Raw genomic sequence first — 109,658 nt, 5'->3', positions numbered from 1 at the left:
GTGTCATTCCAAAATTCGCATAGTTATGACAGATATTCAAGGGCGCTAACTTACGTAAGGTATGGAACGCAACTTGAAATCTACGAACACTGTACGCAAGCGATACCAAAGGTCGTTCCGCCAAAAGCTGACAATCGATAAACTAAATTCTGGCGATGTATAGACGGAAACTCGAAGTCAATCCGATGGCGTCTAAAAAATCCAATAGTCTTCAGATAATTCTGCCGATTCTCCAGAATTCCAGAAGCAGTAACGCCCCAGGCCCGACCCCGAACACTGAGGCGAAAAACAACAAGAATAAGAATGGTGAGGCGTGAGTGACTTGAACATTCCACCAAAGGATTGTGAGTCCGGCGACCTTGGCCTCAGGAACATCAGAAGGGGGCTAGCTTTTACAGCTTCTTTAACGCTGCAAGTACGCCTTGCGGTCGCTCACATTCACGCGAAGACTAAGCCCGCTTCTTAAACATTCCAGAAGCCCCACTAGCCGCCCGAATCTCCTCAGCCGTCGCCTTCAAGGCTTCAGCCAGCTCCATACGCGCCTCGGTCAGCCGCACCAGCGCCCCCGCGGTCGTGACCACGCCTATCGCGCCAGTGGGCGAGCGCACGGGCGCGACCATGGCCGTCATGGGGGCGAAGACTTCGTTGATGGGGAAGCTGCCTCCCCTCAAACCACAGCCGGCAACCGATCCAACAACTTATCCAGCGTAACCGGATAATCCCTCACCCTCACCCCGGTGGCGTTATAGACCGCATTCGCAACAGCCGCAGCAATCCCACAAATCCCAAGCTCCCCCACCCCCTTCGCCTTCATGGGCGAAGACATAGGATCAGTCTCATCCAGAAAGACCACCTCCTGATGCGGAATGTCGGCATGCACCGGCACCTCGTAACCCGCGAGGTCGTGGTTCACAAAAAAGCCGTGGCGCTTGTCGACCACGAGTTCTTCCATCAGCGCGGCGCCCACGCCCCATGGTCATCGCGCCTATGACCTGGCTGCGCGCGGCCTTGGGGTTGAGGATGCGGCCGGCCGTGCAGACGGCGAGCATGCGCCGCACGCGGATCTCGCCGGTGGCGGCGTCCACAGCCACTTCCACAAAATGTGGCGCCGAAGGTCGACTGCTGGTATTTTTTGTCGAGGTCGCCGTATTCCATGAAGTCTTCGGCGACCAGGCCCTTGTCGCCGGCAATCTGTGCGAGCGGGACCGAGCGGCCGCCGGCATGCAGCATGCCGTCGGAAAACACCGCGTCGGGCGCGGTGATGCCGGCGCTTTGCGCGACGGTTTCGCGCAGCTTCATGCAGGCGGCGTACACGCCTGAGGTGGAACTGTTGGCGCCCCACTGGCCGCCGGAGCCGCAGGAGACGGGGAAAGCCGAATCGCCCAGGCGCACCAGCACTTTTTCTAAGGGCACGCCCATGATTTCGGCGGCGGTCTGCGCGATGACGGTGTAGCTGCCGGTGCCTATGTCGGTCATGTCGGTTTCGACGGTGACGATGCCGTTTTTGTCGAGCCGCACGCGCGCGGCCGACGGCATGAGCAGGTTGTTGCGGAAGGCAGCGGCAACGCCCATGCCGACCAGCCAGCGGCCCAGCGATCGCGGCCACGCCTATTTGCCCAATATGGGTGGACAACTCCCTTCAATGGACAATCAAAAGCGGCGCCGGCCAAGCCTGTAGCCCGCGCCCTGTAGTCCCCGGGGAACAAAGCCACCAGGTCCCTGCGCATCCGGTGCACAATCAGTGCGGCGCCGCGGGTCGCACCACAAACACCCAATAAGCACCCATATTTGTATTATTAAGTACTTCAATAATCCATATCTGGCTATTACCGAGAAATTGGTTGATACGTTTTGACTAAAAACCGATAATCATCCTTATTTGGTGCTTTAAGTATTTTAAGTAGTCATATTTAGATAGTTATTTCTCATGACACCAACCCCTCTACCTGTTGACCGGACCCTTCAGCGCCTTGGCCAGAACATCGCGTTGGCGCGGCTGCGCCGCAACCTCTCCCAGGCGGCATTGGCCGAGCGCATAGGCGCGTCGGTGAACACCGTGCGGCGCATGGAGGCGGGCCACCCCGGTACCGCGCTGCAACACCTGGCGCGAACCCTTCAGGTGCTGGGCGGGCTGGGGGCGCTGGATCAATTGCTGGACACACAGCAAGACGCCATTGGCCTGGCGCTGATGGATGAGAAGCTGCCGCGCCGCGCGCGCCTGCCCAAGGCCAGGGCCGATAGCGGCGCTTTCTGATCTACCCCCAAGGAATCGCCCATGGCCACCCTCAAACAATCCAGGACAGCCGAGCCGGGCGGCAAGGCGGAGCTGGACGTGTTGATCGGGCGTGACGAGCTGCCGGTGGGCAAGCTGGTTTATGTGAAGTCCGGCCAGCGGGAGTTCTCGCAGTTCGCGTATGCGCCGGCATGGCTCACGCAAGCGCGTGCGTTTGACCTCTCTCCAGACCTGCAACGGGTGCAGGGCTTCCAGGCCCGAAAAGCGCCCACCAAGGATGACTCCTGTTTCTTCCTGGCCCTGGCCGACACCGAGCCCGACGCATGGGGCCGCCGGGTGATCGCGCGGGCGCATGCGAAAGAGCGCAAGGACAACCCCGCGTTGGGTGCCTTGACGGAGCTGGACTATTTATGCGCGGTGGACGACTTCAGCCGTATCGGCGCGCTGCGTTTGCACGATGCGAAGCGAGGCTACCTGCGCGTCACCGAAGAAGGACAGCGCGCCACCCCACCCCTGCTGGAGCTTGAAAAAATACTGAGCGCTTCGCGCGCGGTGGAGCTCAACAAGGAATCGGCCGCCGACCTGAAGTACCTGCAGGGCAAGGGCACCTCCCTGGGCGGCATGCGCCCGAAGTGCACGGTGGTGGACAGCGACGGCTGGCTGGCCATGGGGAAGTTTCCGAGTGTCCAGGACGAGCGCAGCGTGACACGCGGGGAGGTGTTGGCCTTGCGCCTGGCGGAAAAGGCCGGCATAAACACCGCCAGCGCACGCGTGGTGATGGTGCAAGGCGAACCGGTAGCGCTGATCCGGCGCTTTGACCGCACCGCGGACAATGGGCGGATTCCTTATATGTCGGGCGCAACCTTGCTGCAGGCCAGCCGCAATGACGAGCGCGCCTATGCGGAAGTGGTGGACGCGATGCGCTCCAAGGTCGTTGAATTCACCAACGACACACGGCAACTCTGGCGCCGGCTGGTGTTCAACCTGTTGATCACCAACGTCGACGACCACCTGCAGAACATCGGCTTCCTGTATGTGGACAAAAACCTGTGGCGCCTGGCGCCGGCGTTTGACCTGAACCCCTTCCCGGACAAAGAGCGTGAGTCCAAAACCTGGTTGACCGAGGACACGGGGGCCATCACCTCGGTGGGCCAGTTGCTGGCGCAAGCCGCGCGCTTTGAACTGGCGCCCCCGGACGCCCTGCGCATCCTGGCTGAAGTGGTGGCGGCTGTCGTGCAGTGGCGGACTGTCGCCGTTTCAAGCGAGGTGGGCTTGTTGCCCAGGGAGCTTGAGGATTTTGCGCCTGCGTTCGAGCATGCGGAGCTCGAAGAAGCGAAGGGCTTGCTGGCTTCCGCGGGGCCTATGCCCGCGGCATGACGGAGCTTCTGCGCTCCGGCCCTCAAGCCACCGCAGGCAAGCGCTCCAGCAGCTTGTCGAGCGTAATCGGATAATCCCGAACCCGCGCGCCAGTCGCGTTGTACACCGCATTGGCAACTGCGGCGGCAATACCGCAGATGCCAAGCTCCCCAACGCCTTTCGCCTTCATAGGCGAAGACATAGGATCAGTCTCATCCAGGAAGACCACCTCCTGATGCGGAATGTCGGCATGCACCGGCACCTCATACGCGGCGAGGTCGTGGTTCACGAAGAAGCCGTGGCGCTTGTCGACGGCCAGGTCTTCCATCAGCGCGGCGCCCACGCCCATGGTCATGGCGCCTATGACCTGGCTGCGGGCGGCCTTGGGGTTCAGGATGCGGCCGGCCGCGCAGACGGCGAGCATGCGCCGCACGCGGATTTCGCCGGTGGCGGCGTCCACAGCCACTTCCACAAAATGCGCGCCAAAGGTCGACTGCTGGTATTTTTTGTCGAGGTCGCCGTACTCCATGAAGTCTTCGGCGACCAGGCCCTTGTCGCCGGCGATCTGCGCGAGCGGGATGGAGCGGCCGCCGGCATGCAGCATGCCGTCGGCAAACACCGCGTCGGGCGCGGTGATGCCGGCGCTTTGCGCGATGGTTTCGCGCAGTTTCATGCAGGCGGCGTAGACGCCTGAGGTGGCGCTGTTGGCGCCCCACTGCCCGCCTGAGCCGCAGGAGACCGGGAAGGTCGAATCGCCCAGGCGCACCAGCACTTTTTCGAGGGGCACGCCCATGGTTTCGGCGGCGGTCTGCGCGATGACGGTGTAGCTGCCGGTGCCTATGTCGGTCATGTCGGTCTCCACCGTGACCACGCCGTTTTTGTCGAGCCGCACGCGCGCGGCCGACGGCATGAGCAGGTTGTTGCGGAAGGCAGCGGCAACGCCCATGCCGACCAGCCAGCGGCCCTCGCGCACTTGCGCGGGCTGCGCGCTGCGCCGGCTCCAGCCGAACTGGTCGGCGCCCAGGCGCAGGCATTCAATCAGGCGGCGCTGCGAAAAAGGCCGGCCGGCCTGCTCGGGGTCGACCTGGGTGTCGTTGCGGATGCGGAACTCGATCGGGTCCAGGCCCAGCTTCTCGGCCATCTCGTCCATGGCGATTTCGAGGGCCATCAGGCCGGGCGCCTCGCCGGGCGCGCGCATGGCGTTGCCCTCGGGCAGGTCGAGCACGGCCAGGCGGGTGGCGGTGAAGCGGTTGGCGCTGGCATACAGCAGGCGCGACTGGTTCACCGCGGTTTCGGGCTGGCCCTCGGGCAGGTCGCCGGACCAGCCCTCGTGCGCCATGGCGGTGAGCTTGCCGTCGCGGCCGGCGCCCAGGCGTATGCGCTGGATGGTGGCCGGCCTGTGCGTGGTGTTGTTGATCATCAGCGGCCGCTGCAGCGCGACCTTGACGGGGCGCCCGGCCGCGCGCGCGCCGAGCGCGGCCAGCAAGGCATCGGCCCGCACCCAGAGCTTGCCGCCGAAACCGCCGCCGATAAAAGGCGAGACCAGGCGCACGTTCTCCTTGGGGATGCCCAGCGTGGCGGCCATGTCGCCGACGCTCCAGTCGATCATCTGGTTGGCCGTCCAGAGCGTGAGCTTGTCGCCCTGCCAGGCGGCCGTGGAGGCGTGGGGCTCCATCATGGCGTGCGACTGGTCGGGGGTGGTGTAGGTGGCGTCGAGCTGCACCGGCGCGGCGGCGAATGCGCCCGCGAAGTCGCCGATCTTCGACTCGGGCGTGCCGCCGAAATCGGAGGCTTTGGCCAGCGGGGCGGTGGCTTTTTCGGCGGCCAGGTCGAACTTGCCGGGTGTGCGCTCGTAGGTGATTTTCACGAGTTGCGCGGCGGCGCGTGCCTGCTCGAAGGTTTCGGCGACCACCACCGCGAGCGCCTGGTGGTAGTGCTCTATCTCGGGGCCGCCCAGCAGTTTGGCGGTGTTGAACTTGCCCTTGCCGAGTTTGCCGGCGTTGCTTGCCGTGACGATGGCCAGCACGCCGGGCGAGGCGTTCGCGGCACGCAGGTCCATGGAGGCGATGCGGCCCTTGGCGATACCTGCCCCGACGATGTAGCCATAGGCCGGGTTGGGCACGGCGTCGTGGCGCTCATAGGCGTAAGGCGCGACGCCGCTGGTCTTGAGCGGGCCGTCGATGCGGTCGGTGGGTTTGCCGATGACCTTGAGCTGGTCTATCGGGTTGGTGGTGGCGGGGGTGTCGAATTTCATGGTGCTCAGCTCCTGGCCTGGGCCAGCACCGCGGCGAGCGTGCGCTCCACCAGGGTCAGCTTGAAGGCGTTGTCGGGTGTGGGCTGGGCGCCGGCGAGCAGGCCGGCGGCCACCGCCTTGGCGCCTTGGGGCATCGCGGCCTCGGCGGCTTCGACGCGCCAGGGTTTGTGCGCCACGCCGCCCAGCGCAACGCGGCCCGCGCCGCCGGGCTGCACGATGGCGGCCACGGAGACCAGCGCGAAGGCGTAAGAGGCGCGGTCGCGCACCTTGCGGTAGATGTGGGTGCCGCCCACGGGCTTGGGCAAGCTCACCGAGGTGATCAGTTCGCCGGGCTCGAGTGCGGTCTCGATGTGCGGCGTGTCGCCGGGCAGGCGGTGGAAGTCGGCAATCGGGATGACGCGGGCCTGGCCGTTGGGCCGCACGGTTTCCACCGTGGCGTCGAGCGCGCGCAGGGCCACGGCCATGTCGCTGGGGTGGGTGGCGATGCAGGCCTGGCTGGCACCGAGGACCGCGTGCTGGCGCGTGTGGCCGCCGATGGCGCTGCAGCCGCTGCCGGGCTGGCGTTTGTTGCAGGGCTGGTCGGTGTCGTAGAAATAGGGGCAGCGCGTGCGCTGCAGCAGGTTGCCGGCGGTGGTGGCCTTGTTGCGCAGCTGGGCCGAGGCGCCTGCCAGCAGCGCGCGCGACAGCACGCCGTAGTCGCGCCGCACTCGCTCGTCGGCGGCCAGCGCTGTGTTGCGCACCAGCGCGCCTATGCGCAGCCCGCCCTCGGGCGTGGCTTCTATCTTGTCGAAGGCCAGGCCGTTGACGTCTACCAGGTGGGCCGGCGCCTCGATCTGCAGTTTCATCAGGTCCAGCAGGTTGGTGCCGCCCGCGATGAACTTGGCGTTGGCATGGCGCATGACGGCTTTCGCGGCCTCGGCCGGGGTGCGCACGCGCTCATAAGTAAAAGGTTTCATGTCGCCACCCCCGCGACTTCGGTGATGGCCTCGGCGATGTTGGAGTAAGCGCCGCAGCGGCAGAGGTTGCCGCTCATGCGCTCGCGCAGCTCGTCGGCCGACAGCACGGGACGGGTGTTGAGGTCGGCGCTGACATGGCTGGGGACGCCGCGCCGCACCTCGTCGAGCATGCCGACCGCCGAGCAGATCTGCCCCGGCGTGCAGTAGCCGCACTGGTAGCCGTCATGCTTGACGAAGGCGGCCTGCATAGGGTGCAGCTGGCGCGGCGTGCCCAGGCCTTCGATGGTGGTGACCTTGGCGCCCTCGTGCATCACGGCCAGCGTGAGGCAGGAGTTGATGCGCTGGCCGTCGACCAGCACGGTGCAGGCCCCGCACTGGCCGTGGTCGCAGCCTTTTTTGGTGCCGGTCAGGTGCAGGTGTTCGCGCAGGGTGTCGAGCAGCGTGGTGCGGGTGTCGAGGTTCAGCGTGTGCGCTTTGCCGTTCACGTCGATCGTGACGCGGGCGGTGGGCACGGTGCCGGGGGTGGCGGGGGGTTCAGTCGCGGCCATCGCGTCTCCGGGAAGTGAGCTGGCGGCCGCGGAGGCGGCGCCCGCAATCAAAAGGCCTCGACGGGATACCGTGAGGAAGTCGGGTTGGGTCATGGGGGTTCACCTTGGTTATTAGACCAGCTAGGGAAAGGTTGAGCATCCGCGTGGGTGGGGATCCCCTTTGTAGGACTGTGGCTTAGGGTGTGGTCGGTGGCTTTTACTCCGGGGCTGCGCCGCCGTGGCCTGGGGTTTTGTATTGAGGTCTTGTCTTGTTCTGGCGGTGCGCTTGCTGCTGAGTTCTGCTGGCCGGGGTTGCCGGCAGCAACTCACTTTTCTTTGCTTCGCCAAAGAAAAGTAAGCAAAAGAAAGGCGACCCGCAGTCTGGGTCCCTACGCTTCGCTTCGGGCAACCTGCGGTGCTCGAGCCAAGCGGGGTCTGGCTAAACTCGCCTTCGGCTCAAACAACGCCAGCCCTGATCCGCTTGTCTCTGCGCTCCTCGGCCCAGCCAGGACGGGGCAATCGGGAACGGGGACAAAAGACAAAGAACAAACCAAGACAAACAAGGACTCGCCAAGGCGAGTCCTTGTTTCTTCAGGTATTCGTTATTGGTATTCGGCTGTTTGGATTTCTTCTCCCCGCTCCCACCCCTTGTGGATGCGCCGAGGAGCGCAGGTTCAGGCGGATCAGGGATCGCGTTGTTTGAGCGAAGCGCAGCGTAGCGAGTTTAGCGAGACCCCGCCTGAACCGAGCACCGCAGGTTGCCCGTAGCGAAGCGGAGGGACGCAGCAACCAGGGTCGCCTTTTCTTTTGCTTACTTTTCTTTTGGCGAAGCAAAAGAAAAGTGAGTAGCCGCCGGGCTACCCCCGGCCAGCAAAACTCAGAAGAGCGCGCACCGCCGGAGCAAGAGCCGGCCAAACCAGCGACGTGGCACGGGAGATCGACGGCATTCGACTTAGCTAGTCGATCAACCCCGCCCCATCATGAAAAGGAAACGGCCCTTCATACACCCCACTCGCAACGGTATGGCTGACCAGCCGCCCGCCCTCAGGCAGCACATGCAGGCCGAAGCCGGGCGGCTCCAGCATCCAGGCCGAGGCGGCGTCGGGCGCCAGGTCCAGCCGGACCTGGTGGGCCGGTGACGGCACGGTGGCCGCGATGCTGCCGCCGAAGCGCACCTGGATCGCGCGGTGCAGGTGGCCGCAGATGATGCGCTCGACATTCGGGTAGCGGCTCACCAGGGCTTCGAGTTCGGCCGCGCCGCTGAGCAGGCCTATGTCGTCCATATGGCCGATGAGGGTCTTGAAGGGCGGGTGGTGCATGGCGATCACCACGGGCCGGCCGCGATGCTTTTCCAACTCGCGCGCCAGCCAGACCAGCCTTTGTTCGCACAGGCTGCCTTCGCTGGCGCCGGGCACCACGGTGTCGAGCGCGATCAGCTGCAGCGCGCCGACAGCGACGCTGTACTGCACAAATTCATCGGTTCCCAGATAGGCGTGATCGGGAAAACTTTGCCGCAGCTGCGCGCGCTCGTCGTGGTTGCCGGGCATCAGGTAGACCGGCATGGCCAGCGGTGCCAGCAGTTCGCGCAGGTGCGCGTATTCGGCGGCGCGGCCGAAGTCGGTGAGGTCGCCGGTGATGACCACGGCATCAGGCTGCTGCGGCAGCTGGAGGATGGACGCGACGGCCCGCACGAGGTAGGGCGCGGTGTTGATGCGGCCGTAGGCCAGGCGACCCGGTTCGCGAATATGCAGGTCTGAGAGTTGCAGCAGGGAGGTGGTCATGGGGTGCTTATGGGGTGCTTAGGCGGCAGCCAGTTCGCTGCCGGGCATGAGGTGATGCGGCTGTATGCGTATGCCGACGGCATCGCCCATGCTGGCCGGGTGGTCGCGGCCGACTTCGGCATTGACGATGCTTTGGTCGGGCAGCAAAAGCTTGAGCTGGATGCGGTCGCCGAGGAAGACGCGCTGCGACACCACGGCGTCGCCCCAGCCGGCCGCGGCCTCGCCGACCTCGATGTCTTCGGGGCGCACCAGCACGCTGTCCTGCGCCTGCCAGGACGGCGGGCAGGCGACGTCCATGCTTCCGACCCTGACGACGTGGGCGGCGCGCGCCGCATCGTCGCGCGCCAGGCGATTCACGCGCCCGAGAAAACTCGCAACAAAAGGATGCTGGGGCGTGCGGTACAGCGCCTCGCCATGGCCGACCTGCACGATGCGGCCGGCCTGCATCACGGCCAGCCTGTCGGCGATGGCCAGCGCTTCCTGCTGGTCATGTGTGACGTGAATGGCGGTGATGTGGAGGCGGCGCAGCAGCTCGGCCAGTTCGTCGCGCACCGATTCCTTGAGCTTGGCGTCGAGCGCGGTCAAAGGTTCGTCGAGCAGCAGCACGCGCGGGCGCACCGCCACCGCGCGGGCCAGGGCCACGCGCTGGCGCTGCCCGCCCGAGAGTTCGGCCGGGCGTTTGTTCTCGAGGCCGTTGAGGCGCACCAGGTCGACCAGCTCGCCGACCACGCGGCGCTTCTCGGCCTCGTCCACGCCGCGCACGCGCAGGCCGTAGGCGATGTTGGCGGCTACCGTCATCTGCGGGAACAGCGCGTAATGCTGGAACACCATGCCGATGCCGCGCCGCTCGACGGGCAGGTGGGTGACGTCGGTGTCGCCGAAAGTGATGCGGCTGCCGGCGTCGGGCGCCTCGAGCCCGGCGACCAGGCGCAGCAAGGTGGTCTTGCCGCAGCCGGACGGCCCCAGCAAGGCCAGCACCTCGCCGGGCTCCACCGTGAGCGAAGTCGCTTGCAGGCCGCGGGTGCCGTCGGCATAGGTTTTGGCGCAGTGGGCGATGTCCACGCGCGTGCGTTCAGCTTCCATGGTGTTTTTCAATCAGGGTGGCGGCGGCCTGCAGGCCCCAGAGCACGGGGAGGATGACAAGGAGAAAGACGAGGGTGTAAGCGGAACCGATCTCCAGCCGCATGGAGGCATAGCTGTCGGCCAGGCCCACAGGCAGCGTGCGCGTGAGCGGCGTGTGCAGCATCCAGGTAAGGTTGAACTCACCGACCGACAGCGTGAAAACCATCAGGCAGCCGGCCACAACGGCGGGCAGCACGGCGGGCAAAAGCACGCCCATAAAGCGCTGCACGAAACCGGCGCCCAGTGAGCGCGCGGCCTCTTCCAGCGAATGCAGCTCGGGCCGGCGGAAAGCCGCGGACACGGTGCGCACCATGAAAGGCAAGGTGAACACCATGTGGCCGACGAGGATGAAGGCAAAACTTTGCCGGAAGCCGCTGATCTGCCCGTAGGCCAGGATCAGCGCCAGCGCGGTGGCCAGGCCGGGCACGGCCACGGGAAGCGTCAACAGCTCTTCAAACACCCGCGCGAGGCGCGAGCGGCTGCGGGCCAGCGCATAGGCGCAGGGAATGCCGAGCAGCAGGTTGCCGAGCACGCACAGCAGGGCCAGCAGCAGCGAGGCGGCGACCGTGCCGCCGTAGAGCTCCCACACCTCGACCAGCCAGCGCAGCGTGAGCCCGCTTTTGAGGCCGGCGCTGTAGTTGTTGACCAGCCCGGCGAGCACCGAAAGCGCGATGGGCGCGAGCATGAAGACGGCGACCAGCGCGGTCAACAGCATGAGCAAGGGAGATACCTGGCGCGGGGTTCTCATGTTTCAGCCCCCCGCCGCGGCAGGGCCGCCGGCGCGCCGCGAAATGAAGAGCACCAGCCAGGTGATCAGGCCCAGCGTGATGGACAGGCTGGCGGCCAGCGCGAAGTTGGCGTAGTTGGTGAACTCGTTGTAGAGGGTGATGGGCAGCACTTCAAACTTGCTGGCCAGCGTGAAGGCTGTGCCGAAAGCGCCCATGGCGGTGGCGAACACAATTGCGCCGCAAGCCAAAGTGGTGGGCGCGAGTTCAGGCAGCCAGACGTCGCGCACGACGCGCCAGCGCGAGGCGCCCAGCGAGCGCGCGGCTTCCTCCAGCGGAAGGTCCATGGCGGCGGCCGCGGCGTTGTAGCTCACGATGGCGCGCGGCAGCGAAAAATACAGGTAGCCGAGGAACAAGCCGGCCAGGCCGTAGGCAAAGGTGATGCGCCCCAGGCCCAGCAGGTCGCCGAGGTCGGCCACCAGGCCCTGGCGTCCGCCCAGCAGGATGATGAAGAAGCCGATGATCACACCCGGGAAAGACAGCGGCAAGGCCAGCAGCGAGAGCAGCAGCTTGCGGCCCACGAAACGCAACCGTGCCAGCGTGATCCCGACCAGGGCGCCCAGCACCAGCGTGGCCGCCGTCACCGCGAGCGACAGGCCCAGGGTCTGCAGCAGGCTTTGCAGGTAGCGGGTGTTCGTCAGCACCACAAAGTAGGTGGACCACCCCAGCTTGCCCGGCAAGGCCAGCAGCTGCACCGCCGGCAACAACCAGAAGGCGGCGAAGAAAGCCACCGCCGGCGCCGCGCAGGCGAGCAGGAGGCGGCGCGAAGGCGCGAAGGTGGGCGAACTCATGGTGTGGCGCTGGACCCTGTCAGGCTTACTGCGCTTCTTTCAGGTAGCGGTCGGAAAAACCCTTTTGCACGGCGGCCATGCGGGCGTAGTCCACGCTTTTGGCGCGGGCGTATTCGCTGGCCGGCAGGAAACGCGACTGGGCTTCTTTGGAGATCGCGCTGGCGCGCACCGGGCGCAGGTAGGCATTGGCCCAGATGGCCTGGCCTTCGTCGGACAGCACGAAGTCCAGCACCTTCTTGCCGTTGTCGGCGTTGGGCGCCTTGGCCACCAGGCTCATCACATAAGGGACGACGATGGTGCCTTCGGCGGGGATCACGAACTCGACGTTGGCCTTGTCTTTGTACTTGGCGCGGTAGGCGTTGAAGTCGTAATCGAGCAGGATGGCGATTTCACCGGACAGCATGCGCGCATACGAAGTCTGCTTGGGCACGATGGGTTCGTTCTTCTGCAGCGCCTTGAAGTAGTCGATGCCGGGCGTGAAGTTGTCCAGCGTGCCGCCGCGCGCCTGGTTGACGGCGACCGCGCCCACATAACCGACAAAGGCCGATGCCGGATCCAGGTAGCCGATCAATCCCTTGTACTCGGGCTTGAGCAGGTCGGCCCAGGAGCGCGGCACCGGCTTGCCCTTGAGCGCATCGACGTTGACCATAAAGCCCAGGGTGCCCGAGTGGATGGTGAACCAATGGCCTTGCGGGTCCTTGAGGCCGTCGGGAATTTCGCTCCAGGCGGCGGGCTTGTACGTTCCGACCAAGGCGTCTTTCTGCGCCTGGATGGCGAAGGTGACGCCCAGGTAGGTCACGTCGGCCACCGGGTTGGCCTTCTCGGCCGTCATCTGCGCCAGCGACTGGCCGGAGTTCTTGTTGTCGGGCGGCACGGTGACACCGGTCTTGGCCTTGATGGCCTTGAGCTGCGTACCCCAGTCGGCCCATTCGGGCGGGCAGTTGTAGCAGATGGCGGTCTGGGCCAGGGCGTTGGCGCCGGCGGCCAGGCCGAGTGCCAGCAGGGCGGCCTGGGCGAGTCGTTGCAGGGATGTTTTCATGGGAGCTCCGTGGTGGATGAAATAAAACGTGAGGGACGGGACTACGAGATGAGGGAAGCTGAAGGCGCGGCGCAGGATTCGCCTTCGCGGAAACCGTGGGCCAGCAAGAGGCTGCTGCCCGCGCCCAGCGTGGCGCCGGCGGCCAGCGCCTGCACCAGCAGCTCGACGCTGCAGCGGCCTATGTCGGCGTTGGGCTGGGTGATGGTGCTCAGCATGGGCGTGAGGTCTTCGCCGAGTGCGATGCCGTCAAAACCCACCACGGTGAGCTCGCGAGGCACCACAAGCCCAGCCAGGTGCGCCGCGCGCAGGCTGCGGATGGCCAGCAGGTCGTTGGAGCAGACCAAGGCGGTGGGGCGCGGCCGGCGGTGCAGCAATTCGGTGATTTCGCTGACGGCGGTTTCCACAAACGGCACTTCGAGCACCTGCTCTTCCTGCTGCAGCGTCAGGCCGGCAGCCTCCATGCCCTGCAGAAATCCGCGGCGCCGTTGCTGGGCGCGGTCAGATGCGCTGAGCTGGCCGCTGACCATGGCGATGCGGCTGTGGCCCAGGGCCGCGAGCCGCGCCACCAGCGCCGCGACCGCCTGTTCGCTGTCCACCGAGACGCAGGGATGGGCGGCGTGGCGGTTGTAGGCCAGCACATAAGGAAGGCGCGCGGCGCCAAGCCGCTGCAGGGCGATGGAGGTCTCCGGGCTGGACACCACCAGGATCATGGCGTCGACGCTGCCGGCCAGCAGCAGGTTGACGGCCTGCTCTTCCTCTTCGAGCCGGTAGTTGGTGGTCAGCGGCAGGATGGCATAGCCGGCGCGGGTGGCCGAGCGCGCGATGCCTTCAAGGCATTCGGCAAACACCGGGTTCAGCAAGGTGGGCAGTACGACACCGAGCACGCGGCTGCGCTGGGTTCGCAGCGAGCGCGCGCTGGCATTGGGCAGGTAGCCGCGTTCACGCGCCGCGTCCTCCACCAGCCGGCGCGTTTCGGGGCTGACTTTGCCGGGCGAATTGAAGACCCGCGACACTGTTGCCACGGACACGCCTGCCTGGTCTGCCACTGCCTGAATGCTCACTCGTGCTCCTGATGTAATCGTTTACATTGGAGCCGCCAAACATGACCGCCTTATGACATGGGTACGCGGTCGGGGTTAAAAAAAGCGGCGTTCGGGTGGGGGTTTATTGAAGCCTGGTCTTGCTCCGGCGGCGCGCCCTCTGCTGAGTTTTGCTGGCCGGGGGTAGCCCGGCAGCTACTCACTTTTCTTTTGCTTCGCCAAAAGAAAAGTAAGCAAAAGAAAAGGCGACCCTGGTTGCTGCGTCCCTCCGCTTCGCTGCGGGCAACCTGCGGTGCTCGGTTCAGGCGGGGTCTCGCTAAACTCGCCTTCGGCTCAAACAACGCGATCCCTGATCCGCCTGAACCTCCGCTCCTCGGCGCATCCACAAGGGGTGGGAACCAAAATACCAATACCGAAAACCACAAGGACTCGCCAAGGCGAGTCCTTGTTTGTCTTGGTTTGTTCTTTGTCTTTTGTCCCCGTTCCCGATTGCCCCGTCCTGGCTGGGCCGAGGAGCGCAGAGACAAGCGGATCAGGGCTGGCGTTGTTTGAGCCGAAGGCGAGTTTAGCCAGACCCCGCTTGGCTCGAGCACCGCAGGTTGCCCGGAGCGAAGCGTAGGGACCCAGACTGCGGGTCGCCTTTTCTTTGGTGACTTTCTTTTGGCGAAGCAAAAGAAAGTTACTTGCCGCCGGGCAACCCCCGGCCAGCAAGCCTTAGCAAAGGGCACAGGCGCGCAAGCCGGCGCAAGACCCGGCATCGAACTCAGACCCCTGCTCGACCCGTTCTGTCACTGAACCGTCACGCGCATGTAACACACTGGACGGCCGCCTCGCATGAGACGGCAAGCGGAATACCGGCATTGTGGTGCCGCGTTGCCACCCACTTTGTTCCACCGCTCACTTCACGCACATCCCTGAATGGACATCACCTACGGTGCCGACAAGACCGGCCTGCTCTGCGGCTACCGCTTTGAAGACGGCGCTCCCGGCGTGCCGGTGGACCTGATGGAGGCGGCGGCCTGGCTCAGGAGTGAGGCGCCCAAGGGAAAGTCCGACTTCGTCTGGCTGCACTTCAACCTCAGCGATGCGGCGGCGGAGGCCAGCATACGCAAGCACCTCAACGCGGTGCCGGAGTTTTTCGAGGCGCTACACGAAGGCTCGCGCTCCACGCGCATCGAGGACGCGCACGACACGCTGATCGCGGTGGTCAACGACGTGGCCTACGAGTTCGCCTTCGACCCGGCCGAGATGGCCAGCCTGTGGCTTAACGTGGGGCCGCACATGGCGCTGAGCGCGCGCTCGCATCCGTTGCGTTCCATAGACCGGCTGCGCGACTCGGTGAAGAACGGCAAGAAGCCGCTGGAATCCTCGGTGTCATTCCTGAACCACCTGCTGCGCGAGCAGGGCGACGTGCTGGTGCGCATCGTGCGCGACGCGACGGTGCAGGTGGACGTGGTGGAAGACAAATTCCTGGTGGGCCGGCTGCACAACCGCCGCGCCGACCTGGGCAAGCTGCGTCGTGTGCTGGTGCGGCTGCAGCGGCTGCTGGCGCCCGAGCCCGGCGCCCTCTTCCGCCTGCTGCGCCTGCCGCCGCCCTGGGTCAGCGAGCGCGACCTCGAGGAGCTTCGCCAGGCCACCGAGGAGTTTTCGCTGACCATACGCGACATGTCGGAGCTCAAGGAACGCATCAAGCTGCTGCAGGAAGAGATCGCCGCGCAGGTCAGCGAGGAAACCAACCGCAGCGTCTTCGTCCTGACCATGGTGACGGTGCTGGCCCTGCCGATCAACATCGTGGCGGGCCTGCTGGGCATGAACGTCGGCGGCGTGCCGCTGGCCGACTCGCCGCACGGCTTCATGGTGATCGTCGCGATCATCGGCATCTTCACCGGCTTCGCGGCCTGGTACGTCTACCGGCAGAAGCAGTAACCCGGCGAAGGCGCCTTACAGCGTCTCGCCTTCGCGCAGCACACCGGCGCTGCGCAGCGCCGCGTCCAGCCAGGGCGCGCGGGTCTGGCCCTGGGCGATGCCGGCGATGCGCCTGGCTTCGTCGGCGACTTTTTTCTCGGCCAGCGGCAGCAGCGCCGCGATGCGTTCGCGCTCCACGACCACCACGCCGTCGGCGTCGGCCGTCACGAAGTCACCGGGCCGCACCGTCACGCCGCCGGCGCTCACGGGATGGTTGATGCGCCCCGCGATGTTCTTGGTCGGCCCGTTCGGGTTGGTGCCCACCGAGAACACCGGAAAACCGATATCGCGCAGCTCCAGGCTGTCGCGCACCGCGCCGTCGATGACCACACCGGCCAGCCCCAGCTTGCGGCAGGCGCTGATCATGATCTCGCCCATCAGGGCGCTGGTCTGGTCGGCCTTGGCGTCCACCACCAGCACGTCGCCGGGTTTGGCCAGCGCCATCGCGGCGTGGATCATCAGGTTGTCGCCGGGCCGCACCTCGACGGTGACGGCCGTGCCGGCGCACTTCATGGACGGATCCAGGGCGGTGATGCGGCCGTGCAGGGCGCCGCGCCGGCCGGCCACGTCGGCCAGGATGGCGGGCTGGAAACGCGCGGCGCTGGTGATCACATCAGCGGGGAGGCGCTCGAAGTCGCGGACGATGTCGGGCACAGGGGTGGTGCTCATGCTCATTCCGCCTTGATGTTGGATTCTTTGATGACGCCGCCCCATTTGCGTTTGTCGGCGGCCAGGAATTCGCGGAACTTCTGCGGCGTGCTGCCGACAGGCTCCAGGCCGTCCTGGACCAGGCGTTTCGAAATTTCGGGCATGGCCAGCACCTTGGCAACCTCGCGCTGCATGCGCTCGATCGCGGCGGCGGGCGTGCCCTTGGCGGCGCACAGCCCGGTCCAGGTGACGGGGTCGAAAGCGGGGATTCCCGACTCGGCCACAGTAGGCACGTCGGGCAGCGCCGGCAGCCGGCGCGGGCTGGCCACGGCCAGGATGCGCAGCTTGCCGGACTGCGCGTACGACATGGAGCTCACGGGCTGGTCGAAGATCATGGACACCTGGCCGGCCAGCAGGTCGGTCATGGCCTGGCCCGTGCCTTTGTAGGGGACGTGGACGATGTCGATGCCGGCGCGCGCTTTGAGCATCTCGCCGGCCAGGTGGCCGCCCGTGCCGTTGCCCGAAGACGCAAAATTGATGATGCCCGGCTTGGCCTTGGCGTAAGCGACCAGTTCCTTCACGTCCTTGACCGGCAAGGCGGCGTTCACCAGCAGCAGGTAGGGCGCGTTGGCGATCTGGGTGACCGGAAGCAGGTCGGTCTCGGGGTTGAAGGGCGCCTTGATCAGGTGCGGCTGGATGGACAGCGTGCCGGTGGTGCACATCATCAGCGTGTGGCCATCCGCCGGGGCGCTGAGCATCGCGGAGGCCGCGATATTGCCGCCCGCGCCGGGCTTGTTGTCGATGACCACCTGCTGGCCCAAACCTTCCGACAGCTTGGGCGCGATCAGCCGGGCCACGATGTCGTTGGAGCCGCCCGGCGAAAAGCCGACCAGGATGCGGACCGGCTTGCTCGGGAAAGCGTCCGAGGCCAGGGCGCCGGTGGACAGCGAGGTGATGGCAGCGAGCAGCGGCATCAGGTTCAGGAGTGTTTTCAGCTTCATAAAACGTCCAGTCAGGGAAGTGGCGAAAGAAATGGGAGGGCAGCTCAGCGGCTCAGTTGCTCACGGGCCTGCGCGATACGGCGGCAGCCTTCGAGCAGCTGTTCAGTGCTGGCGGCAAAGGACAGCCGGAAATGCGTGGGCACACCGTAGGCGCTGCCCTGCAGCGCCGCCAGGTTTTGCGCATCGAGCAGATGCATGATCCAGTCGTCGCTGGTCGCGATGCGCGCACCGCCCGGCGTGCGCAGGCCGAACAGCGCCTCGCAGGAGGCAAACACATAAAAAGCGCCTTCGGGTGCATGGCAGCGTATGCCGTCGATTTTGTTCAACGCCGACACGACGGTGTCGCGGCGCTGCTGGAACACGCCCCGGTTCACGGCGATGAAATCCTGCGGGCCCGCCAGCGCGGCCACGGCCGCGGCCTGGCCTATGGAACTCGCGCCCGAGGTGCTCTGCGACTGCAGTTTGACCATGGCCTTGACCAGCGCGGCCGGCCCTGCGCCGTAGCCGATGCGCCAGCCCGTCATCGCATAGGCCTTGGAGACGCCGTTGATGGTCAGGGTACGGTCTTTGAGCTCGGGCGCGGCCTGGGCGATGGTGGCGAACGCGCGGCCGTCGTAAATCAGGTGTTCGTAGATGTCGTCGGTCATGACCCAGACATGGGGATGGCGCTTCAGCACCTGCGCGAGCGCCACAAGTTCATCCCGCGTGTAGGTGGCGCCGCTGGGGTTGTTGGGCGAGTTGAGGACCAGCCAGCGCGTCCTGGCCGTGATGGCGCGCTCCAGGTCTTCGGGCTGAAGCTTGAAGCCCTTGGCTTCGGGGCAGTCCACAAACACCGGCACGCCGTCGGCCAGCAGCGCGATGTCGGGATAGGACACCCAGTAGGGCGCGGGCACGATCACCTCGTCGCCGGCCTCCAGCGTGCACATCAGCGCGTTGAAGATCACCTGCTTGGCGCCGGTGCCGACAATGATCTCGTTCACGCCGTAGTCCAGGCCGTTTTCGGCCTTGAGCTTTTGCGACACGGCCTCCCTGAGTTCGGGCGTGCCGCCGACGTCGGTGTAGCGCGTCTTGCCGGCGGCCATGGCGCGGGTCGCCGCTTCCTTGATGTGCTCCGGCGTTTCAAAGTCCGGCTCGCCCGCCGTCAGGCCGACGATGTCGCGCCCCTGCGCGCGCAGCTCCCGGGCGCGCTGGCCGGCCATGGAACTGGGCGAGGGTTTGATGCGGTTCAGTCGGCTGGCGAGTTGGATCATGGGGAAAGAAATTGATGCCTGTTGCGATGCGGCCAAGTTTCCGGCACGGCCGGCAAATTGCCAAACGAGTATTCGGCGCGGACAGCTATTCCTTTTTTTCCTGGCGGCCGGCGCTGCGCTACAGTGGCGGGGAATGAACCTCACCTTCAAACAGCTGGAAGCCTTTCTCTTCAGCGCGAAGCTGCAGAGCTTCAGCGCCGCGGCCGTGAAGCTTCACACCACGCAGTCGGCGATCTCCAAACGCCTGGCGGAACTTGAGGACGTGCTGGGCGCGCCGGTGCTGCACCGCAAGTCCAAAGGGCTGGAACTGACCCCGGTGGGGCGGCGCCTGATGCCGCTGGCCGAGCAGACGCTCAGGCTCAGGCTGCGCATAGAAACCGAGGTCAGCGTCGACCAGACCCTGGAAGGCACCTTCCGCATCGGCGTGACCGAGCTGATCGCGCTGACCTGGCTCACGGGTTTCATCAAACGTTTGCAGGAGCTCCACCCCAAGCTCATGCTGGAGCCCGTCGTGGACGCGGGCCTGCACCTGTTCCAGAGCCTGGAATCGCACAAGATAGACTTGGCCATCATGCCCGGCGTCTACTGGGGCAAGCAGTTCACCACGGTCAAGGTGGCGCAGGTCGAGGACCTCTGGATGGCCAGCCCCAGCCTGAAGATGCCCAAACGCGCGCTCAAGCCCGAGGAGTTCGCGCGCTACCCGGTGCTGGAGCAGTCAACCGGCGCGGCGAAGAACAAGTTTTACGAGGCCTGGCTGGCGCAGCACGGCTTCAAGTTCAACAAGGTCTTCGCCACCAACAGCACCACCGTGCTCAGGGAACTCACCATCAGCGGCTTCGGCATCAGCCAGATGGCGCTGGAGTATATGCAGCCGGACATCGACAAGGGCCTGCTGCGCATCGTGCGCAGCGACCCCATGCCGCCGCCCATGGTGTACAGCGCGGTCTACCACAGCGACAACTTCAGCCCCGCGATGGACAGGGTTGTCCAGCTGGCCATCGCAAGCTGCGATTTTTCGCGCCGCTCCAGCCTGCATGAGAAAGGCGCGGCCCCTGCCAGGGGCCGCGCAACGTAGCCCTCTTCCATCGCGGGGCTATCCCCAACCCGGCCCTGCGCCGGGCCGAAAACCCCGAAAATGCAGGGGTGTCCCAGCTTCCGTTCCACCCGGCCGTTTCCGCCTGGCTAGAAGGCCGGTTCGGCTGCGCCACCGAGGTCCAGGCCCAGGCATGGGCCGTGACCTCGCAGCGCCGCCATGCGCTGATCGCCGCGCCCACGGGCTCGGGCAAGACGCTGGCGGCCTTTCTGTCGGCGATTGACGAGCTGGTGCGCGAGGGCCTGGACAAAGGGCTTTCCGACGAGGTGCACGTCCTTTATGTATCGCCGCTGAAGGCGCTCTCCAACGACATCCGCAAGAACCTGGAAGAGCCCCTGGCCGGCATCCAGGCCGGGCTGGCCGCGATGGGCCTGCCCGACCCCGGCATACGCGCGGCGGTGCGCACGGGCGACACGCCGCCAGCCGAGCGCGAGCGCATGCGCCGCGCGCCGCCGCACATCCTGGTGACCACACCGGAGTCGCTGTACATCCTGCTGAGCTCGGACTCGGGCCGCGCGATGCTGAAGTCGGTGAAAAGCGTGATCGTCGACGAGCTGCATGCGGTGGCCGGCGTCAAGCGCGGCTCGCACCTGATGCTCTCGCTGGAACGGCTGGAGGCGCTGTGCGAAAAACCCCCGGTGCGCATAGGCCTGTCGGCCACCGTAAAACCACTGGACGAGATGGCGCGTTTCCTCATCGGCCAGCGTGGTGAAGATGTGGCAATCATCGACGCCGGCCATGTGCGCGAGCGCGACCTGGCGATCGAGATGCCGCGCTCGCCGCTGACTTCGGTGATGGCCACCGAAGTCTGGGACGAGCTCTACGACCGGCTCACCGAATTGGTGGCCCAGCACCGCACGACGCTGATCTTCGTCAACCAGCGCCGCATCGCGGAACGCGTGGCGCGCCACCTGGCCGAGCGGCTCGGCGAGGAGCACGTCACCGCCCACCACGGCAGCCTGGCGCGCGAGCACCGCCTGAACGCCGAGCAGCGGCTCAAGCAGGGCGAACTCAAGGCGCTGGTGGCCACCAGCTCGCTGGAGCTGGGCATCGACATCGGCGACATCGACCTGGTGTGCCAGATCGGCTCGCCGCGCGCGATCAATGCCCTGCTGCAGCGCGTCGGCCGCGCCGGGCACGCCATAGGCGCGATCCCCAAGGGGCGGCTGTTTCCGCTGGCGCTGGACGACCTGCTGGAATGCACCGCCCTGCTGGCCGCGGTGGACCGCGGCGAGCTGGACCGCATCCGCGTGCCGGCCAAACCGCTGGACGCGCTGGCGCAGCACATCATTGCCGAGACCGCCTGCCGCGAATGGCCGCTGGACGCGCTTTACGACTGCCTGCGGCGCGCGCAGCCCTACCGCGAACTCACGCTGCATGAGTTCGAGCAGGTGGTGCAGATGCTGGCCGACGGCTACAGCACGCGCCGGGGCCGGCGCGGCGCCTACCTGCACTATGACGCCGTCAACCGCATGCTGCGCGCGCGCCGCGGTGCGCGCATGGCCGCCGTCACCAATGCGGGCGTGATCCCGGACCAGTTCGACTACGAGGTGGTGCTGCTGCCCGACGGGCACCGCGTGGGCACGCTCAACGAGGACTTCGCTTTCGAGAGCCTGCCGGGCGACATCTTCCAGCTCGGCAACGCGTCCTACCGCATCGCCAAGGTGGAGACCGGCAAGGTGATGGTGGAAGACGCCCGGGGCCAGCCGCCGTCCATGCCTTTCTGGCTTGGCGAAAGCCTGGGCCGCACCGACGAACTCAGCGAGGCGGTGTCGCGCGTCTGCGAGACCGCCGACACCCTGCTCGACGACGGCGTGCAGGCCTGCGAGCGCTGGCTGCGCGAGGACCTGCGGCTGCCCGCCGCGGCGGCGCAGCAGCTCACGCTCTACCTGGCGGCCTCCAAGGCCGCGCTCGGCGTGCTGCCCAGCCGGCGCCACATCGTGTTCGAGCGTTTCTTCGACGAGGTGGGCGACACCCACCTGGTGATCCATTCGCCCTACGGCTCGCGCATCAACAAGGCCTGGGGCCTGGCGCTGCGCAAGCGCATGTGCCGCAAGTTCAACTTCGAGCTGCAGGCCAGCGCGCTGGAGGACAGCATCGTGCTGTCGCTGGGGCCCACGCACAGCTTCGCGCTGGAAGAGTTGCGGCACTACCTGAAGACGGCCAGCGCGCGCGAGGTGCTGGTGCAGGCGCTGCTGGACGCGCCCATGTTCGGCACGCGCTGGCGCTGGAACGCCACCGCCTCGCTCGCGGTGCGCCGCATGAACGGCGGCCGCAAGGTGCCGCCGCAGTTCCAGCGCTCCGATGCGGAAGACCTGCTGACGGTGGTGTTCCCGGACCAGCTCGCCTGCGCCGAGAACCTGGTGGGTGAACGCGAGATTCCCGAGCACCCGCTGGTGGCGCAGACGCTGCACGACTGCCTGAACGAGACCATGGACGCCGACGGCTTTGTGCGGCTGCTGGCCGGCATCGAGGCCGGCGAGGTGCGCATCAGCACGCGTGACCTGGCCACGCCCTCCCCGCTGGCGCACGCCATCCTGAACGCCCGGCCCTATGCCTTCCTGGACGGCGGCGCGGCCGAGGAGCGGCGCACCAAGGCGGTCAGCACCCGGCCGCTGATGGACCCGCAGACGGCCGAGGACATGGGCAAGCTCGACCCGCAGGTGATCGCGCAGGTCTGTGAGGACGCCAGGCCCGACATCCGCAGCGCCGACGAGCTGCACGACGCGCTGGTGGTGCACGGCTTTCTCACCGCCGACGAGGCTCCTTTCCCTGAGTACATCGCGGCGCTCTCCCAACAAGGCCGCATCGGCCGGCTGAGCCTGCCGGCGGGCGCAGAGATCTACGTCGCGGCGGAGCGCCTGCATGAGTTCCGCGCTGTCTTCCCCGATGCGGCGCTGTCCCCGGCCATCACAGCAACCTCCAGCGCGCGGCCCGAAGCCGATGCGGCGCTGCGCGAGATCCTGCGCGGGCGGCTGGACCTGCTGGGCCCCGTGACGGCGCAGGCACTGGGCGCGCCGCTGGAGATGAACGCGGACGCCGTGCTGCCGGCCTTGCTGCAGCTAGAAGCCGAAGGCGCGGTGATGCGCGGCGCCTTCACCGCCGCCGGCGCGCAGGAGTGGTGCGACCGGCGCCTGCTGGCGCGCATACACCGCGGCACACGCGAGAAGCTGCGCGCCGAGTTCCAGCCGGTGCCGCCGGCGCAGTTCATGCGTTTCCTGTTCCGCTGGCACCAGCTGGATACTGATGAGGGCGACGAGCGCCGCGAAGGTGAAGGTGGGTTGGCCGAAGTGCTGCGCCAGCTGGAAGGTTATGCGGCGCCGGCCGCGGCCTGGGAAGAAGAACTGCTGGCGGCGCGCGTCAGCCATTACCTGCCTTCCATGCTCGACAAACTCTGCGCCGTGGGCCGCGTGGCCTGGTGGCGACCGGTGGATGCCGGCGATGCGGCGGGCCGCAAGACAGGGCCTGTGCGCGGCACGCCGGTGCTGCTGTGCGAGCGCGACGCCCTGCCCCACTGGCAGCAGGCGGCAGGCGCGGCGGCGGCCGATGGCACGGCGGCGGATGAGCCGGTGCTGTCCAGCGCGGCACGCCAGGTGTTGGATTCGCTGCGTTCGCACGGGGCCAGCTTTTTTGCGGACCTGCGGCATGACGCGCGGCTGCTGGGCACGCAGGCCGAACAGGCGCTGGCCGAGCTGGTCGCGCACGGTCTGGCCACGTCCGATTCATTCGCCGGGCTGCGCGCGCTGGTGATGCCGGAAGACAAACGCAACAAGCTGCGGCGCAGGCCCGGCGCGCTGGACCCGATGGAGGATGCGGGCCGCTGGTCGCTGACGCGACGGCCCCGGCCGGTGGAACCCGCGCCGGGCGCGCTGGCCGAACCGCATGTGGAGCACATCGCGCGTGTGCTGCTGCGCCGCTACGGCGTGGTGTTTCGCAAGCTGCTGGAGCGCGAGGACGGGCTGCCGCCGTGGCGCGAGCTGTTTTACGTGCTGCGCCGGCTTGAGGCGCGCGGCGAAGTGCGCGGCGGCCGTTTTGTCAGCGGCTTTTCGGGCGAGCAGTTCGCGCTGCCGGAAGCCGCCACGGCCCTGCGCAGGATGGCGAAGGAGCCGGGCAGCGAGCGGGTCGCCATCTCGGCCGTCGACCCCTTGAACCTGGCCGGCATCCTGACGCCGGGCGACAAGGTGCCACGCCTGCCCGGCAACCGCCTGCTCTTTGAAGGCGGCGTGCCGGTGGCCGTGCAGTGCGGCGGCGAGATCCGCTACCTGCGGGAACTGGAGGCGGGCGCGCAGTGGGAGATGAAGAACCTGCTGGTTCGCCGCTGACACGCGCCGCAGCTGTTGACGCGGCGCTCAGGGAAGCTCGGCCTCAAAACGTTCCAGTTCTTCCTCAAGCGTCCCTCGGCCGCTGAAATCCCGCTTCGCCTGGCCGTACCAGTATTCGGCGTTCCCCAGGTCGCCCTCCTGAATGTGCAGGATGCCGTGCAGCCAGGCGGCCCGCTGCGATTCATCACTTTGCACGAGAGTGTGCGCCTCGTTCCAGCGCCCCGCGCGAATATGCAGCAGGGCTTGGCGAAGAATGTCCATCGAAAGCTCCTTGAATGAATTGAATTAACGGGGTGCCGGTGTTTTGCCGGCATGCGGACCGGTGACGGGCGCATGCTGCGCCATCAGCTCCGCCACCCACTCGATGAACACCCGCAGCTTGGCGCTGACGTGGCGGTTCGGCGGGAAGGCCACGTACAGCGGCATGGGATCCAGATGCCAGTCCCCGAACAAGGGCCGCAGCTCGCCGCGAAGCACATGCTCCCTGGCCATATAGTCCGGCAGCCACAGCACGCCCAGGCCCGCCAGGCCGGCCGCGAGGTAGGCATTGCCGTCGTCGAAGGCGAACAGGTGGCGGCCCTGCACCTTGAGGCTCTCGCCGCCCTTGTGCATGGCATAGGGAAAGGCCTTGCCGGTGCGCGCCCACAGGAAGCCGACGATGCGGTGATGCGTGTCTTCGAGCTCCTGCGGGTGCGCGGGCGTGCCGGCGCGCGCCAGGTAGTCCGGTGCGGCATACACCCCGAGTTGCAGGTCGCCCACTTTGCGGGCCGCCAGCGAGGGGTCTGTCAGCTCGCCGCCGCGCACCACGCAGTCGACGTTGTCGCCGATCACGTCCACCATGCGGTCGCTGACGCCCATGTCGAGCTGGATCTCGGGGTAGCGCGCGTGGAAGGCCGGTAGGGCCGGCACCAGGATCATGCGGGCCAGGGGGCTGGGCACGTCGACCCGCAGCCGGCCGCGCGGCAAGGCCGACGCGCCGGACAGGCTGGTCTCGGCATCGTCCACGTCGGCCAGCACGCGCAGCACACGCTCGTAGTAGGCCGCGCCGTCGGCCGTGACCTTGACCTGGCGTGTGGTGCGGTTGAGCAGCCTCACGCGCAGCCGCGCCTCCAGCTGCTGCACCAGCTGCGTCACGCTGGTCTTGCTCATATGGAGTGTTTCGGCGGCCTTGGTGAAGCTGCCCGCTTCCACGACGCGGGCGAAGGCCTGCATGGCATCGAAACGGTCCATCTTTATCCCATAGTGATCGATTGCCTGGATTCTACGAACAGTGATGGACAGGCTTGCCTGTTGATCCGAAAGACCCGGCGCCCTGCAGTCTCTTCGATCGGCGCCTATTCAAATCGCAAGGCCCCTCTATTTGGCAAGGTGTTGATCCAGGACAAGCTCCTGTGGCTCACCGCCCCCACAGTCGGAACTGCCGAACCGGCACAAAAGACCAAGGACAAGCCACATGAAACGGACCCTCCCCCTCGGCGCCATCGCCGCCGCCACCTGTCTCCTCGCCGCGGCTTTGTCCGTGCAGGCGCAGCCCGCCGCGCACCCGGCACATGCCGCTGCCGCATCCGGTGCCGCTTCAAGCGCAGCGACACCCGCCGCGACCAGGCGCTACGAACTGCACACCAACATCGTCGACGGAAAAATGGTGTTCGTCGATGACAAGGGACAGGTGAACCCGACCCTCACGGCCAACGCGGACGACACGATCGAGATCGTGCTGGAAAGCGGGGAAGGCGCGGAGCACGACCTGGTGATCCCCGAACTGAACGTCGCCTCGGCGAAGTTCAGCGGCAGTACCGGCAAGACCACGCTGCGCTTCAAGGTCCCGCGCTCCGGCACGTTCACCTATTACTGCTCCATCCCCGGCCACCGGCAGATCGGCATGGAAGGCCGGCTGCAGGTCAGCGGCCCCGCCGTCGCCCAGGGCGCCGCGCCGGCCGGCAGCGGCTCCAGCCACGCCGCGCTTGCGCTCTACACCCCGGCCCCCGTGCCGCAGCGCGCGGCCGACCCGTCCGCGGTCAGCGTGGCCGCCAACCCGGCCGCGGTGCCTGCCGCCGTGGGGGCGCGGGCGCCCAAGACCCTGAAGTACCGCATGGAAACGGTCGAGTTGCCCGGCAAGCTCGACGACGGCACCAGCTTTACCTACTGGACTTTCAACCGCCAGGTGCCCGGCCCGATGCTGCGCGCCCGGGTAGGCGACACCATCGAGCTGACGCTGGCCAACGCCCGGGACAGCAAGATGATCCATTCGATCGACCTGCACGCGGTGACGGGCGGCCACGGCGGCGGCGCAGACACGCAGGTCGCTCCGGGCCAGGAGAAGGCCATCACCTTCAAGGCGCTCAACCCGGGCCTGTACGTGTACCACTGCGCCACGCCTTTGGTGCCGCAGCACATCGCGGCCGGCATGTACGGCATGATCCTGGTCGAGCCGGTGGACGGCTTGCCCAAAGTGGACCGCGAGTACTACGTGATGCAGGGCGAGATGTACACGGGCCGCCCGCACGGGGCCAAGGGGCACCAGGAGGCCGACCTCGAGAAGATGGCCAATGAGCTGCCCGACTACTACGTCTTCAACGGCGAAGTCGGCGCGCTGAACAAGACCCACAAGCTGCAGGCCAAAGTGGGCGAAACCGTGCGCATCTACTTCGGCGTCGGCGGCCCCAACAAGATCTCGTCTTTCCACGTCATCGGCGAGATCTTCGACACCGTGTACAGCGAAGGTTCCTTCACGGGTATCAAGCACGACGTGCAGACCACGCTGGTGGCGCCCGGCGGCGCGACCATCGTCGAGATCAAGGTCCAGCAGCCTGGAAGCTACCTGCTGGTAGACCACGCCCTGTCGCGCGCCGGCAAGGGCGCGGTGGGTGTGCTCGAAGTCACCGGCGAAGCGGTTCCCGGCGTCTACAAGGCCGGCGTGCTGTAAGCGCGTCACCTCATCTTTGACCTAGGAGAACCCCATGGGCTCATACAAAAAACTCTGGTTCACGCTGATCGGCGTGCTGATCGTGACCTTTTCGCTGCTGGGCTACTACGGCACCGAGGTCTACCGCCAGGCGCCGCCCATCCCCGCGCAGGTGACGGCGCCGGACGGCAAGGTCCTGTTCGACCGCGAGGGCATCCTCGACGGCCAGACGGCCTGGCAGTCGGTGGGCGGCATGCAGCTGGGCTCCATCTGGGGCCACGGCGCCTACCAGGCACCGGACTGGACCGCCGACTGGCTGCATCGCGAACTGACCGCCTGGCTGGAGCTGGCTGCACAGCAGCTGCACGGCAAGGCCTATGCCGCGCTCGACGGACCGGCACAAGCCGCACTGCGCGAGCAGCTCAAGGCCGAGTACCGCGGTAACCGTGTCGACCAGGCGGAGGTTCTGAAGCTGTCGGAACGCCGCGTCCAGGCCATCGCGCAGACCGCCGGGTATTACGACAAGCTGTTCTCCGACGCGCCCTCGCTTCAGAAAAGCCGCGAGCACTTCGCGATGAAAGAGAACACCTTGCCAAGCGCCGAGCGGCGCCGGCAGATGACGCAATTTTTCTTCTGGACCGCCTGGGCCGCCGCCACCGAGCGTCCCGGCCAGAAAGTCACCTACACCAACAACTGGCCTCACGAGCCGCTGATCGGCAACCGGCCGAGCAGCGAGAACATTGTCTGGTCGATCGCCAGCATCGTGGTGCTGCTGGCCGGCGTGGGGTTTTTGGTGTGGGCCTGGGCCTTCCTGCGCAACCATGACGAGCCGCTGCCGGCACCCGCCGCGCGGGATCCCCTGACCACCTTTGCGCTCACGCCTTCGCAGCGGAGCCTGGGCAAGTACCTGTTCCTGGTCGTGGCCTTGTTCATCTTCCAGGTGTTCGTCGGCGGGTTCACCGCGCACTACACCGTCGAAGGGCAACAGTTCTACGGCATCGACGTCTCGCGCTGGTTTCCGTATTCACTGACCCGCACCTGGCACATCCAGGCCGCGTTGTTCTGGATCGCCACCGGCTTCCTGGCCGCGGGCCTGTTCCTCGCGCCGCTGATCAACGGCGGCAAGGACCCGAAGTTCCAGAAGGCCGGTGTGGATGTGCTGTTCTGGGCACTGGTCGTCGTCGTGGTGGGTTCCTTCACCGGCAATTACCTGGCGATCGCGCAGGTGATGCCGCCCGAATGGAATTTCTGGCTCGGGCACCAGGGCTACGAGTACGTGGACCTGGGGCGCCTGTGGCAGATCGGCAAGTTCACCGGCATTTTGCTGTGGCTGGTGCTGATGCTGCGCGGCGTCGTCCCGGCGCTTCTGAAAAAGGGCGGCGACAAGAACCTGCTCGCGCTGCTCACCGCTTCGGTGGGTGCCATCGGCCTGTTCTACGGCGCCGGCCTTTTCTACGGCGAGCGCACCCACCTGTCGGTGATGGAATACTGGCGCTGGTGGGTGGTCCACCTCTGGGTGGAAGGCTTCTTCGAGGTCTTCGCCACCACGGCACTGGCCTTTATCTTCTCCACGCTCGGCCTGGTCTCGCTGCGCATGGCCACGGCCGCGAGCCTGGCATCGGCGTCGCTGTTCATGCTGGGCGGCATTCCCGGAACCTTCCACCACATGTACTTCGCCGGCACCACCACGCCGGTGATGGCGGTCGGCGCGAGCTTCAGCGCCCTTGAGGTGGTGCCGCTGATCGTGCTGGGCCATGAAGCCTGGGAGAACTGGCGGCTCAAGGCGCGCGCCGCCTGGATGGAAAACCTCAAGTGGCCGATGATGTGCTTCGTCGCGGTCGCCTTCTGGAACATGCTGGGCGCCGGTGTCTTCGGCTTCATGATCAACCCGCCGATGTCGCTTTATTACATCCAGGGGCTGAACACCACGCCGGTGCACGCGCATGCCGCGCTGTTCGGGGTCTACGGATTCCTGGCGCTGGGCTTCACGCTGCTGGTGCTGCGCTACCTGCGCCCGGACTACCGGTTCAGCGCGCCCTTGATGAAAACCGCGTTCTGGGGCCTCAACGCCGGCCTGGTGCTGATGATCTTCACGAGCCTGCTGCCCATCGGGATCATCCAGTTCCACGCCAGCGTCAGCGAAGGCCTGTGGTATGCGCGCAGCGAGGAATTCATGCAGCAGCCCCTGCTGCAGAACCTGCGCTGGGCGCGCACCTTCGGCGACGTCGTGTTCATCGTCGGCGCGCTTGCGATGGCGCTGCAGGTGGTGCTGGGCTTGCTGAACAAGGCGCCCAGGCTGCCGCAGCCCGAGCCGCGCCTGGGCGAGGCACGCGCTTGAGCATGCGCATCCGGCGGTCACGCCCTTGCAGGATTGCGGAAGCATTGCATCGAAACGGACCGCCTCTGCCTCACGGCTATCGATTGTTTGGATTCCACGAACAGTGATGGACAGGCTTGCCTGTTTATCCGAAAGGCCCGGCGCCCTACAGTCTCTTCATCACCCACCACAGGCCGGCTCCGGCCTGTTTTTTTGATGAAGGAGATGGAGATGGCACAACGCGACGTCGTGTTTCCGCCCGGGCGCCGGGCGCTGTATGAACGCAACCGCTATTCACCGGCGCTGAAGTCCAATGGCCTCCTGTTCGTGTCGGGCCAGGTCGGCAGCCGCGAGGACGGCTCGCCCGAGCCCGACCTGGAGGCGCAGGTCCGGCTCGCCTTCGAGAACCTGAACGCCGTGCTGAAGGCGGCGGGCTGCAGCTTCGACGACGTGGTGGACGTCACCGTGTTCATGGTGGATCCGCAATCGACCTTCGAGACCATCTGGAAGGTGGTGCCGGACTACTGGGGCGAGGCACCCCACCCCACGCTGACCGCCGTCGGCGTGACCTGGCTGTATGGCTTCCAGTTCGAGATCAAGGTGATTGCGAAGCTGCCGGCAGGCCGGTGAGGCTTGCCCGCGCTGAGTGATTCCTACAGGGCCACCGCCAGCCACGCCATGAGCAGCGCGACCCATCCGCTGCGCTGCGACCACACCAGCGTGCGGGCCGGCCACGCGTTCAGGGCCATGCCGTAAGGCCAGCCCAGCAAGGTCCAGGCGCAGGCCACCAGCGTCGCGCCGCCCGCGGGCCCTGCCGCGGCGATGGCGCAGGCCAGTTGCAGCGCCAGCAGCAAGGCGATCACCCACCACCCGGCTTTGCGCGCACCTGCTTGCGGCTCACCCAGGGCCCGCGTCGCCACCATCCGGCTCCAGGCAGCCAGCCCGGCCAGGGTGGCCCCCGCGGCCAGCAACGCGGCCGCCTCGTTCATGCGCTGTCCTCCCCGGCGGGGGCCACAAGCCGGTGTTCAGACGCATGCCGCAGCAGCAGCTGGAACGCCGTCATCAGCGACAAGCCCGCGGCCAGCCACCATTGCGGCAAGCCGGAGCGGCTTGCCAGCCAGGCATACACCAGCGCGCCGGCGACGGCGAGCACGGCCGCCGTGCGCCGCATCCAGGGCGCCAGCGTGGCCGCCGGCAGCAGCAGGAAAAAAGAAACCAGCATGCCCACCATGCCCGAGCCGCGCTGCGGCTCGGTGCCCACGATGTGGGCCAGGCGAAATGCTTCGGCGAACAGGCCGCCGGCCACCCAGAAGGGCAAGCCCGCCCACACGCGCCGCCACAGGGGTAGCGCCGGCGTCTGCACGCGGCGGTCGGCGCGCTGCTGGTGTTGGCGCACCTGGTGCGGGCCGATGGCGGGTGCCAGCGCAGTGCAGGCCGCGCCCAGCAGCCCCAGCGACAGCGCGAAGGAAACCGACAGGGCCGCGTGCAGCGCAGCGCCCGCCCACGCGGCGGCCAGCAGCATCACGGCGGTGGCCGCCAGGGCCAGCCGCCACAGCAGCAAACGCGGGTGGATGAAAGCGAGCAACAGCGACAGGACGCCCCAGAGCCCGATCGCGGCCCAGCTCAGCCACGCGGGCCTGAGCGACGGGGACACCAGTTGAGCGGGCGGGAACAACTGCACCAGGCTGATCACCAGCAGGGCCGCCGGCACGCTGGCGTGCAGGCCGAGGAAAAAACGCTCGGCTGGCGTGGCATCACGAATCGCTCCGGCCATCGTGCTTGCTCCTCAGGCAGCGGCGGCCGCGCCGCGCGATCCGGCGTGCGTGCGCTGGCGCCGGCTGTCCAGCCAGATCAGCGTGCCCGAGAGCGACAGGAAAGCCGGCGTCAGGCCCAGCACGAAATAAAACCATTTGAGCGCCAGGCCGCCGAAGTCGCCGAAGTGCAGCGGCTCCATCAGCGCGTTGGCCTGGCTCCAGAAGCCCTGGGTGCGCGGGTCGTGCACGGCCTTCACCCGCCCCGTGGCGCCCTCGACCTGCACGCGCGCGGTGCTGGCCAGGTGGCTGGAGAGTCCCCCGGTGAACACGGCCTGCGCATCGGCGCGGCCCCAGTTGCGCAAGGACAGCTGCCGCGGCTCGAAACCGGGCACGGCCTGCAGCGCGGCGGCGCGGGCTTCATCGAGCGGCCGCATGGCCGCGGCCGGCGCGGGCGCCTTCTTGCCCATGGCCGCGCCGGGTTCGGCGGCGGGGGCCTGCACGGCATAAGCGAAGCCGCGCTCGAACACCGGCGCCAGCCCGAGCCAGGCGCCGGTGAAGGCGATGACGATGTGGAACGCCAGGCCCCACACGCCGGCGGCCTTGTGCAGGTCCGACATCACCACACGGAAGCTGCGGCCCCAGCGCTGGGTGAAGAGCTCGGCGAGTATCTTGCGGTGGATGACAAAGCCGGTGCCTATCAGCACCAGCATGGCCACACCCAGGAAGCCGACGATCCAGCGCGGCCCGAAGAACAGGAACACGTGCAGCATGCGGATGAACTGGCCGAGCTGGCTGTCCACCGGGCCGACGACTTCCGCGGTGTCCGACCGAACCGCCACCTTGGTGCGCATCTCGGCATGGCCTTTTTGCCGCAGGTAGGCGAAGTGGCTGGGCGTGACCGCGTCGGGCAGCACGATGGTCTCCACCACGGCTTGCGGGTAGGCGGCCTGCACGTTGCGCAGCAGGGTGTCCAGCGAGGCCGGCGCCGCCGCGCGCGGCAGGCCGGCCAGGCTGGGGTTGGCCCACAGGTCGATCTCGTTCTTGAACACCACCACCGACCCGGAAAAACAGACGATGAACATCAGCAGGCCCGTGACGATGCCGGCCCACGAATGGACCGTGAAGAGCATGTTGAGCGTGCGCTGCGAGGCCATGGCGTGCTTTAGAAGAAGTAGGTGGCGCTGACGATGAAGTTGCGCGGCGCGGCCGGCGACACCACGTTGGCGTTGACCGCGCCGTCGTAGTAGGCCTTGTTGAACAGGTTCTTCACGCCGGCGGTCAGGCGCCAGTTGTCGGCCGTGTAGGTCAGCGACGCATCGGCCACGAAGTAGGACGGCAGCGTGAAAGGCAGGGCCCCGACCTGCTCGCTGACGTAGCGCCCGCCCAGGCCCAGGGTGACGCGCTGCAGCTCCGGCAGCCGCCAGGTAGCCCACAACGCGGCGACGTGGCGCGGCGTGAGGATGGCGGGCTTGCCCACGATGGACGCGTTGTTGTCGCGTGTGACCTTGGCGTTCGTGTAGGTGTAGCTGGCGGTGAGCTTGACGCCGGCCGCGACGTCGGCGCCGACCTCCAGCTCCAGGCCGCGCGAACGCTGCTCGCCGGTCTGCACCGAGAAGCCGGTGTTCAGCGGGTCGGCCGTGGTGACGTTGCGGCGCTTCAGGTCGAACAGCGCCATGGAGCCGGTCAGGCCGCCGCCCGGTTTTTCGTACTTCAGGCCGCCCTCCCATTGCTTGCCGGTCTCGGGGTCGAAAGGCGCGCCGGCGAAGGTCTGGCCGCTGACGGGCAGGAAGGATTCGCTGTAACTGCCGTAGGCCGACCAGCCGGGCGTGAACTCGTAGACCAGGCCGGCCGAGCCGGTGGTGGCCTTGTCCTTCTGCACGATGCGGGTGCCGCGCACCAGGTCGTCGATCTCGTTGCGCGAGGTCTCATGGCGCAGGCCCAGCAAGGCGGTCCAGCCGCCGCCGAACTTCACCTGGTCCTGCAGGTACAGCCCCGCCACCGAGAGTTTGGACGGTGCGTTGGTGCCGGCGGTGGCCGGGCAGGTCACCGGCACGCCGTAGACCGGATTGAACAGGTCGAGCGCGCCTATGCTGCAGGTGAAACTGGCCTGCCGGCTGGTGCCGCTGCGCGCGTCCAGCCCCGCCACCAGCCGGTGCGCCAGGCCGAGCGCCTCAAACTTCGCCAGCAGCGACGTGTCCGTGGCGAGGATGTCGTAGTTGAGTTTTTGCAGCGTGGCGGAACGGTTCTGCAGCCGCTGGTTGGCCTGCAGCGCCTGGTTGGCGACGAAGCGGCCCTCGCCGGTTTCTTCCTCGTAACGCACGTTCTGCCGCAGCACCAGGTTGGGGTTGAACTGGTGCTCCAGCGCATAGCCCAGCGTGACCTGCTTCACGTCGTAGGAGCCGAAGGAGGGCTCGCCCGCGAACATCGTGAGAGGCAGCTTGCCGTTGCGGTTGGGCAGCAAGGTGCCGTAGGGTGAAATCCCCTGCAGCCGCATCCAGCGCGAGCGGCTGTAGGTGGCGAACAGCACGAGGTCGGTGGACGGGCCCAGGTCCAGCGAGAGCGAGGGCGCCAGCCACTGGTCCTTGCGCCAGACGGAATCGACCGGGTCGTCGGTGTCGGAGGTGTAGGCATTGACGCGAAACGCCGACTTGCCCGACTCCGACAGCGGCCGGTTGAGGTCGGCGGACAGCGTCTTCAGGCCGAAGCTGCCGGCCTCGACGGACACTTCGCTCATGGCCTCGCGCTTGGGCCGCTTGCTCACGGCGTTGACCAGGCCGCCGGGCTGGACCTGGCCGTAAAGGATGGAAGATGCGCCCTTGAGCACCTCGAAGCGCTCGTAGCCATAGGGCACCAGGCGCGTCCACATGCCGGGGCTTTGCACCAGGCCGTCGATCAGGATGGATTCGGTGGAGCGAAAGCCCCGGATGTTGATGTCGTCGAAACCGCGCCGGCCGAAGTTGACGGGGCTCACGCCAGCCACGGTCTGCAGCGCCTGCTGCAGGGTGGCCGACTGGCGCGATTCCATCTGCTCGCGCGTGACCACGCTGATGGATTGCGGCGTCTCCAGCAGGCGCATGGGCGCCTTGCCGGCGGTTTCCGCCTGGGCCGGCGCGAAGCCCACGTCTTTTTCCGCCGTGGTATTGATGCGCACCTCGCGCAGCGCCGGCCCCTCGGCCGCGACCGACGCGGCCGGCTCCGTCTGCGCGCCGGCGAGCTGCGCCACGCCCAGCGCCAGGGGCGTCAGCACCAGCGATGCAATGAATCGGCCAAGCGGAAGCTGCGCGCGCGGGGCGGAAGTTACGGAATGTTGAGGTCGGGAAAAGAAGAAACGGGCGCGATCGTGGGCCATGACAGTGAAGCGCTGGGCGCAGGCAGGTTGCTGGCTGGCTTCATCTGGACAGAGGATCGCTGGCGGAGGTACACAGTGTAGCTCAGATGAGAACTATTCCTATTGATCACCTGCCCGCAGCGCTGCAACCTGGCCGAAATGTGCGAAGCGGTTCGCACCGGCCAGGCCATCACTTCACCGCGGCGCGGGCGGCTTCGGCCTTGCGTTTGGCTTCGTCGGCCTTGTGCTGCAGCTCCTGGGCTTCCTTCTCCGCGTCCTTGGCCTTGGCTTCCTTGTCGGAGGCGGAACTGCCGGCCAGCGCATTGCCGGCCAGGGTGCCGGCGGCCGCGCCCACGGCAACTGCGCCCATGGTGCCCATCAAGCCGGGTCCGCGGGCAGCGGGGGCGGCCGCGGCGGCCGGCGCTGCGGTGGCCGCAGGTGCGGCGGCGGGTGCCGGGGCCTTGGCCGCTGCCGGAGTGGCTGGGGCATTGCCGATCCGGGCGGACGGCATGGATCGGCCGCCCCCGCCGATGCGCTTGGCGAATGCCAGCGAGGGAACGGTCATTGAAGCGATGGTCACGGCGATCACGGTAGCGGCGGTGGTGCGAACAGAAGTTTTCATGGTGTTCCTGAAATAAAAATGGATGAGAAAGAGTGAGGGAGAGCGCGGGCCTCAGTCGAATATCTCGCTGAGCCAGGACTTGGGCTTGCGCCTGCCATAGCCGCTGTGGTGGCGATAGTCCGAATCCTCGAAGTCAGGACGGCGGGCGGGGTGCTGATAGGCCGCCTGCGGCACCGGCGCCGGCGCGGCGGCCGTGTCGCGTTCGATGAGCTTGTCGAGCTCGCCGCGGTCCAGCCACACGCCGCGGCATTGAGGGCAGTAGTCGATCTCGACGCCTTGGCGCTCCGTCATGACCAGGGTGACGTCGGGGCAATGAGGGCATTTCATAAGTTTCTCCTTGACCTTCAATTAGTCGTTGTTGCCGCCGAAGCCGAAGAGGCTCAGCAGGCTGGTGAAAAGGTTGAACAGGGAGACGAAGAGGCTGACAGTGGCCAGCACGTAGTTGGTCTCACCGCCGTTCACGATGCGGCTGGTTTCAAACAGGATCATTCCCGCCGAAAGCAAGGCCACCATGGCCGACACGGCCAGCGCCAGCGCGGGCATTTGCAGGAACATTGCCGCCAGGCCGGCCAGGATCGCAATCACCATGCCGGCGAACAGGAAGCCGCCCATAAAGCTGAAGTCACGCCGTGTGGCCAATACCCAGCCGGACAAGGCCAGGAAGGTCACGCCCGTCGTGCCAAGCGCCAGCGAGATCGCCTGCGCGCCACCCGGCAGGGCCAGCACAGGGCCCAGCGTGTAGCCCATGAAGCCGGTAAGGGCAAAGACCGCGGGGATGGCCCAGCCGCTGTTCTGCACCTTGTGGATGAGGAACAGCAAGCCGAAATACCCGGCCAGCGTGATGATCAGCCCCGGGGCCGGCAGCTTGAAGACGACACCCAGCGCGGCCATGGCGGCGCTGAACAGCAGCGTCATGGACAACAAGGCATAGGTGTTGCGGAGCACCCTGTGCTTCGCAATGGTGGCGCCCCAGCCGGGGCTTGCGGTTTGAGAGGGAACAGCTAAGGGTTGGTTCATGGTTGTCCTTTCGTGATGCAGACGATCTGCGGAGGGTCATTACAGAATAGGACTCCGATGCACAAAGAAAAAGCAGAGAATGGTTGAATAACAATCCCGTAAAACCTGAAGATGAGCCTCGCATTCAACTACCGGCACCTGTACTATTTCTGGGTGGTTGCCAAGGAAGGCGGCATGTCGCACGCGGCGGCGCGGCTGAACATGGCGGTGCAAACCATCAGCGCGCAGGTGCGCGAACTGGAGAAGGACCTGGGATGCCAGCTGCTCAAACCCGCCGGGCGAGGCCTGGCACTGACCGAAGCCGGCGAGCTCGCGCTGCGCCAGGCCGAGCAGATCTTTCAGCTGGGAGAAGCGCTACCCGACCTGGTACGCAACGCCGCCCAGGTCAAGTCGGTCCGGCTGACGGTAGGCATTGCGGACGGCCTGCCCAAACTGGTGGTGCAGCGCCTGCTGCAGCCGGTGCTGGGCACACCCAACCTGCGGCTCGTATGCCATGAGGGTGAAATGGCCGACCTCCTGGCCGACCTCGCCATGCACCGGATGGACGTTGTGCTGTCCGACCACCCCGCGCCCTTCAACCCACACTTGAAGGTGCACAACCACTCGCTGGGCACTTCAGGGATGGGCTGGTATGCGTCGCAGCATTGGTTCAAGCTGGCCCAGAAAAATTTCCCCGCCTCGTTGGGCAAGGTGCCCGTTCTGTTGCCCACTTCACATTCCACCGTTCGCGGTCCGCTGGACCAATGGCTGGCCCAGCGTGGATTGCGTCCGCAGGTTGTCGGCGAGTTTGAGGACAGCGCCCTGCTGGAAACCTTTGGCGGCAGCGGCCTGGGTGTCTTCCCCGCCGCGCTGTCGGTACAGGACGACCTCATGAAGCGTCACCAGGTCCGCTTGCTGGGTCCTTGCGATGGGGTAGCTGAGCACTACTACGCGATCAGCACCGAGCGCAAGGTGAAGCACATCCTGGTCCAGCACCTGTTCACCCGAGCCTGATCGGCAACGCAGACCCCGGATTACGACGACCTCGGTTAGCTCTACGTACCTTCGCGGTCCGGAGTGGGGAGGGGCAAGGCGTCGTATGGAGTCAAGGGTGTGCTCGCAATACCCCCATGCGAAGTGCGACATGCGCTGGCCGATTGCATCAGCAAAGTCACAACGCTAGACTTCATCGCATGTGTTCCACCCCCATCAAGCTTGCATCCAGCGAAGCATTCAGTGCGGCGCTTGCTTGTCGTGCACGCCGCTTGATCGTGGGCATGGGTACACGCGCTTGTCAGCCGGCCGCACATCCATAAGCCCGGCGATCCACCCCCACTCTTTTCGCGCAAACCTCAGATCGCCGGGCGCCCAGCCCGCGCTTTGACGCGTGTCTTGCTTATAGGCCAGCGTCCGGACCCTGAAGGAATTCTCCGTGGAAATTTCCATTGTTGAGCGTACGCTCACCGAACTGGACCATATTCGAATCCTCAAGCTTTTGCGTCGCGATGCAAGTGGCAATGGATTCCCCTCACTGCGGCGAGCCGTCGAAGAAATGCTCGACACCTCTGCTTTCGTAGCATCAAAGCAGGTGTCGCCTGACGTGGTGACGATGAACTCGGAGATCCTGCTGCGTGATCTTCAGACCCGCCAGCTCAACACGCTGAAGCTGTGTTATCCCCCGGACGCTGATCCGGCGGTGGGTTTCGTATCTGTGCTGTCCCCCGTGGGCATCAGCCTGCTTGGGCTACGGGTGGGCAACGTCGCACGCTGGGCCACACCCGGGGGCGACCAAAGGGCGGCCGAGATCCTGGCAGTGCCTTTTCAGCCGGAGTCCAGAGGCGACTACACGACTTAGCAGGTGCAGCCAGGCATGCCCTGGTCTGGAACTCCGCCGCCGCCCAAGGCGCGCTGCGCATCGTTTTCAAGCGCGATGGCGTGGTCGAAATCGCGAAGGCCGATGTCGTTGAGAACCCGTTTGAAGCTGGCCGCAACCGCGGGCTGAAGCGATGCCAGCCTGGCGCCGATTTGCCGGGACGCCGATTCGAGCTCCGCGTCGGGCACCGCTTTCCAGACAAGTCCCCAGGCCAGCGCCTGCGCGGGCGAGAACTCCTCGCCCAGCAGCATCAGCGCCTTGGCGCGCGCTAGGCCTGCATAGGCGGGTAGTGTTGCGGTCAATCCACCGGTCACAAACACCCCAATCGATGCCTCCGGCAGCTTGAAGCGCGCGCTTTCCCCCGCGACCACGATGTCGGCATTGAGCATCCACTCGAAGCCGGCGCCGACAGTCCAGCCATGGACCGAAGCGAGCACCGGCTTGGGCAGGGACACCAGTGCTTTGGACACGGCCTGCACCAGGACCAGGTCCTCTTCCGTGGGTGGCGCACTGACATCCCTCCCCGCACAGAATGCCCGGCCGTTGCCGCGCAGCAGCAGCACCCGGACGGCATCGTCGCGTGAGGCCTGGTCAATGGCGGCAAGAAGCGCGCGGGCCAGCTCGTTGTCAATCGCATTGAGTTTGTCGGGACGGTTCAGGGACACGGTCATGATGCCGTCCGCGAGCTGGGTGAGTAGTTTGGGGCTTGTCATGGGTTTGATTCTGAACCAGGCGGCGAGGATTTCCTGAGCATGGTTACGATGGCGCCTAACCTATCCTTCAAGCGGACTGGGCTGCGGCTATCTATTAAATCAAACGTCAGGTCACACAAAATGCCACTTCTCTTTGGGCCGAAGAATTCCCGGTACACCTACACCGGAACACCTTGTCCGCACAACGACCTTGCCTTGAAGTCAAATGCGAGAACGCTGGGCGAGGCAATTCGAGACTATGAAAACCACTTCAGTCTAAAGATCAAAGCATGCGACGAGCCTCTACCCGGGGAGTCCGAGGTGAAATACTTCCTTGTCACTGATGCCGGAACCGGGCTCTTCCACTACGTCGACATCCATATTTTCCGTGGGGAGGCGGAGATTTGTCCGAAGCAAGACACCGCTTTTATGCTGGAGCCAGGCGATCTTGTTGAAATGGGAGAACTGATATGTTGAAGAAGGTGGCCAGCGCACAGTGAGGCCCGCGAGGCGACCCTTCCGCGGGGAGCATCGCCTGGGCAAGCCGAGGTTCGAGTCTCCCATACCAAACGTAAGGTTTCATCACCATGTCCAGCATCGTCTATGGTCATATTTTTTGCTCCGATTCGAGCACAGCATCAGTCGATCACAATTTGCAAGTACTGGGGAGCCTCCCCAGATCCGGCACTTATCTCGTCTGCGGCATGTTCTCGCTGCTTCCCCAGTCCAGAGGCCACAGCTATTACGGTGCGTTGATTCACTTCGCCGCCGAATACAAAGAATTTTGGGTCTTGAACGATGATTGGATCGCCGAGTACGAGGCGCTTTTAGAGCGGCTTTCCTGGTCGAGTTCCGAAGTTATTCATACCTATACGGGGCAGAGATACACCTGGGGTTCACGAGAGATCGCAGGCTCATCCTCGATTCGAGGCACGCCTATTTCGGGAAGAATCGAATTTGCCTCCTATCACGACCTGCCCCGCCAGGGATAGCCAGTCTTTGAACAGAAGACGGCTTCAGGTACGCAGGCCGGGCTCGGTCAAGGGTCCGCTCGATGGCCGTGGTGTGGGTTGCGCATAACGCTCTACCGACAGGTCGTCGGCGCGGATCTCGGGCGCATGGCCGCTCATGACGTCGGCCAGCACGCGCGCGGAGCCGCAGGCCATGGTCCAGCCCAGCGTGCCGTGGCCGGTGTTCAGGTACAGATTGGGCAGCGGCGTGCGGCCCACCAGCGGCGTGCCGTCCGGGGTCATGGGCCGCAGGCCGGTCCAGAAGGTGGCGGCCTGGGCATTGCCGGCTCCGGGGAACAGCTCGTTCAGGCACAGTTCCAGCGTTTCGCGGCGCCGCGGGTTCAGGCGCAGGTCAAAGCCGCGCAGCTCCGCAATGCCGCCCACGCGGATGCGGTGCTCAAAACGCGTGATGGCGATCTTGTAGCTTTCGTCCAGCACGGTCGACACCGGCGCGCGGGCCGCATCGGCAATGGGCACGGTGATCGAATAGCCCTTGACCGGATAGACGGGAATCTTCACAGCCTCGGGCAGCATGGCCGTGGAATACGAACCCAGCGCCATCACATAAGCGTCGGCCGTGCGCAGGCGGCTGCCCTGCAGCACACCGGCCACGCGGCCGCCACAGACTTCCACGCCGTCGATGGCTTCGCCGAAACAAAAGCGCACGCCCATTGCTTGGGCCAGGTGGCCGATGCCGGTGGTAAACAGGTGGCAGTCGCCGGTCTCGTCGCCGGGCAGGCGCAGGCCGCCGACCAGCGGCCCTGTGGCGATGGCCGGTTCGGCGCGCGCAAGGTCGTCAGGCCCCAGCAGTTCGTAAGGAACGCCCGCGGCGCGCAGCACGGCCACGTCCTTGCCGACGGCGTCGAGCTGCGCCTGGGTACGGAACACCTGCAGCGTGCCGCCCTCACGGCCTTCGTAACGCAGGCCGGTGTCTTCGCGCAGCTGCGCCAGGCAGTCGCGGCTGTATTCGGCCAGCCGCAGCATGCGCTCCTTGTTGACCGCATAGCGCTGCGGGCTGCAGTTGCGCAGCATCTGCCACATCCAGCGCAGCTGGTCCATGCTGCCGTCCAGGCCGATGGCCAGCGGCGCATGCTTCTGGAACATCCAGCGCAAGGCCTTCAGCGGCACGCCGGGCGCGGCCCACGGCGCCGCGTAGCCCGGCGACACCTGGCCGGCATTGGCGAAACTCGTTTCCCGCGCGGGACCGGGCTGGCGGTCGACCACCGTCACCTCGTGGCCCGCCTTGGCCAGGTAGTAGGCCGTGGTGGTGCCGATCACGCCGGCCCCCAGGACAAGTACTTTCACGTGAGATTGCCTTGACAGAGGTACTTGGTGTGCAGGTATTCGTCCAGGCCCCAGTGTGAGCCTTCGCGGCCGTAGCCCGATTCCTTGACGCCGCCGAAGGGCGCGGCCTGCGCCGCGATGGCGCCCTCGTTGATGCCGACCAGGCCGGTCTCGAGTGCGGAGGCCACGCGCCAGACGCGCTTGATGTTGTTGGAGAAGAAGTAACCGGCCAGGCCGAAAGGCGTGTCGTTCGCCTGCGCGATCACCTCGTCTTCGGTGCTGAAGCGGAATATGGGCACGACCGGGCCAAAAGTTTCCTCGCAGGACAGCTCCATGTCGGGCGTCGCGCCGGTCAGCACCGTGGGCGCGAAGTAGTTCGGGCCGTTGGCGACTTCCGTGCGCACGCGGCTTCCGCCCACGACCGCCTTCGCGCCTTTGGCCACGGCGTCGTTCACGTGGCGTTCGATCTTGTCGACCGCCCGCGCGTTGATCATGGGGCCGATCTCGGCCTCCGCCCAGTTGGCCGGGCCGACCCGCAAGGCGCCCACGCGGGCCGCCAGCTTGTCGACGAAGCGGTCATGCACCGCCTCGTGCGCGAACACGCGATTCGGGCTCACACAGGTCTGGCCGCCGTTGCGGAATTTGGCGGCCATCAGGCCTTCGACGGCGGCGTCCAGGTCGGCGTCCTCGAACACGATGAAGGGCGCGTTGCCGCCGAGCTCGAGCGAAAGCTTCTTGACCGTGCCGGCCGATTCGCGCGCCAGTATCTTGCCCACGGCGGTGCTGCCGGTGAAGCTGACCTTGCGCACGCGGCCGTCGCGCAGCCACTCACCCACCACCTCCGGCGTGCGCTCGCGCGAGGCGGGCACGATGTTCAGCACGCCGGCGGGAACGCCCGCTTCCTCGGCGAGCTTCACGAGGGCCAGGGACGTGAGAGGCGTGTCTTCAGCGGGCTTGGCCACCACCGTGCAACCCGCCGCCAGCGCGGGGGCGATCTTGCGCGCGATCATCGCCGCGGGAAAATTCCAGGGCGTGACCACGGCGACGACGCCGACGGCCTCACGCAACACCAGGAAGCGCTTGCTCGACACCGGCGCGGCGATGATCTCGCCGTGGGCGCGCACGCCCTCTTCGGCGAACCACTCCACATAACCGGCGCTGTAGGCGATTTCGCCGCGCGATTCCGCGAGCGGCTTGCCCTGCTCGCGCGAAATCAGTTCGGCCAGCGGCTCCACGTCGCGCTCGATCAGCGCCTGCCATTTCTTCAGGATCAGGCAGCGATCGCGCGGCGAGCGGGCCTTCCAGGCGGGCAGTGCCTCTGCCGCCGCGTCGGCGGCCAGCCGCGCGTCCGCCGCGCCGCCGTCGGCCGCCAGGGTGATCAGGCTGTCGTCGGCGGGATTGCACACCTCGAATTGGCGGCCGTCCTGGGCAGCTTGCCAGCGGCCCGCGATGTAGTTCAGTGTTTGCATGTCAGTTCAATCTGTTCAGTTCAATGAAAAATTCCGGTGGCGCCCAGGCGCCGGTCTCCAGGCGCACGCGGCGCCCACGGGATCGGGTCTGACGAATCAGGCCGTGCATTCGCGCGGCGGCGCCTTGACCTGCTGCAGCTGCAGCAAGTCGTCGGCGCTGCGGTGGCAGAAGACCTCCACGCCGCCTTCGAGTTCATGCCGTGGCGGCGTCTTGCTGTCGCAGAGGCCGGCCACGCGCAGGGGGCAACGGTCCAGGAAGCTGCAGATGCCCGCGCGGTCGACGGGCGCCTGCACCAGCGGCAGGGCCGCGCGCTGCGCCGCCCCGACCTCGTCCAGCCATCCCGGGCGCAGCTCCGGAACGGAGTTGGCCAGCAGGTGGAAGTAGGGATGGCGCGGCGCATGCGCGAAAGCCGAGCGCGTGAGCGACTCCACCTTCTGGCCGGCGTACAGCACCACGATCTCGTCGCACACCGCGCGCACGGTGTTCATGTCGTGGCTGATGAACACGTAAGACACCCCGAGTTCCTTGCGCAGTTGCGCCAGCAGGTCCAGGATGGCGGCGCCCACCACCGTGTCCAGCGCGGAAGTGACTTCGTCGCACAGGATCAGGTCGGGATCGGCGGCCAGCGCGCGCGCCAGGTTGACGCGCTGCTTCTGCCCGCCGGAGAGCCCGGCAGGCAGGCGCCGGGCGCAGGCCTGCGGCAGCTGCACCAGGTCGAGCAGCTGCGCGATGCGCTTGTCCAGCGCCTGGCCCTTCAAGCCGCGGTACAGCTGCAGCGGCCGCGCGAGGATGTCGGAGATGCTGTGCGAAGGATTGAGCGCCGTGTCCGCCATCTGGAACACGATCTGGATGCGGCGCAGCTCCTCGGGCGAACGCTGCGACACCCCGCGCGGCAGCGGTTTTCCGTCGAACATGATCTGGCCGCCGGCGGGCGCGATCAGGCCGGCGACGACGCGGGCCAGCGTGGTCTTGCCGGAGCCGGACTCGCCGATGACACCGATCGCCTGGCCGCGGTACAGGTTCAGGCTCACATCGTCGAGCACCGGCGAGGCAGGCCGGCCATGCTTGTCCAGCGGCCCATAGCCGGCCACCAGGTTGCGCACCTGGAGCAGCGGTATGGCGCCCTCGGCCACTGTTTCGCCGCTGCGCGCCTTGGGATTCGCCGCGGCGATCAGGCTGCGCGTGTAGTCGTCCTTGGGCGTCTGGATGATCTGCGCCGTGGTGCCGATCTCGCGCTCGGCGCCGTCGCGCAGCACCAGGATGCGGCCGGCCATCTGGGCCACCACCGCCAGGTCGTGCGTGACGTAGACCGCCGTGGTCCGGCGCTCGCGCACCACGCGGCGGAAGGCGTGCAGCACCTCGATCTGGGTGGTGACGTCCAGCGCCGTGGTGGGCTCGTCGAAGATCACCAGGTCCGGGTCGCTCATCAACGCCATCGCGGCCATCAGGCGCTGCAGCTGCCCGCCCGAAACCTGGTGCGGGTAACGCTGGCCTATGCTGTCGGGCTGCGGCAGCGCCAGCTCGCGGAACAGCGTCACGGCTTTTTTCTCGGCCTCGGCGCGCGGCATCAGCGAATGGATGTGGGCGGTTTCCACCACCTGGTCCATGATGGTGCGCGAGGGGTTGAAGGAAGCGGCGGCGCTCTGCGCGATGTAAGAGACGCGGCGGCCGCGCAGGCGGCGCCGTTCGGCTTCGCTGAGGCCCAGCACGTCGGTGTCGCCGATGCGCACGCTGCCGCCGGCAATGCGGCAGCCGCGCCGCGCATAGCCCATGAGCGCCAGGCCTATGGTGGTCTTGCCCGAGCCGGATTCGCCGATCAGCGCCAGCACTTCGCCGGGCTCGATGCGGAAGGAAACGCCCTTGACGATCTCTGTTTCGCCGCCGGCGGCTTGCGCCACGACGCGCAGGTCATTCACGAGGACAGTGGCACCCATCAGTTTTTCTCCCGGTCTGCGTCGGTATGGCCCGGCAGGTTGTCGATCACCAGGTTGACCGCGATGGTCAGCGCGGCAATGGCGAACGCCGGGGCGAGCACGGAGACACCACCCAGCGGCAAGGCGCCGAGGTTCTCGCGCACCAGGGAGCCCCAGTCGGCCATCGGCGGCTGCACGCCCAGGCCCAGGAAGCTCAGGCTCGCCAGCAGGCGCAGGGCGTAGACGAAGCGCAGGCCCATGTCGGCCAGCAGCGGGCCGGTGATGTTGGGCAGGATCTCGCGGCGCATGATGTAGGCCCGGCGTTCGCCGCGGGCGCGCGCCACCAGCACGTAGTCCATGGCGTTGATGTTCACGGCCAGCGAGCGGATGATGCGGTAGGCGCCCGGCGCGTAGACCACGGCCGTCACCGCGATCAGCAGCGGGACCGAGGAGCCGAAACCGGCGATCACCACCAGCGCGAACATCTTGCTCGGGATGGACACCAGCGTGTCCAGCACGCGGCTGAGCACCGCGTCGACCGCGCCGCCCGCCACGGCGGCCAGCAGGCCGAGCACCGCCCCCACGCCGCAGGCGATCAGCGTGGCGACAAAGGCCACACCGATGGTGTAGGGTGTGCCGACCACGATGCGCGTGAGCATGTCGCGGCCCAGGTAGTCTGTGCCCAGCCAGTGCTGCGCGCTCATGCCCTGGAACACACCGGCGTCGGACATCTCGCCCAGCGCGCTGTCAGGCACGAAGCAGGCGAAGATCCCCACGGCCACCCAGAAGGCCAGCACGGCCAGACCGAGTTTGCCGGCGCGCGACCAGCCCGCGAGCCAGGCGCGGCGCCGGGTAACGGCCGTCGAAGGAACAAGTGTTGCAATAGTCATAGGGAAACCTCCGCGCTGCACGTTGCGATGCGAGCGCCTTCGGGCGGCAGTGCGGCGCTCATTGGTGCCTCAATCGGGGATTGGCGACGATGCCGCACACGTCGGCGAGCATCACCAGGACCAGGTAGGCCGAGCAGAAGATCATGGCGCAGGCCTGCACCAGCGGCATGTCCCGCTGCGCGACGGCGTCCACCATGAGCTTGGCGATGCCCGGGTAGTTGAAGATCACCTCGACGATGATCACGCCGCCCAGCAGGTAGGACAGGCTCAGCGCCACCGCGTTGGCGATGGGGCCGATGGCATTGGGCAGCGCGTGGAACAGCACGGTGCGCGCGGCGCTGGCGCCTTTGAGCCGCACCATCTCGATATAGGCCGCGGCCAGCTGGTCGATGACGGCCGCGCGCGTCATGCGCAGCATCTGGGCCACGATCACGCTGCCCAGGCTGAGCACCGGCAAGGCGAAGGAGCGCAGCATCTCGCCCGGCGACGAAACGTCGACCGCATACGAAAGCGCGGGCAGCCATTTCAGCTGTACCGCGAACACCAGCACGGCCAGCGTGGCCACCAGGAATTCCGGCACCGACACGACGGCCACCGTCGCCATGCTGGTGAAACGGTCGAAAGCCGAGCCGCGCCGCAAGGCGCACAGAATGCCCAGGCCGAGGGCAAGCGGGACGGAAAACACCGTCGTCACCGCGGCCAGCTGCAGCGAAGCGGGCAGGCGGCTGGCGATGGCCTCACCCACCGGCATGCCGGTGACCACCGACTTGCCCGCATCGCCCTTGGCCATACCGCCCAGCCAGTCGAAATAGCGCAGCACCGGGCTTCGGTCCAGGCCCATCTCGGTGCGCAAGGCCTTCACCGCCTCCGGCGTGGCGTCCTGCCCCAGCTTCTCTTCGGCCGCGTCGCCGGGCAGTACGGAGGTGATGGCGAACACCACCACCGACACCGCCAGCAGCGAGCCGATCCCGGCGAGGATGCGGCCGCCGACCAGTTTCAGGATGGTGAGGTTCATGGCATTTTTTCCGTATCAAGTGCCGGCGCGGAACCGGCTTTGCCGGGCCGCAGAGGGCGCCCGCCTTGGGGGGCTGAGGAGCCGCGGCTCCGAACCTGCCCGCGCAGGTTTGGACGGCTCCGAAGAGTCACTGCCTCTGGCAGTGACTGCACGCCGCTCGCGCTTCGGGGGTGGTTCACGCCTCCAGCCAGACGTGTTCAGCGAAGCCGTAGCCCATCATGCCGCCCAGCGGGTTCACCTGCAGGCCCTTGAGCTTCTTGTTGTGGCCGTCCAGGCTGGAGAGGAACATCGGGATGCCGATGCCGCCGTCCTGGTTGATCAGGGTTTGCATGTCGGCGTACATCTGGGTCCGCTTGGCCGTGTCGGTTTCGGCGCGCGCGCCCACCAGCAGCTGGTCGAACTTCTCGCTCTTCCAGCCCGCTTCGTTCCAGGGCGCATCGGACTTGAAGAACAGCGTCAGGGCCAGGTCGGCCGTGGGGCGCGTGTTGACGTTGCCGAAATTGATCGGGTGCTTCATCCAGTGCTGCGACCAGTAACCGTCGGCCGGCATATTGCGCACATCCAGGTTCAGGCCGGCCTGCCGCGCCGCATGCTGCAGCACCAGCGCCATCTCCACCGAGCTGGTGGCCGCGGACGAGGCCACCATCGGGATGGCGGCGCTGCCAAGGTTGGCCTTCTTCAGGTGCCACTTGGCCTTGTCGGCGTCGTAGGGGCGCTGCGGCAGGCCCTTGAAGAAAAAGCGGTTGCCCGGCGCGATGGGCTGGTCGTTGGCCACAATGCCGCGGCCCAGCTGGATGGACTTGAGCATCTGCTCGCGGTTGAACAGCAGCTTCATGGCCATCACGAAATCCGGGTTGGCACCCGGGCCGCTGTCGCGCCGCATGATCAGGTCGGTATACGAAACGCCCTTGGTCTCGAAGATGGCGGCCTTGCCGCTGCCGTTGACGCGGTCGATCGAGCGCGGGTTGACCGTGCCGATCAGGTCCAGCTCGCCCGCCAGCAGCGCATTGACGCGCGCCGTCTCGTCGGCGATGCCCACGTACTCGATCTCGTCCAGGTAGGGACGGCCGGGTTTCCAGTAGTTCTCGTTGCGCACGCCGATGGAACGCACGCCGGGCTTGAACTCCTTGACCTTGTAGGGGCCGGTGCCTATGCCGGCGTTGAAGTCGGTCGTGCCGTCCTTGACGATGTGGAAGTGGTAGGTGCCCAGGATGGCCGGCAGGTCGGCGTTGGGGGCCACCAGGCGGATGGTGACTTCATTAGGGCCGGAGGCGGTCACGTCTTCGATCTGGTCGGCCAGCACCTTGGCCTTGGAGCCGGTGGCCGGGTTCTTGTGGCGCATCATGGAGAACACCACGTCGGCCGGCGCGAGCGGCTTGCCGTCGTGGAAGGTCACGCCCTTGCGCAGCTTGAAGATCCAGGTCCTGGCATCCTTGGTGCTGAACTCCTCGGCCAGCGAGGGCTGGGGCGTGAGGCTGCTGTCCAGCCAGGTCAACCCGTTGTAGAAAGTGAAGCCCCGGGCGTAGTCGGCCTGGTTGGCCTGCTTGGCCGGGTCCAGCGTGTCGCTCACGGAGGAGACCGCGCCCGCCACCTTGATGCGGCCGCCCTTGCGCGGCGTTGGCGTTTGCGCCTGTGCATTCGCGGCAAGGCCGGCGATGCTGCCGGCCAGGGCCGCCTGCATGCCGCCGGCCGTCAACATGGCCAATACATCGCGCCGGTTCGCGCCGCGTTGCAACGCACCCAGGATGCGTGTGCTCTCTTCGGGGCCGATGAGGCCGTTCAGCTGCTTGTTATCTGCCATGGTGATCTCCTGGTTTCTCGTGGTGGGGTAAAGGCATTGGAGCACCGGGAGACCGGGGATATACCTCGATCACGCCGGGGCGCTTGGTTAAAACTGCGGTTTTGCGGATGGCCGGCGGCATGGTGTGCGGCGCGCCCCCGATGGCTTGCCGCCCGGCCGGGGCCGGCCGCCCTGGCGAGGCTGCGGCGCGTGCGGGCCACCCGGCGCGGTGGGGAAACCAGTCAGCGTGCCGCGGCAATCGAAGCCGGTGGACTTGGGACGAGAGCTCATGAAAAGCGTCCTCCTGGAAGGGGTGGTGCAAAGCCTGTGCCGGTTCGCCGGCGCCATGAATGAATGCTATTGAAGCGCCGCCGCAGATGCTGCGGTTGTGGGCCGCTTGCGCACCGTTCATGCCGAATGCCCAGGCTTAAACGGCAGATCAATTCCGGTCAAGGGCGTACCATGACTTCGATTCTTTTGAGAGGGCAAGCATGGCAAATGACGACACACTGCGCAGGTTGCGCAAGGGCAATTTCACCGCGGGGCAGCGCGGAATCCGCCGCACCGCAGCAAAGGATGTGCGCCCATGAATGTCTCCCTTGTTGAACGCCTCAAATCCGACGGACGCCTGGATCGCCTGTTCATAGACGGCGAGTGGGTGCTGCCTGCGGGGGCATCGCAGGCCAGCGTCATCGACCCGTCCACCGAAGAGCCCGTCGCGCGCATCGCCCTGGGTACTGCGCAAGACGTCGCGACGGCCGTGGCCGCCGCCCGCAGCGCCTTCGCGAGCTGGTCCACCAGTTCTCCTGAAAGCCGGGCCTTGCTGCTCGGCCGCATCCACGCCCTGATCCTCGAACGGGCCGAACTCTTCGCCCAGGCGATCTCGCTGGAGATGGGCGCCGCCATCGGCTTTGCCCGCAGCACCCAGGTGCCGGTCGCAGCCGAACACATCCGCGTGGCTAGAGACAACCTGGCGAGCTTTCCCTTCCTCTCCCATCGAGGCGACGTGACTATCCAGCGCGAAGCCATCGGCGTCTGCGGCCTGATCACGCCCTGGAACTGGCCGCTTTACCAGATCACCGCCAAGGTCGGCCCCGCCCTGGCGGCCGGATGCACCGTCGTCCTCAAACCCAGCGAGCTGTCACCCCTGAGCGCCCTGCTGTTTGCCGAGGTGGTGCACGACGCCGGCATCCCGCCGGGCGTGTTCAACCTGGTGAGCGGCAATGGGCCCGAGGTCGGCGCCGCGCTGTCGGCGCATCCGGACGTGGACATGATCTCGATCACCGGCTCGACCCGGGCCGGCGTGCTGGTGGCCCAGGCGGCGGCCCCGACTGTCAAGCGTGTGGCCCAGGAGCTCGGCGGCAAATCGCCCAACGTGATCCTGCCGGACGCGGACCTGGCGCGCGCCGTGCCGGCGGGCGTAGGGGCAGCATTTCGCAACGTCGGCCAATCGTGCAGCGCACCGACCCGCATGATCGTGCCGCGCGAGCGCCTGCAGGAGGTGGAACGGATCGCGCTGGAAGCGGCCTTGAGCTTTGTCGTGGGCGACCCGCGCTCGCCGCAGACCACACACGGCCCGGTGGCCAACCGTGCCCAGTTCAACCGGGTGCGGGAAATGATAGACATTGGCATCGCCGAGGGTGCGCGCCTGGTCTGCGGCGGCCCCGGCCGGCCTGAGGGCCTGGAGCGCGGTTTCTATTGCCGCCCGACCATCTTCTCCGGCGTGAACTCGCAAATGCAGATCGCGCAGGAAGAAATCTTCGGGCCGGTGCTGGTGATCATTGCCTACGACAGCGTGGACGAAGCGGTGGAGATCGCCAACGACACGGTCTACGGCCTGGGCGCGCATGTGCAGGGCCAGGACCTCGCCGCGGCGCGGGCGGTCGCGGCGCGCATCCGCTCGGGGCAGGTGCATATCAACTACCCGGCCTGGAGTCCCCATGCCCCCTTTGGCGGCTACAAGCGCTCGGGCAACGGCCGCGAATACGGCATCGAAGGCCTTGAGGAGTACCTGGAGACCAAGGCGATTCTTGGTTTCGGGCAGGAGGAGCAACCAGCATGAGCACAAGCTTCGTACAAAGAGCACAGACAGTAAAGACATCCAGCAACGACCAGAATCCATCCATGTCCCAGCCCCAGCCCCTGCGCATCCTCGAGACTTCCAGCACCCCGCCGGCCAGCGCCGACGTCGTCGTGATCGGCGGCGGGATCATCGGGGTCTTTACCGCCTACTACCTGGCCAAGCGCGGCATGTCGGTCGCACTGGTCGAAAAGGGCCACATCGGCGCCGAGCAATCGAGCCGCAACTGGGGCTGGTGCCGCCAGCAGAACCGCGACGCGCGCGAACTGCCCATGGCCACCCGAAGCCTCGAACTCTGGGACCAGTTTGCCGCCGACAGCGGCGAAGACACCGGCTTCACGCGCTGCGGCTTGTTGTACCTCAGCGATGACGAGGCCCAGATTGCCGGCTGGGCCAAGTGGCGTGAATTCGCCACGACCGCCGGCGTGACCACACACATGCTGAGCGGCCGCGAGGCCTCGGAGCGAGGCCTGGCGACCGGCCGCACGTGGAAGGGCGGCGTCTTCTCACCCAGCGACGGAACGGCCGACCCGGCCAAGGCGGCGCCCGCCGTGGCGGCCGCGCTCATGAAACTCGGCGGCACCGTCCACCAGAACTGCGCCGCGCGCGGCATCGAGATGGAGGGCGGCCGGCTCAGCGGCGTCGTCACCGAAGCGGGGACCATCAAGACCCGCAGCGCGGTTCTCGCGGGCGGTGCGTGGGCGTCTTCGTTCTGCAACCAGCTCGGCGTGCAGTTTCCGCTCGCCACCATACGCCAATCCATCGTGCGCCTGTCGCCGGTGGCGCAGCAACTGCCGGCTGCGCTGACCAGCCCACGCGTCGCCGTCACCCGGCGCCCCGACGGCCACTACGTCCTGGCCATCAGCGGCCGTGGGCGCGCCGACCCCACACCGCAGCTGCTGCGCTTCGCGCCGCAGTTCATCCCGATGTTCGCCAAGCGCTGGCGCAACGTGTTTCCCGGTGGCCTGGAAGGCATACGCTGGGGCCACGAAACCCGTGCGCGCTGGAAGCTGGACGCCCCCACCCCCATGGAACGGGCGCGCATCCTCAACCCCAAGCCCGACCCCGCCGGTGTCCGCGAAATCCACCGCCGTGCGGTAGACCTGTTGCCCGTGCTGCGCGAAGCCCGCATCGCCAATACCTGGGCGGGCTACATCGACAGCACACCCGACGGCGTGCCGGGCATCGGGGAACTGCCGCAGGTGCCCGGCCTCATCCTGGCCGCGGGTTTTTCGGGGCACGGTTTCGGCATCGGCCCCGGCGCGGGCCACCTGATCGCCGACATCGTGTCGGGGTCCCAACCGATCTTCGACCCGAAGCCTTTCGACCCCGCCCGTTTCAAGGAGTCGATGTGGGGCAAGGTGGCTGATTTTTAGGCTTGCCCGTCTTTACCCTTCGCGCGCGTGGATCGCGTCGACTCGGGGAGCAGCACCACCTCTCTCGACGATGCCTGATGCGAGAACGCCTTGGGCTTCGGAACGGGCTGCTTCACCCCGGCCCGCCCTGGCACATCCGTCTGAACTGTTGAATTGCGCAGTGTGCCTGCGATACGAACTTCTTGATGACGGGGACAGCGCCTTCTGAAGGTCCAGCTAGCCATACCGGCGCGTGCGCGGGTAGCGCCGTGCGACTGAGACACCAGGCTTACTGGATTACTTGCCAAAGTTCTCCAGATGGGGCCCAGACATCCCGCTCACATCGACTTTCATCAGCGAAATGCATCAGGTCGGCGCCCTGGCTAGTATGTCGAGGCCAGCCAGGATTACCCTCTTTCACGAACCTTACCCAAGAGCGGTGCATTTCCTCCGCCAGCGCCGCCGGTGCATCGAGGCCTGTGATTTCAACGCCTGCCGATGTTGGCAGCTGGTCAAAAACGAAAGGAATTTCAAGTCCATGGGCGGCACCCAATTTTCCATCGCATCGGCGCGAACGCCAGTCAAACTCGTACAGGTAAGCGGCGACCCCAACTGCGCTTGCATCCGCAGCAATCTTTCGAGCTGAAGTTCGATAGAAATAGTCCGACTGCATGGCGCACAAAATCTCGCCAGGGGTCGACCGGGCGCCCGTCTCCGGATTTTCTGCGTACGACAGCACCGCATGTTCACTCAACCCCACATCCCGCGCAAACTCCAGAAGCTCGCTTTGGGTGGTCTGCTCTATTAAACCGGGGGGCACAGCGTAAAGCCGCATTTCTTCCTTGTTGCAACCAACCAGCAACGAAAAATCAGGCAGGAGGTGTTTCCATGAATTTTCCATGGCCCTCAATGGTGAGGTCTTCAAAAAGTCCCCGTCGACGACGGCTCTCAATGGGAAAAAGTTGCGCGCGTTGAATCCCAAGTCCCGTCGCAAGGATGGGTCGTCCGCCAGGCGTTTTAACGCGGCAACCGCCTTTGGCAATGGAACGCGCGCAATGGCTTCACTTGACAACGGTATGCCCAGCAGTGTGGTGATGGCCGCGGCAGCTACATCCGCTTCCGCTGCTGTATGGGTCGCCAGGCTTGGGCTCTGGAGGATGGCTCTGCCGAAAAGGCCTCGTGTGGATGGCATGCCAATGAGGCACGCAATGGCACCGGCACCGGCCGATCCGCCGGCCACGGTGATTCGCGAAGCATCGCCTCCAAAAGAATCGATGTTCCTTTTTACCCACTGAAGTCCAGCGATCTGGTCGAGCAACCCACGGTTGGCCGGTGCACCCGGTATCGCCATAAACCCATCGATGCCCACACGGTAATTCATCGATACAAAAACAATACCTTTTCGCGCAAAAGCAGCTCCGTCGTAAACGGGATCGGCAGCGTCTCCTCGCATGTATGCGCCACCGGGAATCCACACCATGACGGGGCATCCAGGACCCACATCTGCAGGCGCCCAGATATTCAAAGCAAGGCAGTCCTCACCTCCGAACATCAAGGCATCGGCATCTCGCGGTGCCTGCGGCGAGGCCGGTGCAAACTCAAAGGCCTGCACCACACCCGCCCACGCCGGAACGGGTTCCGGCGGCTGAAAGCGCAGATCGCCGAAAGGAGGCTGCGCATACCGGACGCCCCGGTACACAACGAAGCCACTTTCCCGCATCCCCTGAAGAAAACCCCCGTCACGCAGACGCACCTGAACCGTTGGCCGATAACCTTCCCCCGGCGAGCCCGGCTGCCTCTTTGCTATTGCTGCATCACTCGGCAAGATTCAGTTTCTCGATCAATGGTCTGAAGACGGCCGTGTACCGGTCTGTCCAGACCTTCACATCCGCGGGAGACGATTTTGTGGGAATGGCGTTAATGGCCTCCAAGCGGGCTTTGTAAGCGTCGGAATCTACACATTTGGCGGTTGCTTCGCCGAGCCGCGTTAGAACAGCCGGCGGAGTTCCTGCCTTCGCGACGAGTGCCAACCACCCAGGCAACGCCATCTCCTTGGAGCCCGTGAGTTCCAGAATCGTCGGGATCTGCGGGAATGCCTTGTCGCGAGTTTCCGTATAGATCGCCAGGGGAATCATGCGGCCGTCCTTGATGAGGGGCGCAGCGGTACCCGAGGTGATGGTCATGATTTGAATCTGGCCGCCCATCAGCGCAGTGACGGCAGCCCCCTCTCCGACGAAAGGAACATGCGTGCCGTCCACTTTGAGTTGCTGAGCCACGGCAGCGGTCAGCAGATGGGCCGGACTTCCTTTTCCAGGCGAGCCGAAATCGATGCCCCCGTTGGCTTTCTTTGCGACGGTCGCAATGTCGGCATACTGCTTGATGCCACTTTGCACACTGGCGACAAGCAGCAAGGGCGAGGTGCTCAAAACGGTGATGCCATCGAAGTCCTTCTGTGGGCTGTACGGAAGCTGCTTGTAGATGTAGGGTGTGATCGTCATCTGCGACATCCCCACCGTCATGATGTTGTATCCGTCTGCGGGCTGGCTCTTCAAAAAGTTCGTGGCGAGCACGCCGTTGGCGCCTGGTTTGTTGAGAATCACGATAGGCTGGCCCAACTCCCTGGACGCACACTCAGCCCACACTCGGCTGATGGCTTCCGACTGGCTACCTGGAGGTTGCTGAGCGATCAGTTGGATAAACCTGGTGGGATAGGGCTGGGCTTGCGCATGAAGACTGATGGCACCCAATGCTAGAGCTGAGGTCAAGAGTTTTGCGGCAGCGACCAGGCGGCGAAGGTTCACGTGTTCCAAGGTATGTCCTTAATAGTTATAAAAAAACGTGATGCGGCTTAACCGCAGAATACCGCGCTTCCTTTTTGGCATTCGGCTATCAAGTCGTTCACAAGTCTCCGAATCAAATGCTAGAGGACCACCCGCGCCCTGGCAAACGGATATTATTGTTGGAGGCCCTCAAAAAATTGATCCATGCGCCATCTACCCTCCACCACTGCGCTTCGATGCTTTGATGCGAGTGCCCGTTTGCTCAGCTTTACCAAGGCAGCGCAAGCGGTGAACCTGACGCAAAGCGCGGTCAGCCACCACATCCAGGTACTCGAGCGGGAACTGGGCGTCGAGCTGTTCGAACGCGACCGAAGCGGCCTGAAGCTGACAGCCAGCGGTCAGCGCTACTGGGAGGACACTTCGACGGTACTGCACCAACTGCAGCGAGCCGCAGTTCGCGCGGTGGCCGGGGACCAGGCTTGCATCCAGCTGAACATCGCGGTCGCTTCGGCCTTTGCCAATTACTGGCTCATGCCGCGACTGGGCAGTTTTGTGGACGACAACCAGGACATCATTCTCAGTCTCACGAACCGCGTCGATGCGCAGAACGTTTTTGTGGGAAATGAAGACGCCGCCATTGAGTTATGTGAAGGCGCCACGCCAGGCATTGAGGCGCGAGAAGTGCTGTCTCTGGTTTACAAGCCTTACGCCGCCGCAGCCCTTATCGAACGATCCGGCATAACACTCACCACAGGCAAGGCGCTGCCTGAAGGGGCGTTGACGCATCTTTTATTAAATTTCCCTTTGATCAGAACCAGCATGGCTGGCGCCTGGAAAGCCTGGCTTGGGGAAGCGGGCCTCAGCAATGAAAGCCTGGCTGAAAAGGCCGGAAGAGGTCCTGTCTACGCGCAGGCATCCCTCGCACTGACAGCCGCAATGAGCGGCATCGGAATTGCATTGCTGCCGAACTACATCGCCCGCAGCGCAACGGAGACAGGCCAGCTGGTACGCCTGAGCGAGGTTGGCTGGCGAGCCAATCGCGCCTACTTTCTGAGGTGGCCGTCAAAGCATTCCGGAGCCGCTGCACTGACGCGGTTCGAAGCCTGGATCGTCAGCCAGGCAGAGGCCGAACAAACCGACACCAGCGAGGTCCCAGCATATCCCTAGAGCCGTATCGGAATATGCGTTCCTAATATTGCTGCAAGGCGTGGAGTTTGAACTCGCCGGGTGGCTGCTGGCGCAGTTCAGCCGCCTGAGCCCCACAGCGAACGCCGTGCCGGAACGGCGCCCGAAAGCCCGCGCCAAGCAAAATTCCGGCAAGCCCCCGGATTGAAACGGATTCCACTTGCACCGCATGTGAATGCGGCATTTCCGAAGGCTTGGAATTCATAGACTCATATCCATCCCAACAGCGTGGATCCCTCTATGACATTCAAACCCAAATTCATCAGCTTCGACTGCTACGGCACGCTCATCAACTTCGAGATGGGCCCGACCGCCAAAAGCCTGTTCAAAGACCGCGTTCCGGCCGGCCGGATGCCGGCCTTCCTGGACAGCTTTCGGGCCTATCGCCTCGACGAGGTCCTGGGCGAGTGGAAGCCCTTCTTCGAGGTTGTGAAAAATTCGATCCGCCGTGCCTGCAAGGCGCACGGCATCGCCTACCAGGCGTCGGATGCCGTGGCGCTGTACGAGGCCATTCCCACCTGGCAGCCGCACCCGAACGTCGTCGAGGTTCTGGAGGCGATCGCGCCGCACGTGCCCCTGGTGATCCTCTCGAACTCGATGGTCGATTTGATCCCGGCCAGCGTCGCCCACCTGAAAGCAAAGTTCCACGCGGTCTACACCGCCGAGGAAGCGCGCGCCTACAAGCCGCGCTTCCAGGCCTTCGAATACATGTTCGACCAGCTCGGATGCGCGCCTGACCAGATGATGCACGTCTCGTCGAGCTTCCGCTATGACCTGATGACGGCCTCCGACCTGGGCTTCATGGCCAAGGCCTTCATCGACCGCGGGCATGAGCCGACGTCCGACGCCTACGGTGTCAGCCGCCTGACCGACGTCCGCCAGCTTCCCGGCCTGCTCGGCCTATGACCGAACTGAGCACCACCGCGCCCGACCTCTCGCCGGCGGCCGTGGAGGCCCTGGTCCGCCGCGTCTACGGCATCGAGGGTTGCACCCGGCCATTGGCGGGCGAGCGTGACCAGAACTGCCTGGTGGAGGCGGCCGATGGCTCTCGCTACGTCCTCAAGATCAGCAATCCGTCGGAGTCCCCCGCTATCGTCGACTTCCAGATCGCGGCGCTGGACCACATCGCCCGCATGTCACCGGCGCAGCCGGTGCCGCGCGTCGTGCGGACACTGGCAGGACACACGCACGACACGGTCGCGCTAGCCGGGGGCGTCCAGACACGCGTACGCATGCTGAGCTACCTGGACGGCATCCAGATCCGTGAGACCGTGCGCACCGCCGCGCAGCGGCGCGCCATGGGCGCCGGGCTCGCCGGCTTGAACCGCGCGCTGCACGGCTTCGCGCATCCGGGTGCTGCGCATGAGCTGCTGTGGAACGTCGCCACGGCGCATCGGCTGGGCGAACAGCTGGGTAGCCTCGTGGACGGCAAGCAGCGCGCGCTGGCCCAGGCTTTCATGACGCGCTTCACCACGCACGTGCTGCCGCGCCTGGCATCGCTGCGCTCCCAGGTGATCCACAACGACTACCACCTCTACAACGTGCTGGTCGCACCCGACGACCAGTCACGCATCGTGGGCATCATCGACTTCGGCGACATGGTGCACGCACCGCTGGTCGGCGAGGTGGCGACGGCCGCCGCCTTCCACATGGCCGGCAACGCCGATCCTTTCGAGGGACCGGCCCAGTTCGTGGCCGCCTATCACGCGGTGCAGCCGCTGACCGGCGCCGAACAGGAAGTGGTTGCCGATCTGCTGGCCACGCGCCACCTCATCACGGCGCTGATCTCGGAATGGCGCGCCGCGCGCTATCCCGAGAACCGCGCCTACATCATGCGGCACAACCCCGCGGCGTGGGAAGGCCTGGCCCAGATGGCCGACCTTTCCCGCGACACCGCACGCGACCGGCTGCTGGCCGGCGTACACGTACCCGTACAAACAGGAGTCACCCCATGAAAAGCACCACCGACCTCAACATGGTCAATGCCTATATCCCCGGCCGCGCCGACGTAGGCCCGGCCACCGCGCAAATGATCGCGCGCCGCGACGCCCTGCTAGGCCCGGCCTACCGCCTGATGTATGAACGGCCGCTGCACATCGTCAAGGGCGAAGGCGCCTGGCTGGTCGACCCCGAGGGACGCCGCTACCTCGACGCCTACAACAACGTCACCTCGCTCGGGCATTGCCACCCGTCGGTGACCGAGGCGATCTGCCGGCAGGCGCAGACGCTGGCGACCAACACGCGCTATCTGCACGACACGATCCTCGAACTGGCCGAGCGCCTGCTCGCGAGCGTGCCCGGAACCGGCCTGGCCCACCTGATGCTGACCTGCACGGGCAGTGAGGCCAACGACCTCGCCTATCGCATCGCGAAGGTCCGCACCGGCGGCACCGGCATGATCGTGACCGACACCGCCTACCACGGCATCACCGATGCGGTGGCCAAGTTCTCGCCCTCGCTGGGCCTGAGCGTCGATCTCGGCGAGCATGTGCGCCTTGTGCCGGCTCCGCGCCTGTACCACGCCGGGGGAGCCGACCTGTCCGAACGCTTTACGCGCGACGTCGAGGCGGCCATCGCCGACCTGCGGCGCCACGGCATCCAGCCGGCCGCGTTGATCGGCGATTCGCTGTTCACCAGCGACGGCATACTCCCCGGGCCGCAAGGCTTCCTGAAGGGTGCGGTCGACGCGATCAAGCGGGCGGGCGGCCTCTTCATTGCCGACGAAGTGCAGCCCGGCTTCGGCCGGACCGGCGAACACCTCTGGGGTTTCCAGCGCCATGGCGTGGTGCCCGACATCGTCACCATGGGCAAACCGATGGGCAACGGCCAGCCGATCGCGGGACTGCTGGCGACCGCCGACGTGCTGGCCGAATTCGGCAAGAGTTCGCGCTACTTCAACACCTTCGCGGGCAATACCGTTTCCTGCGCGGCGGCGCTGGCGGTACTGGACACCATAGAGCGGGACGGGCTGGTGCAGCATGCCGCCAAGGTGGGAAAGATCCTGCACGACGGCATCGCTGCCCTGGCAGCCCGCCACGAGGCTATCGGTGACGTGCGCGGGGCCGGCCTGTTTGTCGGGGTCGAACTGGTCTCCGACCGGGCATCACGCGCGCCGGACCGCGAGCTGACAAGCCAGGTGGTCAACCGGATGCGCGACAAAGGCGTGCTGATCAGCGCCTGCGCGATGGGGCACAACGTGCTCAAGATCCGCCCGCCCCTGGTGCTGTCGGCGGACCAGGCCGGCCTCGTCATCCAGGCGCTCGACGAATCCCTGGCCGAAGCGCGAACGGCAGGCGCGCACTAGCTTCGATCCACACCCGGCGCTACCATCGGGCATGTCCCCTGCAATGTCACTAGACCGCTTCGACCTCAAGATCCTCGCGCACCTCGAGCGCGAGGGGCGCTGCTCGAACGTCGAGCTGGCCGACGCCGTCGGCCTCAGCCAGAGCCCGTGCCTGGTGCGGACAAAACGGCTGCAGGACATCGGCGTGATTCGCGGCTATGGCGCCCACATCGCGCTGGAGAAGCTGGGCAATTGTGTGGTCGTTTTTTCGGAGGTGACGATCAGCAGCCACCGGCCTCCGGACTTTCGCAAGTTCGAACAGGCCGTGGACCGGCACGGCGAAATCGTCGAGTGGTACAACCTCAGCGGCGGTTACGACTACCTGTTGAAAATCGTGGCGCCGAACGTCGCCCATTTCCAGGCGCTGATGGAGAGCCTGCTGCAGGAAGACATCGGCATCGGAAAATTCACGAGCCGGATTGTTTTGCGCCAGTCATCGGGCAAACGCACACATCCGCTGCATCTCATCGCGGCGCAGCTGGATCGGGCCTGAGCTGTAAAAAAATACAGTCTTCATTAAGAGCCGAATTCACCAGGCGGATGAATTTGATTGAAACGCTGTAGAATTCACTGAAAACCCCATATTTACCAGGCGGTAAATCAGTGAACTCTCCTCCCAAGCTCGAACAAGGCCTATACCGGCTCAGGCATCTGCTTGAGGCGATGCCGGTCGTCAGCGAGATTGAAGTTATGGATGAGCTGGGCCGCGGCGAGCCGGACGCGCTGTTGCGGGTCACTACGCCCCAAGGCACGCAACTCATCCAAATCGAGGTCAAGGCGTCCGGCGAGGCCCGGTATATCCGGGAAGCATCGTTCCTCTTGACGGACAGAATGAAGCTGCAGCCCGGAAGTTACGGCGTTGTGATTGCCCCCTACATCTCCCCTGAGTCACGCAGCATCCTGCGCCAGCAGCATCAAGGCTGGTTTGATCTTGCAGGCAATTGCTTTATAAGCTTCGCGCATCTTCACGTCGACGTCGAAAAGGCGAACGTAAATCCGTTCAACACGAAGCGAAAGCAGAAGTCCATCTTCAGCCCAAAATCGGGACGCATCCTGAAGGTGTTGCTCGCGGAACGCTCGCCGCTCAAGGGCAAGGAAGTGGCCGCGCGCGCGCACGTGAGCCAGGCGCAAGTAAGCAAAGTGCGTGAGATGCTCGTCGACCGGGAATGGGCTGTCGCTGACAACGCCGGCATCCGCGTAGTTAAGCCCCTGGCTCTACTGGAAGCTTGGCGAGAAGAGCGAGACCCGCCAACCCTCGCTGCTCAAGGATATACGCTACACCACAGCCGCGCGCTGGATACCCACCTTCAAACACTGTTCATGAAAGCCGCTACGGCGCCGTTCAGTACCCTGCTGCTCGCAGGACATTCGGTTGCGCGTAGAGTGGCGCCTTTCGCGCGAGTGGCCGGCGAGTTTTTCTACGCCGATTCACACGGCATCGAACTCATTCAGGAATTCCTTCAGCTGTCTCCCACCGAATCGGGAGCGAACATTTTTATCTATGAGCCCGAGGACGACATGATGCAGCTTGACAGCATCGCGCTAATCCCGGAACCGCTTCGCGGCACGGGTTTGCTACAGACTTACCTTGATCTGTCGGCGATGGGTGATCGTGATCGCGAAGCTGCAGACTTTCTCCTGAAAGAGAAGCTGGGGCGCATGCTGACTTCGCAGCCTGATGGGTTCCGACGTGAGTGAACTCGGTCAATATGATGATCGCGCAACTCACGCGGTCTACTCGGTATTGATCGAGCTCGGACAAGTTTTAGGGGCGTACACCGACCGGTTCGTGGTCATCGGAGGCTCGGTCCCCTGGCTGCTTTGTCCCGGCGCCGAGCCCGCGCATATTGGGACCATCGATGTCGACTTGTGTCTCGATGCAGAGGCACTCGGGGACGGCGAGTACGCAAACCTCATCGACCTTCTGGCACGCGCTGGGTACAGGCGCGGTGAGAGCCAGATGCGCGCGTTCCAGATGGTTCGCGCTGTGAATCTGGATGAAGGAGAACCGATAGACATAGTCGTCGACTTCCTCATGCCAAAGAACGCGAAGATCGTCAAGAATAAGCCGCCAATCCTCGCCGGCTTTGCGGTGCAGCGCGCGGACGGGGCTGACTTGGCCGCTCGCAATTTTGTGCAGCGCGAGCTTAGCGGCCAGATGCCCGACGGGCGCAACAACACCGTGAAACTGCGAGTCGCCAACATTCCCGCGCTTCTGGTGATGAAGGGCTATGCCCTGGTCGGGCGCGACAAACCTAAAGACGCTTACGACATCTACTACGTCATCAAGCACCATGAAGGTGGCATTGAGGCTCTCGGAGATGCCTGCCGCGCACTGGTCGATATCGACGCCGCCAAGACTGGGTACCAGAACATCGCGGCTAAGTTCGCGAATCCGGACGACTTCGGGCCTCAGACCGTGCGAAAGTTTTTGGTTGAGTCAGGCGCCACAGAGGGCATGACCCATGCGCAGATCACGCAGGACGCGTTCGCCCAGGTGGATGCCTGGCTGCGCCGCTTGGGTTTCCGATAGCCTCGACCGAACGGGTTCGAGTTTCCAGCACCAGCCGGGCCAGTTCGCCGCCCAGGCCGGGGTACGAGCTGGCCTTCAGGACAACTTGTCCTTGAGGCGGTAGTAAGCGCCGACCAGCGGCAGGAACCAGGGAGGGCCGAAGTGGCCCGGGATGGCCGGCCAGGTGAAATCTTTCCAGGGATTCAGGTCGGTGCGCCCGTCCATGACCTCCGCCATGATGCTTCCCATCAGCGTCGACATCTGGGTGCCGTGGCCGCTGTAGCCCATGGAGTAGTAAATACCGTTGCGCTCGCCGGCGCGCGGCAGCCGGTCACGCGTCATGTCGACCATGCCGCCCCAGCAATAGTCGATGCGCGCGCTGCGGAGTTCGGGAAACACCTCGTGCAATGCGGTGCGCAGGATGGCGCCGCTTTTTTCGTCCGAGGCCGGATCGGAGACGGCGAAGCGGGCGCGTCCGCCGAAGAGCAGGCGGTTGTCGGGTGTGGTGCGGAAGTAGTTGACCAGGTTCTTGGTATCGACCGCCATCCTGCGTTTCGGCAACAGCCGGTCCAGTGTCTCTATCGGCAAGGGCTCGGTGACGATCAGGAAGGCGCCGACCGGCACGATCCTGCGCCGTATCCAGCCCAGCGGCCCGGTCTGCGAGGTTCCGCTCGCCAGGAATACCTGCTTGGCATGGAGCCGGCCTGTCGGCGTCTCAATCAGGTGCCCGCCGCCGGGCGCCGGCCGCAAGCCCGTCATCGGCGAGTGCTCGTGGATTTCAGCACCGCGCCGCGCCGCCGCTTCCGCCAGGCCGCGCACGAAGCGCCCCACATGCATGCCGGCGCCCTTGCGGTAGATCAACCCGCCGTGATAGCGGTCCGAACCGACCTCGTTTGCCAGGTCCGCGCGGCTGACCATTTCCGTGTCGGGATCGACGGTGGCTGCCAGCAATTCCTGGCTGCGCAGCAGCTTCTCGTAGTGCTCGGGCTTGGCCGCCAGCTTGATCTTGCCGACGCGTGCGAAGCTGCAGTCAATGCTCTCTTCAGCCACCAGGCGCTCGACCAAATCGACCCCGGCGTCGAAAGCCCGGTAGAGCCGGTTGGCGGTGTCCTTGCCGAGTTTGGCCGACATCATGCCGTAGTCCTGGGCAAAGCCGTTGTTGCACATGCCGCCGTTGCGGCCGGATGCCGCGTTGCCTATCGTGTCCGCTTCCAGCAGCACGACGCGGGCGCCCTTCCTGGCAAGCGCCAGCGCGGCCGAAGCACCGGTGAGGCCGCCACCGATCACCGCAACGTCGCAGCTGCCCTGCACCGGCCCGGGGGTGGCGCTCTTGAAGGGTTGCGATGTGTCCAGCCAATAGGATGTCAGTTTCATATCACCTCTGGGGTCATTGTTGTCTGGTTGAACGACTGGTGCGCGAGCCCGAACATGACTGACTCGCTCATGCCGTGACCCAGACCTTGCGCACGGTTTCAAGCGTGCGCCAGGTGCCGGTGTAGCCGGGCTTCATGATGAAACAATCGCCGGCCCGGTAGGTCACCGGGGGCTGTCCGTCCTCGGTGATCTCCGCCACGCCGGACAGGATCAGGCAGAACTCCCAGGTGTCGCCCTTGATGGAGCGGTTGACACCCGGGGTCGATTCGAACACGCCGGCGCGGACCTTGCCGTCCTTGGCGCTGTCGACGTCCCAGCTGCGGCACACGATGTCGCCTTCGAGGACACGGTCGGCCGGCGGCCGGTATTCGCGCGGCTCGCCAAGCTGGTCGAGCTTGAAGGTGACGAGGAGATTTTTGGACATGGCAAGCGGATCCTTCATGCGTCGAGCCAGACGTTTTCAGCGAAGTTATAGCCCATCAGGCCGCCCAGCGGGATGGGTGACAGGCCCTTGAGTTTCTTCGTGTGGCCGTCGATGCTGGACATGAAGAAAGGGATGCCTATGCCCGAGTCTTCGTGGATCATGACCTGCATGTCGGCGTACATTTTGGCGCGCTTGGCCTGGTCGGGCTGCACCCGCGCGGCCAGCAGCAGCTGGTCGAACTTCGGATTCTTCCAGGCCGCCTCATTCCACGGTGCATCGGACTTGAAGAACTGCGTGAACAGCAGGTCGGCCGACGGCCGCGGGTTGATGTTGCCGAAGCCGACCGGGTGCTTCATCCAGTGCTGCGACCAATAGCCGTCCGCCGGCATGCGGCGCACGTCGAGGTTCAAGCCGATCTGTCGCGCCGCGTGCTGCATCACCAGAGCCATCTCCACAGAATAAGTCGCCGCAGGAGACACCACAACCGGGATGGCCGCGCTGCCGAGATTGGCCTTCTGCACATGCCATTTGGCCTTCTCGGGGTCGTAGGCCCGCTGCTTGAGTCCCTTGAAATAGAAGCGGTCGCTGGGGTGTAGGGGCTGGTCGTTGGCCACCTCGCCGTAGCCCATCACGATGGACTTGACCATCTGCTCGCGGTTCACCAGGTGCTTCATCGCCAGCACGAAGTCCGGGTTGGCGCCGGGTGCGCTGTCACGGCGCATGATCAGGTCGGTATAGAGACCGGCCTTGGTTTCGAAGATCGCGTGCCTGGGGCTGCCCTGGATACGGTCCACCGAGCGCGGGTTGATGGCCATGGTCAGGTCGATCTCGCCGGTCAGCAGCGCGTTGACGCGTGCCGCCTCGTCGCTAATGCCCACGTACTCGATCTCGTCCAGGTAGGGGCGGCCGGGCTTCCAGTAGTTGTCGTTGCGCACGGCCAGCGAACGCACGCCCGGCTTGAAGTCCTTGAGCTTATAGGGACCGGTGCCTATGCCCGCCATGTGCGCGTTCACGTCGGTGACGCCGTCGCGCAAGATATGGAAGTGCCAGGTGCCGAGGATGGCCGGCAGGTCGGCGTTGGGTGCCACCAGGCCGATGGTCACTTCATGCGGGCCGGTGGCCTTCACCTCCTCGATCTGCTCGGCCAGCACCTTGGCCTTGGAACCGGTCGACGGGTCCTTGTGACGCATGATGGAGTACACCACGTCGGCAGAGGTGAAGGGCTTGCCGTCGTGAAAGGTCACGCCCTGGCGCAGCTTGAAGACCCAGGTTTTGGCGTCCTTGGTGCTGAATTCCTCGGCCAGCGCGGGCTGCGGCGTCAGGCTGCCGTCAAGCGAGGTCAGCCCGTTGTAGAACATGCAGCTGCGGATGTAGTCGGTGTGGTTGGAGCACTTGGCCGGGTCCAGCGTGTCGTTGAGCGAAGCCGTCGCCCCGGCGACCTTGATGCGCCCGCCCTTGCGCGGGGCCGCCGCCTGCGCCGCAAGCGCCGTCGACGCCAGGCTGCCCGCCAGCGTGGCCTGCATGCCACCGGCCGCCAGCATGGCCAGCACGTCGCGCCGGCTCGCGCCGCGCTGCAGCTCGCCCATGATGCGGCGGCTCTCTTCGGGGCCTGTCAGACTGCTTATCTGTTGTTGTTCTGTCATTGTTTGTGTCTCCTCGGTGGAAAAAAGTCAGGCGAGCCTGGGCCTCATGGAACTCACGCGTTGCCGTAAATGATCCAGATCTTGCGTGTGGTTTCGATGCAGCGCCACTTGCCGACGTAGTCCGGCTTCATCACGAAGTTGTCGCCGGCCTGGATGCGGATGGGTTCCTTGCCGTCTTCGATGAGCTCCGACACGCCGGAGAGGATGTGGCAGTACTCCCAGACGCCGCCCTTGATCGAGCGGATGGTGCCGGGCGTGATTTCCCACACGCCGGTGCGCAGCTTGCCGTCGGCCGTCTGTTCCACGTCCCAGTTCGCAAAGCGTGGATCGCCCTCGAGCAGGCGCTCGGGCAAGGGAGCACTCTCGCGGCCGGGACCCAGGTTGTCGAGTTTGAAGAAAGTGAGGTTGCTCATCTGTGTCGGGTCCTATGGCAATAAAAAAAAAGGGAAGCCGGGCGCGTGCCGGATTACAGGCCGACCAGCGCCGGCAGGCCGTTGATGTCGCGGATCTCCACGTGGCTGTAGAACTCGCTGGGCTTGGGCTCGTGGCCGCGGTTGACGAAGACCTTGTTCTTGATGCCCATGTCGTGGGCCGACATCAGGTCGTAGCGCGGGCTGGAGGACACGTGCAGGATGTCGTCAGGCGAGCAGCCCAGCTGGTCGAACATGTACTCGAAGGCCTGCAGGCGCGGCTTGTAGGCGCCGGCATCCTGCGCCGTGTACACCTTGTGGAAGGGCGCTTCGAGCTTGCGCACGTTGGCGTCGATCTGCTCGTTCATGGCGTTGGACAGGATCACCAGCGGGATCTTGTTGCCCACGCGGGTGAGCGAGAACGGCACGTCGGTGTGCGGGCCCCAGGTGGGGACGGCGTCGTAGAACTTCTGCCCGTCTTCGTCGCGGTAAGCCACCCCGTGGCGCTTGCAGGTACGCGCCCACGCGGACTTGAGCACCTGGTCGTAAGGCTTCCAGTCGCCCATGGCCTCGTCCAGCCGCAAGGCGCTGAAGTCCTTGATGAACTGCTGCATGCGCTCGGGCGGCAGCTGGTCTCCCACAATGCCGTGCGCCACCTCGTGCATGCGAAAGTAGATGAGCGTGCCGTAGCAATCGAAGGAAATGTACTTGGGTCGGAAAATCATGGTTTGCCTCGTGGGTGTGGGATGGTGGAAGGATTCAGGCTGCGGAGGGAAAATGGCCGGAAGGCACGGAGAATGGGTGGCGGTCGACGGACATCGGTAAGCTTTATGTTGTACGCGGTGGTTCAATAGGAGCAATCCTAGGCAGCATCCGCCGCAGTTGTTGCGGTTCTGCGCGGCGCGAACGCAGCATTCATTCGCAGTACCGCGGGCTCCAGGCGCTTTGTGCCGTTCTTCCAGCGGCCGTGGCCGGCGCCAAGATCGTACAAGCCGCCGGCCCTTGCGCCGAGCATCATCTTCCCCAAACCGCCCTTGACGTTTTGAAGGAAAGCCCCATGCCCGACCACGTTTCCATTCCACAGGCCGCGCTTGCGGCCGTGGGCCGCCCATTGCCCGACGGCGTGACGCTGCGCCGGCTGAAGGAGGACGACCTGGAGTCGGCGCAAGCGCTGTCGCGCGAATTCGGGTGGCCGCATCGCCTGGAGGACTGGCGCTTCAGCCTGGCGCATGGCCAGGGCGTGGCGGCGCTGCGTGACGGCGAACTGGTGGGCACCGCGCTGCATTGGCCCTGGGGCAAGCAGCACGCGACGGTGGGCCACGTGATGGTGTCGCCGCGTATGCAGGGGCAGCGCATAGGCCAGCACCTCATGCACGCGGTGATGGCGGGCCTGGAAGACCGCACGGTGCTGCTGCACGCCACGGCCGAAGGTCGCGGCCTGTATGAACGCATGGGCTTCGAGATCACGGGCGAGATCCGGCAGCACCAGGGTTCCGCCACGCCGGCGCAATTGGTGGCCCTCGCGCCTGGCGAGCGGCTGCGCCCGCTGGGCCGCAACGACACAAAGACACTTGCCGCCCTGGATGCCATTTCCGCCGGCATGCCGCGCGATGCCATGCTGCGCCAGCTGCTGGCCGACGGCGAGACGGTGGTGCTGGCACGCGGCGGTGAAGCCGTGGGTTTCTCCACCGTACGGCGCTTCGGGCGCGGCTATGCGGTCGGTCCCGTGGTGGCACCGGACCTCGCCAGCGCGCAGGCGCTCATCGGCCACTGGTGCAGCCGCTTTGCCGGCAAGTTCCTGCGCATCGACGTGGACGCCGCCAGCGGCCTGCCCGAATGGCTGGAAGCGCAGGGCCTGCCCCGGGTGGACACGGTCACGACCATGGTGCGCAACGGCCCGCTGGCACGAGGCCCGGCGGTCGGCGGCTGGGCGCTGGTTACCCAAGCTATGGGGTAGAAATGGCCCACCCCCGTTCAGGCTCACTTCGTGTAGCCTGCTCCCCCCTCCGGGGGCGCACTCTGCGGCCCGGCGAAGCCGGTTCCGCGCGTGCACTGGTATCAGACACTGGCCACTGGCTATAACGTATCGCGGGCCGTTGCGGCTTCTGGAGATCTGAGATGACTTTCCTTTATAAAGGGCCGGCGCAGCGCGGGGCCGTGTGGGCCGAGCAGTTCGCGCGCAGGATGCCCGAGATGCCGTTTTTGACCTGGCCTGAGATCGGGGATCCGGCGCAGGTGCGCTTTCTTGCGGCCTGGGAGCCGCCGCCGCGGATTGCCGAAGCCCTTCCCAATCTGGAGGTGCTGTTTTCGGTGGGGGCCGGCGTGGACCAGTTCGATTTCGCGGCGCTGCCGCCCGGGCTTACCGTGGTCAGGATGGTGGAGCCGGGCCTGACGGCCTGCATGTGTGAATACGTCAGCTGGGCCGTGCTGTCGCTGCACCGGGAGATGCCGCTGTACCTGCGGCAGCAAAGCCTGGGCCAATGGAAGGAGCACCCCGTGCGGCCGGCCTCCACGCGGCGCGTGGGCGTGATGGGCATGGGCATGCTGGGACGCGCGGCGCTCGCGCAGCTGCGGCTGCTCGGCTTTGACTGCGCCGGCTGGAACCGCTCGAAGCGCAACGAGCCGGGCGTACGCTGCTACAGCGGCGAGGCGGAACTGGACGAGTTCCTGGCCCGCACCGACATCCTGGTCTGCATGCTGCCGCTCACGCCCGAAACGCGCGGCATTCTCGGCCGGCGCGTGTTCGACGCGCTGCCGGAAGGCGCCTGCCTGGTCAACGCCGCGCGCGGCGGCCACCTGGTGGAGGCCGAGCTGCTGGCCGCGCTGGAAAACGGGCGGCTCTCTGCGGCGGTGCTGGACGTCTGCGAGCCGGAGCCGCCCGCGCAGGGCCACCCGTTCTGGAACCATGCGCGCATCTGGCTCACGCCCCACATCGCAAGCGCAACCCAGGCCGGCACCGCGGCCGAAGCGCTGCTGGACAACCTGCGGCGGTATGAGGCCGGCCTGCCGCTCGAAGGCGTGGTGGACCGCTCGCGCGGCTACTGAGCCCTCCTGCCCGCCCCCGCAGCGGCACCAGGCGCCGCAGAATCTTCTACCGTAAGCGTGCGAACAACAGCATGGTCATGCGCGCGCAAGGGGGCAAGCCGCAGCACCCGCTGCGCACCCGCGCCTAAGCTTGTGCCCATGATGTCCACCAAAACCCTTTCCCTCGATTCGCTTGTGGCGCTAGACCGCGCCCACCTGATCCACCCCGTGGCCAACTGGCGCGGCCATGAGCAGCGCGGCGCCACGGTGCTGCGCTCCGGCAAGGGCGCCTGGCTGCGTGACGCCGACGGCCGCGAACTGCTGGATGCTTTCGCAGGCCTCTGGTGCGTCAACATCGGCTACGGCCACGAAAGCGTCGTGGAAGCCGCCGCGCGCCAGATGCGCGAGCTGCCCTACGCCACGGGCTATTTCAGCTACGCCAGCGAGCCGGCCATCCGCCTGGCCGCCAAGCTCGTGGAGATCTCGCCGGCCGGGCTGGAGCATGTGTACCTGACGCTGGGCGGCTCCGAGGCGATCGATGCGGCCGTGCGCCTCATCGTGCAGTACTACAACGCCACGGGCCGGCCGCGCAAGAAGCACTTCATCGCGCTGGAGCGTGGCTACCACGGCTCATCCTCCACCGGCGCCGGCCTGACGGCCCTGCCCGCCTTCCACCGCGGCTTCGACCTGCCGCGCCCCGAACAGCACTACATCCCCTCGCCCTACCCCTACCGCAGTCCCGTGGGCGATGATCCGCAGGCACTGATCGCGGCGTCGGTGGCCGCCTTGCGCGAGAAGGTCAACACGCTGGGCGCGGAGAACGTCGCGGCCTTCTTCTGCGAACCCATCCAGGGCTCGGGCGGCGTGATCGTGCCGCCCGCGGGCTGGCTCAAGGCCATGCACCAGGCTTGCCGCGAGCTGGACATCCTGTTCGTGGCCGACGAGGTGATCACCGGCTTCGGCCGCACCGGCCCGATGTTCGCCTGCGACGCCGAAGGTGTGTCGCCGGACCTGATGACGGTCGCCAAGGGACTGACCTCCGGTTATGCGCCCATGGGCGCGCTGCTGATGTCCGAGCGCGTGTACGCCGGCATTGCCGACGGTACGCCGGCCGGCGCCCTGGTGGGCCACGGCGCCACCTACTCCGCGCACCCGGTGAGCGCCGCCGTGGCGCTGGAAGTCATCCGGCTTTACGAAGAGGGCGGCATCCTCGCCAACGGCCAGCGCGTGGCGCCCCACTTCGAAGCGGGATTGCGCGCCATGCTGCGCCATCCGCTGGTGGGCGAGGCGCGCTCGCGCGGGCTGCTGGGCGCGCTGGAACTGGTCAGCGACAAATACACCAAGGCCGGCTTCGACCCGGCGCTGCAACTGCCCGACCGCATCGCTAAAGCGGCCTATGAAAACGGCCTGATCTTCCGCGCTTTCGGCGACAGCATCCTGGGCTTCGCGCCGGCCTTGTGCTTCACGCCCTCGGAGTTCGAGCAGATGTTCGAGCGGCTGAACCGGACGCTGGACAGCGTGCTGGAGCAGCCCGACGTGCGGCGCGCACTGGCTTGACCTGATTGACTTGGGCGTGGAACTTGCTTAAATGGGGTCAACGATGAATACCTCCACCGGCAACCCCAAGCTTGACCGCCTCGACCTGCGAATCCTGTGCCACCTGCAGAAAAACGGGCGGGCCTCCAACGTCGAGATTGCCGACGCCGTCGGCCTGTCCCCCAGTCCCTGCCTGGTGCGCGTGAAGCGGCTGGAGCAGGCCGGCTACATCGCCGGCTACGGCGCGCAGATCCGGCTCGAAAAACTGGGCGACACCTTGCTGGTCTTCACCGAGGTCACGCTGCAGGACCACAAGCGCGAGGACTTCGTCAAGTTCGAGATGAGCATACGGCCCATCGACGAGATCGTGGAGTGCCACCTGGTCAGCGGCGGCTACGACTACCTGCTGAAGTTCGTCACACGCGGTGTGAACCACTACCAGGAAATCATCGAAGGCTTGCTGGAGGCCAACATCGGCATCGAAAAATACTTCAGCTACATCGTGATCAAGACGCCCTTCGTCAAGAACTTCTACCCGATCGAGCAGCTGATCCAGCCCCACGCTTGAGCCGGCTCTGGGCCGCAGCTTTTGCTGAAGCCCGAGCCGATTCGACATTTGCTGCTGCGCCGGCGTCCGTTTCCGGTGCCATCTCCGGTGGGGCCCGCCTACGCTTGGTAGCATGAACCCTCCTCCCCGCATCCCGGCGCCCGCCCGTTCGGCCGCAGCGATCCAGCGTGTGCAGCGGCACATCCACGAGAACCTCAACCAGGCCCTGTCCTTGTCGGAGCTGGCCGGTCTCGCCGGGCTCAGCATCTGGCGCTTCGCCACGGTGTTTCGCCAGCAGGTGGGCGTTTCCCCGCACCGCTACATCTGCCGGCTCCGCCTGGCGCGCGCGCAGGCCCTGATGCAGCAAGGCATGCCGGTCGCCAGCGCGGCCAGCGAGGCGGGCTTTTATGACCAGAGCCATCTCTCGCGGCACTTCAAGACCGTGTTCGGCATGACGCCCGGGCAGTACCTGATGGCCGCCGGCCAGCCGCGGACGGCATGCCAGGCACTCCAATGACGGAGGACATCGCAGACCTGCTGCCCGACCTGGTCGCGCTGCGGCGTGACCTGCACGCGCACCCGGAGCTTGCGTTCAAGGAGCACCGCACGGCCGGCATCGTCGCCAAGGCCTTGCGCGACCTGGGGCTGGAGGTGCATGAGGGCCTAGGCGGCACCGGTGTTGTCGGCGTGCTGCGCGCCGGCAGCGGACGGCGCAGCGTGGGACTGCGCGCCGACATGGACGCGCTGCCCATCCTTGAGCAAGGCGAACGGCCCTACGTCAGCCGGTTCCCCGGCGTCCACCACGGCTGCGGGCACGACGGGCACACCGCCATGCTGCTGGGCGCGGCACGCCAGCTGGCGCGCACCCGCCGCTTCGACGGCACCGTCAACTTCATCTTCCAGCCCGCCGAGGAAGGCCGGGGCGGCGCACGCGCGATGGTCCAGGAAGGGCTTTTCGAGCGCTTTCCCTGCGATACGGTTTATGCCCTGCACAACTGGCCCGAGCTGCCCGCCGGCACCGCCCAGACGCGGCCGGGCGCCATCATGGCGGCGGCGGATCGCTTCGACATCGTGGTCCGGGGCCGGGGCGGCCACGCGGCCCAGCCGCACCGCACGCCCGACGCGGTGCTTGCCGCGAGCGAACTGGTCACCCAGCTGCACACCATCACCTCGCGCCGCATTCCCCCCACCGAGAATGCGGTGCTCTCGGTCACGCGCATCAGCGGTGGCCAGTCGCACAACGTGCTGCCTTCCGCGGTCGAACTCACGGGCACGGTGCGCAGCTTCGACGCCGGCGTCCAGGACACCATCGAAGCGGCCATCCGGCAGATCGCGCAAGGCGTGGCCCAGGCCACGGGCACCACCATCGACGTGGATTACGTGCGTTACTACCCGGCCACCGTCAACACGCCGCAAGAAGCATCGCTGGCCCTGCGCGCCGCCGAAGCCGCCGGCCTGCAAGCTTCGGTCGCGCCCTCGGCGGCGTTCACGTCCGAGGATTTTGCGTTCATGCTGAAAGCCAGGCCCGGCGCTTACCTCTGGCTGGGCCAGGGCGCCAACCCGCGGCGCGAAGACACCCCGTCATTGCACCATCCCAGCTACGACTTCAACGACGAGGTATTGCCCTTGGGCGTCAGCTGGTTTGTCCAGGTGGCGAGCCTCGCGCTCTCGGGCTGACCCGGGAACAAATGCCTGCCTGGTACGGGTTGACCCGCGGCAGCGACCTTGCTGATGCGCTGACGCCAGCGACACCGTTGTGGGCTGCTAGGCGGCCGCCTTGATCGACGCCAGCACCCGGTCCACCATCACGCCCGCCTGACCCAGGTTGTTCATCGGGTCGCAGAACGAGGCCAGCTGTTCGCGGGTCACGTGCTTCTTGATCTCCGGGTGCTCCGCCAGCAGGTCGATCAGCGGGCGCTTTTGCTGGAGCGCGTCGCGGCAGATGTCATAGACCAGGTCGTGCGCATACTCGCGCCCGATGTAGGGGCCCAGGCCCATCATCACGGCCTCCGACATCACCAGGCCGTGGGTCATGTCGATGTTGCGGCGCATCTGCGCGGCATCGACTTCAAGGCCCGCGAGGATGAACTTTGTCTGCTTGAGCGCGCCCGAGATCAGGCAGAAAATCTCGGGCATCGCCACCCATTCGATTTCCCACGGGCCGGTGGAGCGCTCATGGTCGGCGACCATCGCGTCCATCAGCGATGCGGCCAGCTGGCGCACCACGGAGATGTTGGCGTGGATGTAGAGGCAGGAGATCGGGTTGCGCTTTTGCGGCATGGTCGACGAGGAGCCGCGGCCGGGCGCAAAAGGCTCGAACACTTCCGCGACTTCGGTCTGCATCAGCAGCTTCACGTCCATCGCGATCTTGCCGAGCGAACCGCCGACGATGCCGAGGAAGGCGCCGACTTCGGCGAAGTTGTCGCGCACGGTGTGCCACGAAATCAGCGGCTGCCCGAGCCCGAGCTCCTTCATGAGGCCGGCCTGGGTTTCCATCGCGCCTTTTTCAAGCGAGGACAGAGTGCCCGACGCGCCGCCGAACTCGCCGACCAGCACCCGCGGCTTGAGCTGCGTGAGGCGCTCGCGGTGGCGCTCGATGCCCGCAAGGATGCTGGCCATCTTGTAGCCGAAGGTGATGGGCGTTGCCTGCTGCAGGTTGCTGCGGCCGATGATGGGCGTGTCGCGGTGGGCGCGCGCCAGTTTGGCCAGCGAGGCCGAGATGTCCGCGAGATCGGCCTCGACCAGCGCGAGGCCCTCCCGTATCTGCAGCACGGCTGCCGTGTCGGTGATGTCCTGCGTGGTGGCGCCCCAGTGGCAATATTCGCCCAGGCCGTCCTTGCAATGCGCGTTGATCTGGTTGACCACGGCGATGATCGGGTAGCCGATCTGCTCGGTCTTGGCCTTGAGCTTGGCCCAGTCGATCTGGCTGGGCTCGCAGTTCTTCACGATCTCTTCAGCCGCCTCTTTGGGAATGATGCCGAGGGCGCCCTGGACCTTGGCGAGCGCGCGCTCGATGTCCAGGTATTTGGCGGTGCGGTTCTCGTCCGACCAGACATGCCGCATGGCGGCATCGCTGAACATGTCGCCGAAAATTTTTGAGTCGATGATGGTTGCGGACATAGTTTCTCCGTTGGGTTATGTGTCTTGTGAAAAAACAGGGATGCGTGCGGCCAGGGCCACAATGCGCTCGGCTTTGAGGACAACCGGGCGGTCAACCATCTTCCCGTCGAGCTGGATGGCGCCACCGCCGGCCGCGCGCGAGGCGCTCAGGATGCGCTGTGCCCAGGCCTGCTCTTCGGCGCCGGGCCGCAGCGCGCGATGCACTGCGGCGACCTGCGCGGGGTGTATGCACATCTTGGCGCCGAAGCCGAGGCGGCCGGCCTGCGCCATGTCGGCGGCCACGCGGTCCGCGTCGATGTCGGGCGTGACGCCGGCCACGGGCGAGGGCAAGCCCGCGGCGCGTGAGGCAATGGCCAGCTGGGTTGCGGCGTGCTCCAGCGCCGGGCTGTCGGCGGGAATGTCGAGATCGGCCATGTAGTCAAGTGAGCCGAAGGCCAGGCGCACGATGCCCGGTGCGGTGGCAAGGTCGAAGGCGGCCAGCAGGCCACGCGCTGTTTCGACCAGCGGCAAGGCGGTGGCGCCCGCCCCGAGCGGAGCCAGAACGTCGGCAAGCTGCCGGCGGCTTTCGCATTTCGGAAGCATGACGCAGGCGGCCCGCACCTGCCGCAGGAGCTGCAGGTCGTCCGCGTACCAGCCCGTGCTCGCGTCGTTGATGCGGATCAGCAGCTTGCCGCGAATCTCTTCGTTGACGGAGGACATCCACGCCGCGATGGCTTCGCGCGCGACGGCCTTGCCCGAGGGCGAGACCGCGTCTTCCAGGTCAACGATGACGCGGTCCGCACCCGAGGCCAGCGCCTTCGCGAATCGCTCGGGTTGGTGGCCCGGCACGAACAGGTAGCTCAGCGGTGCGGCGGGCGGCATGCTCATACAGCGCCTTCCGCGCGCAGCTGGGCAATCCGTTCGGCGCCGTAGCCGAAGTGGTTCAGGATCGCGTCGGTGTGCTGGCCCAGCGCGGGCACGGCGTCCATGCGCGGAGCACCGTGTTGCCAGGAACCGGGCGGCAGCATGGCGGGCACGGCGCCCGCCGGCGTATCGATGTCACGCCAGCGCGCACGGGCTTCGAGTTGCGGATGTTTCCACAGCTCGCTCATGGTGTTGACCTGGGCATTGGCGATGCCGGCGGCTTCCAGCCGCTCGACGACTTGCGCGGCACTCAGGGTGCTGAAGGTTTCGACGATGAGCGATGAGAGCTCGCCCCGGGCGGCGCTGCGCTGTGCGTTGCCGGCGAAACGCGGGTCGCTGGCAAGCGCGGGCTGCAGCAGCACTTTTTCACAGAACACCTTCCACTCGCGTTCGTTCTGCAGGCCCATCATCACGGTTTTTCCGTCACCGGCCAGAAACGGACCGTAAGGGTAAATCGTCGCGTGGCTGGCACCTGTGCGCGGGGGCGGCGCCGCGCCGTCGAAGGCGTAATAAAGCGGGTAGCTCATCCACTCCGACAGCGACTCGAGCATCGAAATGTCGATGCGCTGGCCTTCGCCGGTCTGCTGGCGGTGCATGAGCGCGCCCAGAATGTTGGTGTAGGCATACATGCCGGCGGCGATGTCGGCGATCGACGGGCCGGCCTTGGACGGCGTGTCGGCCGTGCCGGTCACCGAGACGAAACCGGCCTCGCTCTGGATCAGCAGGTCATAGGCCTTTTTGTCGCGGTAAGGGCCGTCGCCGCCATACCCCGAGATGTCGCACACGATGATGCCGGGCTTGCGCTTGGCCAAGGCTTCGTACGACAGGCCTAGCCGAGCGGCGGCGCCCGGCGCGAGATTTTGCACCACGACGTCGGCCTCTTCGAGGATCAGGCGCATGAGGATCTTCTGCGCCTCCTCGTGCTTGACGTCCAGCGTCAGGCTTTCCTTGGAGCGATTGGTCCAGACGAAGTGCGACGCCAGGCCCCGCACGCGGCTGTCGTAGGCCCGCGCGAAATCGCCCACACCGGGGCGCTCGACCTTGATGACACGCGCCCCCATGTCGGCCAGTTGCCGCGTGGCGAAGGGCGCCGCGATGGCGTGTTCGAGCGTGACGACGGTGATGCCCTTGAGTGGTTGCATGGCGTTTCCTCAGCCCAGCGTGGCGGTGGCATCCATCGTGAGCCAGCCTTCGTGGTCACGTCCCCACAGGCGCACGCTCTTGCCGTCGGCTGAAGGCTGCCCGTGGATCGAAAACGGGTTGACGTCGAACGTGGGCCGGACCGCCTTGAATTCAAATTTACGCACCGCGGCCTCGGGCATGTGCCGGCGCAACAAGTCCATGAGCAGCGTGGCGATCAGCGGGCCGTGCACGATGAGGCCCGGGTAGCCCTCGACCTCGGTGACGTACTTGCGGTCGTAGTGAATGCGGTGCCCGTTGAAGGTGAGGGCCGAGTAGCGGAACAGCAGCACGTCGTCGGCGACGATGCGGCGCACCCAGGCGAATTCGGCGGGCGCGGCCAGCGGCGGCGGGGCCACGTCGCCGGGCGTCGGCGCCGCGCGGTAGACGATGTTGTGGTGCTCGGTCAAGGCCACGCCGGCAGTGCCGTTCCGGCGAAGTTCATGGCGCACCTTCACGAAAACCAGGCGACCGGTGCGGCCGCTTTTTTCCTTCACGTCAACGATGGTCGAGGTGCGCGCGAGCGCGTCGCCGACACACAGCGGCTCGTGGAATTCAAAGTCGCTGCCGGCCCACATCCGGCGCGGCAGCGAAACAGGCGGCAGAAAACCGCCGCGCCGCGCGTGGCCATCCGGGCCGATCTCCGATTGCGCATGGATAGGCAGGAAATACAGCCAGTGCCAAAGATAGGGCAGCGGCGTGCCGGGCGCGGGGCGCGTGGTGTCGGGGCGGTCGAGCGTGGCCGACAGCGCCGCGTACGGCGTGGCGGTGGCGATGTCTTCCAGCGTCTCGCTGCGGCCTGTCCAGTCCTGCAGATTCATGGTGATGTCCGTCGGGAAAAAATAACTTGATGAGTTGAAATCATTCGGCCTTGATCCTGGCGGCCGATACAACGGCCTTCCAGCGGGCCACTTCTTTTTGCACCAGGGTTTTGAGCTGCTCGGGCGTGCCGGTTTCCACTTCGGCGCCTTGGTCTTCGATGCGTTTTTGCACACCCTTGTCGGCCAACACGGCGTTCATCTCGGCATTGAGCCGGGTGACCACGGCCTTCGGCGTCTTCGCGGGCGCGAACATCGCGTACCACTGCGACATGCTGACGTTGGGAATGCCCTGCTCGGCCAGCGTCGGAACGTCGGGCAGCACGGGAGAGCGCTTGTCGCCGGCGATGCCGAGCGCCTTGAGCTTGCCGCCCTTGATCTGCGGGTAGGCGGTGAACAGGCTGGGGAACATGTACTGCGTGCTGCCGGCGATGGTGTCGAGCACGGCGGGTGCCGAGCCCTTGTACGGAACGCTGGTCACGTCCACGCCGGCCGACAGCTTGAACAATTCGCCCGCGATGTGCGGCGCGGTGCCGTTGCCGGCCGTGGCGTAGCTGTAGGTGCCGGGCTTGGCCTTCAGGTAGTCGACCAGTTCTTTGGCGTTTTTCACGGGCACGGCTTTGTTGGCCACCATCACCGTGGGCGACGCGGCCACCATGCCGATGGGCTCGAAATCCGCGACGGGGTCGTATTTCAGTTTTTGCAGCGCCGGGTTGATGCCGTGCGTGGCGATGTAGCCGAACATGATGGTGTAGCCGTCGGGCGCCGCGCGCGCAACGAAGTCGCTGGCGATGGCGCCGTTGGCGCCGGCCTTGTTCTCGACGATGACGGGCTGGCCGAGCCTGGCGCCCAGGCCTTGGGCAATGATGCGCGCCATGGCGTCGTTGGCGCCGCCCGCGGAGGTCGGCACAACAATGGTGACAGGTTTGGCCGGCCAGGCCTGGGCAAGCGCCTGGCCGGGCACGGACATGGACAGGCCGGCGCCGAGCGCCAGGGCGAGGGAAGTGCTGAGGGGATGGTGCATCCGCATGATTTGTCTCCGTCGTTTTTGGTCACAGCCGCATCATCAGCGTGCGGATGAGTTCCGTGAAGTGCAACTTTTGCTAATATTGGTGCATGGCACGCATCAATTTCGATTTGCAGCAACTCGAAGCCTTCGTGGCGGTGGCCGAGCGCGGGAGCTTTCGCGCGGCAGCCGACCACATCCACCTGTCGGCACCTGCCTTAAGCCGGCGCATCGACAAGCTCGAGACCATCCTGGGCGCCCGGCTTTTCAAGCGCACCACGCGAGAGGTCGAATTGACGTCTCTCGGGCAGGTTTTTCTGGATCGCGCGCGCGCCGCGATGGACGACCTCGAGTCCGCCACGCTCGGCATCACCGACATCGCCGCCAGCCGCACCGGCCGGGTCACGGTGGCCTGCGTGCCTTCCGCGGCCATCCATTTCCTGCCCTCGGTGGTGAGCTCTTTCTCGGAACGCTACCCGCTGATCCGCGTCCGTGTGATCGACGAAGCCGCAGGCGCGGTGATGGCCAGCGTGGTGTCGGGCGAGTCGGACTTCGGCATCAGCTTCATGGGCAACCAGGTGCCCGGCGTGGACTTCGAGCCTATCCACACCGACCCTTTCGTGGTGGCCATGCCGCGCCGCCATGCGCTCGCCGGGCGCAAGACCCTGTCGTGGAAGAACCTGGAAACCGAGCGCCTGATCGCGGTATCGCGCACCAGCGGCAACCGGCAGCTGCTGGACGACGCGCTGGCCAAGGCCGGCATCAACCCCTCGTACCGCCTCGAGGTAAGCCACATCGCGACACTGCTCGGCATGGTTGAAGCGGGGCTCGGGCTTGCGGCCGTCCCGCGCCTGGCCTTGCCGAAACGGCATCCGTCGATGGTCGGCGTTGCGCTGGTCGCGCCGGCGGTGTCGCGTGTCCTGGGCCTCACCACCTTGCGTGGCACGACGCTGCGCGCGCCGGCGAAGATGTTCTACGACTACCTGCACATGGCCTTGAAAGAGCGTCGCTAAGAGGGGGCGCCAAAGGCCGGCACTGGTGCAAGCCAAACACCAATGCCGGCCAAAGTTGCACTTCTCCGCCGTTCCGTTCGTTGAGATGATGAGCCACCGGCAAATCAGTTCAAAACGAGATGGAGACAAACATGGCATTCAGACAATGGGCACGCCGTTCGGCGTGCGTCGCGGCGACGGCCTTGCTGCTGGGCGGGCTCGCGGCTTGCACGCAGGCGCCGATCCAGCTGGCGGAAATGGGTTCATTCCACGTGGGCGGCCGCGAGGTCCTGGTCACCGGCAAGCCGGTCAAGGAAATCGCACTGACCGCCAACGGCGTGCCGGCGAAGTTCGACCCCAACGGCCTCTACCAGGTCGAGCAGATGTACGTGCAGTACTTCATTCCCAAAAGCCCGCGCGGCGCACTGCCCATCCTGCTATGGCACGGCGGCGGCCTGACCGGCGTAACCTACGAAACCACGCCGGACGGTCGTGAAGGCTGGCTCAACTACTTTGTGAAGAAGGGCTGGGCAACCTACAATTCCGACGCCGTCGAGCGGGGGCGTTCGGGCTTCGCGATGTCGCCTGAAATCTTCCAGACCGAGCCGCTGTTCCTGACCAAGGAAAATCCCTTCGAGCGTTTCCGCATCGGCCAGGGCGCGGGCTCGTACAACAAGGACGTGGCGAAGATGAAGCCCCTGCCCGGCAACCAGTTCCCGATTGAGGCCTACGACAACTTCACCAAGCAGAACGTGCCGCGCTGGACCTCGACCGACGCGCCGACGATTGCGGCCTACACCGCGCTGGTCGACAAGGTGTGCCCCTGTGTCGTGCTGGTGCATTCGCAGGCCGGCCTGTTCGGTGCGCGCATTGCCGAGGCGCGGCCCGACAAGGTCAAGGCCCTCGTGATGGTGGAACCCGCGGCAGTGGGGCCGATAGAGGACGCGCCGAAGATGAAAAACGTGCCGGTGCTCGCCATCTATGGCGACTACATAGCGCAGGACTCGCGCTGGCCCACGATTCGCGGCAACGGCATCAAGTTCTACGACGCCCTGAGGGCGGCCGGTGGCAGCGTCGACATGGTGGACCTGCCTCAGGCCGGCATCAAGGGAAACTCGCACATGGTCATGATGGACAGGAACAGCGACCAGGTCGCGGACCTGATCCAGAACTGGCTGGCCAGCCGCGGGCTCTACAAATAGGACCCATCCTTGGAGAGCTTTCTCATATCATAAAGCGCCAGAGATCCAGATGGGGCTCAGTACGCCTGGCAATGTGTAGCTGGCTATCGCATCTACTATGGAACCCCGATATGATCGGCAAAACTGCCGTTTTCCCTTCACCCTTGGAGAAAATATGTCGCACAAAACCCTGCATCGCGTGCTCACCGCCCTTACCCTCACATTGGCCGCGCTGTTAACAACTACGCAGGCTATCGCCGCCCCTAAAACGGAAGGCAAGAACGGAGCCGTCAAACCCGCGACGGAAAAGGTCCCACCGTTCTGCACCGCGACCCCCGACGGCAATCCACCCATTTCCTGCGCCAGCGGCACGAAGCCGTTTTATATTGCCGCGTCGGTAACGTGGGCGTGTTGCAGTCACAATCCCAACGCCTCTTAGCCTTCCGGTGCGTCCGCATCGTTCTCGCTGTTGAATTCCGCTGAAGTCTGACCCGAGGGGGGTGCGGACAATAACCTGGACGGTTTACATGAGCGGCGTCCGCTCGATGGAGGGGGTGAGCGTCATTCTCACTGCGGCCCCGACTTCTCAAGTTCCAGGTTGCCCTCGATGAACTTGAGCTTGAAGACAAGCCGGGAGATGCGCCACCTGTCCGGGAACGGCTGCAACTGCAACTCGTATGTACCCACAAAGATGCGGCTCTTCAGGCCGATGGCTTTGCCCCGGTGGTGGAAGGCCACGCCGTGGCATCTGACAAGCGCTTGATTGCCACTGACCTCGGTTCGAAGGTTGCCAATCTGATGGTGAACGTGGTCGAGCGGCTCGAATCCGGCAGCCCATGCCTGAGCCACCTGGTTTGGCGTCATTTCGGCCGGCGCTCCACCGACCATGGAGGTCATGTCGAGCGTAAAGGGGCTGGTAAAGCAACTCTCCAGCGCTGGCCAGTCTCGTTCGTCGGTGGCAACGAACATCTGAACGACGACGTCCTCGACTGCCAGGCGTGTGGCCAAGTCGGATGCAGACAGAGTGAGAGACATTTGGAACCTCCGGGTGAATGCGCCGTATCTTGCGGCGCCTGACGTTGGAACTCAGTGGCCGCCGAAGGTGATCCGCTGAAATGACGGCCTGGTCAGATCCTAATATCCATCGTGCGTTTTGATGTAATAGTTATCCATACGGTCTCCTTGGAAACAAAGAGGATCGTATGGCTCAACGCTGCTGTTGGGCTGTAGGACGGGTTCCAAGGATTGCCAGCATCAAGGCCACTCTTTTGACCGAGGACCGGCCGCCTTATAGCCACCGGGGACAGATGACTTTGGATGAAATCGTCGGCGGTGCACCGTATGGCGCGGCCACCATCGCAGGTGGACAGGGACAGCGAAAGCCAAGTGCAATTGAACTTGAGGGAGCACTCCATCAGGGTGAACTGATCGCGCGAACAGCGAACAAGCTTTTCGATTGACGCCAGTCGACATTAGCAGCAATGGTGTGAATGGGGCCGCCCAAGACTAGATTGCAGTCTATTGCATAGGCTGCTAGATCGTGGTCACAGCGTGCGAGAGAATGAAGTTCGCGGCCGAAAGGAGGACATACTCGTTTCGGCCGCGAAAAGCTGGGGACAAACCGGCCTGACGTCTTTCTGAGACTCAGGCCGTTCCGAGACGCTGCAGCGGACCCGCATCAATCTTTGCTGAACGCCCGGGCGGCGGCGGCGGTGTCAAGCGCCTCGCGAAGCAGCTTGATCTTGCCACCTTCCGCAATCAGTACGCCAGCATAGGTTTGCTGATACATCTTGCCAGTGCCAACCACCAGCGCTTCAACGGAATATTCGCCGAAGACCCTGTCAGGAGTGTCAATCCAGACCTTGAAATCTTTGAAGCGGAAGTCGGGCACTTTCGCCAGCAAGCCGGAGAGCAACGCTTCCACGGCTGCGGGGCCGCGGGCGTGGGCATGTACGGTAGGCAGTTCAAGCACGCCATCTTCAGCGAAGAGTGCGGCGGCAGCTGCGGGCGTGCGGACGTTGTCCTGATAGGACTGGAGCAGTTGCAGTGCAGAGGTCATGATTTTTCCTTTTTTTGGGTTAAATGTGTTGTTGAAATGTGTTCATACTTGAGCAATGCCGCCATCGGCAAACAGCTCTACCCCGGTGATGAACGCGGCGTCGTCGGACGCGAGGAAGACTGCAGCATTGGCGACGTCGTCGGGCTGGCCGATGCGACCGAGAGGGATCTGCGCAGTCAAGTAGTCGAGCAGGCCCTGCTGTTGGGCTACGTCGGGGCCAGCGAGTTCCACCAGTCCAGGCGTGTGGATAGGTCCGGGTGACAGCGTATTGATGCGAATTGCCCGCCCTTTTAAATCCAGCACCCAACTGCGCGCGAGGTTGCGCACCGCCGCTTTGGTCGCGCTATAAATGCTGAAGTTCGCCGTACCTTTCACGCTGGTGGTCGAGCCGGCAAGGATGACGGATGCACCGTTCGTGGCCTTCTCCAGCAGCGGCAACGCTTTCTGCACCGTGAACACCACTGCCTTCACATTCCGATCAAAAGTCTGGTCGAAATGCGCCTCGGTGATAGCGCCTAGCGGAATCATCTCTCCGCCGCCCGCGTTGGCGTAAAGCACGTCAATACGGCCATGCTGCTTCTGTACTAGTTCGTAAAGACGATCCAGGTCGCCAAGCCGGGTCGAATCAGCTTGCACCCCCTTCGCGTTCTGCCCGATCGCGGCTACGGCCGCGTCCAGTTCAGCCTGACGACGGCCGGTGATGATCACGTTAGCGCCTTGCGACGCGAAGGCCTTGGCTGCAGCCAGACCGATGCCGGTAGTCCCGCCAGTGATGACTGCGACCTTGCCGGATAGTTTGTTTCCCATGTCGTACTCCTTTTGTTGATAGGGTGAGCGAAGTTTAGAAAATTCATAACGATGAATAAATATCTAAATATTGATTTCTTATTTCATGCTGGTGAATAATCGGAGTAACAAACTCAGCACATTGCCATGGACCAACTTCTTGCCTTGCGTGTCTTCGTGCGGATCGCCGAATCGGGCGCTTTCTCTCGCGCTGCCGACTCGATGAACCTCCCGCGCCCCACTGTGACCAAGCTTGTGCAAGACCTGGAGGCGCATCTAGGGACGAAGCTACTGCACCGCACGACCCGCCGCGTCAACGTGACGCCGGACGGTGCGGCGTACTACGAACGGGCGACACGCCTGATCGATGAACTCGACGAGATGGACGAAAGCGCGTCACGCGCACGCGTTCGGGCGCACGGGCGAATCCGCGTCGACATCGGATCGGTACTAGCCAGCATGATCCTCATCCCGGCGTTGCCGGCATTTCGCGCGCGCTACCCGGAACTACATATCGACCTCGGGGTCAGCGACCGGCCGATTGATCTCATCGGTGAAGGCGTCGACTGCGCAATCCGGGGCGGCACACTGCCCGACACAACACTCGTGGCGCGACGCATCGCCGACATGGACTGGGTCACCTGCGCGAGCTCGGTATACCTGAAGGCGCGTGGCATTCCGAAGCATCCATCCGAACTTATGCCTACCGCAACGCCCACGGCGAAGGCGGCCGAGGGTCGCATTCCAGGCCACGCTATCGCCGGCTACTTTTCGTCGCTGACGGGACGTGCGTTCCCGCTCGAATTCCACAAGGGCAGCGAGCATATGCAGATAAACGGCCAGGTGGAGGTCGCAGTCAACGAGAGCACCGCGCATCTGAGTGCGCTACTTGCAGGCGTTGGTATCGGACAGGCATTCAAGTTCATGGTGACGCCCCATCTCGAAAGTGGGCGCTTGTGCAAAGTTCTACAAGACTGGACGCGACCGCGACAACCATTTCATGTGCTTTACGCGAGCAATCGTCACCTTAGCGCCAAAATTCGAGTGTTCGTCGATTGGGTCGCAGAAGTGTTCGCACCGTTCGATGATCGTTGACATTCACTACTTCGTAGGTTTTTCGTTGGCATCCACCACGCGCATCACGCAGCAAACGGCAGGGCCTCCGCAGTCGCGACTTACCGCCTAGCCCTAGGCCCGGTTGGAGGACCGTAGCGTCTCACACGACGTGCTTATAAAAGAACAGTTGGCCACCCGAGCCGGCTGGCGCATTAGTGAGACCGGCAGACTTTCGTGGTACTACAGCATAAAGTCGCCGATCAGGCCGCGGTAGAGAAAACCTAAAACACAGTGACCTCTTGGCCACGTGGAAATCGCCGCATCACGAGCTTAGCGTTGAATTCCGTCGAAATCTGACCCACTGGGGATGCGGACAAAAACTTGGACTACCAGGAGGTAGTTCATGTATTCATACGAAGACAGGATTGAAGCGGTCGAGCTCTACATCAAGCTCGGCAAACGCGTCAGGCCAACCATCCGCCAGCGGGGTTACCCAACCAAGAATGCCTTGAAGGGCTGGTACCGGGAGTATGAGAAACAGCTCGATTTGCCGGTGGGCTATGCGGGCCGGGAACCCAAGTACTCGCAGGCGCAGAAGGAGGCAGCTGTTGACCACCGCCGACTTGGCCGCGCACCAGCCCGAATGGGTCAAGCCTCTGGCGAAGAACTACCGCGGCTACACCCTGCACGAGATCCCGCCCAACGGCCAGGGTATCGCTGCACTGATCGCGCTGGGCATCCTCGACAAGTTCGACGTGGCCAGCCTGCCGGTCGATTCAGTGGAGTCGCAACATCTGCAAATCGAGGCGATGAAACTCGCCTTCGCCGATGTCTACCGCTACGTGGCCGACGGCGGCATGGAGGTGACGCCCGAGCAGATGCTCGACGACGGCTACTTGGCCTCGCGCGCCCGGCGGAAAATAACTTGGACTACTTGGAGGTAGTTCATGTATTCATATGAAGAGCGTATTTGGGCAGCGGGGCCGCTGATGACAACAGAGATGCCCGAGCTACCGGCGGCTTCACTGCTCAAAATCTCAACGATTCGCTGTCGCTCTTCGAAGCTCGGTTCGAAACGCGTCTCTCGATCCCGAACGCATTCATCTTTGTCGGTAAGTAGTTGGTAAGACAACATGGCAGACCATGCGTATGTCCTCACCAACGCAAAACTACCATGCTCAACCTCATTGCCTCTCCAACATTTCGGGGCTTATTGCGCAATAGGCATGCGGCCGCAGCCGCAGCTCTCGCCACCCTTAGCTTCAGTGCCATGGCCCAGACGGGCGCCATTCAATCGAGCACGGACTCTGCTCAAAGCGCTACGAATGTCTCTTCCCAATGGGGACTTGGGATCGGAGCCTCCGTGCTGCAAAGCCCGTATTCAGGCGTAGAAGCAAAAAAACGCGCTTTACCTGTTGAATTCCGTCGAAATCTGATCCAGTTAGCGCAGTAATTTCCATCCAAATCTGACCCACGTAGGCACTACCCTGCTTGTTTTAAAAGCAGGGGAATTCAGGAGTGATAGACGTGGCGACATTGAATGTCATCAGACGTTGGGCATTGAGGGATCAGATGTCCATCCGCGAGATCTCAAGGCGTACAGGCCTGGCTCGCAACACAGTGAAGAAGCACCTGCGATCGGAAGAGAGCGAGCCCAAGTACCCAAGACGGGTCAGCTCAAGCAAGCTCGATCCCTACGCCGAGAAGCTGGCCACCTGGCTGGTAATCGAGGCAACAAAATCGCGGAAACAGCGGCGCACTTTGAGGCAGATCCACACAACTCAGCCCAAAAAGGAGAAAACCAAGAACTTATCCACATCGTGAGCAGCTTCTGCTCACAAAGAGTGTGGGTCAAGATTCGATGGAAAACTCGGGTCAGACTTCAGTGCAATTCAACACCTTTGCGAACTCGACGAATGGGATGGATTTCCCATCGGACTTCCCGTGTCCTGGAAGATCAATGCAGATCACACGGTTGTTCCGGGTGAAATACTGTCTTTGGTACGTCCAGTTAAGCGCACTTCCTCCGAGACCATGAATAAAGAGTAGAGCGTAACCCTCACCGTGGTCGGAGTAATGAATCTGATGACCCTTGTAGACAAAAAACATAGTGCCCAATGTGTTGACCTCTTCCTTACCTTCGCAATTGCAAGGCGCTCCGATGGTCTCGCGTGCCCAGCTGACCGACCTAAATATCCAGGTGCAAAACGCCCTTTGATTCTGTGGAGGGAACGGCACAGCAGACTAGCGCTTCGCCGTCGCCAATGGGAAATAGCGGGGGCACCAAGTACGTGACTGCACCTTCGGTTACGCGGCACTTGCATTCGCCGCAGCTGCCTCCCCGGCAGCCGAAAGGCGGAGACAGGCCTCGTGCCTCGGCGACTTCCAGCAACGACTTATCACCTGGACTCCACCGACCTTCCTTCGCGGACTTCGTAAAAATGATCTTGACAGACTCGGTTGCGGGAAGCAGCTCAGGCACCGACCCGCCGGCATTAGACATGCGACGTAGCGAGGATGGGCCGAAAGACTCCGCGTGAATACGCTCGTCCCTCACGCTCAGGTCACGCAGTCCGTCGTAGGTATCCTGCATGAATTGCGAGGGTCCGCACAGGTAGAAATCGTAGTCATCGAAGGGAAGCACCGCCTTCAACAAATCCATAGTGATGCGACCCTCCACTTCGTAATCTTGCCCGATGACCGCAGTGCCCGGCTTGCTGAGCGAGCGGATCCAGTGGATCTTCCCGCCGCTGCTGTCCACCAGTGATTTGATTTCGCGCCCAAAGGCTTGGTCCGCGTAAGTGCGCGCCGCCTGAAACAGCCAGATGGGCCTGAGATGGCGTGTCCGACGCCCCTCGTGTGCGAGGTGGAGGAGCATTGCCAGCATAGGCGTGATTCCAATGCCAGCACCAAGCAACACCACGGGTCTGCGCAGCGCCGCATCGATGGTAAAACTGCCCGCTGGCGCACGTGTTTCGATGCGATCACCGACACGCAGTTCGTGTAGCAAAGCAGATGCTTCGCCATCGCGCTTCACGCTGATACGGTATAGCCCGTCTGCAGGAGCGGTGGTCAGGGTATAGGACCGCGTCAGCACAGAGCCGTCAGCGCGCTGAATGCGCACGGGCAGATGCTGCCCCGCGTTCCACGGTGCCAACGCCAGGCCATCGTCAGGCTCCAAGTACAGAGAGCGCACCGGCGCGCTTTCTTGCACCACGTTTGTGACCCTAAAGGGACGCCACTTCTGCGCGAGTTTCATCACAGCCAGGCGCTGCCGCGCATCTTCCCAGGTGCCCGTCATCTGTAGGTTCTGCGACCACCCGTCTGGCTCCATCTGCCAACGCAGCGGCAGACCTTGAGGCCGATGGATGATCCGGCGCGGTGTGAAGGTCCACAACCGCTCGGCTCCCTCAAATGCGGCGATTTCGGGCGAATCCAGTATGACCTCCGCTTCACCGGTCATCTGCAGCATGTTTCCAGTCTGCGGATCGACGAACACCAGTCCGGCCTTGGGGTTCTGCAGGAAGTTGCCCAGCGTATTGAAGAACAGATTCCCGGAAAAATCGGGAATCGTGAGCTTCCCGTCACTTTCTATGCGGACGAACCCAGGCTTGCCTCCACGGTGAGAGGCATCGACCTCGCGCGTACCATCTGGCAGGTCGAGATAGGAGGCTACATAAAAGGTGTCGGCGCTCGCGATCATCTCCCTTGCCTGATCGTCGAGGCCCGACGATTCCTCCGCGGGAAATGGGGACCGTTTGTATGGGGCGCGCGTGAACATGAAGGACCGGTTCTGAATGTAGCGCGGACAGTTTCCATAGCTCTGGACGACTTCGATATCGAAACCGTGATCATTCGCGCGGCGGATATCCCCGTTGAGGCGATTTCGCCTGCGAGTCATCAGGTCGATGCCCAGCAGACCAACGGCATCGCCGTCCTCCATCGCGCTATCGGCAGGGTCGCTTGGATCCCTAAGTGTCGCAATGTTCAGGTTTTTGGGGTCTGGGGAACTGGCAAAGCCTGGCTCACCCGCCAGAAGTGTCGCCCAGGCATCTCCATTCGCATCGACGCACCCCAGCACCACAAAATGCAGAAGCGGATAGAACGTGCGGTGCTGGTCGAGCAGAAACTTTCTGACCCAAAGACGACCAGGTCCGTCCATCTGTTTGACTACACCCGCGCTTTCCTGGAGCGCGAGCTCACCAGGATGCCATGGCGAGGCACCTGCGTTGTTGGATATAGGGCTCATGGTTCAACCCTTGAGGAGACGGTTGAGAAAGTCTTTGGGCTTGTCACTGGATAGCTTCTTCCAGCGCTCAGTCGGCAATTCCCACGGGAGTCTTACGGAATTCGACAAAGCCAGACAAGGCTTCTATACGCTTGAGCCATGCGCGAACCTTGGTGTAACCCTGTAAATCCACGTTGCCTTCTGGAGCGCGAGCGACGTAGCTGTAGAGCGCTACGTCAGCAATGGTCGGCGTAGAACCTGTAATGAACGTACGCTCCGCTAGCACGCCTTCGATCACCGCCAGAATATCGTGCGCACGGGCGATTACCTCGTCTGCGCGGAAGGAGGCATTGAACACCGTGTTCAGGCGGGCTGCTGCGGGGCCATACGCGATCTGGCCTGCAGCAACACTGAGCCACTTCTGGACTTCGGCGGCGCCCGCCGGCGACTCGGGTAGCCAATCGGTCAGCTTGAGCTTCTTGGCCACATAGACAAGGATGGCATTGGAATCAGAAATAATCGTTCCCCCGTCGGCCAAAACGGGGACCTGGCCAAAGCGATTGAGCGCCAGAAACTCGGGCTTTTTGTGTGAGCCGTTGACGAGATCGACTTCGACCAACTCGTGCTGAACGCCCACGAGGCTGAGAAACAGATGTACGCGATGCGAATGACCGGAGAGCGGGTGATGGTAGAGCTTCACAAAAGTCCTTTGAGGTTGTGCACCGCGATTGGTGCGAGGACCTGAATGATCAAGGTTTGCGCATGTTCTGGGAATTAGCGTCGATGGCAAGTCACTATTCCAGAATCAACAACAAAGACGCACGGAGCAATGATGGCGTTACTTCCTGTCTTGGACAGCGTGGCATTCATGCAGAATTAGGTTATCCAGCCACTTGGCTTCACTTAACAACTTAACAACCTAACCACAGACAAGCCATGCCAAAGGCTCGAAAGATTGAAGACGAAGCGCTCATGGAGCATCTGGGGACGGCATTTAAGGACTTCGGATTTGAAGGTACATCGCTTGCAATGCTGTCTGAAGCAGCGGGCATCACCAAGTCCAGCCTGTACCACCGCTTTCCAGCGGGCAAGAACCAGATTGCGTTGGAGGTGCTGTACAGCACCCGCAGGTTTTTAGATGCTGAGGTATTTCCCGTTCTGCTAGGCGATGCTTCGCCAGAGCTCAGGATGAAGTCCTTTGTTGCCTCTTTGAACACCATCTATGCCAGCGGTGCCGACTCCTGCCTGCTGAACATGCTTGCGCCTCCACGGGGCCAGCCAGATGAGTGTGGGCAGGAAATCGCTGCCATATTCAACCAATTCCTCAAAGCTATAGCGGCGGTTGCAAGGGCAAGTGGGTGTCCTGCGGCCGAGGCGCGGCGCCGGGCCGAGCGGACTCTGATCGAAATACAAGGCTCGCTGGTGTTGGCGCGCGGCATCGGCGATTCTTCGGTTTTTTCGCGCATGCTGACGAGGTTGCCAACTATCGTTCTAGGCTCCCACCACCAGCCCTGACGCTCCGGGGCGAATTGAAACGAGCTAGTTGAAGAGCCGCCGATGGCCTTGCGGTCAGATACGCGCTCCTTGACAGCATTCCGGAGCCTGACTGAAAATTCAATCAAACCGAACGATCGGTACAATTGAGTTCTGGAAAGGACAAAGAAGATGCACGTGGCCATGAACACATATTCTGATGGGCTGGTGCTTGGTAAGGCAAGTTGGTCCGATGAGCATGTAGCCAAGGTTTTTGGGAATTTCGCCTTGAACTACCTCGCGAACCACTTTGACGAAAGCGACTGCCCACAGCAGCAGGGATCCGACTTCTCGATCTCCGCTCACGCCAAATAGCGATGGACAAGCTCGATTCGATGGCGGTACTTGTGGCGGTGGTGCAGGAAGGCGGCTTTGCGGCAGCAGCCCGCAGGCTGAGTCTTTCGCCCTCGGTAGTCACGCGGGCGGTGGGCGACTTGGAGAAAATGCTGAATGTGCGCCTGCTCACGCGGTCGACGCGCATGGTCAAGGTCACCGAGGCCGGCGAGCGGTATGCGCAGGACTGCCAACGCGTGCTAGGAGAACTCGAAGAGGTCGAGAAGGCCGCGTCTGGAGCGCACCTCTCTGTAAAGGGCAAGCTGGTCATTTCCGCATCCACCATGTACGGCAAGATCAAAGTCAACACTGTTGTTCTTGAGTATCTGAGGCGATATCCAGAGGCAGAGATCGAGTGCCGATATGTAGACCGTCAGGTGAACCTGTTGAATGAAGGTGTGGATATCGCAATCCGCATCGGAGACTTGCCGGATTCGTCGTACCACGCCACGCCCTTGTCTTCGGCTCGACGAGTGGTGTGCGCATCCCCGGAGTATGTCTCTCGTCACGGAATGCCCAGACAACCCAGGGATTTGATGAACCACCGCGTCATCTCGGCGTTGGGCCTCGAGCCCGGCACCCGCTGGAAGTTTCAGGATCACTTGACGGCGTTGCAGATACCTGTAAAGCCGCGGCTGTCCACCACCTGCAACGAGCAAGCCATCTCGGCCGCAATTGAGAGCGTGGGTGTCGCCAGGCTTCTTTCCTACATGGTGGAGAAGCACTTGGCGCAAGGAAGCTTGATCGAGTTACTACCCGAATTCGCTCCTCCGTCGGTTCCCATACAAGCATTGCAAAGACAAGGCATTCTGACTTCCCGCAAAGTGCGCGCATTCATCGATGTCGCAATCGAATGCTTAAGAAAGAGCCCACCTGCGGATGGTAGGCTGGACGCTTCCGTGAAGCTACCGCCTCAGGAGTACCGAGCGAGTCAGAACGCTAAACGGCCACTTCCTATGCGCAGTGATCCCGGTCGCGGCGAGGAACATTGAGGACTCAATATGGACAAATTTCAAGCGATGGAGGCGTTTGTTCAAGTGGTGGATGCCGGTGGATTTACCCGTGCGGCCGAGAACATGAAGCTTGGCAAAGCGACGGTGTCGACCTTAATACAGGCGTTGGAAACGTCGTTGTCGGTAAAGCTGCTGAATCGAACTACCCGCCATGTCAGCGTCACCGCCGAAGGTGCGGCCTACTACGAGCGTTGCATGCGCATCCTCTCAGAGGTGCTCGATGCCGAGGATTGCCTGGGCCGCGCCCGCGCAAGCCCATCAGGAAGGCTGCGTGTGGATGCTCCCACTGGCCTGGCGACCGAGGTGATCATCCCAGCTCTCCCTGACTTCCTTGAACGGTATCCAGACATCCGGCTAGAGTTGGGTTGCAGCGATCGACAGGTGGATCTGGTTGAGGAGGGCGTGGATTGCGCAATTCGCGGCGGTCGCAGGATGACTGATTCCAGTCTGATCGCGCGCCGGATCGGTACGATGCACTACACCACTTGTGCCTCTCCGGCTTACCTTAAGCGCCATGGTCAGCCCATGCATCCTAACGATCTGGTGCACCATCGCTGCGTCAACTACTTTTCTGCACGTACTGGAAAGATGTTTGACTGGTACTTCAAGCGAGACGGTGAGAAGATTCAGGTCCCCTTATCCAGCCACATCGCATTGAGCGATAGCTATGCGTACACCGCCGCAGGCCTTGCCGGATTGGGCATCGTGCAAATGGCAGATTTTTTGCTGGCACCCATGCTAAACGACGGCCGGCTGAAATCCATACTGGATGATTGGACTAACGAACCACTGCCTATCCATGTGGTGTATCCACAGAATCGTCACCTATCAGCGAAAGTGCGCGTGTTTGTCGATTGGATCGCCCAACTGTTTTCCAACCACGCTACGATGCGCTAAAAACGAGGCGGCAATCCGACCGCCGCAGGCTGGGCGCTCACTTCATATGCGAGCAGACTAATCAGTAGCCAGTTCTCCCTGCAACGGCTATTTTTTTGGCAGTTGCTGATACGTCTCGATTGCGCGGGCCGAGTACGTGAGTGCCGCCCCAGCGTTCATGGCAATAGCCACTCCCAGTGCCTCTGAGATTTCTTCCAGCGAGGCGCCGGCGTCGACTGCATTCTTTGTGTGTACAGCAATGCATCCATCGCATCGGGTGGTGATGGCGACGGCCAACGAAATCAGTTCGTGAACTTTGGGTTCGAGGTGACCTGATTTTGTGGCTGCGCTGTCTAAGGTCGCCAAGCCGCGCATTACATCGGGGCTTTGCTTTGCAAAGTCGCCCACGCGTGCCAGCAAAGATGTGCGATATCCGTTCCAATCTTGCATCATGATTTCTTCTCTCTTGTGTTATGAATAGAGGTGCGCGTACTGCGCCTGGGGAAGTAAGCCGGCCGCGCGCTCATGGATTCGTCTCGGCGGTCCTGGATAGCAGGCAGTCGCTCAAAGGAGAGTCTTGCTATGAGCCAACATCGGGTAGTCGGTATATCCCTCTGCTCCCTGGCTGTAGTAGGTCGCCATCTCATCCTTATTCAGCGGCGCACCTTCGCGTAGGCGTTGGACCAAATCGGGGTTGGCCAGGAACGGGCGACCAAAACTGATCGCATCAGCGAGCCCGCTATCGAGGTCTGCCTTTGCGCGCGTGATGTCATAGTCGCTGTTGAGGATCAGTGGCCCATGGAAATGCTTGCGGATCAACGGGGAAAGTCGAGGCACATCAGTCGCGCCAAATGTCCCCTCGGGACCAGGTTCCCGCAATTCCAAGAATGCGATGCCGATAGCATTCAGAATATCCGCAGCCGCTGTAAACAAGGGAGCGGGATTACTGTCGTCCACGCCGTAGCTCTCGCCATTGGGAGACAAGCGGACCCCCGTGCGATCTGCGCCCACAGCATCTGCCACCGCCTTCGCGACCAGTCCAAGCAGGCGCACGCGGTTTGCGATTCCGCCGCCATATTCATCAGTTCGAAAGTTACTGTTGTCGCGGAGGAACTGATCTATCAGCTGGCCGTTCGCCGCATGGATTTGAACTCCGTCGAAACCGGCGGCAATCGCATTTCTCGCCGCGGTGACGTAGTCGGCGATGAGGCTCGGAATTTCCTCTGCCGCGAGCGGCCTTGCGATCTCGAACTGCTTCTTGCCAGAATAAGTGTGCGCGTCTCCTTGCATGGCCGTCGCACTAGACGATACGGGTTGACGACCTGTCACTGCGGAATGTGCCATGCGGCCCATGTGCCAAAGCTGAGCAATGATCAACCCTCCGCTGTTGTGCACCGCTCGGGTAACGAGCTGCCAGGCTTTCACCTGCTCGTTGGACCAAAGCCCAGGCGCATAAGGCCAGCCGACCGCCTGACGCGAAATACCGGTTGCCTCTCCGATGATCAGACCGGCCGAAGCGCGCTGCGCATAGTATTCGGCCATGATGGGAGTCGGCACGTGGTCTCGTGTGGCGCGAGCCCTGGTCAGCGGCGCCATGATGGTTCGGTTGGGCGCGGTAAGTGCGCCCAGTGCGACGGGGTCAAAAAGTGTTGGCATAAAGACTCTTGAAAGATATTCTTAACTTACTGAAAGCCCTTCAGCTTCCAAAGATTCGCGCACACTGGTGCGCTGCTCCATGCGGTTCATGAATTTCCGAATCGAGGCATAGCCTGAGATATCGATGTTCACGCGTGGTGGCCAGGATAGGACGTTGTACAGATACGCGTCCGCCACAGAAAATTTCGCGCCTAATACGTAGTCGTTTGTGGACAGGTGACCGTCTATATATTCAAACTTGCTCGTCAGATTTCCGTCTGCGAATCGCTTCTTTGTCGCACCGTCAAGAAATGGTGAAAACATGACGGCCATTCCTTTGTGCAAATCGCTCGCAACAAAATTCAACCACTCAAGAACCGTGTAACGCTCTCGGGTTCCAAATGCGGGAAGAAGGTTACTTTCGGGATTTTTATCTGCAATCCACTGAAGGATGACAGCGCCTTCTGTCAGCAGGTCGCCATCATCCAGTTTCAGCGCGGGGATGAATCCCTTGGGTGATATCTTGAGATAGTCGCCTTCGGCTGTCGTCTTAGTCTTGAAATCGACCTTAATCAAGTCATACGTCTGTCCAGCCTCTCGTAGTGCGATTTGCGAAGCAAGTCCGCAGGAGCCAGGGGAGTAATACAGTTTCATAGGAAGCAGTCCAATTGGTTAATAGAAGTCGGGGCCTGACAGGTCGTCACTGGGCTGAAAATCGGAGTACGGCGCCGCTTAATCAACTGCAAAGCCGTGGCCGCACCCCGTGGCAAAGCCACAGCACAGTAAAAAGCGTCGAAAATTAAGCTGGCCCGATCAAAAGCCCGCGACAGCCCAGCTAGGGTGATCGCAGAGGACGGGCTCAAGCGCGCGAGTTTTTGTCCCGCAACAAGGATTCAAAATCACTTGCGCTGTGGCGCTCACGTAGGAACTCGCCCGGTTTGTCGGAGATGCGATTGACGACTCTGCCTCGCGCCACAGCGGGTCGCTCAGAAATCGCCCAGTACCAGCGCAGAAGATTCTCGTATTCCTCGACAGCCAGGAATTCGTGCGTGTTGTACACACCGTAAAGACTGCCTGGGTACCACGGCCAAATTGCCATGTCTGCAATGGTGTATTGATCACCCGCCAGGAATTCATGAGAAGCCAGGTGGGTGTCCAGAACGTGAAGCAGCCGCTTGGTTTCCATCGCATACCGGTCGATTGCGTACTCGATCTTGAGCGGCGCATATGCGTAGAAATGCCCCAGGCCGCCGCCGACGAAAGGCGCCGAGCCCATCTGCCACATTAGCCAGTTGAATGTCTCCGTCCGAGCACGGCCTTCGGTCGGCAGAAATGCGCCGAATCGTTCAGCGAGGTAGACGAGGATCGAACCGCTCTCGAAGACGCGGGTGACCGGATCCGTCGACTGGTCAACAAGCGCCGGGATCTTTCCGTTGGGGTTAACTTTTACGAAGCCGCTTCCGAATTGATCGCCCTTGAAGATGTCGATCAACCACGCATCGTATTCGGCACCTGAATGCCCTGCCGCCAGTAACTCCTCAAGCATGATGGTGATCTTCTGCCCATTCGGCGTTCCCTGCGAGTACAACTGCAATGGGTGCTTGCCGACCGGTAGTTCTTGCTCGAACCTCGCGCCCGACACTGGCTGGTTAATGCTGCCGAACGTGCCGCCATAGTTGTTTTTCGGGGTCCAGACCTTCGCTGGTACATAGCCTGCAGGTTGGTTTTCAAGGGTGGCTTTAGTCATCGGTTGCTCCTTTTGGGCCGGAAATTCCAGGAATGATTGAGAAACTGTTTGGTCTGATATTGGGTGCGAGGCTTCAATCGCATTCAACCTAATGCCGCTTGGCTCCCTTCAGAGAAATCGCAGCCCCTATCGCTCTGATTCCCTAGAATGCCAAAGCATGGTTAGATAATTCAAACTTTCTTCTCGATGCGGAAATTCTATTGAGACCTGAAGAATTCACATAGGGCCTCAAGTCGAATTCACTGTTCGGCCATTCGAACAATCGCAACGCTGGGTTATCCAGATGGGGCACTTCCCGCCGCCGCGACCTTTGATGCCGCGCTTGTGTGGGAGAAAGCTGATTGCGCCGCGAAGAAGACTTGCTGCGGTCTTTGTCCTGTCCAGCCGAGCCGCTTTGCCCTCCAACTGGTTAGAAGCTGGAGGCCTCCTGCTGTTGTAGGCCCGCGCCGATTGACACGTTAAATGGCGTCCTCGCAGGCGCTTGATGCGCGCTCAAAGCCGCCTCCACTCTTCCACCACGACTTGGTGGTCGTCTTCGTAGAGTATCTTTCCTGGATTTGTTGAATTCCGTCGAAATCTGATCCAGTTAGCGCAGTAATTTCCATCCAAATCTGACCCACGTAGGCACTACCCTGCTTGTTTTAAAAGCAGGGGAATTCAGGAGTGATAGACGTGGCGACATTGAATGTCATCAGACGTTGGGCATTGAGGGATCAGATGTCCATCCGCGAGATCTCAAGGCGTACAGGCCTGGCTCGCAACACAGTGAAGAAGCACCTGCGATCGGAAGAGAGCGAGCCCAAGTACCCAAGACGGGTCAGCTCAAGCAAGCTCGATCCCTACGCCGAGAAGCTGGCCACCTGGCTGGTAATCGAGGCAACAAAATCGCGGAAACAGCGGCGCACTTTGAGGCAGATCCACACACTCAGCCCAAAAAGGAGAAAACCAAGAACTTATCCACATCGTGAGCAGCTTCTGCTCACAAAGAGTGTGGGTCAAGATTCGATGGAAAACTCGGGTCAGACTTCAGTGCAATTCAACAACACGACTACAACGGCACCCCTGAACAAAGGCTTGACGATCTTGTTCGCCAAAAGCTGCTTTCGGCCAAATCGATTTTCAACGTTTCGCAATTCAGGGATTTGACGAAGCTGGGCCAGAACTCCAAAGCCACGGATATCGAGGATCTTCTTGAGCCTGAGATGTACTTGGAGTATTTCAACAAGACTTTTGCAAAACAGCTTGGTGGTGTCACGTTAATTGAAGCAGATTTACCGCCAGGAGATCGCATCGTGCACCGCCTCGAAAAGCATCTGAGTGACAAGGGGATCAAGATTCGGCCGAGCGGTGGGTACAACCACTATGCAGTCGCGGCCACCTTCGGAGCTACTCCTCCCACAGCTTTGCCTAATGATGTGAAGAAACGGTTTGCGGCAATGTTCGAAGCCTTGAACAAGCTTTTCTGACCCCGGCTAGATGGCTACTAGCAGGACTAATCCTCCTCTTCAGTCTGGGCCGGACCTCCGCAAGACAAGATGCAACGCTTTTAAGTGTGCCGGCTGGCTTGCAACTGATGAACTCATCATGGACGTAGAGTCGTGAAGGCTTAGCTCAGCGCCAATGCTGCAGTGATCAGCCTTCGATACGCAGTATCAATTTGCTGAGGTGCGCGGCGGATGTATTCTTCCGCCGCTATTCGCTCCGCGCCGTTCAGGTCGCGCAGATGCGTCACGATCTCTTCGCCGCTCGGAAATTTCCCGTTGCGAGCCTTATCTTTGAATCCCCAACTGAGATTTGTCCACACTACTCCAGCAAGATCTCTCGGCCGTGCCCAGGCGGCTATAGCATCTGCCCCGTCACCGTACTGCTCGCCGCTTGATCGATTCCAGAAGCCGATATTGGTCTCAATCCATTTTGGTGTCGCGTCTTCGAATTCGCGCACGCCAAGCTGCTGCCGTGCAGTTATCACGTCGGCGACATCCATGAGTGCCCATAGTGTTGGCACGGAAACCGCGTCTTTGCAGATCACGAGGGTGATCTTGCGCCCTGATGATTCTCTTGCAAACTCAACGGGCAGCATTGGACCATCTTGGTTCCAATCACCTATGAGTGGCAACTTTCTCGGGTCCCAAATTAGCGAGCCCCACCCAATGCAAGCGATCTTCTTCGAGTGGGGGCGCATGGATTCCTTCATCACAAGTTGTTGTCTGCACGCCGGCCAAGAATTTGTAGCTAGCGGTGGCCACATATTGCCATTGCTAGAAGTGAATTTCTTCGGAGGTACATGTTTACGACTTAGAGATTCGTCTCAAATATCGAACAGCCCGTCAACCCGCATAGATGCTAGAGGCGTGTTTACGACTTTAATAACCTGTTTACGACTTTAATTGCGCGGAATATCAACTTCGTGCCGTCCCAAATCCGTCACTCTACGGTGACGGACTTGGCCAGGTTTCTCGGTTTGTCCACATCCGTCCCCCGCGCCACGGCCGTGTGATACGCCAGCAGCTGCAGCGGCACCACGTGCAGCAGGGGGCTCAGCGCGCCGTAGTGTTCGGGCATGCGGATCACGTGCAGGCCTTCGCTGCTTTCGATGTGGCTGTCGGCGTCGGCGAGGACGTAGAGCACGCCGCCGCGGGCGCGGACTTCCTGCATATTGCTTTTGAGCTTTTCGAGCAGCGCGTCGTTGGGTGCGACGGTGACGACGGGCATCTCGCTGGTGACCAGGGCCAGGGGGCCGTGTTTGAGTTCGCCGGCGGGGTAGGCCTCGGCGTGGATGTAGCTGATCTCTTTAAGTTTGAGTGCGCCTTCGAGTGCGATGGGGTAGTGCAGGCCGCGGCCCAGGAAGAGCGCGTTTTCCATCTTGGCGAAGTCTTCGGCCCAGCTGATGACTTGCGGCTCGAGTGCCAGCACGGCTTGCAGGGCGGCGGGCAGGTGGCGCATGGCTTTGAGGTGGCCGGCTTCTTCTGCCTCGCTGAGCTTGCCCTTGCTTTGGGCCAGGGCCAGCGTGAGCAGGAACAGGCCGGCGAGCTGGGTGGTGAAGGCCTTGGTGGAGGCAACACCGATCTCGACGCCGGCGCGTGTGATGTAGGCGAGCTTGCATTCGCGCACCATGGCCGAGGTGGAGACGTTGCAGATGGTCAGGGTCTGCGTCATGCCCAGGCTTTGCGCGTGGCGCAGCGCGGCCAGGGTGTCTGCCGTTTCGCCGCTCTGGGTGATGGTGACGACCAGCGTTTTCGGGTTGGGCACGGAGCTGCGGTAGCGGTATTCGCTGGCCACCTCGACTTGCGTGGGGATGCCGGCAATCGCTTCGAGCCAGTATTTGGCGGCGCAGCCGCTGTAATAACTGGTGCCGCAAGCGAGGATCAGTACGGAGTCGATCTCTTTAAAGACGCGGAAGGCCTGGTCGCCGAAGAGTTCGGGGACTATGCCTTCGACGCCTTCGAGCGTGTCGGCGATGGCGCGCGGCTGCTCAAAAATTTCTTTCTGCATGTAGTGGCGGTAGGGGCCGAGCTCGGCGGCGCCGCTGTGGGCCTGCACGGTCTTGACCTCGCGCTGCGCGGGTTTGCCGTCCTTGCCGGCGATCCAGTACTTGCCGAGCTGGATGTCGACCATGTCGCCTTCTTCAAGGTAGACGATCTGGTCGGTCACGCCGGCCAGGGCCATAGCGTCGCTGGCCAGGAAGTTCTCGGACTTGTCTTTGCCGACGCCGAGGATCAGCGGCGAACCTGCGCGCGCGCCGACGACGCGGTGCGGTTCGTCCTTGCAGAAGGCGGCGATGGCATATGCGCCATGCAGCTGCGCGACGGTGGCCTTGAGGGCTTCAAACAAATCGCCGTCATACAGGCTGTCCATCAGGTGCACGATGACTTCGGTGTCGGTCTGGCTGTCGAAGACATAACCCTTGGCCTTGAGGCCGGCGCGCAACTCTTCGTAGTTCTCGATGATGCCGTTGTGCACCAGCGCGACCTTGCCGGGCTTGGCTTGCGAAGCGGCGCCGCTGCCGTGGCTGAAATGGGGGTGGGCGTTGTGCACGACGGGTGCGCCATGCGTGGCCCAGCGCGTGTGGGCAATGCCGGTGGCGCCTTCGAGCTTGTCGTGGGCGACCTGTTCCTGCAGCTCGGCCACGCGTGAGGTGCTGCGTGCGCGCTTGAGGCCGCCGTTGTACACGGCGACACCGCAGGAGTCATACCCGCGGTATTCGAGGCGCTGCAAACCCTGCACCAGGATGGGAACGATATTTCGGGTCGAAACGGAAGCAACGATGCCGCACATGGAGGTCTCCTGAAAAAGAATGGCTTGATGCTACGGGCTTGCTGTTTTGTTATGTGATTGATTTTTCTTGATTTATGGAATTTAATTTCACTATTCCATTTAGATTGAGTTTAATTTCATTTAAAGTATATTTATGGAACAAGTAAACCTTGATGAGATCGACCTCAAGCTGCTGGACAGCCTGCAGACCGATGCCTCGCTGAGCAACCAGGCGCTGGCCGAGCGCGTCCACATCTCGCCGCCCACCTGTTTGCGCCGCGTCAAGCGCCTGCGCGATGCGGGGCTGGTGGAGCGCGACGTCGCGCTGCTCAATGTCGACAAGCTGGCCGCCGTTACCGGCCATGGGCTCACGGCGCTGGTGGAGATCACGCTGGAGCGGCAAGGCGCAGAGCAGCAGGAGGCGTTTGAGGCGCGTGTGATCACGGACGAAGCCGTGCAGCAGTGCTACCGCGTCTCGCCGGGGCCGGACTTCATGCTGGTGGTGCACGTGGCCGACATGCCGCGCTACCTGGCGCTGGCGCAGCGGCTGTTCACCAGCGATGCGAACGTGCGCAACGTGAAGGCTTTTTTCAGCACGCGGCGCGCGAAGTTCGAGCCGCGGGTGTTGCTGGGCTCTTAAGCGCCCTGCTGCACTGCCAGCGCCTTGGGATTCAACGCAGGTTCGCCGACCTTGACAAGGGTGTTGCGGTCGGTGTGGTCAAAGGGCTGGTCGCGGCCCTCTATCTGCAGCACCGTGGTCTGGAAGTAGGACCAGCTGCCGTCGGCGTTGAGCGTGACCGCGATGCGCCAGGACAGCGTGGTGAAGGCGTGTTCGATAAAGGGGTTGGAGACGATGCCGTTGGTCAGGCTGCCGCGCTCCGAGACCAGCTCGAACTGCGTCGCATCGGCCGCGACCTTGCCGCTGGCCATGGCGACCTGGCCGCGCGGAATGGCGAGCGTGTGATAGATGGTGCTGGTGGCAGGCTCCCACAGCCAGTAGCCGACCTGGTCGTGGTAGGTCTTGGTGAAGCCGGGCTTGTGGATGAAGGTGTGGTACCGCAAGCCGTAGAGCGCCTGCGGGCCGTTGGTTTGCGCGTCTATGGGGTGCAGCTCGTAACGCTCTATATAAGCCTGCGTCTTGGTGCCGGTGACCACGGGTTTGACGTCGGCGCCGCGCGCGCCTTCCCAGATGCCGGCCATGGCGCGCAAGGGCCCCAGGTTGGCGAGGGTGTCGGGATCGACCTCGGGCTCGGTGTAGATGTCTTGGGGGAAGGTCTCGGTGCTCATGGCTTGTTTCCGGGAAATCGCGGGCCGGGTCAGTCCGTCTTTTTGGTCTGCTTGAGCAGGCCCCAGGCCATGCCGGCCAGGGCCAGCACGCCGAGCAGCAATATTCCCCAGAGCACCAAGCTGCGCGTGGGCAAGCCATCGCCCTGCGGCGAGCCGGCCACCAGCGGGCCGGCCAGGCCGCCGCCGGTGACGTCGGCCTTGGCCACATCGGCCTGCGCCAAGGGCAGCGCGTTTTCCTGTGAGGCCTGGTAGTTGGGGATCAGGCTGGCCATGGGCAAAAAGGCAGCGGCGGCGCTCGCCTGGCCGGCCGCCAGCGTGAACGGGCCCTGTCCGCTGGCCAGGAACACGAGTTGCGCGGGCTCGAACTGCAGCGTGATCTCGGGTGCGGCGGCAAAGCCCGGCGTCTTGGCGTCGGCTTCTATCTTGACTTCGCGCACCGAGGCGCCCTGCAAATCGACGGGGCCGCTGGACTGCTCCTTGCCGGCCGCGCCCAGGCGGTAGACCACCGAGCTGGCGAGCAAGGCCCAGGGTTGTTCACGATGCTTGCGGCCCAGCACGCGTATCGGCACCAGCACGTTGCTGCCCTGCGGCGTGATCCTGAGCGCGGCCACCGGCGTGGCGAACGGCAGCGCAAAAACCAGTTCATGCGCGTTGGTCAGTGCAGGCGTCGCCATGGTCGCGCTGACGCGCTGGCGCACGGCCGTGCTTTGCGAGGTGAGCAGCGTCGCGCCACGGACGGTGACGGCGGCGCTGCCCCAGCTGATGCGCAGGTAGTGGTCCTTGAGGTCGGCCATGGACAGGTCCAGGCGGGTGTCGCCCAGGCTGGCCGCCGAGGCCGAAGCGTCCGCGCGGTAGAGCACGGTGTCGGCCAGCGGGCGCCAGCTCTTGAGGTCCTTGCTGGCCTGCACATTAAAAGTGACGGGCTGGCCGACCGGCAGGTCGGCGTCCAGCGTCATGCCGGCCACGGGCTCCTTGAGCTTGCGCGCATCGAGCAGCGCGCCCAGCACTTTTTGCGGGGCCGCCGTGCCCGTGGTGGTGCCCCCGGTGTTGAGTTGCACCACACGTTTGCCCTGGCGCTCCTCAATGCGCAGCGACAGGCCTTCGAGCCCCGCGGCGGCGGCGCCCTCGGTGCCCAGGATGGGATAGGCGGGCAGCTTGACGCTGTGCTCCTGCGTGGAGGTCGGCGTGGGAACACTGGCCAGCGCCATGGGCACGGGCTGGCCGGCCGCGTTGAAGATGCGCAGGTCGGCATAGGCCGGGCTTTGCAGCCGCACCAGCGCCTCGGCCGGCAGCAGCAGGCGCTGCAGCGGGGCGTCGGGTGCGGGCGTGACGGGAATGCGCACGGCATAAGACTTGGCGTTGGCTGCGTCTGGCGCATCGGCCGCCAACACCGGCAGCGGCGCGGCCAGGCCGGCCGACAACGCGAGCGTCAGGAACCGGGCGTACTCGAACTTCTTCATGGCAGGGCCTCTTCTTTCAGGTCAGGGGCATCGGGTGCTGCGGCGGCTTGTGCCTTGGGCGGAAGCGGCGCGAAGTAGCCGACCACCAGCATCAGCACGCCGACCACGATGAAGGCAATGATGCGTTCGGCGCCGCCGGCGTTCGACAAATCAATCAGCAGCAGCTTGACGACCACCAGGCCCAGCAGGCCCGCGCCCACCAGCCACAGCGGCCGCTGCACGCGGCGGTGCGCCAGCACCATGAGGCTCAGCGCCAGCAGCGTCCACAAAATCGCGTAGCCGGTCTGCACCACAAAGCTGGCGAATAGCGCATCGGCATCCCAGCGCACGCCGAAGAAATGGTGGGCGATGCGCAGCCAGACGGTGTTGACCGTGATGAACACCAGCAAGGCCAGCGCCACCAGCGCATTGCGGCCGGTGGCCCAGGCCGAGCCTGCAGGCGCCGGCGCGGCCGTCACCAGCACGCGGCGCCAGAACACCAGCCCACCCAGCGCGAGCGCCAGGGTCAGGTCGGTGGGGTTGAGCAGCGGGATGTAAGGCAGCGGCGCGGTGTGGCCCGAGGAATGGATCGCCGCGGCCAGCGTGCCCCAGAAAACCAGCACCACCAGCGGCAGCGCCGCCAGCCAGTAGTAGGCCTGCGCATGCGGGTTCAGCGGCCATGCGAAGGCCTGGCGCTGCGCCTGCCGGTTGGCCTTGCCGGCCCAGGTGGCCAGCAGCATCAGCACGGCGATGGCGCTGACCAGCATCACCACGCCGGCCCAGGAGGTGCGCCAGAGTTCGGCCTTGCCGATGCCGGACCACAGACAGTCGGCCAGCAGCACCGTGACCAGCCAGGCGCCGGCCGCATGCAGGAAGCCGAAGGGTGACACGCGGCCTGCGCCGCCGGCCACGGCCGGGGCCTGGGCCAGGCGGTCGGTCTGTCGCAGCATCCAGTAGTGGAGCACCAGCACCACCGGCCAGACGGCCCAGGCCGGTGTGGCCAGCACGCGGTAGCCCTGGCCGGTTTGCGCCAGGTAGCCCAGCGCGAGCACGGCAACGCTGATGCGCGCGGGCCAGGTCGCGACCGGCCACTGCTTCTTCAGGCCCAGCAGCATGGACAAGGCCATGCTGGCGACGACGGCCAGCATCATGAGCAGTTCGCTGGTGCGCTGGTTGAAGACATGCTGGGGTAAGGCGTCGGCTTCCAGCGCCGGCACGCGGCGCGCGATCTCAAGCAGCCAGCCCAGGCACCAGAAGACAAAGCCGTAGAGGTAGACGGGAACGGAGAGCCAGGACTCCACGCCCGCATAGGCCTTGGCCCAGGAAGACTCGCTGTGCGGCAGGGGGCGGCGCAGCCACCATGCCAGCTGCAGCGCGGGCAAGGCGATCAGCATCGCGCCTATGAAGACCGGGTTGGCTAAAGGAATGGCAATGACATGGTAGCCCAGGCCGCGGGTGGCATGCTCCAGCCCGCCGAGGAAAGCCATGGCGGCGACGCCCTGCAGCAGCAGGCCGAAGGCGCGCGGCATCCAGCGCGCCTGGCGCATGCCGACCCAGAAGGCGCCCGCGCCTTCGAGTGCCCAGACAGCCGAGGTCCATTGCGCATCGAGCGCCAGCGGCACGGCCAGCGTGGCAAAACCCACGCCCACGGCCATGAAGCATTCAATCAACAGCCGGTAGCTGGCCAGCGCGCGCCGCGCCAGCAGCATGGCCGTGAACAGGTAGAGCGCGGCAAAACCCAGCGCCGAGAAGGCCGAGCCCATTTCCATGCCGCGCACCAGCCCGGCCTGCAGGCCGAAGCCCACGAGGGGCGTGCCGAAGACCAGCATGGTGTCCACCGCATTGCCCAGCCGGGTCGGCGTGTTGCGCGCATACAGGATGGCGGTGAACAGGTAGATCAGCACAAAGACGATGAGGAAGGGCTGCGCGCTGGCGTAGTTCTCGGGCAGGTACTTGAGCAAACCCCAGGCCGTGGCCACGCCGAAGGTGGCGATGAAACCGACGACGTTGAGGATGCGCCAGGAGCGCTTGTAGGCGATGAACAGGATGGCCAGGTTGAGCAGCGTGTAGTAGCTGAAGAGGCCCACGTGGCTGCCCTGCCCCGTCGACAGCAGCAGCGGCACGGCAAAGCCGCCGGCAAACGCCGCCACCGCAAGCGCGCGCGAATTCTGCAGCAGCGCCAGCGCGCAACTCAGGCCGCAGACGATGATCATCAGCGCGAAGGCCGGCAGCGGATCCAGCAGGCCGTAGAGGCGGAAGGCGGCGAACACCGTGAGGTACATCACCGCGACGCCGGCGCCCTGCAGCGCGAGTGCGAAGCCGGGCTTGTCGTTTCGCTTGCGAAAGCCCACGGCCAGCAGCGCGATGGCCGCCGCGCCTATGGCCGCGAGCCGGAACTCGACCGGAAACAGGCCGGCCGACGCGGCATAACGCGCCAGGAAAGACAGGCCTATGAACAGGATGACCAGGCCCACGCGCACGATGGTGTTGCCGCCCAGAAACCAGTTTTTGGCGGCCAGCAGGGCCAGCTCCACCGGGTTGGGTTCGGCCGGTTTGTAGGCGGGGCGGGTGGTGGTGGCGGGCCTGGCAGGCGCCGCGGCGGGCTGCGCGCGCGGCAGGCCGTTGGGGGCGAGGTCAGGCACTTGTGCCGGTGCCGCTTCGTTGTCGGCGGCGCTGGCGATGGCCGGTGCGGTCGCGGGAACGGAAGCGGCGGCAGGAGGGGCCAAGGGGCCGGTGCGCACGATCTCCCCGGCTGGGGCACCCGGCGCGACCGGAGCGACAGGCGCCTGGCGGGCGGCGGGCGCCGCTTGCGGCGGCGCTTTTTTCCGCACGGCCTCCACTTCGGCCCGCACCGCCCAGCGCAGCGACAGGCCGGCAAAGAAACCGAGGAAGCCGCCCACAAAAGGACCGGCGTCGCCATAGCCCGGCCACAGCCACCCCAGAACGATGCCCCACACAATGCTCCAGATGATCATGGCTTCAGCCTCCCTCTTGTATGAATGGGCTGATAGTACTTGATGGTGCCGCGGCGACGGCAGCCGGCTGGTCAGGCTGCGGGCAAGGTGGCCTTGAGCACGCGGGCGAAATTGCCTGAGGCGATTTTTTCTATCGTGGCGGCGTCCAGCTTCTGGCCTTCGAGCAGTTGCACCACCTCGCGCACGTGGCTGTAGTCGTTGATGGCCCACTCATTGCCCATACCGGCGATATCGGTGCCGAAGGCGACGTGGTCGGCGCCAATCATGTTGACGAGTTTGGCGACTTCCCGCGCGTAGCCCGCGCGGTCCTGCTGGCCGACCTTCCAGCCGTAGGCTTGCGCCGGCTGGCGCAGGCCCAGGCCCCAGAGCCCGACCACACCGCCGCGCGCGGCGATTTTTTTGGCCTGGTCTATGGACAGCCGCCGCATCAGGTAGCCGTATTGGTCGCGGTAGTTGCCGGCGTCGCTGTCGACCCAGCCGTGAGACCAGATCATGGGTTTGGTGGCGATTTCCAGGGCGTGGTCTATGGCCGGCGTGCTGCAGTGCGCCAGGTCCAGCAATATGCCCAGCGCCTCGCAGGCCTTGACCAGATCACGGCCCAGCGGGCTCAAGCCGTTGTGCACCGCCGATGCGGTGGAGTAGTCGCCGATAGGATTGCGGATGTAGTGCACCAGCTGCATCTGGCGCAGCCCTTTGTCGAAGGCTTTCTTCAGCGGGGCCAGGTCGGTGCTGATGAATTCAGCCGACTCGCTGGCCAGCAGCACCGAGTGCTTGCCGCCCAGGGCGGCATCGACGTCGGCGGCGGTGCGAACGATGGCGAGCTGGTTTTGCTGCGCATAGGCCAGCATGCCGTCCAGAGTTTTCTCAAAGAAAGCCGAGAGCTCGGCGGGTGTGGGCTCGCCCTGCTGGATGACGCCCTTGGGCCCATTGCCCAGCCAGGGCGCATCGCCCACGATGGCCCAGGACACCAGCGTCGCGCCATGGGTTTTCATTTCGGTGGCGAGGTCGGCCGGGGAACGCGTGCGGCCCACGATGCCCAGGTGGGAATGCATGTCGGCGATCGGGATGACGCGGCCGGCTGCGGGCGCCTGCGCGCGCGACGCCATCGGCATCAAAGCCACGGCCGCGCCCGCCGCAAACCGGCCCAGCAGGACGCGGCGCGCGGCCTGAAAATTCCCCGTCGTTTCCTTCATGCTCACTCCTCTTGATGTTGCGGCCATTGTGGAGGCAGCCGCACGGGGTCGAAGCCGGGGTTTGCCCCCAAGACAGGGTTAATAAGTATGGATAGCAATACCCGTGCCTCAGGCGGCCAGCAGCCTGCCGCGCGTTGCCTTGGCGGCCGGGCCTGGGGGCCTGGACCGCTCGCGCGCGGTGTCCCAGAAGGCCCGCGCCAGCGGCGAAAGCCTGGCCGCGTCCAGGCAGGCCAGGCCGACGGTGCGCGGCTGCGCGGGCAGCAGCGGCCGGTAGACCACGCCGTCGGGCGCATCGGGCAGCGCCAGCCGCGCGGCGACGGAGACCGCCAGGCCGCGTTGCACGAACTGCAGGATGGAGATGATTTGCGTGAAGTGGTACAGCACCTTGGGCCGCGTGATGTTTTTCTGCAGGATGGGCACGATGACCGGGCCGCATCCGGCCTCGGTCAGCACGAAGTCCAGGCCGGTGAGCGCGCTGATGGGCACGGCGGCGTGCGCGGCCAGCGCATGGCCGGCCGGCAGGATGGCAACGAACTCGTCCTGCACCAGCGGCAGCACCTCAAAGCGCTCATCGGGCACCACAACGAAGCCGAGCTCCACGCGCTTTTGCAGCAGCCAGTCGTCAACAACCTCGTCGCTTTCCTCCTCGATGCGCACCTGCGCGCCGGGATGGCCCTGCTTGAAGGCGGCCAGCAGCGGCGGCAGCAGGTTGACGGTGGAAGTGGGGCCGAAAGAGCCTATGCGCAGCGTGCCGGTCTTCAGCTCCCGGGCGTCGCCGAGCTCCTGCGCCATGGTGGCGGCCAGCGCCGTCATTTCGCGGGCGCGCAGCAGCAAGCGCTCACCGGCGTCGGTCATGGAGACGCCCGAGGCATCGCGCAACGCGAGCTTGACGCCGAACTCCGTCTCCAGCGCACGCAGCGCATGGCTGACGGCCGACTGGGTGGTGCCCAGGCGCATGGCGGCGCGCGAAAAGCTACGGCATTCGTCCAGGGTGATCAGCACTTCGAGTTGGGCCAGGGTCATGATGCGTCAATCCTTTTACCGATATTCATGAGTAAACACTCATTTGATAGTGAGTGGTTTAACAACTAATCTCATGCATCAAATCTACCTGATTTACGGTTCCCCCAATACCAGTCCCAACACCAGCCCAACCCTCAGCCTCCATGACGACTGCTTCTCCACCCGCCTCCGCCGCCCTGGCTTCCGCCACGCCGCTTTCACACGCGCCCAGTCCGTCAGGCAGCAAGCTCTGGGGCCTTTACCTGCGCCTGACCTGCGTGCCGGTGCTCTGGGGCGGCACCTTCATCGCAGGGCGCGTGATCTCGGCCCAGTTGCCGCCGGCCACAGCCGGTTTTATCCGCTTTGTCTTCGCCACGCTGGCGCTGCTGGCGGCCCTGCATTTCACCGAAGGCCTGCGCGCCATCACAAGCATCACGCGGCGCCAGCTGCTGGGCACCATGGCGCTGGGCGCGACCGGCATCTTTGCCTACAACCTGCTGTTCTTCACCGCGCTGTCGGTGCTGCCGGCCGGCCGCACCTCGCTGATCATCGCCCTCAACCCGGTGGTCACGCTGCTGATCGCCGCCGCACTGCTGGGCGACCGGCTGTCGGCCACACGCTGGCTGGGCGTGGCGCTGGCCCTGCTGGGCGTCTGGGTGGTGGTGACCCGCGGCGACCTCTCGCAGATCATGCAATCGCTGGGCAAGGGCGAACTCGCGATGTTCGGCGCGGTCTGCGCCTGGGCCGTCTACACCCTGGTAGGCCGCAAGCTGCTGCAAGGCCTGTCGCCGGTGCTGGCCACCCTGTGGGCTGCGATCTGGGGCACGCTGTTCCTGGGCCTGCTGGCGCTGCGCGACCTCCCCAACGTGCATGCTGCGTCGTTCACCCCCGAGGTCTGGGCCGGCCTGGTGTTCCTGGGCGTGCTGGGCACGGCCGTGGCCTTTGTCTGGTACTACGAGGGCCTGCGCCAGCTGGGCGCTGCACGGACCGTGGTATTCAACAATCTGGTGCCGGTTTTCGGCGTGTTGCTGGGGTGGTTGATTCTTGGCGAGCCTTTGAGTGCTAGCCTGCTGGCGGGTGGAGGGTTGGCGATATTTGGGGTGTTTTTGGTGAATCGAGTTAAGGCCTAGGTTCTGTTTTTGTTCCGGCGGCGGGGGCTCTTCTGAGTTCTGCTGGCCGGGAATGGCCCGGCGGCCAGTAACTTTCTTTTGCTTCGCCAAAAGAAAGTCACCAAAGAAAAGGCGACCCGCAGTCTGGGTCCCTACGCTTCGCTTCGGGCAACCTGCGGTGCTCGAGCCAAGCGGGGTCTGGCTAAACTCGCCTTCGGCTCAGACAACGCCAGCCCTGATCCGCTTGTCTCTGCGCTCCTCGGCCCAGCCAGGACGGGGCAATCGGGAGCGGGAACCGAAGACAGAAATACCAAGAAGACAAATACAAACAAGGACTCGCCTAGGCGAGTCCTTGTGGTTTTTGGTATTGGTATTTTGGTACCCACCCCTTGTGGATGCGCCGAGGAGCGGAGGTTCAGGCGGATCAGGGATCGCGTTGTCTGAGCCGAAGGCGAGTTTAGCGAGACCCCGCCTGAACCGAGCACCGCAGGTTGCCCGTAGCGAAGCGGAGGGACGCAGCAACCAGGGTCGCCTTTTCTTTTGCTTACTTTTCTTTTGGCGAAGCAAAAGAAAAGTGAGTTGCCGCCGGGCTACCCCCGGCCAGCCACTCTCAGCAGAGAGCGCGCAGACCGGCGCAAGACCCGGTCCTACTTCCGAAGGGCCGGCGACTCCACAAGCGCCTTGACGAGCTTGGCCAGCGCGTCATTCGAAGCCCGCACTGCCGCCAGCGAAAAGTTGCTCTTGAACTCCGAGAAGGTCGCCCCGCCCTCGCCGCTGACGCGTATCGTCTCGACCGGCTGGCCGGCGGCATCGACGATGGTGCAGACCAGCTTGACGCTGAACTGCGTGGGCGGCCAGGTGAAGGCGCCGTCGGAGGACGAGTTGGTGGTGACTTCCGGCGTGATCAGCAGGGAGACACCGCCGGCCTGCAGGGCCGCGAAGTCCTTGGGGTTCCGCACCTTGGTCACGCTGGTGAATGACTCGGACAGCGCCTTGTAAAAGCCGGGCTCGATGTCACGGTAGGGGAAGTAGCGCACCTTGTCGCCGCCGCCGCCGGGCGTGGTCACTTCCACCGAGCGCAGGGCGTCGGGGATGTGGTAGCCCACCTTTTTGGCGATGGGCTTGGCGCCGGCGGGCACGGTGACGGCCGCGAGGTCGGGGTTCATGGTGATGGGGTGCGCGCAGCCAAACAGCACAACGCAGGCCAGCGCCGAGAAAACATAGCCAACTAGTCGGTTCATGGTGGTCATCCCGGTTTAGTTGCGAATGGCTTTGACGAAATCAGGGTCGGTCACCAGCGCGGTGATCAGCGACTGCACCATCACCGGGTAGTTGTTGGCCGCCAGCGGAATGGCCACGGCGCCGGCGAAAGAGCTTTCCCATTTCTTCTCTATGCGCTTGACCTTGTCAAAGCGCACCTGGCCGTTGGCGGTCACCACAAAACGCGCCTCGATCTGCCCGGCGCTGCTGCTGAAGCCGCCCGCATCGATGTTGTTCTTGAGCAGCGTGCCGCTGATTTCAACGCCCGACTGCGGGTTGTACAGCTTGGCCAGTTCCAGTTCCTGGCGCAGCGCCTCGGCGATGTAGTCGCCGTAGTTCCTGCCGACGGGCGAGGTCATGGTATTGGCACGAATCTGGAGCGAGGCGCCGCCCTGCAGGCCGGGCGCGACACTGATGACACCGGTCTTCACGGCGGGCGCGCCCTGAAT

100 protein-coding genes and 6 pseudogenes (1 of these 106 cut by a window edge) are annotated in these 109,658 nt (G+C 64.5%); 44 read left to right on the top strand and 62 right to left on the bottom strand.

Annotated features, from left to right (window positions below):
* Nucleotides 1–667: 667 nt before the first annotated feature.
* Nucleotides 668–952, bottom strand: coding sequence for a hypothetical protein (locus ACSQ27_RS14710; protein WP_436156246.1), 285 nt, complete (start codon nucleotides 950–952; stop codon nucleotides 668–670).
* Nucleotides 837–1,536, bottom strand: a pseudogene (locus ACSQ27_RS14705) (molybdopterin cofactor-binding domain-containing protein). The gene ACSQ27_RS14710 and the pseudogene ACSQ27_RS14705 overlap by 116 nt, the downstream one beginning before the upstream one ends.
* Nucleotides 1,537–1,927: 391 nt before the next feature.
* On the opposite strand from ACSQ27_RS14705, the gene ACSQ27_RS14700 reads away from it, so the two are divergent.
* The gene (locus tag ACSQ27_RS14700; protein ID WP_436156221.1) at nucleotides 1,928–2,254 is read left to right on the top strand and encodes a helix-turn-helix domain-containing protein; all 327 of its coding nucleotides are present in this window, start codon (nucleotides 1,928–1,930) and stop codon (nucleotides 2,252–2,254) included.
* A gap of 21 nt (nucleotides 2,255–2,275) precedes the next feature.
* The gene (locus ACSQ27_RS14695; protein ID WP_436156220.1) at nucleotides 2,276–3,610 is read left to right on the top strand and encodes a type II toxin-antitoxin system HipA family toxin; all 1,335 of its coding nucleotides are present in this window, start codon (nucleotides 2,276–2,278) and stop codon (nucleotides 3,608–3,610) included.
* 22 nt (nucleotides 3,611–3,632) lie between these two features.
* On the opposite strand, the gene paoC is transcribed toward ACSQ27_RS14695, so the two are convergent.
* From paoC to ACSQ27_RS14650, 9 genes are all read right to left on the bottom strand, one after another.
* Nucleotides 3,633–5,843, bottom strand: a complete 2,211-nt coding sequence (gene paoC, locus ACSQ27_RS14690) for an aldehyde oxidoreductase molybdenum-binding subunit PaoC (RefSeq protein WP_436156219.1) — start codon at nucleotides 5,841–5,843, stop codon at nucleotides 3,633–3,635.
* A 5-nt stretch (nucleotides 5,844–5,848) separates the two neighbouring features.
* Nucleotides 5,849–6,799 (bottom strand): FAD binding domain-containing protein, encoded by a 951-nt coding sequence (locus ACSQ27_RS14685; RefSeq protein WP_436156218.1) that lies wholly within the window; start codon nucleotides 6,797–6,799, stop codon nucleotides 5,849–5,851.
* The gene (paoA, locus tag ACSQ27_RS14680) at nucleotides 6,796–7,440 is read right to left on the bottom strand and encodes an aldehyde dehydrogenase iron-sulfur subunit PaoA (protein ID WP_436156217.1); all 645 of its coding nucleotides are present in this window, start codon (nucleotides 7,438–7,440) and stop codon (nucleotides 6,796–6,798) included. The genes ACSQ27_RS14685 and paoA overlap by 4 nt, the downstream gene beginning before the upstream one ends.
* An 842-nt stretch (nucleotides 7,441–8,282) precedes the next feature.
* Nucleotides 8,283–9,107 (bottom strand): phosphodiesterase, encoded by an 825-nt coding sequence (locus tag ACSQ27_RS14675; protein WP_436156216.1) that lies wholly within the window; start codon nucleotides 9,105–9,107, stop codon nucleotides 8,283–8,285.
* Between the two features lie 18 nt (nucleotides 9,108–9,125).
* Entirely contained in the window at nucleotides 9,126–10,190 is a 1,065-nt protein-coding gene (locus ACSQ27_RS14670; RefSeq protein WP_436156215.1) for an ABC transporter ATP-binding protein, read from the bottom strand.
* Entirely contained in the window at nucleotides 10,180–10,977 is a 798-nt protein-coding gene (locus ACSQ27_RS14665; RefSeq protein WP_436156214.1) for an ABC transporter permease, read from the bottom strand. The genes ACSQ27_RS14670 and ACSQ27_RS14665 overlap by 11 nt, the downstream gene beginning before the upstream one ends.
* Before the next feature lie 3 nt (nucleotides 10,978–10,980).
* Complete coding sequence (locus ACSQ27_RS14660) at nucleotides 10,981–11,805, bottom strand: ABC transporter permease (RefSeq protein ID WP_436156213.1); 825 nt, start codon at nucleotides 11,803–11,805, stop codon at nucleotides 10,981–10,983.
* A 25-nt stretch (nucleotides 11,806–11,830) separates the two neighbouring features.
* Entirely contained in the window at nucleotides 11,831–12,844 is a 1,014-nt protein-coding gene (locus ACSQ27_RS14655) for an ABC transporter substrate-binding protein (protein ID WP_436156212.1), read from the bottom strand.
* 41 nt (nucleotides 12,845–12,885) lie between these two features.
* Nucleotides 12,886–13,905 carry a LacI family DNA-binding transcriptional regulator gene (locus ACSQ27_RS14650; RefSeq protein WP_436156211.1) on the bottom strand — a complete coding sequence of 340 codons (1,020 nt, stop codon included), beginning with the start codon at nucleotides 13,903–13,905 and terminating at the stop codon, nucleotides 12,886–12,888.
* Between the two features lie 897 nt (nucleotides 13,906–14,802).
* Between ACSQ27_RS14650 and ACSQ27_RS14645 the strand changes: the two genes are divergently transcribed.
* A complete protein-coding gene (locus ACSQ27_RS14645) occupies nucleotides 14,803–15,810 on the top strand; it encodes a transporter (RefSeq protein WP_436156210.1) in 1,008 nt (335 codons plus the stop codon).
* A gap of 15 nt (nucleotides 15,811–15,825) precedes the next feature.
* On the opposite strand, the gene ACSQ27_RS14640 is transcribed toward ACSQ27_RS14645, so the two are convergent.
* Genes ACSQ27_RS14640 through ACSQ27_RS14630 form a run of 3 tightly spaced genes read right to left on the bottom strand, consistent with a single transcriptional unit; the run spans nucleotide 15,826 to nucleotide 18,748 of the window.
* Complete coding sequence (locus tag ACSQ27_RS14640; protein ID WP_436156209.1) at nucleotides 15,826–16,518, bottom strand: RraA family protein; 693 nt, start codon at nucleotides 16,516–16,518, stop codon at nucleotides 15,826–15,828.
* Between the two features lie 2 nt (nucleotides 16,519–16,520).
* Nucleotides 16,521–17,498: a Bug family tripartite tricarboxylate transporter substrate binding protein gene (locus ACSQ27_RS14635; protein ID WP_436156208.1), complete on the bottom strand. Its 978-nt coding sequence runs from the start codon at nucleotides 17,496–17,498 to the stop codon at nucleotides 16,521–16,523.
* Nucleotides 17,499–17,542: 44 nt separating this feature from the next.
* The gene (locus ACSQ27_RS14630; RefSeq protein WP_436156207.1) at nucleotides 17,543–18,748 is read right to left on the bottom strand and encodes a pyridoxal phosphate-dependent aminotransferase; all 1,206 of its coding nucleotides are present in this window, start codon (nucleotides 18,746–18,748) and stop codon (nucleotides 17,543–17,545) included.
* A gap of 133 nt (nucleotides 18,749–18,881) precedes the next feature.
* On the opposite strand from ACSQ27_RS14630, the gene ACSQ27_RS14625 reads away from it, so the two are divergent.
* Both ACSQ27_RS14625 and ACSQ27_RS14620 read left to right on the top strand, forming a co-directional pair.
* Complete coding sequence (locus ACSQ27_RS14625; protein ID WP_436156206.1) at nucleotides 18,882–19,823, top strand: LysR family transcriptional regulator; 942 nt, start codon at nucleotides 18,882–18,884, stop codon at nucleotides 19,821–19,823.
* 68 nt (nucleotides 19,824–19,891) lie between these two features.
* Nucleotides 19,892–24,163, top strand: coding sequence for a DEAD/DEAH box helicase (locus tag ACSQ27_RS14620; RefSeq protein ID WP_436156205.1), 4,272 nt, complete (start codon nucleotides 19,892–19,894; stop codon nucleotides 24,161–24,163).
* 27 nt (nucleotides 24,164–24,190) lie between these two features.
* Here ACSQ27_RS14620 and ACSQ27_RS14615 read toward each other — a convergent pair whose 3' ends face one another.
* Nucleotides 24,191–24,424: a hypothetical protein gene (locus tag ACSQ27_RS14615; protein WP_436156204.1), complete on the bottom strand. Its 234-nt coding sequence runs from the start codon at nucleotides 24,422–24,424 to the stop codon at nucleotides 24,191–24,193.
* 24 nt (nucleotides 24,425–24,448) lie between these two features.
* Nucleotides 24,449–25,393 (bottom strand): LysR substrate-binding domain-containing protein, encoded by a 945-nt coding sequence (locus ACSQ27_RS14610; RefSeq protein ID WP_436156203.1) that lies wholly within the window; start codon nucleotides 25,391–25,393, stop codon nucleotides 24,449–24,451.
* Nucleotides 25,394–25,616: 223 nt separating this feature from the next.
* Between ACSQ27_RS14610 and nirK the strand changes: the two genes are divergently transcribed.
* The 3 genes from nirK (at nucleotide 25,617) to ACSQ27_RS14595 (ending at nucleotide 30,015) form a co-directional block, all read left to right on the top strand.
* Entirely contained in the window at nucleotides 25,617–27,089 is a 1,473-nt protein-coding gene (gene nirK / locus ACSQ27_RS14605) for a copper-containing nitrite reductase (RefSeq protein WP_436156202.1), read from the top strand.
* Nucleotides 27,090–27,123: 34 nt separating this feature from the next.
* Nucleotides 27,124–29,406: a nitric-oxide reductase large subunit gene (locus tag ACSQ27_RS14600; RefSeq protein ID WP_436156201.1), complete on the top strand. Its 2,283-nt coding sequence runs from the start codon at nucleotides 27,124–27,126 to the stop codon at nucleotides 29,404–29,406.
* A 210-nt stretch (nucleotides 29,407–29,616) separates the two neighbouring features.
* Complete coding sequence (locus ACSQ27_RS14595; RefSeq protein ID WP_436156200.1) at nucleotides 29,617–30,015, top strand: RidA family protein; 399 nt, start codon at nucleotides 29,617–29,619, stop codon at nucleotides 30,013–30,015.
* A gap of 23 nt (nucleotides 30,016–30,038) precedes the next feature.
* Here ACSQ27_RS14595 and ACSQ27_RS14590 read toward each other — a convergent pair whose 3' ends face one another.
* From ACSQ27_RS14590 to ACSQ27_RS14560, 7 genes are all read right to left on the bottom strand, one after another.
* Nucleotides 30,039–30,374 (bottom strand): hypothetical protein, encoded by a 336-nt coding sequence (locus ACSQ27_RS14590; protein ID WP_436156199.1) that lies wholly within the window; start codon nucleotides 30,372–30,374, stop codon nucleotides 30,039–30,041.
* On the bottom strand, nucleotides 30,371–31,159 hold the full coding sequence (locus ACSQ27_RS14585) for a hypothetical protein (RefSeq protein WP_436156198.1): 789 nt from the start codon (nucleotides 31,157–31,159) through the stop codon (nucleotides 30,371–30,373). Before ACSQ27_RS14585 ends, ACSQ27_RS14590 begins: the two co-directional genes overlap by 4 nt.
* 12 nt (nucleotides 31,160–31,171) lie before the next feature.
* Nucleotides 31,172–32,293, bottom strand: a complete 1,122-nt coding sequence (locus ACSQ27_RS14580; RefSeq protein WP_436156197.1) for a PepSY-associated TM helix domain-containing protein — start codon at nucleotides 32,291–32,293, stop codon at nucleotides 31,172–31,174.
* An 8-nt stretch (nucleotides 32,294–32,301) separates the two neighbouring features.
* Nucleotides 32,302–34,386 carry a TonB-dependent siderophore receptor gene (locus ACSQ27_RS14575; protein ID WP_436156196.1) on the bottom strand — a complete coding sequence of 695 codons (2,085 nt, stop codon included), beginning with the start codon at nucleotides 34,384–34,386 and terminating at the stop codon, nucleotides 32,302–32,304.
* Nucleotides 34,387–34,657: 271 nt separating this feature from the next.
* Nucleotides 34,658–35,089 carry an ABC transporter substrate-binding protein gene (locus ACSQ27_RS14570; RefSeq protein WP_436156195.1) on the bottom strand — a complete coding sequence of 144 codons (432 nt, stop codon included), beginning with the start codon at nucleotides 35,087–35,089 and terminating at the stop codon, nucleotides 34,658–34,660.
* A 51-nt stretch (nucleotides 35,090–35,140) separates the two neighbouring features.
* Nucleotides 35,141–35,416, bottom strand: a complete 276-nt coding sequence (locus tag ACSQ27_RS14565) for a zf-TFIIB domain-containing protein (RefSeq protein WP_436156194.1) — start codon at nucleotides 35,414–35,416, stop codon at nucleotides 35,141–35,143.
* 21 nt (nucleotides 35,417–35,437) lie between these two features.
* Complete coding sequence (locus ACSQ27_RS14560; RefSeq protein ID WP_436156193.1) at nucleotides 35,438–36,106, bottom strand: Bax inhibitor-1/YccA family protein; 669 nt, start codon at nucleotides 36,104–36,106, stop codon at nucleotides 35,438–35,440.
* 111 nt (nucleotides 36,107–36,217) lie between these two features.
* On the opposite strand from ACSQ27_RS14560, the gene ACSQ27_RS14555 reads away from it, so the two are divergent.
* Both ACSQ27_RS14555 and ACSQ27_RS14550 read left to right on the top strand, forming a co-directional pair.
* A complete protein-coding gene (locus ACSQ27_RS14555; protein ID WP_436156192.1) occupies nucleotides 36,218–37,099 on the top strand; it encodes a LysR family transcriptional regulator in 882 nt (293 codons plus the stop codon).
* 418 nt (nucleotides 37,100–37,517) lie between these two features.
* Entirely contained in the window at nucleotides 37,518–37,940 is a 423-nt protein-coding gene (locus ACSQ27_RS14550) for a GreA/GreB family elongation factor (protein ID WP_436156191.1), read from the top strand.
* Here ACSQ27_RS14550 and ACSQ27_RS14545 read toward each other — a convergent pair.
* Nucleotides 37,937–38,671, bottom strand: a complete 735-nt coding sequence (locus ACSQ27_RS14545) for an enoyl-CoA hydratase/isomerase family protein (protein WP_436156190.1) — start codon at nucleotides 38,669–38,671, stop codon at nucleotides 37,937–37,939. The genes ACSQ27_RS14550 and ACSQ27_RS14545 overlap by 4 nt on opposite strands.
* A gap of 120 nt (nucleotides 38,672–38,791) precedes the next feature.
* On the opposite strand from ACSQ27_RS14545, the gene ACSQ27_RS14540 reads away from it, so the two are divergent.
* A complete protein-coding gene (locus tag ACSQ27_RS14540) occupies nucleotides 38,792–39,127 on the top strand; it encodes a hypothetical protein (protein WP_436156189.1) in 336 nt (111 codons plus the stop codon).
* Between the two features lie 110 nt (nucleotides 39,128–39,237).
* The gene (locus ACSQ27_RS14535; RefSeq protein ID WP_436156188.1) at nucleotides 39,238–39,642 is read left to right on the top strand and encodes a hypothetical protein; all 405 of its coding nucleotides are present in this window, start codon (nucleotides 39,238–39,240) and stop codon (nucleotides 39,640–39,642) included.
* A 24-nt stretch (nucleotides 39,643–39,666) separates the two neighbouring features.
* Here the strand turns inward: ACSQ27_RS14535 and ACSQ27_RS14530 are convergent, their stop codons facing one another.
* The 6 genes from ACSQ27_RS14530 to ACSQ27_RS14505 all read right to left on the bottom strand — a co-directional run bounded on the left by ACSQ27_RS14530 (nucleotide 39,667) and on the right by ACSQ27_RS14505 (nucleotide 48,033).
* Nucleotides 39,667–40,965: a D-amino acid dehydrogenase gene (locus ACSQ27_RS14530; RefSeq protein ID WP_436156187.1), complete on the bottom strand. Its 1,299-nt coding sequence runs from the start codon at nucleotides 40,963–40,965 to the stop codon at nucleotides 39,667–39,669.
* A complete protein-coding gene (locus ACSQ27_RS14525; protein ID WP_436156186.1) occupies nucleotides 40,962–42,413 on the bottom strand; it encodes an NAD-dependent succinate-semialdehyde dehydrogenase in 1,452 nt (483 codons plus the stop codon). Before ACSQ27_RS14525 ends, ACSQ27_RS14530 begins: the two co-directional genes overlap by 4 nt.
* 96 nt (nucleotides 42,414–42,509) lie before the next feature.
* Nucleotides 42,510–44,348 carry an ABC transporter ATP-binding protein gene (locus tag ACSQ27_RS14520; protein ID WP_436156185.1) on the bottom strand — a complete coding sequence of 613 codons (1,839 nt, stop codon included), beginning with the start codon at nucleotides 44,346–44,348 and terminating at the stop codon, nucleotides 42,510–42,512.
* Nucleotides 44,348–45,217, bottom strand: coding sequence for an ABC transporter permease (locus tag ACSQ27_RS14515; RefSeq protein ID WP_436156184.1), 870 nt, complete (start codon nucleotides 45,215–45,217; stop codon nucleotides 44,348–44,350). The genes ACSQ27_RS14520 and ACSQ27_RS14515 overlap by 1 nt, the downstream gene beginning before the upstream one ends.
* A 58-nt stretch (nucleotides 45,218–45,275) precedes the next feature.
* On the bottom strand, nucleotides 45,276–46,232 hold the full coding sequence (locus ACSQ27_RS14510; RefSeq protein ID WP_436156183.1) for an ABC transporter permease: 957 nt from the start codon (nucleotides 46,230–46,232) through the stop codon (nucleotides 45,276–45,278).
* A gap of 175 nt (nucleotides 46,233–46,407) precedes the next feature.
* Entirely contained in the window at nucleotides 46,408–48,033 is a 1,626-nt protein-coding gene (locus tag ACSQ27_RS14505) for an ABC transporter substrate-binding protein (RefSeq protein ID WP_436156182.1), read from the bottom strand.
* Nucleotides 48,034–48,598: 565 nt separating this feature from the next.
* Between ACSQ27_RS14505 and ACSQ27_RS14500 the strand changes: the two genes are divergently transcribed.
* A complete protein-coding gene (locus ACSQ27_RS14500; protein ID WP_436156181.1) occupies nucleotides 48,599–50,074 on the top strand; it encodes an aldehyde dehydrogenase family protein in 1,476 nt (491 codons plus the stop codon).
* A 62-nt stretch (nucleotides 50,075–50,136) separates the two neighbouring features.
* Entirely contained in the window at nucleotides 50,137–51,468 is a 1,332-nt protein-coding gene (locus ACSQ27_RS14495) for an NAD(P)/FAD-dependent oxidoreductase (RefSeq protein ID WP_436156180.1), read from the top strand.
* A gap of 268 nt (nucleotides 51,469–51,736) precedes the next feature.
* Here ACSQ27_RS14495 and ACSQ27_RS14490 read toward each other — a convergent pair whose 3' ends face one another.
* Both ACSQ27_RS14490 and ACSQ27_RS14485 read right to left on the bottom strand, forming a co-directional pair.
* Nucleotides 51,737–53,272 carry a carboxylesterase/lipase family protein gene (locus ACSQ27_RS14490; RefSeq protein WP_436156179.1) on the bottom strand — a complete coding sequence of 512 codons (1,536 nt, stop codon included), beginning with the start codon at nucleotides 53,270–53,272 and terminating at the stop codon, nucleotides 51,737–51,739.
* Nucleotides 53,262–54,248 (bottom strand): Bug family tripartite tricarboxylate transporter substrate binding protein, encoded by a 987-nt coding sequence (locus tag ACSQ27_RS14485; RefSeq protein WP_436156244.1) that lies wholly within the window; start codon nucleotides 54,246–54,248, stop codon nucleotides 53,262–53,264. The genes ACSQ27_RS14490 and ACSQ27_RS14485 overlap by 11 nt, the downstream gene beginning before the upstream one ends.
* A 183-nt stretch (nucleotides 54,249–54,431) precedes the next feature.
* Between ACSQ27_RS14485 and ACSQ27_RS14480 the strand changes: the two genes are divergently transcribed.
* Nucleotides 54,432–55,394, top strand: coding sequence for a LysR family transcriptional regulator (locus ACSQ27_RS14480; RefSeq protein ID WP_436156178.1), 963 nt, complete (start codon nucleotides 54,432–54,434; stop codon nucleotides 55,392–55,394).
* 22 nt (nucleotides 55,395–55,416) lie between these two features.
* Here the strand turns inward: ACSQ27_RS14480 and ACSQ27_RS14475 are convergent, their stop codons facing one another.
* Nucleotides 55,417–55,617, bottom strand: coding sequence for a hypothetical protein (locus ACSQ27_RS14475; protein WP_436156177.1), 201 nt, complete (start codon nucleotides 55,615–55,617; stop codon nucleotides 55,417–55,419).
* Between the two features lie 35 nt (nucleotides 55,618–55,652).
* On the opposite strand from ACSQ27_RS14475, the gene ACSQ27_RS14470 reads away from it, so the two are divergent.
* The 6 genes from ACSQ27_RS14470 to ACSQ27_RS14445 all read left to right on the top strand — a co-directional run bounded on the left by ACSQ27_RS14470 (nucleotide 55,653) and on the right by ACSQ27_RS14445 (nucleotide 61,288).
* On the top strand, nucleotides 55,653–56,318 hold the full coding sequence (locus tag ACSQ27_RS14470; protein ID WP_436156176.1) for a haloacid dehalogenase type II: 666 nt from the start codon (nucleotides 55,653–55,655) through the stop codon (nucleotides 56,316–56,318).
* Nucleotides 56,315–57,367, top strand: a complete 1,053-nt coding sequence (locus tag ACSQ27_RS14465) for a phosphotransferase (RefSeq protein ID WP_436156175.1) — start codon at nucleotides 56,315–56,317, stop codon at nucleotides 57,365–57,367. Before ACSQ27_RS14470 ends, ACSQ27_RS14465 begins: the two co-directional genes overlap by 4 nt.
* Nucleotides 57,364–58,716, top strand: coding sequence for an aspartate aminotransferase family protein (locus ACSQ27_RS14460; RefSeq protein ID WP_436156174.1), 1,353 nt, complete (start codon nucleotides 57,364–57,366; stop codon nucleotides 58,714–58,716). The genes ACSQ27_RS14465 and ACSQ27_RS14460 overlap by 4 nt, the downstream gene beginning before the upstream one ends.
* A 31-nt stretch (nucleotides 58,717–58,747) precedes the next feature.
* Nucleotides 58,748–59,248 carry an Lrp/AsnC family transcriptional regulator gene (locus ACSQ27_RS14455; protein WP_436156173.1) on the top strand — a complete coding sequence of 167 codons (501 nt, stop codon included), beginning with the start codon at nucleotides 58,748–58,750 and terminating at the stop codon, nucleotides 59,246–59,248.
* Nucleotides 59,249–59,358: 110 nt separating this feature from the next.
* Nucleotides 59,359–60,453, top strand: coding sequence for a hypothetical protein (locus ACSQ27_RS14450; RefSeq protein WP_436156172.1), 1,095 nt, complete (start codon nucleotides 59,359–59,361; stop codon nucleotides 60,451–60,453).
* Nucleotides 60,434–61,288, top strand: coding sequence for a nucleotidyl transferase AbiEii/AbiGii toxin family protein (locus ACSQ27_RS14445; RefSeq protein WP_436156171.1), 855 nt, complete (start codon nucleotides 60,434–60,436; stop codon nucleotides 61,286–61,288). Before ACSQ27_RS14450 ends, ACSQ27_RS14445 begins: the two co-directional genes overlap by 20 nt.
* A gap of 75 nt (nucleotides 61,289–61,363) precedes the next feature.
* Here the strand turns inward: ACSQ27_RS14445 and ACSQ27_RS14440 are convergent, their stop codons facing one another.
* The 5 genes from ACSQ27_RS14440 to ACSQ27_RS14420 form a co-directional block, all read right to left on the bottom strand.
* On the bottom strand, nucleotides 61,364–62,641 hold the full coding sequence (locus ACSQ27_RS14440) for an NAD(P)/FAD-dependent oxidoreductase (protein ID WP_436156170.1): 1,278 nt from the start codon (nucleotides 62,639–62,641) through the stop codon (nucleotides 61,364–61,366).
* 67 nt (nucleotides 62,642–62,708) lie between these two features.
* The gene (locus ACSQ27_RS14435; RefSeq protein ID WP_436156169.1) at nucleotides 62,709–63,065 is read right to left on the bottom strand and encodes a cupin domain-containing protein; all 357 of its coding nucleotides are present in this window, start codon (nucleotides 63,063–63,065) and stop codon (nucleotides 62,709–62,711) included.
* 14 nt (nucleotides 63,066–63,079) lie between these two features.
* Nucleotides 63,080–64,708, bottom strand: a complete 1,629-nt coding sequence (locus ACSQ27_RS14430) for an ABC transporter substrate-binding protein (RefSeq protein WP_436156168.1) — start codon at nucleotides 64,706–64,708, stop codon at nucleotides 63,080–63,082.
* Nucleotides 64,709–64,761: 53 nt separating this feature from the next.
* A complete protein-coding gene (locus ACSQ27_RS14425; protein WP_436156167.1) occupies nucleotides 64,762–65,121 on the bottom strand; it encodes a cupin domain-containing protein in 360 nt (119 codons plus the stop codon).
* Between the two features lie 53 nt (nucleotides 65,122–65,174).
* Nucleotides 65,175–65,843: a haloacid dehalogenase type II gene (locus ACSQ27_RS14420; protein WP_436156166.1), complete on the bottom strand. Its 669-nt coding sequence runs from the start codon at nucleotides 65,841–65,843 to the stop codon at nucleotides 65,175–65,177.
* 332 nt (nucleotides 65,844–66,175) lie between these two features.
* Between ACSQ27_RS14420 and ACSQ27_RS14415 the strand changes: the two genes are divergently transcribed.
* The 6 genes from ACSQ27_RS14415 to ACSQ27_RS14390 all read left to right on the top strand — a co-directional run bounded on the left by ACSQ27_RS14415 (nucleotide 66,176) and on the right by ACSQ27_RS14390 (nucleotide 71,902).
* Nucleotides 66,176–67,075: a GNAT family N-acetyltransferase gene (locus tag ACSQ27_RS14415; protein WP_436156165.1), complete on the top strand. Its 900-nt coding sequence runs from the start codon at nucleotides 66,176–66,178 to the stop codon at nucleotides 67,073–67,075.
* Nucleotides 67,076–67,236: 161 nt separating this feature from the next.
* A complete protein-coding gene (locus ACSQ27_RS14410) occupies nucleotides 67,237–68,163 on the top strand; it encodes a 2-hydroxyacid dehydrogenase (RefSeq protein WP_436156164.1) in 927 nt (308 codons plus the stop codon).
* Nucleotides 68,164–68,301: 138 nt separating this feature from the next.
* Nucleotides 68,302–69,699: an aspartate aminotransferase family protein gene (locus ACSQ27_RS14405; protein WP_436156163.1), complete on the top strand. Its 1,398-nt coding sequence runs from the start codon at nucleotides 68,302–68,304 to the stop codon at nucleotides 69,697–69,699.
* 43 nt (nucleotides 69,700–69,742) lie between these two features.
* Nucleotides 69,743–70,246, top strand: a complete 504-nt coding sequence (locus ACSQ27_RS14400; protein ID WP_436156162.1) for an Lrp/AsnC family transcriptional regulator — start codon at nucleotides 69,743–69,745, stop codon at nucleotides 70,244–70,246.
* Nucleotides 70,247–70,358: 112 nt separating this feature from the next.
* A complete protein-coding gene (locus tag ACSQ27_RS14395) occupies nucleotides 70,359–70,742 on the top strand; it encodes a helix-turn-helix domain-containing protein (RefSeq protein WP_436156161.1) in 384 nt (127 codons plus the stop codon).
* Nucleotides 70,739–71,902: a M20 aminoacylase family protein gene (locus ACSQ27_RS14390; protein ID WP_436156160.1), complete on the top strand. Its 1,164-nt coding sequence runs from the start codon at nucleotides 70,739–70,741 to the stop codon at nucleotides 71,900–71,902. Before ACSQ27_RS14395 ends, ACSQ27_RS14390 begins: the two co-directional genes overlap by 4 nt.
* 87 nt (nucleotides 71,903–71,989) lie before the next feature.
* Here the strand turns inward: ACSQ27_RS14390 and ACSQ27_RS14385 are convergent, their stop codons facing one another.
* Genes ACSQ27_RS14385 through ACSQ27_RS14365 form a run of 5 tightly spaced genes read right to left on the bottom strand, consistent with a single transcriptional unit; the run spans nucleotide 71,990 to nucleotide 77,269 of the window.
* Nucleotides 71,990–73,345, bottom strand: coding sequence for a class-II fumarase/aspartase family protein (locus ACSQ27_RS14385; RefSeq protein ID WP_436156159.1), 1,356 nt, complete (start codon nucleotides 73,343–73,345; stop codon nucleotides 71,990–71,992).
* Between the two features lie 15 nt (nucleotides 73,346–73,360).
* A complete protein-coding gene (locus ACSQ27_RS14380) occupies nucleotides 73,361–74,212 on the bottom strand; it encodes an HpcH/HpaI aldolase/citrate lyase family protein (protein ID WP_436156158.1) in 852 nt (283 codons plus the stop codon).
* Complete coding sequence (locus tag ACSQ27_RS14375) at nucleotides 74,209–75,390, bottom strand: CaiB/BaiF CoA transferase family protein (RefSeq protein ID WP_436156157.1); 1,182 nt, start codon at nucleotides 75,388–75,390, stop codon at nucleotides 74,209–74,211. Before ACSQ27_RS14375 ends, ACSQ27_RS14380 begins: the two co-directional genes overlap by 4 nt.
* 9 nt (nucleotides 75,391–75,399) lie before the next feature.
* Nucleotides 75,400–76,248: an FAS1-like dehydratase domain-containing protein gene (locus ACSQ27_RS14370; protein WP_436156156.1), complete on the bottom strand. Its 849-nt coding sequence runs from the start codon at nucleotides 76,246–76,248 to the stop codon at nucleotides 75,400–75,402.
* 40 nt (nucleotides 76,249–76,288) lie between these two features.
* The gene (locus tag ACSQ27_RS14365) at nucleotides 76,289–77,269 is read right to left on the bottom strand and encodes a Bug family tripartite tricarboxylate transporter substrate binding protein (RefSeq protein ID WP_436156243.1); all 981 of its coding nucleotides are present in this window, start codon (nucleotides 77,267–77,269) and stop codon (nucleotides 76,289–76,291) included.
* Between the two features lie 92 nt (nucleotides 77,270–77,361).
* Between ACSQ27_RS14365 and ACSQ27_RS14360 the strand changes: the two genes are divergently transcribed.
* The 3 genes from ACSQ27_RS14360 (at nucleotide 77,362) to ACSQ27_RS14350 (ending at nucleotide 79,863) form a co-directional block, all read left to right on the top strand.
* On the top strand, nucleotides 77,362–78,264 hold the full coding sequence (locus ACSQ27_RS14360; RefSeq protein ID WP_436156155.1) for a LysR substrate-binding domain-containing protein: 903 nt from the start codon (nucleotides 77,362–77,364) through the stop codon (nucleotides 78,262–78,264).
* 131 nt (nucleotides 78,265–78,395) lie between these two features.
* Nucleotides 78,396–79,445, top strand: a complete 1,050-nt coding sequence (locus tag ACSQ27_RS14355; RefSeq protein ID WP_436156154.1) for an esterase — start codon at nucleotides 78,396–78,398, stop codon at nucleotides 79,443–79,445.
* A gap of 154 nt (nucleotides 79,446–79,599) precedes the next feature.
* Nucleotides 79,600–79,863, top strand: a complete 264-nt coding sequence (locus ACSQ27_RS14350; protein WP_436156153.1) for a hypothetical protein — start codon at nucleotides 79,600–79,602, stop codon at nucleotides 79,861–79,863.
* 128 nt (nucleotides 79,864–79,991) lie between these two features.
* On the opposite strand, the gene ACSQ27_RS14345 is transcribed toward ACSQ27_RS14350, so the two are convergent.
* Nucleotides 79,992–80,459, bottom strand: a complete 468-nt coding sequence (locus tag ACSQ27_RS14345; RefSeq protein WP_436156152.1) for a nuclear transport factor 2 family protein — start codon at nucleotides 80,457–80,459, stop codon at nucleotides 79,992–79,994.
* A 251-nt stretch (nucleotides 80,460–80,710) separates the two neighbouring features.
* On the opposite strand from ACSQ27_RS14345, the pseudogene ACSQ27_RS14340 reads away from it, so the two are divergent.
* A pseudogene (locus ACSQ27_RS14340) lies at nucleotides 80,711–80,884 on the top strand (NAD(P)H:quinone oxidoreductase); the annotation flags it as partial.
* 218 nt (nucleotides 80,885–81,102) lie between these two features.
* Here ACSQ27_RS14340 and ACSQ27_RS14335 read toward each other — a convergent pair.
* Complete coding sequence (locus tag ACSQ27_RS14335; protein WP_436156151.1) at nucleotides 81,103–81,483, bottom strand: nuclear transport factor 2 family protein; 381 nt, start codon at nucleotides 81,481–81,483, stop codon at nucleotides 81,103–81,105.
* A 42-nt stretch (nucleotides 81,484–81,525) separates the two neighbouring features.
* Entirely contained in the window at nucleotides 81,526–82,290 is a 765-nt protein-coding gene (locus tag ACSQ27_RS14330) for an SDR family NAD(P)-dependent oxidoreductase (RefSeq protein WP_436156150.1), read from the bottom strand.
* A gap of 126 nt (nucleotides 82,291–82,416) precedes the next feature.
* Between ACSQ27_RS14330 and ACSQ27_RS14325 the strand changes: the two genes are divergently transcribed.
* The 5 genes and pseudogenes from ACSQ27_RS14325 to ACSQ27_RS14305 form a co-directional block, all read left to right on the top strand.
* Nucleotides 82,417–83,364: a LysR substrate-binding domain-containing protein gene (locus ACSQ27_RS14325; RefSeq protein WP_436156149.1), complete on the top strand. Its 948-nt coding sequence runs from the start codon at nucleotides 82,417–82,419 to the stop codon at nucleotides 83,362–83,364.
* Between the two features lie 364 nt (nucleotides 83,365–83,728).
* Nucleotides 83,729–83,941 (top strand): annotated as a pseudogene (locus ACSQ27_RS14320) (IS3 family transposase); the annotation flags it as partial.
* A pseudogene (locus tag ACSQ27_RS14315) lies at nucleotides 83,934–84,239 on the top strand (gamma-glutamyltransferase); the annotation flags it as partial. The pseudogenes ACSQ27_RS14320 and ACSQ27_RS14315, both read left to right, overlap by 8 nt.
* A 260-nt stretch (nucleotides 84,240–84,499) precedes the next feature.
* A complete protein-coding gene (locus tag ACSQ27_RS14310; RefSeq protein WP_436156148.1) occupies nucleotides 84,500–84,778 on the top strand; it encodes a hypothetical protein in 279 nt (92 codons plus the stop codon).
* 65 nt (nucleotides 84,779–84,843) lie between these two features.
* A pseudogene (locus ACSQ27_RS14305) lies at nucleotides 84,844–85,101 on the top strand (IS21 family transposase); the annotation flags it as partial.
* 99 nt (nucleotides 85,102–85,200) lie between these two features.
* On the opposite strand, the gene ACSQ27_RS14300 reads toward ACSQ27_RS14305, so the two are convergent.
* The 3 genes from ACSQ27_RS14300 to ACSQ27_RS14290 form a co-directional block, all read right to left on the bottom strand.
* Complete coding sequence (locus ACSQ27_RS14300) at nucleotides 85,201–85,434, bottom strand: alpha/beta fold hydrolase (protein WP_436156147.1); 234 nt, start codon at nucleotides 85,432–85,434, stop codon at nucleotides 85,201–85,203.
* A gap of 79 nt (nucleotides 85,435–85,513) precedes the next feature.
* Nucleotides 85,514–87,574, bottom strand: coding sequence for a 2Fe-2S iron-sulfur cluster-binding protein (locus tag ACSQ27_RS14295; protein WP_436156146.1), 2,061 nt, complete (start codon nucleotides 87,572–87,574; stop codon nucleotides 85,514–85,516).
* Nucleotides 87,575–87,641: 67 nt separating this feature from the next.
* Entirely contained in the window at nucleotides 87,642–88,253 is a 612-nt protein-coding gene (locus ACSQ27_RS14290) for a glutathione S-transferase family protein (RefSeq protein ID WP_436156145.1), read from the bottom strand.
* A gap of 236 nt (nucleotides 88,254–88,489) precedes the next feature.
* Between ACSQ27_RS14290 and ACSQ27_RS14285 the strand changes: the two genes are divergently transcribed.
* The 4 genes from ACSQ27_RS14285 to ACSQ27_RS14270 all read left to right on the top strand — a co-directional run bounded on the left by ACSQ27_RS14285 (nucleotide 88,490) and on the right by ACSQ27_RS14270 (nucleotide 91,329).
* Nucleotides 88,490–89,068, top strand: coding sequence for a TetR/AcrR family transcriptional regulator (locus ACSQ27_RS14285; protein WP_436156144.1), 579 nt, complete (start codon nucleotides 88,490–88,492; stop codon nucleotides 89,066–89,068).
* A gap of 156 nt (nucleotides 89,069–89,224) precedes the next feature.
* Nucleotides 89,225–89,401, top strand: coding sequence for a hypothetical protein (locus ACSQ27_RS14280; protein ID WP_436156143.1), 177 nt, complete (start codon nucleotides 89,225–89,227; stop codon nucleotides 89,399–89,401).
* A 2-nt stretch (nucleotides 89,402–89,403) separates the two neighbouring features.
* Nucleotides 89,404–90,411, top strand: coding sequence for a LysR family transcriptional regulator (locus ACSQ27_RS14275; protein WP_436156142.1), 1,008 nt, complete (start codon nucleotides 89,404–89,406; stop codon nucleotides 90,409–90,411).
* 9 nt (nucleotides 90,412–90,420) lie between these two features.
* On the top strand, nucleotides 90,421–91,329 hold the full coding sequence (locus ACSQ27_RS14270; protein ID WP_436156141.1) for a LysR substrate-binding domain-containing protein: 909 nt from the start codon (nucleotides 90,421–90,423) through the stop codon (nucleotides 91,327–91,329).
* Between the two features lie 87 nt (nucleotides 91,330–91,416).
* Here ACSQ27_RS14270 and ACSQ27_RS14265 read toward each other — a convergent pair whose 3' ends face one another.
* The 4 genes from ACSQ27_RS14265 to yghU all read right to left on the bottom strand — a co-directional run bounded on the left by ACSQ27_RS14265 (nucleotide 91,417) and on the right by yghU (nucleotide 94,690).
* Nucleotides 91,417–91,761: a carboxymuconolactone decarboxylase family protein gene (locus ACSQ27_RS14265; RefSeq protein ID WP_436156140.1), complete on the bottom strand. Its 345-nt coding sequence runs from the start codon at nucleotides 91,759–91,761 to the stop codon at nucleotides 91,417–91,419.
* 111 nt (nucleotides 91,762–91,872) lie between these two features.
* Entirely contained in the window at nucleotides 91,873–92,964 is a 1,092-nt protein-coding gene (locus tag ACSQ27_RS14260; protein ID WP_436156139.1) for an alkene reductase, read from the bottom strand.
* A 21-nt stretch (nucleotides 92,965–92,985) separates the two neighbouring features.
* Complete coding sequence (gstA, locus tag ACSQ27_RS14255) at nucleotides 92,986–93,597, bottom strand: glutathione transferase GstA (protein ID WP_436156138.1); 612 nt, start codon at nucleotides 93,595–93,597, stop codon at nucleotides 92,986–92,988.
* 205 nt (nucleotides 93,598–93,802) lie between these two features.
* Nucleotides 93,803–94,690 carry a glutathione-dependent disulfide-bond oxidoreductase gene (yghU, locus tag ACSQ27_RS14250; RefSeq protein WP_436156137.1) on the bottom strand — a complete coding sequence of 296 codons (888 nt, stop codon included), beginning with the start codon at nucleotides 94,688–94,690 and terminating at the stop codon, nucleotides 93,803–93,805.
* Nucleotides 94,691–95,353: 663 nt separating this feature from the next.
* Between yghU and ACSQ27_RS14245 the strand changes: the two are divergent.
* Together ACSQ27_RS14245 and ACSQ27_RS14240 are read left to right on the top strand one after the other, a co-directional pair.
* Nucleotides 95,354–95,611, top strand: a pseudogene (locus tag ACSQ27_RS14245) (IS21 family transposase); the annotation flags it as partial.
* 221 nt (nucleotides 95,612–95,832) lie between these two features.
* Nucleotides 95,833–96,156 (top strand): hypothetical protein, encoded by a 324-nt coding sequence (locus ACSQ27_RS14240; protein ID WP_436156136.1) that lies wholly within the window; start codon nucleotides 95,833–95,835, stop codon nucleotides 96,154–96,156.
* Between the two features lie 140 nt (nucleotides 96,157–96,296).
* Here the strand turns inward: ACSQ27_RS14240 and ACSQ27_RS14235 are convergent, their stop codons facing one another.
* Entirely contained in the window at nucleotides 96,297–96,770 is a 474-nt protein-coding gene (locus tag ACSQ27_RS14235; protein WP_436156135.1) for a hypothetical protein, read from the bottom strand.
* A 344-nt stretch (nucleotides 96,771–97,114) separates the two neighbouring features.
* Nucleotides 97,115–98,965 (bottom strand): glutamine--fructose-6-phosphate transaminase (isomerizing), encoded by a 1,851-nt coding sequence (glmS, locus tag ACSQ27_RS14230; protein WP_436156134.1) that lies wholly within the window; start codon nucleotides 98,963–98,965, stop codon nucleotides 97,115–97,117.
* A gap of 133 nt (nucleotides 98,966–99,098) precedes the next feature.
* Between glmS and ACSQ27_RS14225 the strand changes: the two genes are divergently transcribed.
* Nucleotides 99,099–99,584: an Lrp/AsnC family transcriptional regulator gene (locus ACSQ27_RS14225; protein ID WP_436156133.1), complete on the top strand. Its 486-nt coding sequence runs from the start codon at nucleotides 99,099–99,101 to the stop codon at nucleotides 99,582–99,584.
* Here ACSQ27_RS14225 and ACSQ27_RS14220 read toward each other — a convergent pair.
* The 5 genes from ACSQ27_RS14220 to ACSQ27_RS14200 form a co-directional block, all read right to left on the bottom strand.
* Nucleotides 99,581–100,231, bottom strand: a complete 651-nt coding sequence (locus ACSQ27_RS14220; RefSeq protein WP_436156132.1) for an FABP family protein — start codon at nucleotides 100,229–100,231, stop codon at nucleotides 99,581–99,583. The genes ACSQ27_RS14225 and ACSQ27_RS14220 overlap by 4 nt on opposite strands.
* A 29-nt stretch (nucleotides 100,232–100,260) precedes the next feature.
* The gene (locus ACSQ27_RS14215; protein ID WP_436156131.1) at nucleotides 100,261–101,691 is read right to left on the bottom strand and encodes a DUF3999 domain-containing protein; all 1,431 of its coding nucleotides are present in this window, start codon (nucleotides 101,689–101,691) and stop codon (nucleotides 100,261–100,263) included.
* The gene (locus ACSQ27_RS14210; RefSeq protein WP_436156130.1) at nucleotides 101,688–104,645 is read right to left on the bottom strand and encodes a DUF2339 domain-containing protein; all 2,958 of its coding nucleotides are present in this window, start codon (nucleotides 104,643–104,645) and stop codon (nucleotides 101,688–101,690) included. Before ACSQ27_RS14210 ends, ACSQ27_RS14215 begins: the two co-directional genes overlap by 4 nt.
* Before the next feature lie 71 nt (nucleotides 104,646–104,716).
* Nucleotides 104,717–105,838: a dipeptidase gene (locus tag ACSQ27_RS14205; protein WP_436156129.1), complete on the bottom strand. Its 1,122-nt coding sequence runs from the start codon at nucleotides 105,836–105,838 to the stop codon at nucleotides 104,717–104,719.
* 108 nt (nucleotides 105,839–105,946) lie between these two features.
* Nucleotides 105,947–106,861 carry a LysR family transcriptional regulator gene (locus ACSQ27_RS14200; RefSeq protein WP_436156128.1) on the bottom strand — a complete coding sequence of 305 codons (915 nt, stop codon included), beginning with the start codon at nucleotides 106,859–106,861 and terminating at the stop codon, nucleotides 105,947–105,949.
* Nucleotides 106,862–107,004: 143 nt separating this feature from the next.
* On the opposite strand from ACSQ27_RS14200, the gene ACSQ27_RS14195 reads away from it, so the two are divergent.
* Nucleotides 107,005–107,970, top strand: coding sequence for a DMT family transporter (locus ACSQ27_RS14195; RefSeq protein WP_436156127.1), 966 nt, complete (start codon nucleotides 107,005–107,007; stop codon nucleotides 107,968–107,970).
* Between the two features lie 626 nt (nucleotides 107,971–108,596).
* Here ACSQ27_RS14195 and ACSQ27_RS14190 read toward each other — a convergent pair.
* Entirely contained in the window at nucleotides 108,597–109,190 is a 594-nt protein-coding gene (locus ACSQ27_RS14190; RefSeq protein ID WP_436156126.1) for a hypothetical protein, read from the bottom strand.
* A gap of 15 nt (nucleotides 109,191–109,205) precedes the next feature.
* Nucleotides 109,206–109,658, bottom strand: partial view of a hypothetical protein gene (locus tag ACSQ27_RS14185; protein ID WP_436156125.1) — the 3' portion only. Its footprint extends 126 nt past the window's final position; only the last 453 of its 579 coding nucleotides appear in the window; its start codon lies off the right edge, out of view; it ends in the stop codon at nucleotides 109,206–109,208.

This window comes from Polaromonas sp. LjRoot131 (assembly GCF_964252805.1).
Taxonomy (GTDB): Bacteria; Pseudomonadota; Gammaproteobacteria; order Burkholderiales; family Burkholderiaceae_C; genus Polaromonas.
Note: the sequence above shows the minus strand (reverse complement) of the source record. Positions and strands in the feature narration are given on the sequence as shown.

What these genes read in the sequence shown, in the direction of transcription:
- ACSQ27_RS14350 (WP_436156153.1), top strand. Translation starts at nt 79,600, where the DNA reads ATGTCGCACAAAACCCTGCATCGCGTGCTCACCGCCCTTACCCTCACA.
- ACSQ27_RS14385 (WP_436156159.1), bottom strand. Translation starts at nt 73,345, where the DNA reads ATGTCCGCAACCATCATCGACTCAAAAATTTTCGGCGACATGTTCAGC.
- ACSQ27_RS14660 (WP_436156213.1), bottom strand. Translation starts at nt 11,805, where the DNA reads ATGAGTTCGCCCACCTTCGCGCCTTCGCGCCGCCTCCTGCTCGCCTGC.
- ACSQ27_RS14435 (WP_436156169.1), bottom strand. Translation starts at nt 63,065, where the DNA reads ATGTCCAAAAATCTCCTCGTCACCTTCAAGCTCGACCAGCTTGGCGAG.
- ACSQ27_RS14565 (WP_436156194.1), bottom strand. Translation starts at nt 35,416, where the DNA reads ATGAAATGCCCTCATTGCCCCGACGTCACCCTGGTCATGACGGAGCGC.
- ACSQ27_RS14520 (WP_436156185.1), bottom strand. Translation starts at nt 44,348, where the DNA reads ATGGGTGCCACTGTCCTCGTGAATGACCTGCGCGTCGTGGCGCAAGCC.
- ACSQ27_RS14645 (WP_436156210.1), top strand. Translation starts at nt 14,803, where the DNA reads ATGGACATCACCTACGGTGCCGACAAGACCGGCCTGCTCTGCGGCTAC.
- ACSQ27_RS14275 (WP_436156142.1), top strand. Translation starts at nt 89,404, where the DNA reads ATGGACAAGCTCGATTCGATGGCGGTACTTGTGGCGGTGGTGCAGGAA.
- ACSQ27_RS14540 (WP_436156189.1), top strand. Translation starts at nt 38,792, where the DNA reads ATGCCACTTCTCTTTGGGCCGAAGAATTCCCGGTACACCTACACCGGA.
- ACSQ27_RS14225 (WP_436156133.1), top strand. Translation starts at nt 99,099, where the DNA reads ATGGAACAAGTAAACCTTGATGAGATCGACCTCAAGCTGCTGGACAGC.
- ACSQ27_RS14630 (WP_436156207.1), bottom strand. Translation starts at nt 18,748, where the DNA reads ATGATCCAACTCGCCAGCCGACTGAACCGCATCAAACCCTCGCCCAGT.
- ACSQ27_RS14480 (WP_436156178.1), top strand. Translation starts at nt 54,432, where the DNA reads ATGCGCCATCTACCCTCCACCACTGCGCTTCGATGCTTTGATGCGAGT.
- ACSQ27_RS14265 (WP_436156140.1), bottom strand. Translation starts at nt 91,761, where the DNA reads ATGATGCAAGATTGGAACGGATATCGCACATCTTTGCTGGCACGCGTG.
- ACSQ27_RS14580 (WP_436156197.1), bottom strand. Translation starts at nt 32,293, where the DNA reads ATGGCCTCGCAGCGCACGCTCAACATGCTCTTCACGGTCCATTCGTGG.
- ACSQ27_RS14220 (WP_436156132.1), bottom strand. Translation starts at nt 100,231, where the DNA reads ATGAGCACCGAGACCTTCCCCCAAGACATCTACACCGAGCCCGAGGTC.
- ACSQ27_RS14300 (WP_436156147.1), bottom strand. Translation starts at nt 85,434, where the DNA reads ATGTTTTTTGTCTACAAGGGTCATCAGATTCATTACTCCGACCACGGT.
- ACSQ27_RS14500 (WP_436156181.1), top strand. Translation starts at nt 48,599, where the DNA reads ATGAATGTCTCCCTTGTTGAACGCCTCAAATCCGACGGACGCCTGGAT.
- glmS (WP_436156134.1), bottom strand. Translation starts at nt 98,965, where the DNA reads ATGTGCGGCATCGTTGCTTCCGTTTCGACCCGAAATATCGTTCCCATC.
- ACSQ27_RS14310 (WP_436156148.1), top strand. Translation starts at nt 84,500, where the DNA reads ATGCTCAACCTCATTGCCTCTCCAACATTTCGGGGCTTATTGCGCAAT.
- ACSQ27_RS14560 (WP_436156193.1), bottom strand. Translation starts at nt 36,106, where the DNA reads ATGAACCAACCCTTAGCTGTTCCCTCTCAAACCGCAAGCCCCGGCTGG.
- ACSQ27_RS14375 (WP_436156157.1), bottom strand. Translation starts at nt 75,390, where the DNA reads ATGCAACCACTCAAGGGCATCACCGTCGTCACGCTCGAACACGCCATC.
- ACSQ27_RS14525 (WP_436156186.1), bottom strand. Translation starts at nt 42,413, where the DNA reads ATGCAAACACTGAACTACATCGCGGGCCGCTGGCAAGCTGCCCAGGAC.
- ACSQ27_RS14195 (WP_436156127.1), top strand. Translation starts at nt 107,005, where the DNA reads ATGACGACTGCTTCTCCACCCGCCTCCGCCGCCCTGGCTTCCGCCACG.
- ACSQ27_RS14365 (WP_436156243.1), bottom strand. Translation starts at nt 77,269, where the DNA reads ATGCACCATCCCCTCAGCACTTCCCTCGCCCTGGCGCTCGGCGCCGGC.
- ACSQ27_RS14380 (WP_436156158.1), bottom strand. Translation starts at nt 74,212, where the DNA reads ATGAGCATGCCGCCCGCCGCACCGCTGAGCTACCTGTTCGTGCCGGGC.
- ACSQ27_RS14455 (WP_436156173.1), top strand. Translation starts at nt 58,748, where the DNA reads ATGTCCCCTGCAATGTCACTAGACCGCTTCGACCTCAAGATCCTCGCG.
- ACSQ27_RS14570 (WP_436156195.1), bottom strand. Translation starts at nt 35,089, where the DNA reads ATGAAAACTTCTGTTCGCACCACCGCCGCTACCGTGATCGCCGTGACC.
- ACSQ27_RS14190 (WP_436156126.1), bottom strand. Translation starts at nt 109,190, where the DNA reads ATGAACCGACTAGTTGGCTATGTTTTCTCGGCGCTGGCCTGCGTTGTG.
- ACSQ27_RS14260 (WP_436156139.1), bottom strand. Translation starts at nt 92,964, where the DNA reads ATGCCAACACTTTTTGACCCCGTCGCACTGGGCGCACTTACCGCGCCC.
- ACSQ27_RS14465 (WP_436156175.1), top strand. Translation starts at nt 56,315, where the DNA reads ATGACCGAACTGAGCACCACCGCGCCCGACCTCTCGCCGGCGGCCGTG.
- ACSQ27_RS14360 (WP_436156155.1), top strand. Translation starts at nt 77,362, where the DNA reads ATGGCACGCATCAATTTCGATTTGCAGCAACTCGAAGCCTTCGTGGCG.
- ACSQ27_RS14405 (WP_436156163.1), top strand. Translation starts at nt 68,302, where the DNA reads ATGATGTCCACCAAAACCCTTTCCCTCGATTCGCTTGTGGCGCTAGAC.
- ACSQ27_RS14335 (WP_436156151.1), bottom strand. Translation starts at nt 81,483, where the DNA reads ATGACCTCTGCACTGCAACTGCTCCAGTCCTATCAGGACAACGTCCGC.
- ACSQ27_RS14285 (WP_436156144.1), top strand. Translation starts at nt 88,490, where the DNA reads ATGCCAAAGGCTCGAAAGATTGAAGACGAAGCGCTCATGGAGCATCTG.
- ACSQ27_RS14710 (WP_436156246.1), bottom strand. Translation starts at nt 952, where the DNA reads ATGGAAGAACTCGTGGTCGACAAGCGCCACGGCTTTTTTGTGAACCAC.
- ACSQ27_RS14460 (WP_436156174.1), top strand. Translation starts at nt 57,364, where the DNA reads ATGAAAAGCACCACCGACCTCAACATGGTCAATGCCTATATCCCCGGC.
- ACSQ27_RS14270 (WP_436156141.1), top strand. Translation starts at nt 90,421, where the DNA reads ATGGACAAATTTCAAGCGATGGAGGCGTTTGTTCAAGTGGTGGATGCC.
- ACSQ27_RS14415 (WP_436156165.1), top strand. Translation starts at nt 66,176, where the DNA reads ATGCCCGACCACGTTTCCATTCCACAGGCCGCGCTTGCGGCCGTGGGC.
- ACSQ27_RS14515 (WP_436156184.1), bottom strand. Translation starts at nt 45,217, where the DNA reads ATGACTATTGCAACACTTGTTCCTTCGACGGCCGTTACCCGGCGCCGC.
- ACSQ27_RS14400 (WP_436156162.1), top strand. Translation starts at nt 69,743, where the DNA reads ATGAATACCTCCACCGGCAACCCCAAGCTTGACCGCCTCGACCTGCGA.
- ACSQ27_RS14640 (WP_436156209.1), bottom strand. Translation starts at nt 16,518, where the DNA reads ATGAGCACCACCCCTGTGCCCGACATCGTCCGCGACTTCGAGCGCCTC.
- ACSQ27_RS14235 (WP_436156135.1), bottom strand. Translation starts at nt 96,770, where the DNA reads ATGCTGCCCGTTGAGTTTGCAAGAGAATCATCAGGGCGCAAGATCACC.
- ACSQ27_RS14695 (WP_436156220.1), top strand. Translation starts at nt 2,276, where the DNA reads ATGGCCACCCTCAAACAATCCAGGACAGCCGAGCCGGGCGGCAAGGCG.
- ACSQ27_RS14330 (WP_436156150.1), bottom strand. Translation starts at nt 82,290, where the DNA reads ATGGGAAACAAACTATCCGGCAAGGTCGCAGTCATCACTGGCGGGACT.
- ACSQ27_RS14600 (WP_436156201.1), top strand. Translation starts at nt 27,124, where the DNA reads ATGGGCTCATACAAAAAACTCTGGTTCACGCTGATCGGCGTGCTGATC.
- ACSQ27_RS14685 (WP_436156218.1), bottom strand. Translation starts at nt 6,799, where the DNA reads ATGAAACCTTTTACTTATGAGCGCGTGCGCACCCCGGCCGAGGCCGCG.
- ACSQ27_RS14615 (WP_436156204.1), bottom strand. Translation starts at nt 24,424, where the DNA reads ATGGACATTCTTCGCCAAGCCCTGCTGCATATTCGCGCGGGGCGCTGG.
- ACSQ27_RS14355 (WP_436156154.1), top strand. Translation starts at nt 78,396, where the DNA reads ATGGCATTCAGACAATGGGCACGCCGTTCGGCGTGCGTCGCGGCGACG.
- ACSQ27_RS14440 (WP_436156170.1), bottom strand. Translation starts at nt 62,641, where the DNA reads ATGAAACTGACATCCTATTGGCTGGACACATCGCAACCCTTCAAGAGC.
- paoA (WP_436156217.1), bottom strand. Translation starts at nt 7,440, where the DNA reads ATGACCCAACCCGACTTCCTCACGGTATCCCGTCGAGGCCTTTTGATT.
- yghU (WP_436156137.1), bottom strand. Translation starts at nt 94,690, where the DNA reads ATGACTAAAGCCACCCTTGAAAACCAACCTGCAGGCTATGTACCAGCG.
- ACSQ27_RS14665 (WP_436156214.1), bottom strand. Translation starts at nt 10,977, where the DNA reads ATGAGAACCCCGCGCCAGGTATCTCCCTTGCTCATGCTGTTGACCGCG.
- ACSQ27_RS14390 (WP_436156160.1), top strand. Translation starts at nt 70,739, where the DNA reads ATGACGGAGGACATCGCAGACCTGCTGCCCGACCTGGTCGCGCTGCGG.
- ACSQ27_RS14545 (WP_436156190.1), bottom strand. Translation starts at nt 38,671, where the DNA reads ATGACAAGCCCCAAACTACTCACCCAGCTCGCGGACGGCATCATGACC.
- ACSQ27_RS14345 (WP_436156152.1), bottom strand. Translation starts at nt 80,459, where the DNA reads ATGTCTCTCACTCTGTCTGCATCCGACTTGGCCACACGCCTGGCAGTC.
- ACSQ27_RS14425 (WP_436156167.1), bottom strand. Translation starts at nt 65,121, where the DNA reads ATGAGCAACCTCACTTTCTTCAAACTCGACAACCTGGGTCCCGGCCGC.
- ACSQ27_RS14210 (WP_436156130.1), bottom strand. Translation starts at nt 104,645, where the DNA reads ATGATCATCTGGAGCATTGTGTGGGGCATCGTTCTGGGGTGGCTGTGG.
- gstA (WP_436156138.1), bottom strand. Translation starts at nt 93,597, where the DNA reads ATGAAACTGTATTACTCCCCTGGCTCCTGCGGACTTGCTTCGCAAATC.
- ACSQ27_RS14670 (WP_436156215.1), bottom strand. Translation starts at nt 10,190, where the DNA reads ATGGAAGCTGAACGCACGCGCGTGGACATCGCCCACTGCGCCAAAACC.
- ACSQ27_RS14420 (WP_436156166.1), bottom strand. Translation starts at nt 65,843, where the DNA reads ATGATTTTCCGACCCAAGTACATTTCCTTCGATTGCTACGGCACGCTC.
- ACSQ27_RS14475 (WP_436156177.1), bottom strand. Translation starts at nt 55,617, where the DNA reads ATGAATTCCAAGCCTTCGGAAATGCCGCATTCACATGCGGTGCAAGTG.
- ACSQ27_RS14470 (WP_436156176.1), top strand. Translation starts at nt 55,653, where the DNA reads ATGACATTCAAACCCAAATTCATCAGCTTCGACTGCTACGGCACGCTC.
- ACSQ27_RS14610 (WP_436156203.1), bottom strand. Translation starts at nt 25,393, where the DNA reads ATGGACCGTTTCGATGCCATGCAGGCCTTCGCCCGCGTCGTGGAAGCG.
- ACSQ27_RS14635 (WP_436156208.1), bottom strand. Translation starts at nt 17,498, where the DNA reads ATGAAGCTGAAAACACTCCTGAACCTGATGCCGCTGCTCGCTGCCATC.
- ACSQ27_RS14595 (WP_436156200.1), top strand. Translation starts at nt 29,617, where the DNA reads ATGGCACAACGCGACGTCGTGTTTCCGCCCGGGCGCCGGGCGCTGTAT.
- ACSQ27_RS14295 (WP_436156146.1), bottom strand. Translation starts at nt 87,574, where the DNA reads ATGAGCCCTATATCCAACAACGCAGGTGCCTCGCCATGGCATCCTGGT.
- ACSQ27_RS14200 (WP_436156128.1), bottom strand. Translation starts at nt 106,861, where the DNA reads ATGACCCTGGCCCAACTCGAAGTGCTGATCACCCTGGACGAATGCCGT.
- ACSQ27_RS14205 (WP_436156129.1), bottom strand. Translation starts at nt 105,838, where the DNA reads ATGAAGGAAACGACGGGGAATTTTCAGGCCGCGCGCCGCGTCCTGCTG.
- ACSQ27_RS14215 (WP_436156131.1), bottom strand. Translation starts at nt 101,691, where the DNA reads ATGAAGAAGTTCGAGTACGCCCGGTTCCTGACGCTCGCGTTGTCGGCC.
- ACSQ27_RS14430 (WP_436156168.1), bottom strand. Translation starts at nt 64,708, where the DNA reads ATGACAGAACAACAACAGATAAGCAGTCTGACAGGCCCCGAAGAGAGC.
- ACSQ27_RS14555 (WP_436156192.1), top strand. Translation starts at nt 36,218, where the DNA reads ATGAGCCTCGCATTCAACTACCGGCACCTGTACTATTTCTGGGTGGTT.
- ACSQ27_RS14535 (WP_436156188.1), top strand. Translation starts at nt 39,238, where the DNA reads ATGTCCAGCATCGTCTATGGTCATATTTTTTGCTCCGATTCGAGCACA.
- ACSQ27_RS14495 (WP_436156180.1), top strand. Translation starts at nt 50,137, where the DNA reads ATGTCCCAGCCCCAGCCCCTGCGCATCCTCGAGACTTCCAGCACCCCG.
- ACSQ27_RS14655 (WP_436156212.1), bottom strand. Translation starts at nt 12,844, where the DNA reads ATGAAAACATCCCTGCAACGACTCGCCCAGGCCGCCCTGCTGGCACTC.
- ACSQ27_RS14625 (WP_436156206.1), top strand. Translation starts at nt 18,882, where the DNA reads ATGAACCTCACCTTCAAACAGCTGGAAGCCTTTCTCTTCAGCGCGAAG.
- nirK (WP_436156202.1), top strand. Translation starts at nt 25,617, where the DNA reads ATGAAACGGACCCTCCCCCTCGGCGCCATCGCCGCCGCCACCTGTCTC.
- ACSQ27_RS14445 (WP_436156171.1), top strand. Translation starts at nt 60,434, where the DNA reads ATGGGTTCCGACGTGAGTGAACTCGGTCAATATGATGATCGCGCAACT.
- ACSQ27_RS14675 (WP_436156216.1), bottom strand. Translation starts at nt 9,107, where the DNA reads ATGACCACCTCCCTGCTGCAACTCTCAGACCTGCATATTCGCGAACCG.
- ACSQ27_RS14585 (WP_436156198.1), bottom strand. Translation starts at nt 31,159, where the DNA reads ATGGCCGGAGCGATTCGTGATGCCACGCCAGCCGAGCGTTTTTTCCTC.
- ACSQ27_RS14370 (WP_436156156.1), bottom strand. Translation starts at nt 76,248, where the DNA reads ATGAATCTGCAGGACTGGACAGGCCGCAGCGAGACGCTGGAAGACATC.
- ACSQ27_RS14590 (WP_436156199.1), bottom strand. Translation starts at nt 30,374, where the DNA reads ATGAACGAGGCGGCCGCGTTGCTGGCCGCGGGGGCCACCCTGGCCGGG.
- ACSQ27_RS14505 (WP_436156182.1), bottom strand. Translation starts at nt 48,033, where the DNA reads ATGGCAGATAACAAGCAGCTGAACGGCCTCATCGGCCCCGAAGAGAGC.
- ACSQ27_RS14395 (WP_436156161.1), top strand. Translation starts at nt 70,359, where the DNA reads ATGAACCCTCCTCCCCGCATCCCGGCGCCCGCCCGTTCGGCCGCAGCG.
- ACSQ27_RS14510 (WP_436156183.1), bottom strand. Translation starts at nt 46,232, where the DNA reads ATGAACCTCACCATCCTGAAACTGGTCGGCGGCCGCATCCTCGCCGGG.
- ACSQ27_RS14325 (WP_436156149.1), top strand. Translation starts at nt 82,417, where the DNA reads ATGGACCAACTTCTTGCCTTGCGTGTCTTCGTGCGGATCGCCGAATCG.
- ACSQ27_RS14410 (WP_436156164.1), top strand. Translation starts at nt 67,237, where the DNA reads ATGACTTTCCTTTATAAAGGGCCGGCGCAGCGCGGGGCCGTGTGGGCC.
- ACSQ27_RS14700 (WP_436156221.1), top strand. Translation starts at nt 1,928, where the DNA reads ATGACACCAACCCCTCTACCTGTTGACCGGACCCTTCAGCGCCTTGGC.
- paoC (WP_436156219.1), bottom strand. Translation starts at nt 5,843, where the DNA reads ATGAAATTCGACACCCCCGCCACCACCAACCCGATAGACCAGCTCAAG.